Below are 115,343 nucleotides of genomic sequence, written 5' to 3'. Positions count from 1 at the left end.
ACCTGTACGACATCGGCTGGGGCCAGTGGAACTTCGGCCGCGCGGCCGCGATGGCCTGGATCCTGTTCATCATCATCCTGCTCATCGGCCTCATCAACCTCCTCATCACCCGCTCGCTCGTGCGGGACGAAGGACTGCGACGCGAGCTGACGAAGCGGCAGGAGAAAGAGCTGGCCAGACGCGCGAAGAACGACCTGAAGGAGGCCGCGCGATGAGCACGCTCGGAACCCCCACGCCTCTCGCCGTGGTCGAGGAGAACATCCCGAACGAAAAGCAGCGCCGTCGCGGGGCGCGCACGATCCGCATCCGCGGATCCCGTCCCGGCTGGATCGTCTACGCGCTCCTCACGATCGTCTTCGCGACGGGCGCCTTCCCGCTGTGGTGGTCGTTCGTGATCGGCTCGGGCGACGCCTCGTCGCTGCGGCGTCCGTTCACGTGGATCCCCGGCGGCAACTTCTGGTCGAACGCGGCAGCCGTCGTCACCAATCCGGCCGTCAACTTCTGGCCGGCGCTGTGGAACTCGATCTACAGCTCGTTCCTCATCGCCGCGGCGGTCGTCATCACATCCACCCTCGCCGGGTGGGCCTTCGCGAAGCTGAAGTTCCACGGCGGGCCCGCGCTCCTCGTCTTCGTCGTCGCGACGATGGCGGTCCCGCAGCAGCTCGGCGTCGTGCCGCTCTACATCCTGTTCGCCGAGCTCGGCTGGACCGGCCAGATCGGCGCGATCATCATCCCCGCCCTCACGAGCGCGTTCGGCGTGTTCTGGATGACGCAGTATCTGCGGCAGGCCGTGCCCGATGAGCTCATCGAAGCGGCCCGCGTCGACGGCGCGTCGATGCTGCGGACGTTCTGGACGATCGGCGTGACCGCAGCGCGTCCGGCGGCCGCGATGCTGTTCCTCTTCACGTTCGTGGGCGCGTGGAACAACTTCTTCTGGCCGTTCATCGTGCTGGACCGGCAGAACCCGACGCTTCCCGTCGCGCTCTCGCTGCTCCAGTCCAACTACTTCGTCGACTACTCGATCGTGCTCGCCGGCGTCATCCTGGCCACGATTCCGCTCCTGCTGCTGTTCATCTTCGCCGGAAAGCAACTGGTCAGCGGCATCATGGCAGGTGCTGTCAAGGGCTGAATCGCGCAGCGCACCGACCGATACTGAGGACACACATGACCATCGAGTTCCAGGAAGACTCCGCTCCCATGACCGAGACGCAGCGACGCGCGTTCCCCGACGGCTTCCTCTTCGGCGCGGCGACGGCGGCGTTCCAGATCGAAGGGGCCGCGTTCGAAGACGGCCGACGGGCCTCGATCTGGGATGCGTTCTGCCGGGTGCCCGGCGCCGTGATCAACGGTGACAACGGCGATGTCGCGTGCGACCACTACCACCTCTATCGCGACGACGTCGCGCTCATGAAGCGCATGGGCCTGCAGACCTATCGCTTCTCGACGTCGTGGTCACGCGTGCGCCCTGACGGCGGAGCCCTGAACCCGGCAGGTGTCGACTTCTACAACCGTCTCGTCGACGAACTGCTCGAGGCGGACATCCTCCCGTGGCTCACGCTCTACCATTGGGACCTCCCGCAGGCGCTCGAAGACCGCGGCGGCTGGACGGTCCGTCAGACGGCCGACCGGTTCACCGAGTACGCGCTCGACATGCACGACGCGCTCGGCGATCGGGTCAAGGTGTGGACGACCCTGAACGAGCCGTGGTGCTCGTCGTTCCTCAGCTACACCGCCGGCATCCACGCGCCCGGGCACTACAGCGTGACCGAGGGCGTGCTCGCCGCGCACCACCTGCTCCTCGGTCACGGCCAGGTCATCCGCGAGCTGCGCGCCCGCGACGAGTCGCTCAACCTGGGCGTGACGCTGAACCTCACGGTCGCCGACCCGGTCGATCCGACCGACCCCGCCGACCTCGACGCGGCGCGCCGCATCGACGGGCAGTTCAACCGCTGGTTCCTCGACCCGATCTTCCGCGGCGAGTACCCGGCCGACGTCGTCGACGACATCCGCGCCGTCCACCCCGAGGCGATCGCCGCTCTCGAGGAGGCGACGAAGCCGGGCGACCTCGAGACGATCTCGACGCCCATCACGACCCTCGGCGTGAATTACTACCACGGCGACTATGTCAGCGGGCACCCGGCGACCGAGGAGGTCGCGGGCGGGGACGCGCCGACCGACCGCCGCGCGGAGTCGCCCTTCCCGGCCGCCGACGACGTCCATTGGCACGACCGCGGCCTGCCGCGCACGCCGATGTTCTGGGAGGTGCAGCCTGAGGGGCTCACCCGCCTGCTCAAGCGCGTGAGCGACGAGTACGCGGCGCCCGCCGGTGTCGCGATGTACGTGACCGAGAACGGCGCGGCCTACGACGACGTCGTCGTCGAGCGCGACGGAGAGAAGATCATCCCCGACACCGAACGCGCGGAGTTCGTGCGAGCGCACCTCGCCGCGACGCTCGATGCGATCGACCAGGGAGTCGACGTACGTGGATACTTCTATTGGTCGCTGCTCGACAACTTCGAGTGGGCCTGGGGGTACGAGAAGCGATTCGGCATCGTGCGCGTGGACTACGACACGCAGGAACGCACGGTGAAGGAGAGCGGCCGGCTGTACAGCCGCATCATCGCCCAGCGCGCGCTCGACGCGGAGAGCACGGCAGACTGAGTCTCCCGGAGCACGAAGGGCGGGTTCGATGAGCACGGATTCCGCGCGCGGACAGGTCACGATCGAGGAGGTCGCGGCAGCCGCGGGCGTCTCGCGATCGACCGTGTCCAGGGTCGTCAACGGCTCGACGGCGGTGAGTCCCGCAGCGCTCGAGGCGGTGCGCCGCGCGATCGCCGAGCTGAACTACGTGCCGAATCGCGCCGCCCGCTCGCTTGCGAGCCGGCAGACGCACGCGATCGCGCTCGTCGTGCCGGAGGACACGACCCGGTTCTTCGGAGACCCGTTCTTCGCGGCCATCGTGTCGGGCATCAACGCGCGCGTGAGCCGCTCGGACTACGTGCTGAACCTCTTCATCGCGAGCGACGACCCTGGCGACAAGACCACGAGCTACGTGCGCAGCGGCGCGGTCGACGGCGCGATCATCGTGTCGCACCACACGAGCGACACGTTCATCGACCGCATCGTCAGCAGCGTGCCCGTCGTCTACGGCGGGCGCCCCGTGCGGGAGCGGCCGAACGACCACTACGTCGACGTCGACAACACCGCCGGGGGTCGCCGCGCGACCGAGTACCTGCTCGGCAAGGGCTACACGCGCATCGCGACGATCACGGGCCCGCTCACGATGCCTGCGGGCATCGACCGCCTCGCGGGCTTCCGCGCGGCGCTCGCCGACGCGGGTCTCGAAGAGGTCGCGGTCGAGGACGGGGACTTCACGGCCGACGGCGGCGCTGAGGCGATGCAGCGCATCCTCGATGCGGGCGAGCGGCCCGAGGCGGTCTTCATCGCGAGCGATCTCATGGCGCGCGGCGCGCTCGAGATCCTGCATCGCGCCGGCATCCGCGTCCCCGACGACATCGCGATCATCGGCTTCGACGACTCCCCCGTCGCGACGAGCGTGACGCCCGCGCTGACGACGCTGCGGCAGCCCTCGTTCGAGCAGGGTGAGCGTATGGCGAGCGCGCTGCTCGAGCTGCTCGCGGGCGGCAACCCGCCTCACGCGCAAGTGCTGCCGACCGAGCTCATCGTGCGCGAGTCGGCCTGACCGGACGGCCGGTCGAGTCCGCGCGACCGTCGCGCGTGCCTGCGGCGGAAGCCGCGCCGGATCAGCGTCCGGGGGCCGTCGCGAGGATCGCGTTGTTCCACGGGTCGTCGAACGACAGCGTGCGGCCGTCGTCGCGCACCTCGAACCCGTGGTGCTTCAACCGCTCCTCGAGGGCCCCGAGCGCGTCGGCATCCGGCAGGTCGAGGTCGACGCGGCCGAGCCCGAGGGCGGGCATGCGGGGGCCGGCGCCGCGAGAGTTCCACACGTTCATCGCCATGTGGTGGTGGTAGCCGCCCGCGCTCACGAAGATCGCCTGGTTGCCGAGAGAAGCCGTCTCATCGAACCCGAGCGCGTCGACGTAGAACGCGCGTGCGCTCGCGACGTCGCCGACGGACAGGTGGACGTGACCGACGGATGCGGCATCCGCCGCGGTCGCGCCGAGCGCAGCCTCTTCGGTGAGGTGCTCGCTCAGGAACGCGTTGGGGTCGAGGAACAGCGTCGCCATCTCGACCTGGCCGTGGACCCACGACCACTCGGTGCGATCGCGGTCCCAGTACAGCTCGATGCCGTTGCCCTCGGGGTCGGTGAAGTAGAAGGCCTGGCTCACGAGGTGGTCCGCCGACCCCGCGAACGTCCCCGGTGCGTGGCGTGCGACCGAGTACAGCGCCGCGGCGAGCGCGGTCTGCGACTCGAACAGGATCGCCGTGTGGTACAGCCCCGCCGAGCCCGGAGTGGCGTGGCGCAGCGTGGGCTCGTGCTTCAGCACGACGATCGGACGACCCGCGCGACCCAGTGTCACCGTGTCGCCCTCGGCGGCGAGCACCTGCAGCGTCACGACGTCGCGGTAGTAGCGCGTCATGCCGTCGAGGTCGCCCACGAGGAGCGTCACGGGGCCCATCGCCGTGTCGGCGGCGAGGCGGTCGGGAGTCGCGAGCATCTTATGCATATGAATGGATAACGGGCGGCATCCGGGGTTCATTCCCCTTTCGCCAGAAACATGATCGCCGAGTGCACGACTCACCGTCGAGCGCACGACCTGCCGACGTGGCGAAGTCGTGCGCTCGACCGGATGCCGGCACGCGGCAGACGAGTGCGTGCTATTTGACGTCTTGCGGGTCGCCCCCGAGCTGACCGACCGCCGGGATCGGACCGCCGTCGTCGGCGCCGGTCTTGCGCCAGCGGGCGATCGCGTTGCCGAGGTGGTAGATCACCAGCGCGGCAGCGGAGCCGAGCACGATCGCGCCGAGCTGGAAGTCGCCCCACTGCATCGTGAACCCGGCGATCGCCATCACGAGCGCGACGGCGGCCGTGTACTGGTTGACGGGCCGCGAGAAGTCCACGCGGTTGTCGACCCAGATCTTGATGCCGATGATGCCGATGAGGCCGTACAGCGCCGTCGTCACGCCGCCGAGCACGCCCGCGGGGATCGTGTTGAAGATCGCGCCGATCTTGGGCGACATCGCGAGCACGATCGCGACGGCACCTGCCACCCAGTAGGCGGCGGTCGAATAGACGCGGGTCGCCGCCATGACGCCGATGTTCTCGCCGTACGTCGTCGTGCCCGAGCCGCCGAAGAAGCCGGCGATCGTCGTCGCGGCGCCGTCGGCGATGAGCGCGCGCCCGGTGTGGCGGTTGACCGACGCATCCGTCATCGTCGCCACCGCACGCACATGACCGACGTTCTCGGCGATGAGCACGAGCACGACCGGCAGGAACATCGCGATGACGGCCCACGTGCCGGGCGAGGCGAAGTCGGCGATGTGGAACTCGGGCAGGCCCACCCATGCGGCGGCCTCGACGGGTGCGTAATCGACCTCGCCGAGGATGATCGCGACGATGTAGCCCACCACGACGCCGAGGAAGATCGAGATCCGCCCGAGGAATCCGCGGAACAGCACGCTGAACAGGATGACGGCGATGAGGGTGACGGATGCGGTGACCGGCGCCTGCGCGAAGTTCGTCCATGCCACCGGGGCGAGGTTGAAGCCGATGAGCGCGACGATCGTGCCCGCGACGACCGGGGGCATGAGCTTGTCGACCCAGCCGATCCCCGCGAACTGCACGACGAAGCCGACGATCGCGAGCAGGATGCCGACCGCGACGATGCCGGCGAGGGCCGAGCCCATTCCCGCGGTCGCCGTCGCCGCGGTCACGGGTGCGATGAACGCGAACGACGAGCCGAGATAGCTGGGCAGCCTGTTGCGCGTGATGAGCAGGAACAGGAGCGTGCCGATGCCCGAGAAGAGCAGCGTCGTCGAGACGGGGAAGCCGGTGAGCACCGGCACGAGGAAGGTGGCCCCGAACATCGCGACGACGTGCTGCGCGCCGATCGCGACGGTGGCGCCCCAGTTCAGGCGCTCCTCGGGCTTGACGACCTTTCCGGGTTCGACCGTCCGGCCGTTGCCGTGCAGAGTCCAGATGGGCATATCGCTCCTTAGCGGGGAGATCGGGTGAGTGCTGAGGAAACGATAGCTGGGAGTTCGCTGAGAGCGATCACACGCGCCGCGTGTGCGGCATCCGCGTCGGCCGATGCCCTGATGGGCGCGGTCAGCCGGTGAGCCGCTCCAGCAGCTCGCGGTATCGCGCGGCCGTGCGTTCGACCACCTCGTCGGGCAGGCGCGGCGGCTCGCCGACACGCGGTGAGGGCCAGTTCGCGGCGAGCCAGTCGCGCACGATCTGCTTGTCGAAGCTCGCCATGCGCTCCTCGGGTGTCTTCCCCGACTCCCACGCGGCGGCGTCCCAGTACCGCGACGAGTCGCTCGTGAGCACCTCGTCGGCGAGGGTCATGACCCCGTTCTCGTCGAGCCCGAACTCGAACTTCGTGTCGGCGAGGATGAGTCCGCGCGACTCGGCGGTGCGCGCCGCACGGCGATAGATCTCGAGCGACAGCTCTCGCAGCTCCTCGGCGCGCTCGCGGCCGACGATCTCGACCGTGCGCTCGAAGGAGATGTTCTCGTCGTGCTCACCCATCGGCGCCTTGAACGCCGGCGTGAAGATCGGCTCCGGCAGGCGGTCGCCGTTCGACAGGCCCTCGGGCAGACGGATGCCGCACACCGTGCCCTCCGCAACGTACTCCGCCCATCCGGACCCGGTGAGGTACCCGCGCACGACGCACTCGATCGGCTGCATGTCGAGGCTCTGCACGACCATCGCACGGCCGACCACAGCCTCGGGGATGAGCGAGACGACATCGTCCGCAGTGTTCGGGATCCCATCGGGGCCGAGCGTGAGGACCCGCGACGGCACGAGATGATTCGGTATGGAGCGTCCGCCGTCCGCTCCCGCCAGCTGGTCGAACCACCACAGGCTCAGCGTCGTGAGCAGCACGCCCTTGCCGGGTATGCCGGGCGACAGCACGTGGTCGAATGCGCTCACGCGGTCGCTCGCGACCACCAGCATCCGCTTGGCACGCCCGCCTTCGGGAGTGTCAGCGGGCACGTACAGGTCGCGCACCTTGCCCGAGTACACGTGGCGCCAGCCGTCGAGGTCGAGCGGGGTGGGAGAGGCATCCGTCACCCGCCTATTATCGCGGCTGGTGCCCGCCGCCCTCACTCGCCGACTGCGGCGACCTCGGCGGCCTCCCACGCGGGCGCGTACGACGGCTGGTAGAGCATCACGGGCGGGATGCCGGGAACCTCGAGCTCGACGCCGCGTCCGTACTCGCGCTCCCACACTTCGCCCTCGAAGGTGGCGCCGCGCGAAGCGAGGTCGGCCATCGTCGCGTCGAGGTCGTCGCACATGAAGGACAGCTCGTGGCGCTGGTCGTACGGCTCCTCCTGACCGGGCCACGTGCGCGGATGCACGCCGCCCTCGGTCGGGCCCTGCGAGAAGATGAGCCACCCGGGGGAGGTCTCGATGAACGACCAGCCGACCACGTCGCGGAAGAACGCGCGGGTTGCGGGTGGGTCATCGCTGTAGACGATCGTGTGGATTCCGGTGATCATCCGGCCACGGTAGCGGGATCATCCGACACGGCGTATAGTCCACGTGGACTAATCAGCACGGAACAATCGCACCTCCGGAGAGCTCTCGCATGCGCGACGTCGTCGATCGGCTCACGCCGCTGGGCGTCATGGTGCTCGCTCTGCTGCGCGAGGGCGACATGCATCCGTACGAGATGATCCGGCTCATGCGCATGCGTCACCACGACCGGCTCGTGTCCGTCACCCACGGCTCCGTGTACCACACGGTCGCCCGGCTCGAGCGCCTGGGGCTGCTCGCCGAGGTCGGCATCGACCGAGAGGGCCGTCGCCCCGAGCGCACGACGTACGCGTTGACGGATGCGGGCAGCGAAGCCGTCGTGGAGTGGGTGCGCCGCGAGCTTCCGCGCGTCGACCGCCCCGAGGAGTTCCGCGTCGCGCTGTCGGAGGCGCACAACCTCGAGCGCGACGAGGCCGTTGCGCTCCTGAGGGCCCGCCGCGACGCGCTCGCCGCGTCCCACCGCGACCTCGCCGCGGGGCTCGGACACGCGCGTGCGAAGTCGGTTCCCGAGCAGTACCTGCTCGAGGCCGAGCGCGGTGCGGCCATGACGGCAGCCGAGCTCGCATGGCTCGACGACGCCCTCGAGCGCCTCGACCGGCCGGACTTCGACTGGGGTGCGCCGGATGTGCCATCGGAACGCTACCTGCATCAGAGAGAGGCTGCCCGGCGATGACCGACGCTCCCCCGAGCTCCGCGACGAACCCCGGGACGGCGCACGCGTCCCCGCCTCACGGAGGGAGGACTGGCGCGCCGGAGCGCAGCCCGTGGGCCGCTCTGTGGGCGCTCGTCATCGGCTTCTTCATGATCCTCGTCGACACGACGATCGTGTCGGTCGCTAACCCCGCCATCAAGGCGGCGCTCGACCCCGACACGAACAACCTCGACAACGTCGTGTGGGTCACGAGCGCATACCTTCTCGCGTACGCCGTGCCGCTCCTGATCACCGGACGCCTCGGAGACCGGTTCGGCCCCAAGACGATCTACCTCGTCGGGCTCTCGGTCTTCACGCTCGCCTCACTCGGCTGCGGCCTGTCGGCGACGCTGGAGATGCTCATCGTGTTCCGTGCGGCGCAGGGCCTCGGTGCAGCCCTCATGACACCGCAGACGATGGCGATCATCACACGCACGTTCCCGCCGAACCGGCGCGGTGCGGCGATGGGCCTGTGGGGCGGGGCATCCGGTGTCGCGATGCTCGTCGGCCCGCTCGCCGGCGGACTCCTCGTCGACGCCTTCGGCTGGGAGTCGATCTTCTTCGTCAATCTGCCCGTCGGCGTCGTCGGATTCGTGATGGCGATGATCCTGGTGCCGAGACTCGAGACTCACCGCCACCGGTTCGACGTCGTCGGCGTCATGCTGTCCGCGGTCGCGCTCTTCCTCATCGTGTTCGGCCTGCAGGAGGGGGAGCACTTCGACTGGGCGGCGTGGGTGTGGGGTCTCATCGCGGCGGGCGTCGTCGTGATGGCCGTGTTCATCTGGCAGCAGTTCCGCACGAAGAGCGAGGCGCTCGTGCCGATGGCTCTGTTCCGCGAACGCAACTTCTCGGTCGCGAACATCGGCATCGCGACCGTGGGGTTCACCGTGACGAGCATGTCGCTGCCGCTCATGTTCTTCGTGCAGCTCGCACGCGGTCTGACTCCGACCGAGTCCGCGCTGCTGCTCGTGCCGATGGCGCTCGCGGCGGGCGTGCTCTCGCCGTTCGCGGGGCGCCTGCTCGACCGCACAGACCCGCGTTTCCTGCTCGTCCCGGGCATGCTGATCGTGTCGACATCGCTGTTCTGGTATGCGGCGCTCATGAACGTCGACACCCCGATCTGGATGTACCTGCTGCCGTCCGCGCTCATGGGCATCGGGCAGGCGGGCATGTGGGGACCGCTCGCGACGACCGCCACGCGCAATCTGCAGCCGCGGCAGGCGGGCGCCGGTGCCGGCATCTACAACACGACCCGCACGATCGGCTCGGTGCTCGGCTCGGCAGCGATCGCCGCGTTCATGCAGGGCCGCCTCGAGGCGAACATCCCCGGCATCGACGACGCGACGGCGGGCATCGGGAGCGGCGCGCTCCCGAGCATCGTCGCCGAGCCCTTCTCGGCAGCGATGGCCCAGACGACACTGCTGCCCGCGTCGGTCATGCTCATCGGCGTCGCGGCGGTGCTGTTCCTGAAGCGCCCGGAGGGGCTTCGCACGCGCGACGATCGCTGACGCGCCCGTCGCCCCGGTTCAGTCCGGATCGAACGGATCGATCGGCGCGTGGTGGTCGAATGCGACGACCCCCTTGCGCCAGTAGCCGCTCACGACGGCCTGATTGCTCGGAAGGCCCAGCGTGCGGCGCAGGTGGCGACGGACTTCCACGAGACCGGATGCCTCGCCCGCCGCCCACACGAAGGCGCCCTGGCCCACCGGGCCGTGGTCGCGCAGCGCCGTGACGAGCACGTCGGGCGCGGCATCCGTGTCGACCGTGCGCAGTCTGACGTCGACGCCGTCGACGTCACCGAGGTAGCCGGCCACCCACCCGCCGTCTCCGTGCACGGAGGCGATCACGTCGACGGTCGTGCCGCGCGGGACGTCCCGGATCCAGCGGCTCGCCGACGGGAGCGACGTCTCGTCGCACAGCAGCAGAAGACCGTCGATGTCCTGCGGGGCGCGGCGAGACCCACGCGGTCCGACGACGACGATGCGGTCGCCGACGTTCGCGCGTTCCGCCCACGCGGATGCGGGGCCCGGGTCGGGGTGCGTGAAGAAGTCGAGGTCGACCTCGATCCCGTCGCCCACGCGGCGCGGGAGGGGCGTGAAGTCGCGCGCGATCGCGGCGCGATCGGGGCGCACGATGCCGTCCTCGCCCGGTCCGGCCGGCTCGGGGGCGACGAGCTCGCCGGTCGCGGCATCCGGGAAGTAGACGCGCACGTGGTCGGCGGGGCCCGTGCTCGTGAAGTCGGCGAACTCGGGCCCGGTCACCGTCACGCGGATCATGGGCGGCGCGACACGCTCGACGCGCACGACCGTCGCCCCGCGGGCGGTGAATCGGTTGCGGCCGCCCTCTCTGACGAAGCGCCCGGCGTCGCCACCGCGCGTGGGAAGGGGTTGCGGATCGGCCATGCATCCAGCCAACCACAGGCCCATGGGCGTGGGCCGCGCGGTCTCAGCCACCGGCCGCGGGCGGCTCACTGCGCCGGAAGGCACCCGCCGTCGAGGATGAACCCGCCCACGTCCCTATCCGACGGGCAGAGCCGCCACCCGTCTGTCCACGGGGACGTGCCCGGAGGGGCGTCAGTGCTCGACGACGCGCTCCGCGATGTCGGTGCGATACTGCCCGCCCTCGAGCTCGAGTTCCGCGATCGCACGGTAGGCGCGCTGACGCGCCTCGGCGAACGTCGTTCCGAGCGCGACGACGTTCAGCACACGCCCGCCCGACGCGACGAGCCCCGCCTCGGTCTCGGTCGTCGCGGCGTGCGCGAGATGCACGCCCTCGACGGACGCCGCCGCGTCGAGCCCGCCGATGAGCCGGCCCGTCACTGGCGCCTCGGGGTAGCCCTCGCTCGCGAGGACGACGGTGACCGCGGTCGCGTCAGCGAACGCGGGGCGCGGGTGGTCTTCGAGGTGACCCGATGCCGCGGCCAGCAGCAGCTCCGACAGGGGATCGACGAGGCGTGGCAGCACCACCTGCGTCTCGGGATCGCCGAAGCGCGCGTTGAACTCGATGACCTTGACACCGGCATCCGTCACGATGAGTCCCGCGTACAGCAGGCCGATGAACGGCGTGCCCTCGTCGTCGAGCCGGCGGATCACGGGCTCGGCGATCTCGCGCGTCACGAGGTCGACGAACTCCTGCTCGCTCCCGAACCGGCCGTCGAGCCACGGCAGCGGCGAGTACGCGCCCATGCCGCCCGTGTTCGGGCCGTGGTCGCCGTCGCGCAGGCGCTTGTAGTCCTGCGCGGGGCTGAGCGGCAGCACGTGGTCGCCGTCGCACAGGAAGAAGAGCGACACCTCGGGGCCCTCGAGGTGCTCCTCGACGAGCACGGCTCCGGTCGGCAGGTACTGGGCCGCATGGGCGAGTGCCGGGTCGCGGTCGCTCGTGACGATGACGCCCTTTCCCGCCGCCAGGCCGTCGGCCTTGACGACGTACGGAGCGCCGAACCGGTCGAACGCCGCCTCGACCTCAGCGAGGCTGGTCGCGCGCACGGCGCGTCCGGTGGGCACGCCCGCGGCGTCCATGATGCGCTTTGCGAAAGCCTTCGAGCCCTCGAGCTGCGCCGCGGCTCTGCCCGGGCCGAAGACCGGGATGCCGCGCTCGCGCACCGCGTCGGCGACGCCCGCGACGAGCGGCGCCTCCGGGCCCACGACGACGAGGTCGATCGCGTTGTCCAGCGCGAACTGCGTCACACCGGCGGGGTCGTTCGCGTCGAGGGCGACGAGCGTCGCGTCCTGCGCGATGCCGGCGTTCCCGGGAGCGGCGAAGATCTCGTGATCCACCTCTTCCGAGCGGAGGGCGAGGATGATGGCGTGCTCGCGCGCGCCCGAGCCGAGGACCAGGATTCTCACCCGGCCCAGCCTAGTCCGCGCGGCTCAGGTGGCCCCGGGGTCGTGCGCGGTGAGCGTCGAGGCGCCGGGTCGAATCGCGTGATTCGCGCCCTCTCGCGCGGGGTCGAGGGGATTGAGCCCGGCGCTTCGACGCGTACCGTGGAGCCATGGCGCGCAAGATCCCGACCGAGAACGGCCGCGACGCGCTCGCCGCAGTCGCGAGCGGAGACCCGGGCCGCACAGACCTCGCCACCGCCGTGCGCTACCTGCTGCAGCTGCTCGCCGAGAAGGCCCCGGGCAACTCCGTCGAGGTGCGCGTTCCGCCGTTCGGAGCGGTGCAGGTGCTCGAGGGTCCGCGCCATACGCGCGGCACTCCGCCGAACGTCGTGGAGACCGACCCCGCGACGTGGATCGCGGTCGCGACGGGCCAGGAGGAGTGGGCGGAGGCCGTCTCCGCGGGCCGCATCGTCGCATCCGGAGTGCGGGCCGACATCTCTCCGCTGCTTCCGTTGAGGGTCTGAGACCGCGCAATATAGACGATGGAACCGCTCACAGGGGAAGCCATTCCCAACGAAGTGGCCTATTATCCCATTCAACCGTCAGCGCCGAAGGTATGACACCCGTTTTGCCTGCTACACCCCCCGAATAGCGGCCGCTGACGGAGGCATGACTAGGCGCTGCCCCCGGGCGCCGGCCGATCTCGGTCACCAGTCATCGCCGGAAGGGACTTATGGCCGAGCCGACCAGCCAGACCGCCGTCAAGCGGAAGTGGTGGCAGGGCATCCGACCGCGCCTGATCGCCGTTCTGCTGATACCCATGATCGCCGCGCTCGTGCTGGGCGTGCTGCGCGTGGAGACCGCCATCGCGGCGAGCACGGCGGCGGCACGCGCGGAGAGCCTTGCGAACGCGCTGCCCGAGAGCTTCGCCCTCGGAATCCAGCTGACGCGGGAGCGTGAGGCGGCGAACGCCGCGATTCCGGATGCGACGAAGGAGCGCATCCGTGCCCAGACCGACGAGGCGATCGACATGTGGCTCCAGGTCGCGGCCGACGTCGACGCGTCGCAGGATCCCCAGCTCGAGGCGGATCTGGCCGCGGCGAGGAGCTCCCTGAACGACATCGAGACACTGCGCGAGCAGATCGTCGAGCCGAACACGCAATTGGAGGCGGTCGCCGCGTACACGGACCTGCTCAACCTGCTGTTCGGGCTCTCCTCCCGGCTCCCGGCGCTCGGGGACCCGTCGATCTACCGGCAGACCGACGCGCTCGGCAACGTGCGGACTGCTTCCGAAGTGCTCGGCACGGTCCGGGTGGTGATCAGCCAGGCGCTCATGACCGGCGAGATCGGCTCGCGCGAGCTGATGCAGCTGGCCGGCGCCCAGAGCGTGTGGGACGAGGCGAGTGCGGAGTTCCTCGCCGGGGCCTCGCCCGCGTCGGCGGAGCTGTTCGCGGAGCTCACCGACCGCGCACCCGAGAGCCGGCTGAACCCGCTGCACGTCATGGATCGGGTCGTCGAGGACGGCGGGCTCGACGGGCTCAACATCACGCTCTTCGCATGGCTGGAGCTCTACCAGGGCTACGTCGCCGACCTGGAGGAGGTCATCGTGCGGGCGGCCGAGGACCTGGCCGCCGATGTGTCGGATGCGCGTCAGTCCGCACAGCAGACCGCGATCCTGACCGCCGCCATCGTCGGCGGGGTGCTCATCCTCGCGCTCGTTGTGACCCTGCTCGCGACGCGCTCGATCCTCCAGCCGCTCATCCGGCTGCGTCGTGCCGCGCTCGACATCGCCGGCAGGACGCTGCCCGAGCGGGTCAGGAAGGTCGAGAACGCCGAGGGTCCGATCGACACGTCGGTGGAGCCGATCGACGTCGAGCGGCGAGACGAGATCGGTGAGGTGGCGGAGGCCTTCGACGCGGTCCACGGCGAGGCGGTTCGCCTCGCCGGCGAGCAGGCGCTGATGCGGGCGAACGTCAACAGGATGTTCGTCAACCTCTCGCGCCGCAGCCAGAACCTGGTCGAACGCCAGCTGCGCCTCATCGAGCAGCTCGAGGCCGGCGAGCAGGATCCGGACCAGCTGGCCAACCTGTTCCAGCTCGACAACCTCGCCACCCGGATGCGTCGCAACGACGAGAGCCTGCTCGTCCTCGCCGGCGGCGACACGCCGCAGGCCGCGCGCGGCAACGTGCCGGTGCACGACGTGCTTCGCGCCGCCACATCCGAGATCGAGCAGTTCGCCCGGGTCGAGCTCGACTCGACGGAGGCCGGCGAGCTTCGCGGCTCGGTCGCCGGCGACCTGGTGCACCTGCTCGCCGAGCTGATCGAGAACGCCACCAACTTCTCGCCGCCGGACACGCCGGTCGTGGTCCGCACCCTGCCGCGGAACTCGGACGAGCCTCTGGTCGTCGAGATCGTCGACCTCGGTCTGGGAATGACGCCCGAAGAGCTGCTCGCGGCCAACGCCAAGCTGAAGAGCACGAGCGGACTGGACGCCGATGTCGCGCGGATGATGGGCCTGGTCGTGACCGCCCGCCTGGCGGATCGCCACGGCATGACCGTCTCGCTGCGGACGGGCACGCCGCACGGCATCATCGCGCGCGTGCGGATCCCTTCGAGCGCCCTCGCGACGGGCCGGACCCAGCCGCTGCCGGTCGTGCAGACGCTCGCATCGGGTGAGCTGGCCGCCGCGCCCGCGGCCGTCGCCACTCCGGCGTCCGCCGGCACGCCGACAGGTGCGCTGCCCGTCGCTCAGACGGAGTCGGCGCCCGCTCCCGAACCGAGAATCGAGTCGGCGCGGCCCCTGGATCCGGCGAACGCGGCTGCGGATGCCGGACCGCCCCCATCCTTCGCGCAGGACGACGGCGCCGACGCCCGCGACACGCCGATCTTCGCCGCGCTCCGGTCCGCGTGGTTCACGCGCGGTCACTCGCTCGGCACGCTCCGCGGAGGCCAGTCGGACGAGCCGGACGGCGCGCAGACGTGGTCCTCGCCGGGCGACGACGGCTGGAAGCGCGCGGCCGAAGTCTTCCAGCGCCCGGAGGAAGCGGAGCTGGTCACCGCCGGCGGCCTCCCCAAGCGCGTCCCCGGGCAGCACCTCGTGCCGGGCGCGGCTCCCGCCGTGAGCCAACCCGCCCCGGCCCCGCAGCCCACGGTGGATCCGCGCCGGAGCGGCGCTCTGGCAAGCTTCCAGCGTGGGGTCAGTCGCGCACGCGGCGGCGCCGCTCCCGATCCGACGCCCGAACCCACGCCGACTCCGGCGCCCCGATACTTCCGATCCCAGAGAGGGGAAGACGAGTGACGACTGCTCCTGCGAACCTCGACTGGCTGGTCGACAGCCTTACCCAGCGCACCGCCGACGTCGCGCACGCCATCCTGGTGTCCGCCGACGGTCTGCCGATGGCGCGCTCGGCGGCGTTCCCGCCTGACCGCGCCGACCAGCTGGCTGCGATCACCTCGGGCCTCACCAGCCTCACGCAGGGAGCCGCGCGCGCTCTCGGAGCGGGGCAGGTCCACCAGATGGTCGTTGAGATGGACGGCGGATACCTCGTGGTGATGTCGGTGGGCGAGGGTTCGAGCCTCGCGGCTCTTGCCGGCCCGCAGTGCGATCTCGGTCAGGTCGGCTATCAGATGCAGCTGCTCATCGCCCGGGTCGCGACCGCGCTCACGCCCGAGATCCGCACGGCTCAATCCGGCACCTGACAGGGCAGGATGAATCAGGAGTGACCGTGAGCACCGTCGAACCCCCGCCGCCGCCGACGCTGGTCAGGCCGTACGCCCTGACCCGGGGGCGCACCGCGCCCTCCCGCGTGTACCCTCTTGAGGCGCTGGTCCACACCGACCTTCGCGCACTCGAGGGCCATGGGCTCTCGCCGGAGGAGCGGTCGATCGCCGAGCTCTGCCGCGAGAGCCGCTCGGTGGCCGAGGTCGCGGCGCTCGTGCGGATCCCCATCGGCGTGACGCGCGTGCTCATCGGTGACCTCGTCGACCGCGGAGTCGTGCGGGTGCACACGCAGGCAGAACCAGAGTCCGCCCCCGGTGCGGCGCTTCTCGAGCGCGTGCTGAGCGGACTGCGAAAGCTGTAGAGGAGGACAGACGACGTGAGCCCCGACACCAGTCAGGCGACCCTTTCGGCGAAGATCGTCATCGCCGGAGGGTTCGGCGTCGGCAAGACGACGCTCGTCGGCTCGGTCTCCGAGATCGAGCCGCTCACCACCGAAGCGGTGATGACGTCGGCGAGTGTCGGGGTGGACGACCTGTCCGCGGTACCCGATAAGACCACGACCACGGTCGCGATGGACTTCGGGCGCATCTCGCTGGACTCCGACCTGATCCTGTACCTGTTCGGCACTCCCGGTCAGGACCGGTTCTGGTTCATGTGGGACGACCTCACGCAGGGGGCGATCGGCGCGGTCGTGCTGATCGACACGCGTCGGCTCGCGGACTCGTTCGGCGCGATCGACTACTTCGAGGCGCGCGGTGTGCCGTTCATCGTCGCGCACAACGTGTTCGGCGCGGAGTACCGCTACACGGCCGAGCAGATCCGCGAGGCCCTGTCGCTTCGTCCCGAGGTGCCGATCGTGGCGTGCGACGCGCGCGACCGCGCGTCCACGAAGGCGACTCTCATCACGCTCGTCGAGCACGTGCTCTCGCTGATCGCCGCGTAGCGGGGCGCCCCTTTCGCAGGGGTGAGACAATGGAGCCATGGCCGATCAGGCTCCGAGCCCCACCCCCGACGACTCCGACGACCGCGAGCCGCGCCCGACTCCGCCGCCCCATCCCGAGGCCGCGCGGCAGCACGCGGAGCTCATCGAGGACGAGGTCGAGAACGCGACGGTCCGCCGTGCGCCGAAGTACCCGGTGTTCCTCGTCGTCGGTGCGGCGTTCGGCCTGATCGTGGCGATGATCCTGACGTTCACGTTCAACGGCACATCCGAAGAGAGCCCGACGACGGGCCTCGTCTACTCGCAGGGACAGGTCTTCGGGTTCCTGCTCCTCATCTGCATCCCGGTCGGCCTCGCGTTGGGCGGCATCACGGCGCTGATCCTCGACCGCGTGTTCTCTCGGCGTGCCCATGCGGTGACCGTCGACCACGAGCGTATCCACACGCTCGACTGAGCCGCTCGCCGGCTCGCGCTCGCCCCGACGAGGCGCGGGGTCAGGCGAGCTCGGCGATGATCGGGTGGATCGCCGAGTCGAACGCGACGACGTCGCCGCGGAGTCCGTCGGTCACGGCGATCGTGAGCGAACCGATCCACCACACCCCGCGCTGAGCGAGCGGGAGCACCTGCACGTTGAGCTCGAACGAGTGCGCGCGACGACCGACCTGTCGCTCGTGCTCGGCGATGGCGCTCGCGTAGGCGCGGTACGACACTCCGGGCTTCGAGCCCGCGTCCTTCGCGTAGCGACTGTGCGCCGACTGCGAGAACGCCAGTGCCTCGGGGGCGTGCGGGATGATCGCGTCGCGCAGCTCGTCGAACCCCTCGATCGGCAGTGCGATCAGCGTGTCGAACCCCTCGACGAGGTCGAGCGGAACGGGCGACGGATGCGCCTGCGGCTCGACCGTCATGGCCCAGTACTCGCGCCACTGACGCTCGAGCACGTTCTGCGCCGCTTCGGACCGGTTGTTCGCCCGCGGCGGGATGCCCCGCAGATGCGGCAGCTCGTCGGGCGAGCGGATGCCCAGGACCTGCCGCAGGTAGAGCGCGAGCAGGACCGGCTGACCCGCGTCTTCACGGATCACCCACTCCGGTGCACCGGCGCCGCCCATGCCGCCATTGTAGAGCGGCGCCCCGGCAAGGGGGCCGGCCTCGTGGACCCGTCCGTCGGACCAGCCGCCCACCGGGATCACCGGGGCATCCGCTCAGCAAGCCGCCGGTAGGCTGGAGGCCGTGGCCTCCCCCTCCCGCGACGCCTCCGCGAATCCCTATACCGAAGCCGGCGTCGACACCGCTGCGGGCGATCTCGCAGTGGAGTTGATGAAGTCGGCCGTCCGCCGTACCCACGGCCCCGAAGTGCTCGGAGGAGTGGGCGGTTTCGCCGGACTCTACGACGCGTCGGCGTTCAAGGCCTACGGCAAGCCGCTGCTCGCGACGAGCACGGACGGCGTCGGCACGAAGGTCGCGATCGCGCAGGCGATCGACAAGCACGACACGATCGGCCTCGACCTCGTGGGCATGGTCGTCGACGACATCGTCGTGGTCGGTGCGAAGCCCCTCTTCATGACGGACTACATCGCTTGCGGCAAGGTCGTGCCCGAGCGGATCGCCGACATCGTGCGCGGAATCGCCGCCGGATGCGCCGAGACCGGCACGGCCCTCGTCGGCGGTGAGACCGCCGAGCACCCCGGGCTCCTCGGTCCCGACGACTACGACGTGGCGGGCGCCGCGACCGGGGTCGTCGACGCAGATCGCGTGCTCGGCGCCGAGCGCGTTCAGTCGGGAGATGTCGTGCTCGCGCTCGCGAGCAGCGGACTCCACTCGAACGGCTACTCCCTCGTGCGCCACATCGTCGCGCGCGCCGGTGTGCAGTACGGCGACCGCGCGCCCGACCTCGGCTCGCACGGCACCACGTGGGGCGAGGCGCTCCTCGAGCCGACCCGCCTGTACACCGCTCCCCTGCTGCGTCTCATCGCCGATCAGGGCGAACGCGTCCACGCGCTGAGCCACATCACGGGCGGCGGCATCGCCGCGAACGTCGCGCGCGTCCTCCCGCGCGGCATGTGGGTCGAGGTCGACCGTTCGACATGGTCGCCGCCGCCGGTGTTCCGCGTGCTCGCCGACCTCGGCGGACTCGATCTCACCGCGACCGAGGGCACGTGGAACCTCGGCGTCGGCTTCGTCGCGGTCGTCGCGGCGGACAAGGCGGATGCCGCGGCATCCGCGCTCGCCCAAGACGGCATCGCGACCTGGCAGGTCGGCGTCGTGAGCGACGGACCGCTTCCCGAAGGCGGCGAGGCGTTCGAGCAGGGCGCGAAGGGCGTCGACGGCGGAGCCGTGCGCCTCGTCGGATCGTACGCGGGCGACGCCGCGGCATAACGAGCAAACGGAGCATCACCACCATATGTGCGGCATCGTCGGAATGGTCGGCCAGGAGCCGGTCAACCAGGAGATCTACGACGCCCTTCTGCTGCTGCAGCACCGCGGCCAGGACTCCACAGGCATCGCGACCGCCGAGAGCAACGGCGTGTTCCACATGCACAAGGCGCGCGGAATGGTGCGCGAGGCCTTCCGCACGCGCGACATGCGGTCGCTGCTCGGCAACATCGGCCTCGGCCACTGCCGCTACGCGACGAAGGGCACGGCGTCGAGCGAAGAGGAGGCGCAGCCTTTCTACGTGAACGCGCCGTACGGCATCGTGCTCGTGCACAACGGCAACCTCACGAACACACGCGAGCTCACGCAGGAGCTCTTCCACAAGGATCGCCGCCACCTCAACACGAGCTCCGACACCGAGCTGCTCGTGAACGTGCTCGCGAATGAGCTGCAGGCGTCGATCTCGGGACTCCAGCTGGACGCGGAGCAGATCTTCCAGGCGGTGTCGCGCGTGCACGAGCGCGTCGAGGGCTCGTACGCCGCGGTCGCGCTCCTCGCCGGGTACGGCCTGCTGGCGTTCCGCGACCCGTACGGCATCCGTCCGCTCATCATGGGCGTGCGCGACGCCGGCGGGGGCAAGTACGAGTGGATCGTCGCATCCGAGTCGCTCGTTCTCGAGAACGCCGGCTTCGAGGTCGTGCGCGACGTCATGCCGGGCGAGGCCGTGTTCATCGACCTCGACGGTCACCTGCACACGAAGCAGTGCGCGCCGGACCCCAAGCTCGTGCCGTGCTCGTTCGAGTACGTGTATCTCGCGCGTCCCGACTCGATCATGAACGGCATCTCGGTGTACGAGGCGCGTCTGCGCATGGGCGAGCGCCTCGCCGACACGATCGCGACGTACACGCCGATGGGCGCGATCGACGTCGTGATGCCGATCCCCGACTCGTCACGGCCCGCGGCGATGCAGGTCGCGCGCAAGCTCGGCATCGAGTACCGCGAGGGCTTCTACAAGAACCGCTACGTCGGCCGGACGTTTATCATGCCCGGCCAGGCGGTCCGAAAGCAGAGCGTCCGCCAGAAGCTCAACGCGATGTCGAGCGAGTTCAAAGGCAAGAACGTGCTCCTCATCGACGACTCGATCGTGCGCGGCACGACGTCGAAGCAGATCATCCAGATGGCGCGCGACGCGGGCGCGAAATCCGTCACATTCGCGTCCGCCGCTCCCCCGGTCCGCTACCCGCACGTGTACGGCATCAACATGCCGTCGCGGCACGAGCTCGTCGCCCACGGGCGCACGATCCCCGAGATCGCGAAGGAGCTCGGCGCGGACTACATGGTCTACCAGGAGGTCGAGGACCTGAAGGCGGCGATCCTCGAGGGCTCCGACGTCGAGGATCTCGACATGAGCTGCTTCGACGGCCGCTATGTCACCGGCACGGTGACCGAGGAGTACCTCTCGTGGGTGGAGGGTTCGCAGGAGTCCTGACGCCTGTCGTCGAAGCGACGTGGACACGCGGATGCCCCGGCTGACCGCTCGCGCGGAGCCGGGGCATCCGGTCCCCCCGGTCGTCTAAGCGGTGACCTTGGCGCCCTCGAGCACGTCGAGGAACGCCTTCATCCAGGTGCCGTTGTCGGGCCAGGCGCGACCGGTGACGAGGTTGCCGTCGACGACCCCGCCGCCGTTCTCGAAGATGCCGCCCGCCGTCTCGACGTCGACGGCCAGCTCGGGGTACGCCGACGACGTGCGTCCCTGGAGCACACCGGCTGCCGCGAGCAGCAGCGGTCCGTGGCACAGCGCCGCCACCGGCTCGTTCCGCTCGAAGAAGTGGCGCACGATGCGCTTGGCGTCCTCGTTGTTGCGGATGTACTCCGGCGCGCGCCCGCCCGGGACGACGATCGCGACGTAGTCCTCGGGGTTCACGTCGGCGAAGGCGATGTCGGCGTCCCACGTGTGCCCGAGCTTCTCGGTATAGGTGTCGAAGCCGTCGACGAAGTCGTGCACCACGAACTGCAGCTTCCGCTTCTCGGGCGCGCCGATGTGAACCTCATAACCGGCTTCCTGCAGCCGGTGGTAGGGGTAGAACACTTCGAGCGTCTCGGCGGCGTCGCCGGTGAGGATGAGGATCTTGTCGGCCATGGCGGGTTCCTTTCGAGACGACCGTGTCTGTCTGTCTCGATCGTGAGCGCGGATGCCCCACGACGGCCATCGGCGTTCTCACGATGTGCGAATCCGCATCGGCATGCAGCGGCCTACACTGGGCCGCATGGGCGCCGTCTCCGCGGCCCGCGACGGAGCGGGCATCCGCTCGGCCGATCGCGTGCTGCAGATCCTCGATGAGATCGGGTCGAGCGCGGAGGGGCTTACCGCCGCGCAGCTCGCGACGCGTCTGGGCCTGTCGACCGCGACCACCTACCGACTGCTCGCGACGCTCGTCGCCCATGATTACCTCGCACGCGGGGATGACGCGCGCTACGTGCTCGGGCGGGCGGTCGACGGCCTCGGCCGCGCGGTGCGCGCGCAGCTCGTCGTGACTCCCGAGGTCCGGGGCATCCTGCGCGAGATGCACGACAGCGCGGCTGCGCCGGCGTACCTCACGGTGTTCCGCGGCGACGACATCGCCGTCGCGCACATCGCCGATTCACGCGAGCATCCGCGCATCGGACAGCTGCACGTCGGGTTCGCCGAGGCAGCGCACGTGACCGCCTTCGGCAAGCTCATGCTCGCGGCGCGGGATGACGACGGCGTGCGCCGCTATCTCGAGAGGCACGGCGCGCCGGCGGTCTCGACGAAGTCGGTGACCAGCGAGCGCGGACTGCTCGAGCAGCTCGACGATGTGCGCGCTCTCCAGATCGCGGTCGAGGTCGAGGAGTACATGCCCAAGCTGGCATGCATCGCGGCGCCTGTCCGGTCGAACAGCGGCAGGACGATCGGCGCCGTATCGCTGTCGACGACGGCCGAGGATTTCGCGTCGCGCGCGCACGAACTGGAGCGCATCGTGCGGCGCGGTGCATGGCACGTCTCGAGCAGCTTGCACGCCTGAGAGTGTCGCGACCGGGCGTGCGGAGCTGCGACGGGATCAGCGCATCGCGCTGTTCAATGCCGCGTCTTCTTCGTCCTCGTCCTCGTCTTCGTACTGGTCTGCCCACTTGTCGACGTACTCGTCGTCATCGTGGCTTGCCAGTTCGCGCTCGAGCGCAGCGTAGTTCACGCTCGGGCTGTACGACTTGAGTTCTCGGGCGATCTTGGTGTGCTTCGCCTTCTGACGGCCACGCCCCATGCGAGACCCCCTCATTTTCTGAGTCGCGGGCTGTGCGGGCGCCCGCCGCATTCACGATCCGGCCATAGGCCGGTAAGAGTAGCATTCAGGATACCACGGAGCCCCATCCACCCCGGCGGCTCCGACACGTCGGCGAAGGGGACGATGGCATATGTCGGACGCGGCATCCGAGGGTTTCGACGACGGCGCGGCGGGCGACACGTCTCCGGAATCGGGCCCCGTGACGCCGCCGCTCGACGAGATGCGCGGCGCCGTGATCGCGGGCGTCGTGCCCGGCCAGCCGCCGCGCGTCCTGAAGGAGGCGGCGCGCTACGCGAAGCTGCTCGGCGCTCCCCTCATCGTCGTGCACGTCGACGTGACGCGCTTCGTGACCTACGAGGATCCGGACGGCTACGTGCACTCCGCGCCCATCGACGTCGACCTCATGACCGGCGAGAACGCGCTCGCGCAGGTGATGGCCGAGGCATCCGAAGCGCTCGCCGGCCGCGGCGTCGAGTGGACCGTGCAGCAGCTCGTGGGCGATCCCGCCCTCGCCATGAAGCACCTCGGGGAGCAGGTCGACGCGAAGCTCCTCGTCATCGGCACGCGACGACGGGGCATCGGCGAGTCGATCCGGGAGTTCTTCACGGGGTCGGTCGCCGCGCGGCTCGCGCATCGGCAGCATCGGCCGATCCTGGTCGTGCCGCTCGGCGAGCCGATCCCCGATGACGAGGAGATCTGGCCCGAGTAGGCCCATCAGCCCCGAAGCGCCCGCGTGACGTCTCGCGCGATGCGGTCGAGCTCGTTCACGATCGCGTCCACGGTGTCGGCCGCGAGCTCACCACCGCGCGCCACGTGAGTGCGGAGGTCGCTGCGCACCCGCACGCGGAACTCGTTGATCGCGGCATCCGCTCGATGCAGCTGCTCGCGCGTGCGCACGCGCGCGTCGTCGACCGGCGCCGTCCGCTGCGAGGCGGTTGCCTGCTCCTGCCGGGCGGCGGCGGCGAGGTCGGCCTGGAGGCTCTTCATGGCCTCGCGCACGCTGCCGCGAACCTCGTCGGCGATGAGCCGCACCGAGTCGGCGAGGTTCGCCTCGATTCCCTCGAGCTCGCCCTTGCGGGCGGCGACCTCGGCGCGTCCGGCATCCGTGATCGAGTAGACGGTCTTGCGGCCGTCGACGGTCTTGGTCACGAGCCCCTCCTCCTCGAGCTTCGCGAGGCGCGGGTACACCGTGCCGGCGCTGGGCGTGTAGGTGCCGCCGGTGCGGTCGGAGAGCGCCTGCATGATGTCGTACCCGTGGCGCGGAGCCTCGTCGAGGAGGTTCAGCAGGTAGAGGCGCAGGTCGCCGTGCGAGAAGACGGGGGTCATCACCACTCCTCTTCGTCGATGCCGGCGGCCGCGTCGTCGGAGGCCGGGCGATCGGCGCCGGCCGTGGCATCCGCGTTCGCCGTCGTCGTCGCCGAGCGCCGCAGGACCGTGATGCTGCCCGACACGCTGTTGGCGCGCACGTCGGCGAAGCTGCCGCTGAGTTCGCCCACCGCGCCGGTGAAGTTGGTGAGCGGACCGGTGCCGGTGCCCGAGACCTTCTGTCCGTCGACGATCACCCGGCCGCTGACGCTGCGGATGACGTAGTTCGCGGGGAAGCCGTCGTCGAGGCGGATCGTCGCGTCGCCGCTCACGGTGTTGAGGCTCACGGCGTGGATGTCGCCCGTCGAGTCGACGAGCATCGAGCCCGAGACGGTGTCGATGGTCGCGCTGCGCAGCGAGCCGGTCGCGGCGATGTCGCCCGACACGGTGTTGGCGTTGAGCGCACCGACGAGCTCGCGCACCTGCACATCGCCCGACACGGCGTTGACGGTGAGGTCTCCCGTGAGACCGTCGACGATGAGGTCGCCCGAGACGGTGTTCAGTCGGGCGTTGTCGCGGATGCCGGACACGAGCGCGCTCGCGCTGACGACGCCCATCGTGAGGGCGACCGACCGAGGGACCGCGACGCTGATCTCGGCCTTCGGGCCGCCCGCGCCGAAGTTGCGGAACACCTCGAGGAAGTTGTCCCAGCGCAGCTGCGGGTGGTCGATCTCGACGTGGTCGCCCGAGACCTCGATGCGGAGGTCCTTCACGGTGACCGAGTGCACTTCGATGCGTGCGCCGGGCTCGTCGTGGGCGATGACGTCGATCTGGCCGCCGACCAGGCCGATCTTGAGCGAGCGCACGGTCTCGATGTCGATGACGCGCGTCTCGCCGGGGTGGATGATCCACTTCTCGAATGTCATGAGATGCTCCTGCGATGTGGGGGATCGCGATATATCGCGTGATGAGATGCTAACACGATATATCGCGAAGCGGTCAAGCGATCCGCCGAGATCGTCCTTGACCTTGACGCGACGTCAACCTTTAACGTGGTCAACGACGTGAAAGGAGGCAGGCATGAGCGATGAGTGGTCCATCCAGCAGATCGCGAAGCTCGCGGGTACGACCAGTCGCACGCTTCGTCACTACGACGACATCGGGCTGCTCGCGCCGTCGCGCATCGGCGGCAACGGCTACCGGTACTACGACGAGCGCGCGCTCGTGCGGCTGCAGCGGATCCTGCTGCTGCGGGATCTCGGCCTCGGCCTGCTGCAGATCAAGGAACTGCTCGAGAACGTGACCGCCGAGGTGCCCGCCCTCGAGGCGCACCTCGCGTGGCTGCGACAGGAGCAGAACCGGCTGGCGCGCCAGATCGCGTCGGTCGAGTCGACCATCGACGCCTTGAGAGGAGGTGAACCACTTATGGCAGAGAACATGTTCGACGGCTTCGACCACACGAAGTACAAGGACGAGGTCGAGGAGCGCTGGGGCAAGAAGGCCTACGCCGACAGCGACCGCTGGTGGCGCGGCATGAGCGCCGAAGAGAAGGCGGCGTGGCAGCAGAAGGTCTCCGACCTCGGTCGGGACTGGATCGCCGCCGCCGAGCGCGGCATCGCCCCGGAGAGCGAGGAGGCGCAAGCGCTCGCGAAGCGCCACGTGGAGTGGCTGTCCGGGATCCCCGGCACCCCCGCCGCGGCGCCGGGCGGCGATGTGAAGGCTTACGTCCTCGGCCTCGGCGAGATGTACGTCGCCGACCCTCGATTCGGGGCGAATTACGCCACGAGCGCGGGAGGCAGCGCCGGTGCCGAGTTCGTCCGCGACGCGCTGCGGGTCTACGCGGAGGCGAACCTGTAGCACCCGAGCGCGAAAAGAGAGGCGGATGCCGCGACCGTCGTGGTCGCGGCATCCGCCCTCTTCTACCGGGGTTGCGCCCGGAGAATCGCTCGACTGCTCGTTACGGCGCTCGACGCCCGCTGAGGTACCGGAACAGGAACACGATCACCGCGATGACAGCGAGGATGATCGCGACCCACAGCAGGAAGCTCAGGGTGGGCACAACGCCCCACCAGATGAACAGCGCGATCGCAAGCACGATCAGGATGATGGCGAGGATGTTCATGTCAACTCCTTCGGGGAGGCCGATGCGACGGGGCGCAGCACCGGGTGCCTCATGGGCACGCTTCGAGATTGGCACCCCGCAGGCCGCGTCATCAGGGGCTTGACGAGCGAGAAGCGCCGGTGGTAACTGCTTTCGGCCGTGCCGGCAGGGCTGCGGCATCCGCGTCGCGAACCGCACACCGTTGCGGTGTCAAGCCCCTCACCGGTCGCGAACACGCGCCGTACCGTTTCGATCGGGCCTCAAAGGCTCGCGGGCGGGAGGAGACGACGATGCCCCGAGGACGCGGATCGAATCTCAAGGATCGCGACATGTACGAAGAGCTGCGCAAGGACGGCGCCTCCAAGGAGAAGGCCGCGCGCATCTCGAACGCGGCGGCTGATCAGGGTCGCAAGAAGGTGGGCAGCAAGGGCGGCAGCGCCAAGGATTACGACGATCGGACGGTTCCGGAACTGAAGAAGCGTGCGAAGGAGCTCGGCTTGACGGGATACTCGGGCAAGAAGAAGGCCGAGCTCATCTCGATGCTGCGCAACCATTGATGACGGAGGGCGCATGCCACGACTGACGCGGGTGCGTCCGCACCAGGACCCCGGCTACCGGCGCGTGCGCTCCGGGTCGGGGTTCCGCTACGTCGACGCGAAAGGCAAGCCGGCGAAGGAGGCGGACCTCGAGCGCATCCGCGACCTCGTTATCCCGCCGGCGTGGGAGGACGTCTGGATCAGCAAGCGCGCCGACGGGCACATCCAGGCGGTCGGCACCGACACGGTCGGGCGCCGACAGTACATCTACAACCCGCTGTGGACGGCCGGGCGCGATCGCGGAAAGTACGCCCGCGCCCTCGCACTCGCCGAGGCGCTTCCGCGGGCGCGGGCGCGCGTGACGACGTCGCTGCGCACCGACGGCCTCGATCAGGAGCGCGTTCTCGCCGTGGCTTTCCGGATGCTGGACACCGCCGCCCCGCGCATCGGATCGGAGCGTTACCTCAACGCGCACGGCAGCCACGGCCTCACGACTCTGCAGCGGCGGCACGCGTCGGTCCTCATCCCGACGGTGTCGCTGTCGTTCCCGGGCAAGAGCCGTCAGCGGCAGATGCTCGAGATCGACGACGAGGACCTCGCGCTCGTGCTCCAGCTGCTCGTGGAGGGCAAGCCGAGGGCGGCACTGCTGGCGTGGCAGCGCGGCCGCAAGCGCGTGCCGCTCACACCGGCCGAAGTCAACGCCTACGTTCGCGCGCTCACCGGCGGCAAGTTCACGGCGAAGGACTTCCGCACGCTGCGGGGGACGATCCTCGCGGCCGAGGCGCTCGCGCGCATCGGAATCGCCGACACGAAGTCCGATCGCAAGAAGGCGGAGCTGCTCGCGGTGCGGGCCACCGCCCAGGCGCTCGGGAACACGCCGTCCGTCGCGCGGGGCTCGTACATCGACCCGCGCGTGTTCAAGCGCTACGCCGAGGGGAACGTGCTCGACCTCGATCGCACCCCGGAATCGGCGATCCGAGTGCTGCTGCGGCCGGGGTCGGTCGGCGGGTAGGCCTACGCGCCGGGCGCGCTTCGTCTCGGTGCGCTCGCTCAGCGTCCGGGGGAGAGGATCCACCGCACCGTTCGCTCAGCGGTCCCTGAGCGAGGAGCGCAGCGACGAGACGAAGGGTCAGCAGACCCTCAGGGAGCGGCGATCGGCGCCATGGAATACTGAACCCGATACATTCTCGTATCCCGCTGCGGCCGTCGCCGCGCGCGTCCTTCCGCACCACGTCCACCGAAGGCATCCGTGTCGAACCTCGCCGTACTGAGCCTGAAGAACCGCGCCCTCATCGCGCTCATCACGATCGTCGCCGCGATCTTCGGCGGCCTGGCCCTCACGAACCTCAAGCAGGAGCTCATCCCGTCGATCGAGTTCCCCGCGCTGATCATCGTCTCGACGTATCCGGGCGCGTCGCCCGAGGTCGTGAACAACGACGTGTCGACGCCCATCGAGGCCGCCATCCAGGGCGTGCCGGGGCTCGAGTCCACGACCGCGACGAGCACGACCAACGCCTCGGTCGTGCAGGCGTCGTTCTCGTACGGCACGAACCTCGCGACGGCCGAGCAGAAGATCACTCAGGCGATCAACCGCATCGACAGCCAGCTGCCCGACGGCGTCGAGCCGAACGTGCTCACGGCGAGCATCGACGACTTCCCGGTGGTCCAGCTCGCGATCACGGGGTACGAAGACGAGGAGTCGATCCAGGCGCAGCTCGAGGCATCCGTCATCCCCGACCTCGAAGACGTGCCGGGCGTCAACACCGCGCAGACCGTCGGTGCGTCGGGGCAGCGCATCACGATCACCCCCGATCAGGGGGCGCTCGCGGCATCCGGTTTCACCCAGCAGGCGATCCGCGATGCGCTCGACCAGAACGGCGTGCTGTTCCCGGGCGGCGAGATCACCGAGAACGAGCAGACCCTCACGGTTCAGACCGGCACCAAGGTGACGTCGGTCGATGAGCTCGCGGCGCTTCCGCTCGTGCCGGGCGATGCGGCGCAATTCGGCGCCGGCACGACGACGATCGGCGATGTCGCGGCCGTCGCGCAGGAGTCCGACCCGATCACGTCGATCTCGCGCGTGAACGGAGAGCCGGCGCTCACGATCGCGGTCACGAAGCTTCCCGCGGCGAACACGGTCGACGTATCACGCGGCGTGCTCGCGGTGCTGCCCGACCTCGAGGAGAGCCTCGGCGGTGCCGAATTCACAGTCGTGTTCGATCAGGCGCCGTACATCCAGCAGTCGATCGAGGCGCTCGCGCAGGAGGGCCTCCTCGGCCTCGTCTTCGCGGTGCTCGTCATCCTCGTGTTCCTGCTGTCGGTGCGCTCGACGCTCGTGACGGCGATCTCGATCCCGACGAGCGTGCTCGTGACCTTCGTCGGCATCCAGGCCTTCGGGTACTCGCTCAACATCCTGACGCTCGGCGCGCTCACGATCGCGATCGGACGCGTCGTGGACGACTCGATCGTGGTCATCGAGAACATCAAGCGCCATTACGTCGGCGACGCCGACAAACGCACGGCGATCATCCGCGCGGTGCGCGAGGTCGCGGCGGCGATCACGGCGTCGACCATCACGACCGTCGCGGTGTTCCTGCCGATCGCGTTCGTCGGAGACGTGACGGGCGAGCTCTTCCGCCCCTTCGCGCTCACGGTGACGATCGCGATGTCGGCGTCGCTGCTCGTCGCGCTGACGATCGTTCCGGTCCTCGCGTACTGGTTCCTGCGTCCGGGCAAGCAGATCCTCGACGCCGAGGGGCGGGCGATCGATCCGGAAGACCCGGATGCGCCGCCGTCGCGCCTGCAGAAGGCGTATCTGCCGGTCCTGCGGTGGACGCTCAAGCACTCGTGGACGACGCTGCTGCTCGCGGTGCTCGTTCTTGCCGGCACGATCGCGGCCGCGCCGTTCATGAAGACGAACTTCCTCGGCGACTCGGGGCAGAACACCTTCACGATGACGCAGGACATCGGCCCCGCCGCGAGCCTCGATGCCGAGAGCGCCGCTGCCGAGCAGGTCGAAGCCGTCCTTCGAGACATCGAGGGCATCGAGACCGTTCAGGTCTCCATCGGGTCGAGCGGCTCGCCGCTGCGGGACGCCTTCACCGGCGGCGGCGGCGGAATCACGTACTCGATCACAACCGACCCCGACGCCGATCAGGTCGCCCTGCGCGACGAGGTCCAGCGTGCGGTCGCGGACCTCGAGGACGCCGGTACGATCACGGTCGCCGGCGGCGGTGGCGGCTTCGGCTCGAGCGACATCGAGATCGACGTCACCGCGCCCGACTCGGCCACGCTGCAGGAGGCGACGGATGCCGTCGTCGCCGCCGTGGACGGGAGTGAGGGCATCAGTCAGGTGTCGAGCAACCTCGCCGCGTCGCTGCCGTACATCGCGGTGACCGTCGACCGCGACAAGGCCGCATCGCTCGGACTCTCGGAGGTCGCGGTCGGGGCGCTCGTGTCGAACACGATGCAGCCGCAGCGCATAGGCACGATCGAGATCAACGACACCGCCCTCACGGTGTATCTCGCCGCATCGCAGACGCCCGCCACGATCGACGAGCTGCGGGCGCTCACAGTCCCGTCGGCGATCGGTCCGATCCCGCTCTCGGAGGTCGCGGTCGTCGAGGAGAGCGAGGGCCCGACCTCCATCTCCACGCAGCGGGGGCAGCGCACCGCCACCGTCACCGTGACGCCCGCGACCGACGACCTCAACGCCGCGTCGGCCACGGTCAACGAGGCGCTCGCCGACACGGAGCTTCCCGCATCCGCCGACGCCGAGCTCGGCGGGGTGCTCTCGCAGCAGCAGGACGCGTTCTCGCAGCTCGGCCTCGCGCTGCTCGCTGCGATCCTGATCGTCTACATCGTGATGGTCGCGACATTCAAGTCGCTGCGCCAGCCGCTGCTGCTGCTCGTCTCCGTGCCGTTCGCGGCGACCGGCGCGATCCTGCTGCAGATCATCACGGGCGTGCCGCTCGGCGTCGCGTCGCTCATCGGCGTGCTCATGCTCATCGGCATCGTGGTGACGAACGCGATCGTGCTCGTCGACCTCGTGAACCAGTACCGCGAGAAGGGTCTCTCGGCCCATGATGCGACGATCGCCGGCGGCTCGCGCCGTCTGCGCCCGATCCTCATGACGGCGCTCGCGACGATCTTCGCGCTCACGCCCATGGCGATGGGCATCACCGGTCACGGCGGCTTCATCTCGCAGCCGCTCGCGATCGTCGTGATCGGCGGACTCATCTCGTCGACCGTGCTCACGCTGCTCGTGCTCCCGACGCTCTACAACCTCGTCGAGGGCGCGAAGGAGCGACGTGCGGCACGGCGCGTGGCGCGCGACGGATCGTCGAAGGGCGAGGCGGATGCCGCGACCGGCGGCGGTCCGGGCGACGACGAGCGCGAGTTGGTCGGAGCATCCCTCGGCGCCGCCGTCGTCGGCGGAGCGGTCGACGGCGGAACCGAGCCGGTGTACGAGACGCGGCGCGCGCGGCGCGCGCGGCAGGCGGCGCTCGCGGCGGGGACGACCGCTGCCGTCGAGCCGGCGGTGACGGAGGCCGATCCCGCCGGGCCGGCGGAGACCGCGGAGCCGGATGCTGCCGCCGGGACCGCGGAGCCGGATGCTGCCGCCGCGGAGACAGAGTCTGCTGCCGCGGAGGCTGCGACGGGCGAGGCGCCCGTGTTCATCGCGGAGGTGCCCGCCGAGTGGACCGAGCCCGCCGAGGAGGCGCCACGGCCGGAGTTCGTCGCGCCGTTCGTCGGGGATCCGGTCGAGCTGGACGAGGTGGCGGGCGAGCCCGCAGCACCGGACGGGGCGGACCCGGAGCCGGCAGAAGCGGGGGAGGCCCCGCGCGCGGAGGATGGTGCGTCGGAGCCGAGCCAGGACGAGCCGCAGCGTGTGGTCGAGCCTGTGGTCGAGCCGGAGCCCGACGCGGATGCCGAGGCGGAGGAGTCTCGAGGCGCCGAATCCGATGCCACCGTCGACGACGCCGTCGCGAGTGACGGCCCCGACGCGGACGCCGATCCCGAGCACACCGACCGCTGACGGACGCCCCGGGCGGTGCATCCGTCATTTCAGTGCCGGTTCGCCGATCGTCTCACGCGGGCGTCTTCACAGGTGCGACCGCTACGCTGGCACGGTCGGCTCTGGGCACCGCGACGATCTTGCGGATGAGTTTGTGAGTCCAAGGGGCCGATGGTGAGCGCCGCCCGAGCATGTCGAAGGGCCGCGCACCTGACCATCACATGAATGGCCCCGGCCGACGGATGTCCGGGATGCTCGCGCGCGTTCGCGTGTGGGCGCTGTTCTCGTGTAAGAGAACCAGAAGGACACACCCATGCCCAAGAGCAAGAAGCCCGCGGGCGGCCGCGCCGCCAAGAACTTCGACCCGCGCTACGGAGCCGAGAAGACGCCGTACCAGGAGCGCAAGCGCCGCCCCGGCGAGTCGTCGGCCGGCAAGCCCGGAAGCAAGAGCCCGTCGCACCGCGGGTACCGAGCCGAGACGGATGCCGCTCCCAAGCGCCGCTGGACCGCACAGGAGAAGGCCGGGCGCGACGCCGCCCGCGGCATCCGCACCCACGCGCACGGCGACCGCAGCACGACCTCCCGGTCCCTGAGCGAGCGCAGCGAGACGAAGGGCAGCGCTTCGTCTCGCGGCTACGCCGCTCGCTCAGCGTCCGGTTGGGATCGCACCCGTGCCGAGCGCTCGCGCACCGACCGCCCCTCCCGCTCGCGCAGCGAGCGCAGCGCCTCCTCCCGGTCCCTGAGCGAGCGCAGCGAGTCGAAGGGCCGCACCCCGGGTCGCTCCGACTGGACCCGCTCGGCCGCAGACACGCAGCGCGCCGACGTCGTGCATGAGCGCCTGCAGGCGCAGGCCGTCCGGGCCGAGGCGGTCGCCGATGTGACGTTCGCGAGCCTGGGCCTGGGCGACAACATCGTCCGCGCGCTGTCGGACCTGGGCGCCGAGACGCCCTTCCCGATCCAGGCCGCGACGATCACGCCGATCATCGAGGGCCGAGACGTGCTCGCGCGCGGCCGCACCGGTTCGGGCAAGACGATCGCGTTCGGCGCGCCGCTCGTCGAGTCGATCCTGCGCTCGCAGACCGGCAAGAAGCGCGAGTTCGGCCGGGCGCCGAAGGCGCTCATCCTCGCTCCGACGCGCGAGCTCGCGCTGCAGATCGACCGCACGATCCAACCGATCGCCCGCAGCGTCGGCCTCTTCACGACGCAGATTTACGGCGGCGTCCCGCAGGGGCGCCAGGTGGGCGCGCTCAAGAAGGGCGTCGACATCGTGATCGGCACGCCCGGCCGTATCGAGGACCTGGTCGAGCAGGGCAAGCTCGACCTCTCCGGCATCCGCATCGCCGTGCTCGACGAAGCCGACCACATGTGCGAGCTCGGGTTCCTCGAGCCGGTCCAGCGCATCCTGCGCCTGACGGCCGCCGACTCGCAGAAGCTCCTGTTCTCGGCGACCCTCGATCGCGAGGTCGCCGCGCTCGTCGACGAGTTCCTCGTCGAGCCGGCCGTGTTCGAGGTCGCGGGCGAAGACCAGGACTCGAGCACGATCGACCACCGCGTGCTCGTGATCGACCACCGCGACAAGGCCGAGATCCTGGCCTCGCTCGTCGCTCGCGAGGGCAAGACGCTCGTCTTCGCGCGCACGCGCGCCTACACCGAGATGCTCGCCGAGCAGTTCGACGACGCGGGCATCCGCGCGCTCGCCCTCCACGGAGATCTCAACCAGGCCAAGCGCACGCGCAACCTCGAGCGCCTGACGTCGGGTCGCGTGCAGGTGCTCGTGGCGACGGATGTCGCGGCGCGCGGCATCCACGTCGACGACATCGACCTCGTGGTCCAGGCCGACGCACCCGACGAGTACAAGACCTACCTGCACCGCTCGGGCCGCACCGGCCGCGCGGGTCGCGCGGGCACGGTCGTGACGCTCATCCCGAGGCAGCGCCGCCGGCGCATGGCCGAGCTCCTCGACCGCGCCGAGATCGACGCGCCGTTCGACGAGGTGCGCCCCGGTGACGACATCCTCGAGGAGCTCTCCGGGCGCCAGGTCGACCCGGTCGCGTGACCTGACGCGCTTCGCGCTGCCGAAATCAACACGCGCGGACGTGCAGCTCGACAGCGAGTGCGGAGAACGACAGCGCGAGCGGCGGGACGGATCAGAAGGCGGATGCCGCGCCCGCCAGTTCCTCGAGCCGCTCGGCCCCGCGCTGAGCGCCGCCGGCGGCCTCGAGCTGCGCTGCGACGCGGGCCGCGGCATCCGGGAATTCACGCTCCCGAAGCACGCGGTCGACGGCCTCCGCGATCGCGGCCGCCGTGGGCGTGCCCGTCTTGAGGTTGACGCCGGCGCCCGACCACGCGACGCGCGCGGCGATCTCGGGCTTGTCGAGGTCGCCTCCGCCGATCACCAGCGGGATGCCGTGCGCGAGGGCCGCGAGCGTTCCTCCCCAACCGCCGTTCGTCACGATCGCATCCACGTGCGACAGCAGCGCGTCGTACGGCAGGAATCCCGACACGCGAACATTGGAGGGCACCGCGAACGGCAGTTCGTCGACCCCACGGCGGCCCGTCGCGACCACGACGAGCACGTCCCGGTCGGCGAGCGCTTCGATCGTCGGGCGGATGAGGTCGCTCGGGTCGAGGTTCTGCGTGCCCTGCGTGACGTGCACGACGGTGCGATCGCGCAGGTCGGGCCACCAGTCCGGCAGCGCGTCCTTTCGCGGCGTCGCGGCCAGACGCCCGATGAACTCGAGGTGCGCCGGACGATCCGGCCGCTCGTAGTCGAGCAGGGGAGCGCCGCTCGCGAGGATCAGCTGCGGCGAGAACATCACCTGGTCGAAGATCGCCTTCGACGGCGGCAGCCCGGCCTCGGCGCGGGCGCGCGCGAGCGGCTTGCGCAAGGGCGTGGCCAAGAGGGGACGGATGCCGCGGCAAGGCGTCGCGTGTCTGCCCGAGCGGTCCTCGCCCGGGCGTGATGCCCAGTCCGCTCGGCGGCCCGTGGCGGCTCGGAAGGTTGAGCGGGAGGATCGCGACGGTCGCCCACGGGGCATCCGTCTTCTCGGCGGTGAACGCTCCGCCGCATGACGTGTCGTCGGTGACCAGCGCGTCCCACGGCTCGTCGTCCCACGCCGCGAGGAGATCCGTCACCTGGGCGGGTGCCGTGCCGATGAAGGCGTCGGTGAGGTTGATCATCACCTGACGCACGCCCTTCTTGCCGATGAGTCGCGGGAACGTCTTCGTGAGGTCGTTCTCGTCGAAGTCGGGCGCGTTCCGCCACGGTACGAAGACCGCGCCGGATGCCTCGACCCGATCCCGGAACGCCGAGCCGGTGTGGCCCGCACCGAGTGGCCGCGCCCGAGGAGCGCCTCTGCGACCGCGAGCATCGGGATCACGTGGCCGGTGAAGGGCATCGCCGCGAGCAGGAACCGCGCCATGCCGACATGTTTCCGCATTCGGCGGCTCTGCGGGAGTGTGCTCAGCGGATGCTCGTCGACACCCCGATCGTCTCGACGAGCGCGGGATCGCCTCCGAGCGCGGTCAGACGCGTGCGAGCGGCACGCGCGGCGCGTTCGTAGGGCTCGACGCTCGAGTACATGAGGGACCGCGTGTTCGCTGCCTCGAGGAACGACACGAGCTCGAACGTGAGCTGGCGCGCGTCGTCGAGCAGCGGGAGCTCGCGAGCATCGATCGCGCGCTGGATCGAGATCGTGAGGTAGTCCTCCCACTCGCTCGACGCGGCGATCACCGCATCGCGCACGGGACCGGGCTTCGAGTCGAACTCCACCGCCGCCGCGGCGAAGAAGCACCCGCCTTTGAACACGCGCCGGTCGGAGTAGTCGAGCCACTCGCGGATGAGCGCGCACACACGCGACAGCCCCCGTTCGGACTTCTCGCGCGCCGGTTCGACGACCTCGTCGATGAACACCTGCCGGGCGGCCTCGACCGTCGCGAGCTGCAGCTGCTCCTTCGAGCCGAACAGCGTGGCGACGCCGCTCTTGCTGTACTGCGCGGCTTCGGCGAGTCGGCCGATCGTGAGTCCGTCGAGGCCCTCGACGGATGCCGTGTCGATCGCATGCGCGAGGATCGCGCGCCGCGATTCATCCCCGCGCACCCTGCGCCCGTCGGGCCGCTCAGCTCGCACTTGTGCCACGCGTCCAGGTTAGCGTACGATCGTGCGTTATTAGACCGAACGATCGTACGTATAGATGGGAATAGGCTCGTGACGACGATTCAGGAACGGGTGATCGGCGGCAGCATCCGCACGGTGGGTGCGGTGTCGCCGCGGGCGGGAGCCGCGCTGGCGCTCCCCGTGTTCATGTCGGTCGGTCGAGGGCAGCGGATGGCGGAGGATGCCGCGCCCACGATGGAGCGAGCTCGCCGGTCGACGGTCCGCATCGACGGGCTCGACCGCAACGGGGTCGACGTGCGCGTGTACGAGTGGGGCGCGGGGGCTGACGTCGTGGTGCTCGCGCACGGCTGGCGCGGACGTGCGTCGCAGTTCGCCACCCTCGTGCGCGACCTCGTGTTCGAGGGCTTCCGTGTCGTCGCGTTCGACGCGCCCGGACATGGGGAGACTCCCGGGCGGGCGACGTACCTCTTCGACTGGACCGACGCGCTCGTCCAGCTGCAGCGCCGGTACGGACTGTTCCACGGCATCGTCGGCCACTCGTTCGGCGCGCTCGCCGCGCTCGTAGCCGTCTCCGGCGGAGTCGCCGCGCGACGCGTCGTGACGGTCGCCGCGCCGGCCGACGCCGACACGCTGCTGTCGCAGTTCAGTGTGCTCGTCGGATTCGGGCACAAGACCGCCGCCGCCCTGCGGGCGCGGTTCGCCACGCGATTCTTCCCCGGCGAGGACGACCCGTTCCCGCGCATCTCGGCGGCCGAGCAGCCGCTGCCCGAGACGACGGAGCTGCTGGTGCTCCACGACCGCTCCGATCGCGTCGTGCCCATCTCCGACCTCGATCGGCTTGCGGCCGCCAACCCGCACGCACGCGTCGTCATCACCGAGGGGCTCGGTCACAACCGGATCCTCGCCGCCGACCGGTTCCTCGACGAGACCGTCGATTTCCTCGTCAAGCCCTCGTCGGTGGACTTCGGGTAGCCTCCGTCGCGGCGCACCCCACCCGCCCCTGCGCCCGCCGCCCCGGCCCACGCCGAGGCAGTCCATCAGAAGAGCCGAGCCGCTGCGGCCTCCGCCCGCATGCCGCGTGACGTCGTCACGACGGTGGATCGCGCCGCGAGGCCCGAGACGGGACCGCGGCGCGGAGCGTCCTCCTCGCCTTCGCCGTCGAGGCCGTGCACCCGCATGAGCGGCCGCACGCGCTTCGCGAGCCACGAGCGGTACGCCTTCGAGGCGTACGCTGTCGCGCCCGGGTACAGCCCGCGATAGGACGACACGAGCTCCGGATGCTCCCGCTCCAGCCACTGCATGAACCACTGCTTGGCTCCAGGGCGCAGGTGCAGGGCTCCGTACACGACGCGGTGGGCGCCCGCCTCCTTGATACGCGTGAGCGCGTGGTCGATCGCCTCGATCGAGTCGGTCAGGTGCGGGATGATCGGCATGAGGAAGACCGTCACGCGGAACCCCGCCTCGGCCGCTGCACGCACCGTCTCGAGGCGAGCGGTCGCGGTGGGCGCGCCGGGTTCGATCGCTCTCTGCAGGGCATCGTCGAACACCGCGATCGAGGTCGAGATCGTCGCCCGCACGGAGGACGCGGCATCCGTCAGCAGCGGAAGGTCGCGCCGGATCATCGTCCCCTTCGTGAGGATCGAGAACGGCGTGCCCGACTCGGCGAGCGCCGAGATGATGCCCGGCATGAGGCGGTAACGCCCTTCGGCCCGCTGGTACGGATCGGTGTTCGTGCCGAGTGCGACGGGCTCGTGCCCCCACGACCCGCGAGCGAGCTCCTTGCGCAACACGTCGACGACGTTCACCTTGACGACGATCTGCGAGTCGAAGTCATGCCCCGCGTCGAGCTCGAGATACTCGTGCGTGCCGCGGGCGAAGCAGTATCTGCACGCATGAGAACAGCCCCGGTAGGGGTTGATCGTCCAGTCGAACGGCACAGCCGATGAACTCGGCACGTGGTTGAGTGCGGACTTGCAGAGAACCTCGTGGAACGTCATGCCGGCGAACTCGGGCGTCGTCACCGACTGCACGAAGCCGCCGAGTCGTTCCATGCCGGGGAGGGCCGAGGCATCCGCCGTCGCCAATTGCTGCCCTTGCCACCGCATGCGACTATTCGAACAGAGATTCGAGATACAGTCAACAGATAAGGCGACGACAGCCGAACGCGATTCGAAGCCCCCCTGCCGGGACTGGACGAATGGTGATGGAACTCGGTCCCATGATGTGCAAGACTCGATGCCAGGCGCGCGCACACGCGAGGCCGTAGGACCTCGGGCGTCCCACGAGGCCGCCCACTCGAAGACGAGAGGAGACGCGCATGGAGCGCGACATCTACGACGAGGACCACGAGGCGTTCCGCGACGTCGTCAAGGAGTTCATCAAGCGCTACGTGACCAACGAGGCGCGCGAGAAGTGGGACGCCGAGGGCGAGGTCGACCGCGCGACCATGCTCGCGGCGGGTGAGGCCGGCATCATAGGCCTCTCGGTTCCCGAGGAGTTCGGCGGCGCGGGAATGCTGCAGGACTACCGTTTCCGGGCGATCGTCAGCGAGGAGGTCATCGCGGCCGGCGCCGGCTCGCTCGCCGGCGCGTTCGGCATCCAGGACGACCTCGCCGTTCCGTACCTCGTGCACATGGGCACGCCCGAGCAGAAGCAGAAGTGGCTGCCCGGCATGGCCACCGGTGAGGTTCTCGGCGCGCTCGCGATGACTGAGCCCGGCGCGGGCAGCGACCTGCGCGGCATCAAGACGACGGCCAAGCGCGTCGAGGGCGGCTACCGCGTCAACGGCGCCAAGACGTTCATCTCGAGCGGCAAGACCGCCGACATCGTGGTGACGTTCGTCAAGACGGGCGAGGGCAACGGCCCCGACGCCTTCAGCCTCCTCGTCATCGAGAACGGCATGGAGGGCTTCGACCACGGCAAGAAGCTCCACAAGATGGGCTTCCACGGCCACGACACCGCCGAGCTCTCGTTCACCGACGTGTTCGTGCCCGAGGAGAACCTCATCGGCGGTCGTGAGGGGCTCGGCTTCGTGCAGCTCATGATGAACCTGCCGCTCGAGCGTCTGTCGATCGGCGTCGCGGGCGCCGCGGCCGCACAGGCTGCGCTCGACTGGACGGTCGCCTACACGAAGGACCGCGAGGCGTTCGGCCAGCGGATCATCGACTTCCAGAACACGCGCTTCAAGCTCGCGGACGTCGCGACCACCGTCGACGCACTCTGGGCGTACGTAGACCGCGCGCTCCTCGCATACAAGGACGGCAAGCTGTCGGCCGAAGAGGCCGCGAAGGTCAAGTTCTGGGCGACCGAGCGCGAGTGGGAGGTGCTCGACACGTGCGTGCAGCTCCACGGCGGATACGGCTACATCATGGAGTACCCGATCGCGCGCGCGTTCCTCGACGCCCGCGTGCACCGCATCTACGGCGGCACGAACGAGATCATGCGCGACATCGTCAGCCGCCCGATCGCCGGCAAGCGCTGAGGTCGTCGCCGAGACCGGAGACGGATGCTGCGACCGCCCCTCGGGGGAGGGGGTGCGGGCCGCGGCATCCGTCTCTATCTCTTGACGGACGCGCGCCGCTCGCGCGGCGGCACGCGTGATCAGCCGTCGAGCATCGCGCGCAGCGCCTCGACGCCTTCGAGCTCGACCGGTGCCCCGAGAAGTTCGATGTTGCGCTCCCGCACCTCGAGCCAGCGCTCACGCGTCATGAGGTAGTTGCGGTGGGCGACCGCCTCGCCCTCGCGGGCGACGGTTACCACACCGTTGTCGGCGTAGCCGACCTTGCGCGAGACGGCACTCGACGCCGGGTTGTCGACGAACGCGCCCGACGTCGCCTCACGCGCGCCGAGCCCGTCGAACAGCAGCGCGAGCATGAGCACCCGCATGCGCGTGCCCACGCCGCGGCCCTGGTGCGCGCGACCGATCCACGACCCGGTCTGCACCTTCCGCAGCACGCGCCAATCGCTGCCGCTCGCACCCTGGATGCCCACCGGCTCACCGTTCTCGAGCACGGCGAGCTCGAGGTGAAGCTCGTCCGGACCGACGCGCGGGCGGATGCTCCAGTGGTACGAGACGACCGCCCGGGCGACCTCCTCGGGGGTGCCGCGCGTCCACGGGACCGCGAACGGCATCTGGTCCTCGTCGTGGATGCCGCCCGCGGCGATGTCGGCGAGCGCGACGAGCAGGTCGTCGTCGGCCCAGCGCAGCTCGAGGTCGCCGGCTCGCGCGCGGACGCCCGCTGCCGGCCAGATGCGGACGAGATCGGTGGAGTTCACGCGCGCAAGTATGACGCGGATCGCGTGGTCAGCGGCATCCGGCTCGGTGCGGTGAGCTCGCGCCGAATCCCGCCGAGATTGCGCGGATGACGGCATCCGGATCATGTCGGCCGCAGTTCGCGCAATCTCGACCGTGGGTGGGGTGGGGTGGGGTGGGGCGGGGGCTCGTCCGGCGGGTCAGGCCGTGGCGGGCGCGTCGGTGAGGCGGGACCGCGCGCTGCGCGACTCCGCCTCGAGGCGCCAGTACCCGCAGAAGCTCACGGCGTCCTTGTCGAGCCCGCGCACGTTGACGAGGTGGCGACGCCCGCCCGTCGCGAGCGCCTGCTCGCCCACGACGTACGCATGCACGTCTGTGCCCGTCGGGAGGTCGGTCAGCGCCTCGAGCATCGCGAGCACCTCGGTGCCCGGCTTCGATGCCGGGTCGCGCACGATCCAGCGCACCTCGACCCCGTCGGGCCGGTCGAACTCGAGGACGTCGTCGGCCGTCGGCACCTCGACGAGCGCGAGGCCCATGGCGGTCGAGGGGAGGCTCGCGCAGATGCCGGCGATCGCCGGGAGTCCGGTCTCGTCGGCCACGAGCAGCACGTCGTCGGTGCCGCGCTCCGGGTTGAACGTGAGCCCCTCGTCGATGATCACGACGCTGTCACCTTCGCGACAGGACTCAGCCCATCTGGGTGCGGGACCGGCCGTGCCGTCGGCGGCCGAGCTGTGCAGCACGAAGTCGACGTCGATCTCGGCCCCGCGCTCGGCGCTCGACGGTCGGTACGCACGCACGGTGTAGTTGCGCATGACCGGCCGCACGCCTTCGGGGATGCGAAGGTACTTGAGATAGCCGAACAGCTTGTTCGCCTTCGCCGGGATGCGCTCGAGACCCTGCTCGCCGCTCACCGGGAGGAAGATGCGGAACCACTGGTCATAGCCCATCGGGCGGAACGCCTCGATCTCACCGCCGCCGAGCGTCACGCGCATCCAGTGCGGTGAGAGCTGCTCGCGGCGAAGGACGGTGAGGTGGATGAGATCCTGCGACTCGGGCTTCACGAGCCGGCCGGCGCGGGCCATGTGCGCTCCATTCGGGTCGGGTCAAGGGTTCGAGATTGCGCGGATGACGGCATCCGGATCATGTCGGCCGCAGTTCGCGCAATCTCGACCAGGGGTGGGATGGGGTGGGGCGGGTGGGCGGGGCGGTGCTGCGGGGCGTCACGAGAGACCCCAGGGGAAGAAGAGCCAGAAGACGACAGCCGACACGACCCAGAAGCCGACGAGGAAGACGGTGTCGCGCGTGCGGAACGGCACGAGGTGGCGCTCGGTGCGGTCGGCGTAGGCGCCGAAGGCGCGTGCGTCCATCGCGAGGGCGACGCGCTCGGCGTGGCGGATCGCGCCCGCGAGCAGCGGCACGATGTACCCCGCCCATCGGGCGATCGCCGTGAAAGGACCGCGCCCGCCATGGGCGCCGCGCACCCGGTGCGCCTGCCGGATGATCTCGAGCTCGTGCCGGAAGCGCGGCACGAAGCGGAACGCCGCGAGCGCGGTGTAGCCGATGCGGTACGGCACGCGCAGCTGTTGCACCGTCGCGCGCACGAGATCGGGTCCGGTCGTGCTCAGGCCCGCGATGAACGCGAGCACCACGATCGCCGCGATCCGCAGCCCGGTCGCGAGGCCGGTCTCGAGCGCGCCGCTGTACAGCGTCCACCCGCCGAGCTGAAAGACCGGCGCGGTGTCGTCGACGAGACCGGCGTCGGTCCACAGTGCGAACCCCAGGGCGATCACCGCCCCGAACGCGGGCACCCCGATGAGCAGCGCGACCAGCCCCCGCGTGAACCGCACGCCGATCAGCAGCACGACGGCCGTCAGTGCGATGAACACGAGCGGCGTCCGCACGTCGCGCACGAAGACGAGCATCACCATGGCGGGCAGCGGCGCGAAGATCTTCGCCAGAGGGTTGAGGTCGTACAGGAAGCGGACGGGCGAGTGGGTCACGGGCCCGGCGTACGGATCGACCACCGGGCCGGTCGTCGGGGCGGATGCGCCGTCCGCGGCATCCGCCGGCTCGAGACGTGCCTGCTCGCTCATGCCGTGGCGTCCGGGAGGTCTGCGAGGCGCGCGATGCCCGCGAGCTCGGGGTGCGAGGTGAGTCCGTCGAAGGCGCGCCCGAGCGGGGGGAGCCGCAGGCCCGCGCCGCGGATGAGCTCGGCGTCGGCGAACAGGCTCGCGGTGTCGCCCGCGGCCGCGACGCGTCCGTCGCGCAGCATCACCGTGCGGTCGGCGTACTCGGTCACGAGCTGCATGTCGTGCGTGACGACCACGATCGTGGTGCCCTCGGCGTTGAGGTCGCGCAGGAGCGAGAGGAGCTCCTCGGCTCGGGCGCGGTCCTGCCCGAACGTCGGCTCGTCGAGCACGAGCAGGGGGGCGCCGCCGTCGAGCGCGGCCCCGGCGAGGGCGGTGCCGACGGAGAGGCGCCGCTTCTGCCCACCGGAGAGACGGAACGGATGCGTCGCCGCCTTGTCGCGCAGGCCGAAGCGGTCGAGCAGAGCCTCGGTGCGCGCGCGCACCTCGTCTTCGGGAACGTGGCGCAGGCGGAGCCCGTGCGCGAGCTCGTCGAACACCGTGTGGGCGATGAACTGGTGCTCCGGGTTCTGGAACACGAAGCCGACACGGGCCAAGAGCGTGCGGCTGTCGGCCCGGCCGACGTCGAGGTCGCCGATGCGGACGGTTCCGCGCGGCGGTCGCACGACTCCCGCGATCGCCTGCACGAGGGTCGTCTTGCCGACGCCGTTCGCGCCGATCACCGCGACGAAGTCGCCCTCGCGGATGTCGAGGTCGACGTCATGGAGCACGGTCGAGCGGCCGCGGCGGAGTGTCAGGCCGCGGACCTCGACGAGGGGGCGCCGGGTGGGCGCTTCGTCTCGCGGCGCTCGCTCAGCGACCGGGCGGGAGGGGTGCGCTCGCTCAGCGACCGCGTGGGGCGCTTCGTCTCGCTGCGCTCGCTCAGCGACCGGAGCCGCGGGGTCCGCATCGAGCGCGTTCCGCAGCTCTTCGGGCGTCAGGGGCAAGGGATCGAGGCGCAGGCCCGAGCGCCGCAGCCGGAGTGCCGCGAGCGCCGAGGTCGGCAGCCACACGCCCATCGCGTGGAGCTCATCGGCGCGGCGCCGGAGCACGTCGTCGACCGGGCCGTCGGCGACGAGGCGTCCGTCGTGGTCGAGGACGAGTACGCGGTCGACGAATCCGACGGCTGCGTCGAGGTTGTGCTCGATGAGCACGATGGCGCGATCGCCCGCGGCCGCGAGCTCGCCGAGAGCGGCGTAGAACTCCTCGATGCCGTTGGGGTCGAGGTTCGCCGTCGGCTCGTCGAGCACGAGCAGCGGCGAGCCCATCGCGAGGGCGCACGCGATCGCGAGGCGCTGCCGTCCGCCGCCCGAGAGGCGGTCGGGGTTGGTGAAGCGCCGGCTCCACAGCCCGACGCGTCGCAGCGCGGACTCCGCCCGTGCGAGCACCTCGTCGACGGGCAGTCGCAGGTTCTCGGGACCGAACGCGACCTCGTCGAGCAGCGTGCCGGTGACCAGCTGCGCGTCGGGGTCCTGGAACACCATCGCGACGTGCGTGCTCAGGCGCGAGACCGGGTTGTCGACGGTGTCGAGTCCGCCCACCTCGACGGTCCCCGTGACCTCGGCCGGTACGTCGTGCGGGATGAGCCCGTTCAGCGCGAGCGCGAGCGTCGACTTGCCCGAGCCGCTCGGCCCGAGCACGAGCACGACCTCGCCCGCCGACACCTCGAACGAGACGTGGGCCGGAGTCGGCGCGGTCGAGCCCTCGTACGCGACCGAGAGATCGCGCACTCGGAGGAGCGGCTGCCCCTTGCCGGGTCCGCCCGCGCGCGCGGCGGACGCGTCGCGCTGAAGTGCGGTCACGGGTTCCCCTCAGGACGAGCGAGCAGAACCCAACTTAGCCGAGCCTTACCTATCCCGCGAGCGAGCGGTGGAGGCATCCGTCTCACCTGATGAGGGGCGACGACGGATGCGGGACTCAGCCGCGCACGCGGGGGGTGATGCCCGCACGGCGAAGGCCCACGCCGATGGCGAGCGCGACCGCGGTCCACACGACGGGGCCGAGCACCGCGAGCACGAGATACGTGATCTGGGCCCACAGCGGCAGCGTCGCGAGGTGCGCCGCGAAGGCCACGACGACCGCGACGATCACGCCGATCACGACGGCGGAGATGAAGTAGCGCCACGTGTTCCACACGCGGTACCGGGTGGCAGCGGCGACGAGCTCCTGGATGCCGCCGAACAGCACGGCCGTGCCGAGGAACCGGAAGGCCCACTGCGGCGCGATCGCGCTCGCCGCGAGTGCCGCGAGCACGTGGGTGATGAGCGCGACCCACGGCTGACGGATGAGCGCCTGCGAGATGATCCCCGGGATGACATGGGCGCCGAGCACGAACCCGTAGACGATCGGGGCGGTTGCGAGGACGATGGGAGTGATCCAGCCGGCGATCCCGCCGACGACTCCTGTCGCCACGCCGATCGCCGCGCACGTGAGCAGAATGCTCGTTGTCAGGGGGGATCGGTTGGCCACCTGTCGATCCTAGCGATCGCGTCTCATGGGTTTCTCACGAATGGGGGTTCACTGAGATTCCGCTGTGAATTAGGTTGGGGCTGGCTGGAGCGTCGAAGAGGACCCCTCAGCCTGACTGTTCGAACGACGAATCAGGAGCACCATGCGCCGGACCCCCTTCAGAGCAGTGACGGCGATCACCCTCGCCGCGCTGTTCGCCGGTACTGCGACGACAGCCGCCTACGCGAGTCCGGAGGAGGTGCCCCCACTCGTGCCGGCGGAATCGCCGACCGGCGTCTACATCGTGGTCCTCGCGGAGGAGCCCGTCGCCTCGTACGACGGCGGTGAAGCGGGGCTGGCTCCCACCAAGCCCGACGAGGGCGAGGAGCTCGACACGCGCTCCACCGCCGCGAAGAAGTACTCGGCGTATCTCGAGAAGCGCCAGAAGGAGGTCGCGGCCGAGGTCGGCGCCGACCCCAGGGCGACCTACCAGGTGGCGCTGAACGGCTTCAGCGCGAAGCTGTCGCCCGAGCAGGTCGGCGAGCTCACGGCGAGCAAGGACGTCGTCGGCGTCTACCCCGAGCAGATCTTCCATCCCGACGCGGTGTCGTCGACGCAGTTCCTGGGCCTCGAGGGCCCCGGCGGCGTGTGGGAGGCGGTCGGCGGAACGGATGCCGCGGGCGAGGGCGTCGTCGTCGGCGTCGTCGACACCGGCATCGCTCCCGAGCATCCCTCGTTCGCAGGTGAGCCGCTGGGGACCACCCCGTCCGACGACACGCCTTACCTGGTGGGGAACAACGTCGTCTTCCAGAAGGCCGACGGCGGAACCTTCAGCAGCGCCCGGGTGACCGGCCAGCAGTGGTCGAACGACGACTACTCGACGAAGCTCATCGGCGGCAAGTACTTCTCCACGGGCGCCGCCGCGGCGGGCTTCGATTTCACGTACGACTACCTCTCGCCCCGTGACGGCGACGGCCACGGCTCTCACACCGCGAGCACGGCCGCCGGCAACAACGGCGTCTCCGCCTCGATCGCGGGCGTCGATTTCGGCGCCATCTCGGGCGTCGCGCCGGCCGCGAAGATCGCCGCCTACAAGGCGTGCTTCGTCGGCCCCGACCCGCTCGTCACCGACGACGACATCTGCGCCGGCAGCGACCTGCTGAACGCGATCGACGCGGCGGTCGACGACGGCGTCGACGTCATCAACTTCTCGATCGGCGGCGGCACGGCGGTCTCGTCGTGGGAGCCCATCGACCAGATGTTCTTCAACGCGGGCCTCGCGGGCGTGTTCGTGGCAGTCAGCGCCGGCAACGCCGGTCCCGCGCCGACGACGGCCGACCACGCATCGCCGTGGTACACGACGGTCGCCGCGTCGACGATCCCGACGTACGAAGGCACGGTGGAGCTGGCCGACGGCCAGCAGTTCGCGGGCGTCTCGGTGACGGTGCCGTTCGACGGCACGGTGACCGGCCCCGCCGTCTACTCCGGCGATGCGGCGGCGGCGGGCGTCCCGGTCGAGAATGCGCGACTGTGCTTCCTCGACTCGCTCGACCCGGCGAAGGTCGCCGGCAAGATCGTGGTCTGCGACCGCGGCACCAACGCCCGTGTCGAGAAGTCGCAGGAGGTCGCCGACAAGGGCGGCATCGGCATGGTGCTCGTGAACGTCACGCCGGGCTCGCTCGACAACGACTTCCACTCGGTGCCGACGGTGCACATCGACGCGCAGTATCGTGACGCGGTCCTGTCGTACGTGACCGGCACGGCCGACCCGGTCGTGACGCTGCACCCGAGCAACCTGACCGACGTGGTCACGCCGACCCCGCAGATCGCGGGCTTCTCGAGCCGCGGCCCGATGATCGCCGAGGACGGCGACATCATCAAGCCCGACATCGCTGCGCCGGGTGTCGCGATCCTCGCGGCTGCCCACAACGCCGAGGGCGCCGACCCGACGTTCGAGTTCAAGTCGGGCACGTCGATGGCCTCGCCGCACATCGCCGGTCTCGCGGCTCTGTACCTCGGTGTGCACCCGAACGCGACGCCGGGCGAGATCAAGTCGGCGATGATGACCACCGCCTACGACACGGTCGACGCGAGCGGCGCCGACGTGACCGACCCGTTCGCGCAGGGCGCGGGCCACGTCGACCCGACGCGGTTCTTCGACCCGGGTCTGCTGTACCTCAACGGACCGCTCGATTGGGCCGCGTACGTCGAGGGCATCGGCGGTTACGACTGGGCCGGCGTCGAGCCGATCGACCCGAGCGACCTGAACATCGCCTCGATCGGCATCGGCACGCTCGCCGGGCCGCAGACTGTGACGCGCACGCTCACGGCGACGCGCGCCGGCAGCTACACGGCGGAGGTCGACTTCCCCGGATTCGACGTGACCGTCGAGCCGTCGACGCTCACCTTCGGCGCAGCCGGCGAGTCGCAGGACGTCTCGATCACGATCGCCCGCAGCGACGCCCCCGTCGACGAGTGGTCGACCGGCTTCCTCACGTGGGTGGGTGCCGACGGCACGACCGTCCGCTCGCCGATGGCCGCGAAGCCGGCTTCGGTGGACGCGCCGGATGAGGCGACCGGCACCGGCATCACCGGCAGCACCGACATCACGGTCGAGTCGTGGCTCGACGGCGAGGTCGAGCTCGGCGTCGCGGGCCTCGCGCCGGTGCGCCTGCTCACCGACCCCGCCAACGAGGTGCCGGGCCACTCGGGTGACCAGAACTCGACCGGCCAGATCCTGTGGATCGAGACGATCGAGCCCGGCACGAGCCTCGCGCAGTGGACGCTCGACTCGTCGGACGACGAGGGCAGCGACCTCGACCTGTACGTCTACCGCGTCGTCGGCCCGGATGACCTCCGCTATTACGAGCGGTTCCTGTCGGCGACGGCATCGGCTGACGAGCAGGTCACGCTCGACAACCCGACGGCGGGTACGTACGCGATCGTCGCGGACATGTACGCGACGCCCAACCTGATGACGTGGGACCTGACGTCCGCGATCGTCGGCCCGAACGGCGAGGGCTCGTTCACCGGGACGCCCAACCCGCTCCCGCTGTCGTTCGGTCAGGAGGCGACCTACACGGTCTCGTGGACGGGACTCGACCCCGACACCACGTACCTCGGCGTCGTCCGCTACGGCGCGTCGCCGGTGCGCACGCTCGTGACGGTCGAGTCGGGTGCGGCGGCTCCGGTCGCCAAGGCCGCGCCGACGATCGCGGGTGCCGCGAAGGTCGGCAGCACGCTCAAGGCGAAGCCGGGATCGTGGAAGCCCAAGGACGTCACGTTCGAGTACCAGTGGCTACGCAACGGCGAGCCGATCAGCGGCGCGACGGGCACGCAGTACAAGGTGACCTCGGCCGACGTCGGCACCGCCTTGTCGGTGCGCGTGACCGCGACCGAGGCGGGCAACCCGAACGTCGGAACGGCCGTCAGCAAGGAGGTGTTCGTCAAGAACAAGTCCCGCACGACGGTCTCGATGAACCGCTACCTCGGTACGTCGTCGCAGAACTACGCCGTGACGGTCGGTGTCACGGCGGGCGGCGGCTCGGCCGAGGGCACGGTGAACATGTGGGTCGACACCAAGAAGTACACGGGCACCCTCGCGAACGGCTCGGTGACCTTCAACCTGCCGAAGCAGAAGAAGGGAATCCATGTCGTCATCGCCGAGTACGTCGGCACCGACACCGTCGAGGCATCCGCGAGCATCTCGGGCTTCATCGTCCTGAAGTAGCCCGCAGCGCACGACGAGAGCGCCGCCCCTTCCACTGGAGGGGGCGGCGCGTTCTTGTGCGGTCTGCGTGACTCAGACCCGCCGGCGCCGGCGCGTGAGCCGGACCGCGGGGAGGGGAGGCGCGGGGATCCGCTCGTCTCCGTGGTCGACGACCTGCCCGAAACGGGACGAGCCCGCCTCCCACGCCTCGCGCGCCTCGACGATCTCCTCGTGCGTGCGGCCCACGAAGTTCCACCACATGATGACGTCGTCCTCGAACGGCTCGCCGCCGAGGAGGAACATCGTGGCACCCGTCGCGCTGCTCACTTCGATGGTGTCGCGACCCGTGCCGAGGTAGAGCAGGTGCGCGTCGTCGAGCGAGACGGCACCCGAGGCGTCGGCCGCGGCATCCGTCACGCCTTCGACGCCGACCAGGGCGTACTCCCAATCCGGTCGCAGCGGGATGCGCACACGCGTCCCTGCGGGAACGCGCACCTCAGCGCCGACGATGGGCGTGTAGACGGTCGCCGGTGAGCGAACGCCGGCGAGCTCGCCGAGCACGACGACGGCCGACGCGGCGGCGCCCTCCACCGCGTCGAGCACGAGCGAGGGGAGGTTCTCGTGCCGTTCGAAGTCCGGCGCGCCGTGGCGGCGCGACTCGGGAAGCGCGACCCACAGCTGCAGGGCATCCAGCGGGATCGGTTCTTCGCCGACGGAGTACTCGGAGTGGGCGATGCCCGCGCCGCTCGTCATGAGGTTGAGGGCGCCGCGGCGCACGACGACGTCGCTTCCGACCGAGTCGCGGTGCCGCACGTCGCCGACGAACGGCCACGTCACCGTCTGCAGGCCGATGTGCGGATGCGGCTCGACGCGCATGCGCACAGGCTGCGGTCCGAACCGGTCGAGGAAGCACCACGCGCCGACGAGCGGAAGGTCCCGCTGCGGCAGCGAGCGTCGCACGTGCATCGCGCGGACGCCGCCGAGGGGAACCTCGCGGGATTCGAGCAGGACCGCCCGGGGAGGGTCGGTCGACGCATCCGGCTCGGTGTGTGAGAGCGGAGCCTCCGATTCGGCGACGGAAGCGTCAGCGTCCAGCCTGGTCATCCCGGCCCCCGGCGACCGACCAGTCGACATCGAGGCCCTCGACGTCGTTCTCGCGGAGGTATCGGCGCACGAACGGGCACAGCGGAATGATCCGCTCGCCGCGGCGTGCGACGTCGGCGAGCGCCTGCGACACGAGCGTCTTGCCGAGCCCGCGCCCCGAGAAGGCCGGGTCGATCTCGGTGTGGGGGAAGATCAGCTCGTTGTTCGGGGTGCGCTGGAAGACGGTGAAGCCGGCGAGCACGTCACCCACGTGGATCTCGTAGCGGCCGGCTTCGTCGTTCCTTGTGACGGTGAGCGCGTCGGTCGAGGTAGGCATCTGGGGAATCCCTTCGTCGTCGACTTCAACGTACGGGCGCCGGGTCGTGTTCCGCCAGGCCGTTCGTACCGTGTCGTCAGGGCTGGCAGACTCGAGGGATGGTCTCGACTCACCCCGGCGGCGATGCGACCGCCGGGCTGCTCGACCTGGTGCCGCCCGGCGCCGACGAAGACACCGCGTACGCGGGCTTCGTGGAGTGGGCGGCGTCGCGCGGGTTCACGCTCTACCCCGCGCAGGACGAAGCGGTCATCGAGATCGTGTCCGGTGCGAACGTCGTGCTGTCCACGCCGACCGGGACGGGGAAGTCGCTCGTCGCGATCGCGGCGCATGCGATGTGTCTCGCGCGCGGAGGCCGCACCTATTACACCGCTCCGATCAAGGCGCTCGTGAGCGAGAAGTTCTTCGCGCTCGTCGACATCTTCGGCGCGGCGAACGTGGGGATGGTCACGGGCGATTCATCGGTGAATCCGGATGCCCCGATCGTGTGCTGCACGGCCGAGATCCTCGCGAACCTCGCGATGCGACAGGGTCCGGATGCCGCGGTCGACCAGGTCGTGATGGACGAGTTCCACTACTACGGCGACCCCGAGCGCGGGTGGGCGTGGCAGGTTCCGCTGCTGCTCCTTCCGCGTGCGCAGTTCGTGCTCATGTCGGCGACGCTCGGCGACGTCACCGCGATCGCCGACGACCTCACGCGGCGCACAGGCCGGCCGACAGCGCGGATCACGGGAGTCGAACGCCCCGTGCCGCTGCACTTCTCGTACGAGCGGCGTCCCGTGCACGAGGTCCTCGAGAAGCTGCTCGACGAGGGCGAAGCGCCGGTCTACATCGTGCACTTCTCGCAGGCGACGGCCGTCGAGCGCGCACAGGCGCTCGCGTCGGTGCGGGTCGCCACACGTGAGCAGCGCGACGCGATCGCCGAGGCGATCGGCGGCTTCCGCTTCACGACGGGGTTCGGCAAGACGCTCTCGCGGCTCGTGCGCGCGGGTATCGGCGTGCACCACGCGGGCATGCTCCCGCGCTACCGTCGGCTCGTCGAGACTCTCGCGCAGCGCGGTCTCCTGCGCGTCATCTGCGGCACCGACACGCTCGGCGTGGGCATCAACGTGCCGATCCGCACGGTCGTCATCACGGCGCTGTCGAAGTACGACGGAACACGGATGCGCCAGCTCAGCGCGCGCGAGTTCCACCAGGTCGCCGGTCGTGCGGGCCGTGCCGGCTACGACCCCTACGGCAACGTCGTCGTGATGGCGCCTGAGTGGGAGATCGAGAACGCCGTCGCGCTCGCGAAGGCCGGTGACGACTCCGCCAAGCGCAAGAAGATCGTGCGCAAGAAGGCTCCGACGGGCGTCGTGAACTGGGGTGAGGGCTCGTTCGAACGGCTCGTCGAGGCGCAGCCCGAGCCGCTCGTGCCTCAGCTGCAGCTGACCGCGGCGATGCTCATCAACGTGATCGCGCGCGGCGGAGACGTGTTCGCGAATGTGCGCTCCCTCGTGTTCGACAACCACCAGACCCGCGCGCAGCAGTACGCCCTCGCGCGGCGCGCGCTCGCGATCTTCCGCACGCTGAAGGCCGCCGGCGTCGTGGAGGCCGACGGGGGCGGCATCCGTCTCACCGTCGACCTGCAGCCCAACTTCGCGCTCAACCAGCCGCTCTCGCCGTTCGCGCTCGCCGCGATCGAACTGCTCGACCCGACGGATGCCCCGGGCGCAGCCGGAACCGGACACTACGCGCTCGACGTCGTGAGCGTCATCGAAGCGACGCTCGACGATCCGCGCGCCGTGCTCGCACAGCAGGAGTTCAAGGCGCGCGGCGAGGCGGTCGCCGCGATGAAGCAGGAGGGGCTCGACTACGACGAGCGCATGGCGCTGCTCGAAGACGTCACGTACCCGAAGCCGCTCGCCGGACTGCTGCAGCAGGCGTTCGAGGTCTTCGCGTCGAGCCAGCCGTGGGTGCGCGACTTCGAGCTGTCGCCGAAGTCGGTCGTGCGCGACATGTTCGAGCGCGCGCTGTCGTTCGGCGAGTTCATCTCGTTCTACCAATTGGGTCGCAGCGAGGGACTCGTGTTGCGCTACCTGAGCGATGCGTACCGCGCGATCCGCCAGACGGTGCCGGTCGATGCGCAGACGCCCGAGCTCGTCGACGTGATCGAGTGGCTCGGCGAGCTCGTACGGCAGGTGGACTCGAGCCTCGTCGACGAATGGTCGGCGCTCATCGCGCCGCCGGACGACCCGGATGCTCCGATCGTCCCGCCCGCACCCCCGTCGGTGCTCACGAACCGCCGCGCGTTCGTCGTGCTCGTGCGCAACGAGCTCTTCCGCAGGGTGCAGCTCGCCGCGCTCCAGCGCGATGACGAGCTCGTCGAGCTCGACCCCGACGTCGATTGGCCGGCCGTGCTCGACCGCTACTACGACGAGCACGACGAGATCCTCACGGGCGGCCCGGCGCGTTCGCCCCGGCTCGTCACGATCGACGACACGGATGCGGCAGCATCCGGTGTCTGGCGTGTGGAGCAGATCATCGACGATCCCGAGGGGAATCACGACTGGCGCATCCGCGGGGTGGTCGACCTCGCGGCCTCCGAGGACGAGGGCACCGCCGTCGTGCGGATCACCGAGGTCCTGCGGCTCGACTGACGTCAGCCCCGGGGCTTCCTGCCTGGGGTCGAGATTGCGCGAATGACGGTCGGATGCCGCCGCGGGTGGTGATTAGCGCAACCTTGGCGGGATGCGATTGGGGCGGGCGTCCGCTCCTCCCCAGCGGGCGGGACGGGCGGGTTGTGCGAGGGGCGGGCGGGGCGGCGGGGGCGTCGGATGCCGCGGCTACCCTGGACCGCGTGACTGATCAGCCGGGCGACCCGTACGCCGACCTCGACTGGGCCGATGTCGACGCGCCGCCCGACGACTCGTGGGCGCCGCCCGAAGACGTGTGGCTCCCCCCGCCCGACGAGTTCACCCCGCCGCCGTCCGGCGACCTGTTCGACGGCGCTGCTCGACGCGATCACACCGGTGCCGACCCGCGCGACGTGCTACGCGAGGTGTTCGGCTACGACGCGTTCCGCGGCGACCAGGCGGCGATCGTCGATCACGTGATCGCGGGGGGCGACGCCGTCGTGCTCATGCCGACCGGCGGCGGCAAGAGCATCACGTACCAGGTGCCCGCACTCGTGCGACCGGGCACCGGCCTCGTGATCAGCCCGCTCATCGCACTCATGCACGACCAGGTCGACGCGCTCGTCGCGAACGGCGTGCGAGCCGCGTACCTCAATTCGACGCAGGCGCCCTTCGAGCGCGCCGCGGTCGAGCGCGCCTACCTCGCCGGCGAGCTCGATCTCATCTACGTCGCGCCCGAGCGGCTGTCGGCGCCCGCGACGACGAAGCTGCTGCAGAGGGGCCGGTTGAGCATCATCGCGATCGACGAGGCGCACTGCGTGTCGCAGTGGGGCCACGACTTCCGCCCCGATTACCTCGCGCTCGGCGACCTCGGCGAGCGGTTCCCGGGCATCCCGCGCATGGCGCTGACGGCGACCGCGACCCGCGCGACCCACCGCGAGCTCACCGAGCGCCTGAGCCTGCCCGACGCGAAGCGCTTCGTCGCGAGCTTCGACCGCCCGAACATCCAGTACCGCATCGAGCCGAAGGTCGATCCGCGGCGGCAGCTTCTGAGCTTCATCCGGTCGATGCCGGAGGGCGCCGCCGGCATCGTGTACGCGCTCAGCCGCAAGTCGGTCGAGCAGACGGCTGAGTTCCTGCGCGCGAAGGGGATCGACGCGCTTCCGTATCACGCGGGGCTCGAGGCATCCGTGCGGTCCGCGAACCAGGCGCGGTTCCTGCGCGACGACGGCGTCGTCATGGTCGCGACGATCGCGTTCGGCATGGGCATCGACAAGCCCGACGTGCGCTTCGTCGCGCACATCGATCTCCCGAAGTCGGTCGAGGGGTACTACCAGGAGACAGGTCGAGCCGGCCGCGACGGCGACCCGGCGATCGCGTGGATGGCGTACGGACTCGGCGACGTCGTGCAGCAGCGGCGCCTCATCGACCAGAGCCCGGGCGACCGTGCGTACAAGATGCGGATGGGGCAGCACCTCGACGCGATGCTCGCACTGTGCGAGACGGTCGCGTGCCGCCGCCAGAACCTTCTCGCGTACTTCGGGCAGGAGTCCGACGCGTGCGGCAACTGCGACACATGCCTCGAGCCACCCGAGACGTGGGACGGGCTCATCGCCGCGCAGAAGCTCCTGTCGACGATCGTGCGGCTGCAGCGCGAGCGCGGACAGGCGTTCGGCGCCGGACACCTCATCGACATCCTGCGCGGTGCCGACACCGAGCGCATCCGGCAGCAGGGTCACGACTCGCTCTCGACGTACGGTCTGGGTGCCGACCTCAGCGATCAGGACTGGCGCAGCGTCGTGCGGCAGCTCCTCGCGCGCGGCATCCTCGTCGCGCGCGGCGAGTACGGGACGATCGCGCTGGGAGATCCGGCGGCCGGTGTGCTCAAGGGCGAGACTCCCGTTCCGCTGCGGCGCGATGTGCTCGGGCGCGCCGGGTCGGCGGGCTCGCGCGTGCGCAAGGGAGCCACCCTACGGCAGGCTCAGGGACCGGTTTCAGAAGCCGACCGCGAGCTCTTCGAGGCGCTTCGCGCGTGGCGGGCGAGCGTCGCGCGCGAGCAGGGCGTGCCCGCCTACATCGTGTTCGGCGACGCCACGCTGCGCGCGCTCGCCGAGCGCCGCCCCGCGACCCTCGCGGAACTCGACGGGATCTCGGGCATCGGCGCCAAGAAGCGCGAGGCGTACGGCGAGGCCGTGCTCGAGGTGATCGCGGCCGCGTGAAGGCCAGTCGTCATTGAGTAGCGTGGCAGCCGTGCGCATTACGACGAGGAACGCCCAGTTCCAGGTGTGGCAGTCTCTCCTCACGAACCGGAAGACACGACAGCGCGAAGGCGAGTTCCTCGTGCAGGGCGTCCGGCCGATCACGCTCGCACTCGAGCACGGGTGGGAGTTCCGCGCCGTCGTCTTCGACGCGAGCCGAAAGCTCTCGCGCTGGGCCGACGGCGTGCTCGAGCGCACGTCGTCCGCACGCCACGTCGCGATGGCGCCGGAGCTCATCGCGGAGCTCGGCGAGAAGTCCGAGGGGGCGCCCGAGCTCATCGCCGTCGTCGCGTCGCGGCCCGACGCGTTCGACCGTCTCGTCACAGACGAGCAGCTCCTGACCGTCGTCTTCGATCGCCCCACGCAGCCGGGCAACATCGGGTCCCTCATCCGCTCGGCCGACGCGTTCGGGGCGACGGGCGTCATCGTCACCGGGCACGCGGCCGACGTGTACGATCCCAAGTCCGTCCGCGCGAGCACGGGATCGCTGTTCGCGGTCCCGACGATCCGCATCCCGTCGCCGCGCGAGGTGGTCGAGTGGGCCGATCGCCTGCGCCCGCGGCCGCTTCTCGTCGGGACGGACGAGACGGGTGACATCGACATCGACGACCACGACTTCCGCGGGCCGCACGTCGTCCTGATCGGCAACGAGACGTCGGGCCTCAGCACCACATGGCGAGAGGCCGCTGACGTGATGGCGCGCATTCCGATGGTCGGCTCGGCGAGCTCCCTCAACGCCGCCAACGCCGCGACAGCCTTGCTCTACGAGGCGGCCCGGCAGCGGCGTCGGCACGCGGGCGGCTCTCCCGACGCGTGACGTCAGAGGCGACGAGCTCGCCCGCACCCGCGAACCGCGCAACACGTCTGCCGTTCGACGGGAGAGTTCCTCTGACGGCACCGCGTCGGCCTCTAGGCTGTCGCGAGCGGGCAAAGGAGCTCGCGACAGCGAAGGCGCGCATCGGGAGGATACGTGGCTCTCAGCAACATCGAGATCGCTCAGGCGGCACACCTCGAGCCCATCGGCACGATCGCAGCGAATCTGGGCATTCCCGACGAGAGCATCGTGCCGTACGGGCACTACAAAGCGAAGGTCGCCCTGTCCTACCTGGAATCCCTGCGCGACAGACCGCAGGGCAAGCTCATCCTCATGACGGCGGTCTCGCCGACTCCCGCGGGCGAGGGCAAGACGACGACCACGGTCGGCCTCGGCGACGCCCTCACCCGGCTCGGTGAGAAGGCGATGATCTGCCTGCGCGAGCCGGCTCTCGGCCCCGTCTTCGGCATGAAGGGCGGCGCCGCGGGCGGTGGCTACGCGCAGGTCGTGCCGATGGAGGACATCAACCTCCACTTCACGGGGGACTTCTCCGCGATCGCGGTCGCCACGAACCTGCTCGCCGCGCTCATCGACAACCACATCCACCACGGCAACGCGCTCGGCATCGACGTGCGCCGCGTCACGTGGCGTCGCGTGCTCGACGTCAACGATCGCGCGCTGCGCGACATCGTTTCGGGCCTCGGCGGTCCGGGCAACGGCTACCCGCGCGAGTCGGGCTTCGACATCGTCGTCGCGAGCGAGGTCATGGCGGTGTTCTGCCTCGCGCGCAGCCTCGCCGACCTCAAGGAACGCCTCGGCGAGATCGTCATCGGCTACACGCGAGACCGCAAGCCGGTCCGCGCGCGCGACCTCAAGGCGCACGGCGCGATGACGGCGGTGCTGCGCGACGCGCTCGCGCCGAACCTCGTGCAGACGATGGAGCACACACCCGCGTTCGTGCACGGCGGCCCGTTCGCGAACATCGCGCACGGGTGCAACTCGCTCATCGCGACGGCGTCGGCGCTCCGCCTGGCGGACTACGTCGTCACCGAGGCGGGCTTCGGAGCCGACCTCGGAGCCGAGAAGTTCATCGACATCCTGTGCCGCTCGTCGGGGCTGTGCCCGTCGGCCGCGGTGATCGTCGCGACCGTGCGCGCGATGAAGTACCACGGAGGTGTCGAGGTCGCCGATCTGCCGACCGAGAACGTCGAAGCCCTGCGGCGCGGCACGGTCAACCTCGCGCGGCACCTCCGCACGGTGCGCGAGACGTGGGGCATCCCCGCGGTCGTCGCGATCAACCACCGTGCCGAGGACTCGGATGCCGAGGTGCAGGCGCTCATCGAAACGGTCGAGGCGGCCGGCGCGAAGGCCGTCGTCGCCAGGCACTTCGCCGAAGGCGGCGCCGGCGCCGAAGACCTCGCGCGCGAGGTCAAGCGCCTGTGCGACGACGAGACGCCTGACCTGACCTTCACCTACCCCGACGACGCGACGCTGTGGGAGAAGATGCGCGCGATCGCGACGCGGATCTACGGGGCATCCGACATCACCGCCTCGACCGCCGTGCGCGCGCAGATCCGTCGCCTGCAGGAGGAGGGCTACGGAGACTACCCCGTGTGCGTCGCGAAGACGCAGTACTCGTTCTCGACCGATGCCAAGCTGCGCGGAGCGCCTGAAGGACATGTCGTCGACATCCGCGAGGTGCGGCTCGCCGCCGGAGCGCGGTTCATCGTGATGATCTGCGGCGACATCATGACGATGCCCGGTCTTCCTGCCGTGCCCGCCGCCGACTCGATCGACGTCGACGACGACGGGCGGATCGTCGGCCTCTTCTGAGCGGAGCGCCCGACGGGCGCTTCGTCGCGCCTTCGGCTCGCTCAGCGACCGGGGTTGTACGGCTGCGGCTCGCTCGGCGACCGGGTGTGCGAGCGGCAGTACGCTCGCTGACATGGCGCTCACCGACATCCCGTTCCAGACGATGGAGGGCGAGACCAGGACGCTCGCCGACTTCGACGGCAAAGCCCTCCTGATCGTCAACGTCGCCTCGCGCTGCGGTCTCGCACCGCAGTACGCGACGCTCGAGCGCCTGCAGCGGGAGTACGGCGACCGCGGCCTGCAGGTCCTCGGCTTCCCGAGCAACCAGTTCCTGCAGGAGCTGCGCAGCAACGAGGCGATCAAGGAGTTCTGCTCGACGACCTACGGCGTCACGTTCCCGATCTTCGATCGCATCCGGGTGAACGGGCGCAAGGAGCATCCGCTCTACACCGAATTGAAGAAGACGCCGGATGCCTCCGGCAAAGCCGGCCGCGTCACGTGGAACTTCGAGAAGTTCCTCGTCGCGCCCGACGGCACCGTCAAGCGCTTCCGCCCGCACACCGAGCCGGACGACCCCGCGGTGATCGCCGCGATCGAGGAGGCGCTGCCGGGTTGACGGTCACCTCGCGTACGGGAACGTGCGCACGCGCTCGACCCGGAACCGGTGGGGGAGGGCCTGCTCGTCGCGAGTGCCGTCTGCACGCGGGAACTCGAACACGTCGAGCATGAGCTGCACCGGGTAGTCGATGCGCTGCGCGACCGTCTTGACCCACCGGTGGTCGATGTAGAACCGCAGTTCGTCGGGCGTCCACGCGACGGCGTAGTCGTGGAACTCGGTGAGGTCGCCCTCGACGCGCACCTTCTCGAAGTCGGTCTCGAGGCCGGGGTCGTTCTGCGCCTTGACGCCGACCCCGACGAGGCCGCCCGTGTCGTCGATCTCGGAGCCGAAGATCTCGGCGACGCAGATCTCGCCCGAGCGCTGCGGCTCGTCCTCGAAGCCGATCGGCCAGAAGGCGACCATCACGTCGGGGTGCCGGACAGCCGCCATGCGGACTTCGATCACGCCGTACTGCACGAGATGCAGGCGGCGCTCGGGCTGCGCTTCGCGCACGACGAGGTCTGGGCGGAAGCGGTGCTGCCCGACAGTCGAGCCGACGGGGCCCGAGTACTCGCCGGTCTGCAGGTGGGACACCCGGATGCCGCCGTCGAACTCCGGCGACCACGGAGGGGTCTCGGCGTCGATGAGCAGCTCGAGGCCGGCCGGCGCGACCGAGTACCGCGCCTCGGTGCGCTCCCGCGACGACCAATGCGGCAGGTAGTACGGCCACCACACCGTCTCGTCGAGCACGCCCTCGTCGAAGTGCTCGTCGAGGTCGGGGGCGCGGCCGTCGAGATCGAGCGGCGTCTCGGGATGACCCATGCCGCCATTGTGCTCCGCGCAGGCGACATCCGCATTCGCGGCGGGAAAGGGACCAAAGACCCCCGACCCCCGCATCCGCCCGGCATACCGTCGCCCGTATGGAGACCATGAAAGCACTCGTGTTCCACGGACCCGGCCAGAAGTCGTGGGAGGACATCCCCAAGCCGAGGATCCAGCGGCCCACCGACGTCATCGTGAAGATCGAGACGACGACGATCTGCGGGACCGACCTGCACATCCTCAAGGGCGACGTGCCCGCCGTCGCCGACGGCCGCATCCTCGGTCACGAGGGCGTCGGCACGATCGTCGAGACGGGCGACGCCGTCGAGACGCTGAGCGTCGGCGACCGCGTGCTCATCTCGTGCATCTCGGCGTGCGGCCGGTGCGAGTTCTGCAAGAAGGGCGTCTACTCGCACTGCCTCGGCGACGAGGGCGCATCCGGCATCGGCTGGATCTTCGGTCACCTCATCGATGGGACGCAGGCGGAGTTCGTCCGGGTGCCGTACGCCGAGACGTCCGTCTACAAGCTGCCGGACTCGGTGTCGAACCGCGACGCCGTGATGCTCAGCGACATCCTGCCCACCGGCCACGAGATCGGGGTCAAGTACGGCCGCGTGAAGCCAGGTGACGTCGTCGCGGTCATCGGCGCCGGTCCGGTCGGCCTCGCGGCCATCATGACCGCGCAGCTCTACGGGCCATCGCGCGTCATCGCGGTCGACCTCGACGAGAACCGGCTGCAGCAGTCTCTGGAGTTCGGCGCGACCCACACGGTCGTGTCTGGCGAGGGGGCGAAGGAGCGCGTGCTCGCGCTCACGGACGGACTCGGCGTCGACGTCGCGATCGAGGCGGTGGGCGTTCCGCCGACGCTCGGACTCGCGTTCGACATCGTGCGTCCTGGGGGCGTCGTCGCGAACGTCGGCGTGCACGGCAAGCCGGTCGAGCTTCCGATCCAGGACCTGTGGATTCAGAACATCACGCTCACGACGGGGCTCGTCAACACCGACACGACGGACATGCTCCTGAAGATGGTCGAGTCGGGCAGGCTCGCGGCGGCGAAGTTCGCCAGCCACGAGTTCGCGCTCGCGGACATCCTCGAGGCGTACGACGTGTTCGGCCGAGCGGCCGAGACGAAGGCCCTCAAGGTCGTCATCCAGGCGTGATCGGGACGGATGAGCCGGGGCCGCCATCCGGCCCCGGCCCGCTCACCGCGGTCGCCGCATCCGTCACCAGGGCATCGGACCGTGCTTCGACACGTACGTGCCGGTCGGGCCGTCAGGCGCGACCTGCGCCATGCGCACGACGATCTCGGCGGCCTCCTCGACGGTCTGCGTTCCGGTGTTGCCGTTCAGGTCCGTCTTCGTGTACCCGGGCTCGACCGCGTTGATGCGCATCTCGGGCAGCGCCTTGGCCAGCTGGATCGTGATGACGTTGACGGCGGCCTTCGACGCCGGGTAGGCGATGCCCTGGTAGAAGTGCGTGTAGCTCTGCGGATCGCTCAGCATGGAGATCGAGGCGAGACCGCTGGACAGGTTGACGATCACCGGCGCAGGCGAACGACGGAGGATCGGCAGGAACGCGTGGGTCACCCGCATCGTCCCGAACACGTTCGTGTCGAACACGGCCTGCAGGTCGGCCGCGGTGGTGTCGACGGGCGACGGGATGCTGTTGTCGGGCAGTCGCGGCTCGACGCCCGCGTTGTTGATCAGCACGTCGATCCCTCCGGCATCCGCGATCGTGTCGGCCGCGGCGGCGACGGACGCCTCATCCGTCACGTCGATCTGGACGAACTCAGCGCCCAGCTCCGCGGCCGCCGCACGTCCGCGCTCCTCGTCGCGTGCGCCGAGGAAGACGCGATGTCCGGCGGCGATGAGCTGCCGCGCGGTCTCCTTGCCGATTCCTTTGTTCGCTCCGGTGATGAATGTGGTAGTCATGTCTTCGACTTTCACCGGAAGTCGATTCCTCAGCCAGGTCCCCGGTTTTCCTGAGACTGACAGTGCCAGGATGAGCGGCGCCAGCCCGCGGAGACGCGCGGATAATGGCTCCGTGGCGACCTGGGATCTCGGCCGGGCGATCCGGTCCTGGCGCGATCGGCTGACCCCTGAGCAGGCGGGTCTCCCGGTCGGGCGACGGCGCCGCGCGCCGGGGCTGCGTCGCGAGGAGCTGGCCGGACTCGCAGGCATCAGCGTGGACTACCTGACCCGCCTCGAACAGGGGAGGGCGACGACTCCGTCGCCGCAGGTCGTCGAAGCGCTCGCACGCTCGCTGCGGCTCGCCGACGCCGAGCGCGAGGTGCTCTTCCACCTGGCGGGGCTGACGGTGCCGGGCCCGGGGATCGTGCCGACGCGCATCAGCCCGAGCGTGCAGCGGCTCCTCGATCGCTTCACGCACACGCCGACTGTCGTCTTCGACGCGACATGGACGCTCGTCACCGCGAACCCCGCGTACAACGCGCTGATGGGCGACACGACGCGCCGGTCCGGGCTGGAGCGCAACGCGGCGTGGCGATACCTGCACGGGCTTCCGAACCGTGTGCGGATGTCGGCCGAGGAACGCGATCGCCTCACCGAGCAGCTCGTCGCCGACCTCCGCGCGGCCGCGGCGCACTATCCCGACGATCCGCGCGTGGCGGAGCTCGTCCAGTCGATCGTCGAGTCCAGCCCGCGGGCGGCCGAGCTGTGGCGGTCGGGAAGCGGCACGACCGATCACCCGCCCGCACGCCGCAAGGTGATCGACCATCCGCAGGTCGGGCCGATCGAGCTGGACTGCGACACCCTCATCGTCGCGGGCGACGACCTGCGCATCATGATCTACACGGCGGAGCCGGGCAGCGAGGACGAGAGTCGCCTCGAGCTCGCGATCACCCTCGGGACCCAGCAGTTCACCGCACGATGAGTCGCGCGGCTGTACGTCGCCCTGTCGGGACCGCACAACCTCCCGGGTCGACGGTCGTCGGATGCGTTGTACAACATGTCCAATCGACTTTGCGCGGAGTTGTGGGAGTCCTACCGTCAGAGTGACTTCCCCTATCGATGCCGAAAGGTGATCACCCATGGCAGACGCCGCCGTCCGCATCAAGAAGCCCGCCACCAGCAAGCGCACGCCCGCCGGAGGCGCCCCGACCGCCGCGCACAGCGCAGCCGAGGCATCCGAACCGCGCATCGACGTCGCCTCGGTGACCGACCTCCTGCTCGGAACGTGGGCGGACACCCGCCGCGAAGCACGCGAGATGATCAAGGACCCCGCGTTCTGGCGCATCGACGGGCAGCCGATGCCCGAGCACCGCGAGCGCGTGCTGAGCCAGCTGCACCTGCTCGTCGAGCACGGCGGCTCGCGCCGCGCCTTCCCGAAGGAGTACGGCGGCCTCGAGGACAACGGCGCCAACCTCGCCGGCTTCGAGGAGCTCGTGCTCGGCGACCCGAGCCTGCAGATCAAGTCGGGCGTGCAGTGGGGCCTCTTCGGCTCGGCCATCTACCAGCTCGGCACGAAGAAGCACTGGGACACGTGGCTCCCGGGCGTCATCGACCTGAGCCTGCCGGGGGCGTTCGCGATGACCGAGACCGGCCACGGGTCGGATGTCGCGTCCATCGGCACCACGGCGACGTACGACCCCGAGACCGAGGAGTTCGAGATCCACACGCCGTTCCGCGGCGCGTACAAGGACTACCTCGGCAACGCCGCGCTGCACGGCAAGGCGGCGACCGTGTTCGCGCAGCTCATCACGAACGGCGTGAACTACGGCGTGCACTGCTTCTTCGTGCCGATCCGCGACGACGAGGGCGACATGCTGCCCGGCATCAAGAGCGAGGACGACGGCGTCAAGGGCGGTCTCAACGGCATCGACAACGGTCGCCTCGCGTTCGACCACGTGCGCGTGCCGCGCTTCAATCTGCTCGACCGCTACGGGCAGGTCGCGCCCGACGGCACCTACACGAGCGACATCGCGAGCCCGGGCCGCCGCTTCTTCACGATGCTCGGCGCGCTCGTGCAGGGCCGCGTCTCGCTCGACGGCGCGGCGACGGTCGGCACGGCACTCGCACTCCACATCGCGATCACGTACGCGAACCAGCGCCGCCAGTTCGACTCGGGCACCGGCACCGACGAGGTCGTGCTGCTCGACTACGGCAAGCACCAGCGCCGCCTGCTGCCGCTCCTCGCCCAGAATTACGCGCAGTTCTTCGCGCACGACGAGCTGCTCAAGAAGTTCGACGGCGTGTTCTCCGGCCGCACCGACACGCCCGACGAGCGCGAGGACCTCGAGACGCTCGCCGCGGCGCTCAAGCCGCTGAGCACGTGGAACGCGCTCGCGACGATCCAGGAGGCGCGCGAGGCGTGCGGCGGCGCGGGCTTCCTCGCCGAGAACCGCCTCGTCGGCCTGCACCAGGACCTCGACGTGTACGTCACGTTCGAGGGCGACAACAACGTGCTCCTGCAGTTGGTCGGCAAGCGCCTGCTGAGCGATTTCGCGAAGCAGTTCAAGGGGGCGGATGCGGCGAAGCTCGCGCGCTACGCCGTCGGCCAGACCGCCGGCAAGGTGTTCCACGGTGCGGGGCTCCGCCAGCTCGGGCAGGCGGTCGCCGACCTCGGCTCCACGGCTCGCTCGGTCGAGCTCGGGCTGCGCGAGGAGCAGCAGCACGAGCTGCTCGCCGGCCGCGTGCAGCAGATGGTCGCCGATCTCGCGGCTGCGCTGCGCCCGGCGTCGAAGCTCTCGCAGGCCGAAGCAGCCGAGCTGTTCAACGCCCACCAGGCCCAGCTCATCGAAGCGGCCCGCGCGCACGCCGAGCTGCTGCAGTGGGAGGCGTTCACCGACGGCGTGCACCGCATCTCGGACGAGGGCACGAAGCAGGTCCTCATCTGGCTGCGCGACCTCTTCGGCATGCACCTGATCGAGAAGCACCTCGCGTGGTATCTCATCAACGGACGCCTGTCGACTCAGCGCGCGGCATCCGTCTCGCGCTACATCGATCGCCTCGCAGCCCGCCTCCGCCCGCACGCGCAGGACCTCGTCGACGCCTACGGCTTCGAGCCCGAGCACGTGCGCGCGCCCATCGCGTCGGGCGCGGAGCAGCAGCGCCAGGACGAGGCGCGCGAGTACTACCGCGCGCTGAAGGCGTCGGGACGGATGCCCGTGTCGGAGAAGTCGCTCAAGAAGAAGTAGCGCCACGCGTCGGCGCCGCGAGATGAGGGAATCTCGCGGGACGAGGGCTCATCCGCCGACGGCGGCCTCGTTTCGCGGCATTCCCTCGTCTGAGCGGGCAGTCGGGCGGAAGCGGCGGCCGGTCACTCCGACCAGCCGCACATGCCGCACTCGCCGCTCGCCGACACCTCGACGAAGCAGTTCGGGCACATCGCCCGCGTGACATCGCGAGTGCTCGGGGTGCGGCGCGCAGGCGCGCGCTCGGCACGCGGTCGGGCCTTCGCGCGCGGCGCGGCAGCCGTCGGAGCCTCGCGCCGCACCACGACCGGGCGGTGCTCGGCGCAGTAGAAGCGCACGAACCCGTCGTGGTTCTTCGGATGCCGGTGCTTGACCGCCCACAGCTCGGTGCGCGGCCGCGGCTCGGAGTCGGCGCCGCACGTGAAGCAGCGCGTCGGGTCGCCGGGGACGACGTCGGCCACAAGGACGGGGGTCTCGAACGGGATGGCGTCCCGCCAGTCGGACGACGCGACGATCCTCATGACATTCCTCTCGTGCGGTGCCGGGGGCGCACCCGCCCTTCAACGGTAAGCGACTCGAGCCGCTGCCGTCTCCGGCCCTGTCTGAGACGATCCGTCCGTTCGCGACACGACAGTGGTGAGGCCGCGTGCGCAAGGGCTTCAGTGCACGCATGCTTCGCGAGGGGATCGCGTTCGGGGCGCGGTCCCCTCGATCGCGCTTCCAGGACGGCCGATGTCGGTGTCGGCGCGCGCCGCTAGCGTGGGCGGCGTGAGCCTCGATGTCGCCGTCGACGAGAACGGGGTCGCGCGTTGCCGATGGGCCGACTCCGACCCGGAATACCGCCGCTACCACGACGAGGAGTGGGGAACGCCGCTGCACGGCGATCGCGCGCTGTTCGAGAAGATGAGCCTCGAGGGCTTCCAGGCGGGGCTGTCGTGGATCACCATCCTGCGCAAGCGTCCTCGGTTCCGCGAGGCGTTCGCGGGCTTCGATCCCGAGATCGTCGCACGGTTCGGCGACGACGACGTCGAGCGGCTCATGGCCGACGCGGGCATCGTGCGCAACCGGGCGAAGATCCTCGCGACGATCTCGAACGCGCGGGTCGTGGCCGAGATGGCCGAGGGCGAACTCGACGAGCTCATGTGGTCGTTCGCGCCGCAACCGGATGCCCGGCCGAGGCCCCGCTCGTTCGCCGAGGTCCCCGCCACGACGCCTGAGTCGAAGGCCATGAGCAAGGCCCTTCTCGCGCGCGGGTTCCGGTTCGTGGGCCCCACCACGATGTACGCGCTCATGCAGTCCGCGGGCATGGTCGACGACCACGTCGAGGGGTGCTGGCGTGCGGCATCCGGCTCGTCCGTCGCGGTTCGTGGGGATTTGTCCCCATCGAGATCCGAGCCCGCCGCGACGTAGCCTGACCGAGGCGATCGGGCGGCGCGGGAGATCACCGCCGTGTGGAAAGGGCTCGTCAGATCGGCGATCCCCGGGTTAGGCTGGGTGCTTCCCCCGCCCATTCCCCCCTTCGTCGTGAGCCGAATCACCTCGCCCGTCGCCACGCACGTCGTCTATCCCGCCTGGAGGAGGCAGAGGACCCCGTGAAAGCGTCGTCGTGGCTTCGCGCGCGCCCGCGCACCCTCGCATCCGCGGGGATCGTGACGGCCGGCGCGGTGGCGATCAGCACGATGGCGTTCCTCTACGAGGGCTTCCCGACGACCGAGGTCGACCTGCACGACGGGGGAGTGTGGGTCACCAAGCAGTCGAGTCTGCTCGTCGGTCACTTCAATCACGAGTCGCGCGTGCTCGACTCGGGGCTGCGCACGGTCAGCGACGAGTACGACATCCTCCAGTCCGGCGATGACGTGCTCGTCGTCGACAAGGCGGGCTCGTCCGTCACGGCGGTCGACCCCGCGATGGTCGTGCTCGGCGACAACGCGCAGGTGCCGGGCGGCGCCGACGTCGCGCTGGGCGGCTCGACCCTGGCGATCCTCGACCCGAGCGCCGGCTCGCTGTGGGTGCTGCCGGCGAAGGCGGTCGCGAGCTTCGAGGTCGCGGGCAACGAGCCGGCGGCGGAGCTCGGCGAGGGCGCCGACGTCGTCGTCGGCCTCGACGGCACGGTCTACGCCGTCGCACCCGCGACAGGCGAGGTCGTCACGATCCGCATGGGCGGCGACGGTGATCCTGCCGAGCCCGAGCGCGCCTCGCTCGACGGGCTCGGCAAGGAGGCGGATGCCTCGATCACGGTCGTCGGCGACGTCCCGATCGTGCTCGACAACGAGAGCCGCACGATCTGGAGCACGCAGGGCCTGCGCGCCGAACTCGCGGTGGATGGGGCATCCGTGCTTCAGGCTCCTTCCGAGCCGAACGACGCCGTCATGGTCGCCTCTCGCGAAGCGCTGCTGCGGGTTCCGCTCGACGGCTCCGAGATCACCGAGACGAAGGCCGAGGGTGAGGGCACCCCGGCCGAGCCGGTCTTCCTCGAGGGCTGCGCGTACGGTGTGTGGTCGGGGTCGACCGCGTTCGTGCGCGACTGCGTCGGCGAGGCCGACGACCAGTCGACGACGGTGCCCGGCGCCAATCCGGATGCGTCGCTCAGGTTCCGTGTGAACCGCGACGTCATCGTGCTCAACGACGTCATCGGCGGCGCGGCGTGGATGGCGAGCGAAGACCTGCAGAAGGTCGACAACTGGGAGGACATCACTCCGCCCGAGGGTGAGACCGACGAGAACGACGACGAGACGACCGACGAGACCGTCGAGACGACTCTCCCCGAGCGGTCCGCGATCAACACCCCGCCCGTCGCAGTGGACGACGAGTTCGGCGTCCGCCCCGGCCGCACGACGATGCTGCCGGTGCTCGACAACGACTCCGACGCCGACGGCGACGTGCTCACCGTCACCATCCCCGATCAGGGGCCGTCGTTCGGCGAGGTGCAGTCGATCAACAACGGCTCGGGTCTGCAGATCGCCGTCCCGGAGGATGCGACCGGCACGACGACCTTCCAGTACGAGGCCGATGACGGCCGCGGCGGACGCGCGCGCGCGAACGTGCAGCTCACCGTGCACGACTGGAGCATCAACGGCGCGCCGAAGCAGAACCGCCTCACGGCGATCGCGGTCGAGTCCGGCGGCGTCGTGTCGTACAACGTGCTGCCCGACTGGATCGATCCCGACGGCGACGACGTCTTCCTGAGGTCGGTCACACCGGCCGAGGGCGACGAGGCCGACTTCACGGCCGACGGCCGCATCACCTATCGCGCGCTCGGGCCGACGCAGGGCCGCAAGGACGTGGTCATCTCCGTGTCCGACGGAAGCGAGGTCACCGAGGGAGTCGTGCGCTTCGACGTGCGCCCGCCCGGTTCGACACTCCCCGTCGCGAACGCCGACCACGTCGTCGTGCGCGCCGGCAAGTCCGTCACGGTCTCGCCGCTCGCGAACGACACGAACCCGAGCCGCGAGCCGCTGCGCCTCACGCGCGTCGACGAGACGCCCGGCGCATCGCTGTCGCCCGACTACGCGAACGGGCGCTTCGCGTTCTCCGCGAAGCAGCCGGGCGTCTACTACGTGCAGTACCTCGTGTCGGCGGGGTCGCTGTCGGCCCCCGGCGTCGTGCGTGTCGACGTGCTCGAGGACGCGGAGACCGACCTGCCGCCGATCGCGGTGCGCGACGTCGCGCTGCTCCCGAGCGGTCGCGAGGTGCTCGTCGACGTGCTCGCGAACGACTCCGACCCGTCGGGCGGCATCCTCGTCGTGCAGTCGGTGACGGTCGAGCAGTCGAGCGGCATCTCGGTGTCGGTGCTCGGCCACGAGACGCTGCGCATCACCGACCAGGGCGCGCTCGCCGAGCAGGTCACGGTGAAGTACACGATCTCCAACGGCAAGCACAGCGCCGACGGCGAGGTCGTCGTCATACCGATCCCCGCGCCGTCGAAGCTGCGGCCGCCGGTCGCGAACGACGACCGCGTCGTCGTTCGGGCGGGCGACGTCGTCACGATCCCGGTGCTCGAGAACGACTACCACCCCAACGGCGACACGATGCACCTCGCCTCGGAGCTGGTGGAGCCGCTGCCGGAGCCCGAGGACGGTGAGATCTTCGTCGCCCAGGACACCGTGCGCTTCCGCGCGGGCGACGAACCGGGCATCGTCTACGCGACGTACGAGGTCGTCGACAGCACCGGTCAGAAGGACGCGGGGTACATCACGATCCAAGTGCTTCCGGTGACCCCCGAGACCAACCAGGCGCCGCGGCCGGAGGAGCTGACGGCCCGCGTCGTGGGCGGCGCGACGGTGCGCATCGCGATCCCGCTCGACGGGATCGACCCCGACGGCGACTCGGTGGACCTCCTCGGCATCGCATCCGCGCCCGAGAAAGGCCGCATCTCGCAGGTCGGCCCCGACTGGCTCGAGTACCAGGCGGTCGGCGACTCGGTCGGCGTCGACGAGTTCACCTACCGCGTGCGGGACCGCCTCGGCGCCGAGGCGACCGCCTCCATCCGCGTCGGCATCGCCCCTGCGGGGTCCATCAACCAGGCGCCGTACGCGGTGAAGGATGCGATCGTCATGCGCCCGGGCCGATCGGTCGCGGTGCCCGTTCTCGCAAACGACTCCGACCCCGACGGCGACCAGATCACGCTCGTGCGCAACGGCGTCGAGACGGCCGACGTGCCGGGTCTGTCGGCGGAGGTCCTCGGCGACCGCATCGTGGTCACGTCGCCCGGCAGCGAGGTCGTCACGTCGCTGCAGTACCGCATCCGCGACGTGCGCGGCGCCGAGGCGATCGGAGTCCTCCAGATCACGGTCGCCGACGACGTGCCGCTCATGAAGCCGATCGCGCGCGACGACCGCATCCTCCCGCAGGACGTGGAGGACGCATCCGTCGACCTCGAGGTGCTCGCCAACGACGAGGATCCCGACGGCGTGGTCGCCGACCTCGAGGTCACCGCGGAGGGCACGGGCGTCCGCGTGCTCCCGGACGGCCGCCTGCGCATCGAGATCGGCGACGAGGAGCGCCTCGTCCAGTACCGCATCACCGACCGCGACGGCCTTCAGGCGACCGCGTTCGTGCGCGTGCCGTCGCTCGACTCGCTGCCGCCGACGCTCGCGACGACGGAAGGCGTCGAGGTGAACAGCGGCGAGACGATCGAGATCCCGCTCGCCGACCATGTGCGCACATCGCGCGGCACGCGTGCGGTGATCACGGAGGCGGCGAAGGTCTCCGCCGTGCACGGCGACGGGTCAGAGCTCGTGAAGGACCAGACGACACTCGTCTACACCTCCGAGCAGGGGTACTTCGGCCAGGACGCGATCACCTTCGAGGTGACCGACGGCACCGGGCCCGACGACCCGGACGGCCTCAAGGCCACCCTCACGCTCCCCGTCACGGTGCTGCCTCCCGACAATCAGCAGCCGGAGTTCCTCAACGGCCAGATCTCCGTCGCCCCGGGCGAGGAGGCGAGCCGCCTCGACCTGAGGGCCCTCACGACCGACCCCGACCCGGGTGACGTCGCGCGTGCGTCGTACACGCTCGTGGGCGGTGCACCGAGCGGACTGAGCGCGTCGATCTCCGACGGCACGCTGAGCGTCAGCGCGGATGCCGCCACACCGAAGGGCACGCAGGCGACGCTCCGGGTGCGCGTCACCGACGGCGAGACCGAGCCGATCGAGGGCGACGTCGTCGTGACGGTGACGGCCTCGACGCGCACGCTCCCGACCGCGAACGACGACGTCATCGACGAGGCGAACCAGGGCACGACGATCACGGTTCCGGTGACGGCGAACGACTTCAACCCGTTCCCCGACCGGCCGCTGAAGGTCGTCGCGGCCGCTGTCGAGACGGGCAACGGCACCGCTGAGGTGCGAGGCGACCAGGTGGCGGTGAGTCCGAGCAGCACGTTCGTCGGCACGATGGTCGTGCGCTACCGCATCCAGGATGCGACGGCCGACGTCGACCGCGAGGTCGAAGGACGCATCCTCGTCACGGTGCAGGGCCGGCCCGAGGCTCCCGGCACACCGTCCGTGTCGAGCGTGCAGGACCGCACGGTGGTGCTGTCGTGGACGCCGCCCGCCGACAACGGCGCGCCGATCACGAAGTACGTCGTGTCGTCGACGCGCGGCGACTACTCGAAGGACTGCGCGGCCACCACGTGCACGCTCGACGGGCTGACGAACAACGTCGAGTACAACTTCACCGTCGTCGCGGTCAACCGCGTCGGCTCGTCCGACCCGTCGCCGGCATCGCCGCCGGCGCGCCCCGACGCGCGCCCCGACACGCCTCAGCCCCCCACGATCACGGGCTTCGGCGACCGCAGTCTCTCGATCGCGTGGGTGACGCCGCCGACGCCCGGTTCGCCCGTCGAGTACTTCACGCTCGAGATCTCACCCGCTCCTCCGTCGGGCATCCCCGAGAAGACCAACATCACGGGCAACACCTACGTGTGGGAGGGCCTCGAGAACGGCACCGCCTACCAGGTGCGCGTCAAGGCGCACAACCGGGCGCCGGATGCCTCGAGCTACAGTGCGTGGTCGGCGACGGAGATCCCCGCGCGTGCGCCCGAGCCCGTGGCCGCCCCGTCGACCCAGCGACTCCAGCCGGTCGGCAACCAGGCGCAGCTGCAGGTCTCGTGGGCGGCGCCCGCCAACAACGGTGCACCCATCGCCGGGTACGAACTGCAGGTGATGCGCGGCGGCTCGGTCGTCAGCACGATCCCCGGCATCCCGGCCACGCAGACGAGCCAGGCGGTCGTCGTCGACACGTCGACCACGGACTACACGTTCCGGCTCCGGGCCAGCAACAAGGCCGGCTGGGGCGAGTGGGGCGCGCAGTCCGCACCTCGCCGTGCCTTCACCCCGCCCGGTGCGCCCACGATCACGGGCGTGACCCCCGGCGACCGCAGGCTCAACGTCACCTACACGCCGGGTGCCGGAAACGGCGCGACGGCGAGCGAGCTGCGGTACGAGTACTCGCTCAACGGCGGCGGCTGGCAGGCCTTCAACGGGTCGACGATCACGGGTCTGACGAACGGCACGACGTACCAGGTGCGCCTGCGCGCGTACACGTCGATGGACGGTGTGCGCTACGACGGCGCCCCGTCGGCGTCGTCGGCGGGAAAGATCCCGTACGGACCGGTCAACACACCGGGAGCGGGCGCCAAGGCGAGCGGTCAGAGCATCACGTACAGCTGGAGCGCTCCTGCGCCGAACGGCCGACCGATCCAGCGCGTGCAGATCAACATCAACGGCAACGGGTGGGAGAACGTCTCCCTCAACGGCAACCGCACGATCAACCACGGCTACGACTTCAAGGGCACGATCCAGGTGCGCGCGTACGACAGCGAGGGCCAGGTGTCGGCCGTGCGGTCGGCGTCCGACACGACGGCGCAGCGACCCCAGGCGTCGGCGCAGGCGGGCAAGGGCAGTCGGACGAACAGTCCGACGTGCACGAGCACGCAGTGCGCCTACCTGACGGTCACGACGCAGAACTTCCCCGCGGGGGACTACCGCATCTCCTGCAACGCGACCGGCCCGTACGGCGGCACCCCGTTCGCCGGCGGCGGGACGTACCACCTCCCGGCGAACGGCACCATCCAGCTCGGCTGCTACTTCGGTGACAACGGCGAGCAGGTGTGGGTGACGATCCACGGCTGGGGCGATTCCAAACGCACGACCTGGTAGGGCCGGCACGGATACCGACGACGACAGACACAGCGATACGAGAGAGATGACCATGACGATGACACCGGAGCAGGCCGCCTGGTTCCAGGGGACCTTCACGCGCCTCGTCGACAACGTGGACCGAGCCCTCATGGGCAAGCGCGAGGTCGTGGGACTCGTGCTCGCGGCGATGCTCGCCGAGGGCCACGTGCTGCTCGAGGACGCGCCCGGCACCGGAAAGACGAGCCTCGCCAAGGCGCTCGCGGCGACGGTGCAGGGCACGAGCTCGCGCATCCAGTTCACGCCCGACCTCCTGCCGTCCGACGTGACGGGCGTCACGATCTACGACCAGCAGGCGCACCGCTTCGAGTTCCACCGCGGTCCCGTCTTCGCGTCGATCGTGCTCGCCGACGAGATCAACCGGGCGTCGCCCAAGACGCAGTCGGCGCTCCTCGAGGTCATGGAGGAGTCGCGTGTGACCGTCGACGGCGTGCCGCACGAGGTCGGCCGTCCGTTCCTCGTCATCGCGACGCAGAACCCCGTCGAGCAGGCGGGCACGTACAAGCTGCCCGAGGCGCAGCTCGACCGCTTCCTCGTGAAGACGAGCATCGGCTATCCCGACCTCGCGGTGGCGGAGCGCATCCTCGCCGGCGCCGCCGATCGCAACCCGTCGGCGCACCTCCCCGCGATCATCACGACCGGCGCCGTCGCCGACATGGCCGACCTCGCCGCGACGGTGCACGTCGAGCCCGCGGTGCTGCGCTACACGGCGCAGCTGGCCGAGGCCACGCGCGCGGATGCCTCTGTGAACCTCGGCGTGTCGGTGCGCGGCTCGCTCTCGCTCATCCGCATCGCGAAGGTCTGGGCCGCCGCGCAGGGCCGACACTTCGTGACGCCCGACGATGTCAAGGCGCTCGTCGGTCCGGTGTGGACCCACCGTCTCGTGCTCGACCCCGAAGCCGAGTTCTCGGGCACCACCGCCGAGGCCGTCATCGCCCGCACGCTCGAGAGCGTCCCCGCACCGCAGGCGAGGGCCGCCGCCTGATGACCTCCGCGACCCTCGCGTCGGCCGAGCCCACGCAGAACGAGTCCCCGCGCAGCGCGTCAGCGGTGCGCGAGGACGCCGTGGGCGCGCCCGCGGGGGACCGCAAGGCGAGATGGACGGATGCCGCGGCGCCCGTCGCCGCAGCGGTCCTGCGCCGCGCGCGGTCGGTCGCGGGAGTCATCCGCCCCATCGCGTGGGTGCTCATCGTCGCGGCGATCGCCCTGTGGATCGCGGGCAGCGTGCTCGGCTGGTGGGAGCTCACCGTGGCGGCGGTCGTCATCACGTTCGTGCTGGCGCTGTGCGCGCTGTTCCTCATCGGACGCACCGCCTACGACGTGTCGCTCGATCTCAACCGCACGCACGTCGTGGTCGGCGAGCGCGCGGTCGGCGCGCTCACGCTGTCGAACCCCGGTGGGCGGGCGATCCTGCCGTCGCGCGTCGTGCTCCCGGTCGGCGCCGGTCGCGGCGTGTTCGACGTGGGCCGCCTCGCCGCCGGCGAGTCGGTCGAGGAGCTCTTCGCGATCCCGACGTCGCGTCGCGCGGTGCTGCCGGTGGGTCCGGTGAGCGTCGTGCGCGGCGATCCGCTCGGTCTCTTCGAGCGCGTCCACCGTCGCGACGAGCCCGTCGACCTGTTCGTCCACCCCAAGACGGTGCGCTTCGAGGGGCAGTCGCTCGGGTTCGTCCGCGACCTCGAGGGTCTCACCGCGCGCGACCTCTCGCGCGACGACGTGTCGTTCCACGCGCTGCGCGAGTATCAGCCGGGCGACGACCTGCGGCACGTGCACTGGCGCTCGTCGGCGCGCACGGGTGATGTCATGGTTCGGCAGTACGAGGAGACGCGCCGTTCGCACTTCGTCATCGGCCTGTCGTGCAATCCGTCGGACTATCGCGACACCGACGAGTTCGAGCTCGCGATCTCGGCCGCCGGCTCCCTCGGCCTCCGTGCCGTGCGCGACTCGCGGCGCGTCGACCTGCGAGTGCAGGGCCGCTCGGTGGCCGCCACGACGGGCAAGCGCCTCCTCGACGCGCTGTCGGCGCTCGAGCCGTCGAAGCCGCGCGACGGCGACATCCTCGACCTCACGACCGCCCTCGTGGCGACCGTCGAGCTCGCGAGCATCGTCGTGCTCGTGTGCGGCTCGGGCGTGAACCCGGCCAAGCTGCGCGCCGCGTGCGGGCGGGTCCCCTTCGGGGCGCGCGTGCTCGCGATCGTCACGCACAGTGGCGCCACCCCGTCGCTGCGCCGCGTGGGCGAGGCGGATGTCGTCACGATCGGCGAGCTCGACCAGCTCCCCGCCGCCCTCCGGAAGGTGCTCGCATGAGCGCGCCGAACGACGCCCCCGTCGTCGAGCGGGAGAAGCGCGAGGAGGCTCGCGCCGAGGCCGCGCGCCGCCGCGAGCAGCGCACGCGCCGCGCGGCGGAGCGGCGGGCGAACGCGACGACCGCCACGCGCCGGTGGGTGCTCGACCTCGCCGCCGCCGCGCTGCTCGTCGCGGTGCCCATCGCCGGGTTCTGGCCCACGTTCGGCGGCCCCGCGTACCTTCCCGCCGCGGTCGGCGGAGCGCTCGTGGGCCTGGCTGTCGCCGCGTTCGCGGCGCGCCTGCGATGGGGCGTGCTCGAGCAGGCGGGCCTCGTCGTGCTCGCGTACTTCCTGCTCAGCCCGGCGCTCGCCGTCCCGCAGACGACGATCCTCGGCGTCATCCCCACGCTCGAGTCGTGGATCCAGCTCGGCACCGGCATCGTCACGTCGTGGAAGCAGCTGCTCACGACGTTCGCGCCGGTCCCGGCATCCGAGCAGTTCCTCATCGTCCCGTTCCTGCTGTCGCTCGTCGCGGCGACGCTCACGGCCGGCTTCGGCCTGCGCCTGCGCCACGCGGCATGGGCTCTCCTTCCCGCCGCGGCGTACCTCGCGACGCAGATCGCGCTCGGCACGTCGCAGCCGGCGATCCCCGTCGTCGAGGGCATCGTGTTCGCGGTGGTCGCGGTCGTGTGGCTCGCGCTCCGCGAGGCGTGGGCCCCGTCATCGGCCGCCGTGTCGCTCGGAAGCGCGGACGGGGGAGCGGATGCCGCGAGGAGCGGCTCTGCGCGCCGCGCGCTGCTCGGGTCGGGCGTCATCGCGATCGCGGTCGTCGCGGGCGTCGCCACGAGCGGGTTCGCCGCGCCTGCGTCGCCCCGGTACGTCCTGCGCGATGTCGTGATCCCGCCGTTCGACGTGCGCGAATACCCGAGTCCGCTGCAATCGTTCCGCTCGATCGTGCGCGACTACCCCGCCGACACGCTCTTCACGGTCACGGGACTGCCCGAGGGTGCGCGCGTGCGCCTCGCGGCGATGGACGCCTATTCGGGCACCGTCTACAACGTGTCAGACGAGGGTCCCGGATCGTCGAGCGCGTTCGTGCCGATGCGCGACACGATGTCGCCCACCGTCGAGGGCACCGAGGCGTCGGTGCGTGTCGAGATCGGCGAGCTGGAAGGCGTGTGGATGCCCGAGGTCGGCTCCTTGACATCCGTCCGCTTCGACGGCGACCGCGCCGACGACCTGCGCCGCTCCGCCCACTACAACGCCGAGACGCAGACCGCCGTCGTGACGGCCGCGCTCCAGGAGGGCGACGCGTACGACCTCGACGTCGTCGTGCCCTCCGTGCCCAGCGACAAGGCGCTCGAGGGTGTGGGCTTCGCGCCGGTTCGGCTTCCGAAGCAGCAGGGTGTCCCGAAGGAGTTCGCCGAGATCGCATCGGATGCCGCGGCCGACGCGTCCACGCCGATCGAGCAGGTCCGCGCGCTCCAGGAGATGCTGTCGACCGAGGGCTTCTTCAGCCACGGGCTCGAGGGCCAGCCGCTCTCGCGCGCCGGCCACGGGGCCGAGCGCATCACGTCGCTGCTCGGCTCGGAGCAGATGGTGGGCGACGACGAGCAGTACGCCGTCGCGATGGCGCTGCTCGCACGTGAGCTCGGCATTCCGGCCCGCGTCGTGCTCGGGTTCTACCCCGACGACGACCGCGCCGATGAGCCCGTGTTCGAGGCCAACGGCGAGAACGTGCACGCGTGGGTCGAGGTCGCGTTCGACGGCGTCGGTTGGGTGCCGTTCGACCCGACGCCGCCGGAGGACCAGGTGCCCAGCGACCAGGAGACCAAGCCGCGCGCCGATCCCAAGCCGCAGGTGCTGCAGCCCCCGCCGCCGCAGCAGGAGCCGGTCGACCTGCCCCCGACGATCCCCGACGAGCGCGAGCCCGAGGAGGGCGACGACGGCATCGGCGCCATCATCTGGGCGATCGTGTCGATCACGGCCGCGACTCTCGGCATCCTCGCGCTTCTGGCGTCGCCGATCATCGTGATCGGCGCGCTCAAGGCGGCGCGTCGCCGTAAGCGCCGCAACGCGGAGCGCGCGGCCGACCGCATCAGCGGCGGGTGGGACGAGCTCGTCGATCGTGCGGTCGACTACGGCACGCCGGTGCGCGTCGGCGCGACCCGCCAGGAGGACGCGGTCCTCGTCCGCACCACGCTCGAGGAGCCGGCGGTCACGACCCTCGCCGACCGCGCGGACGCGCAGGTGTTCGGCCCGACCGAGCCCACGCAGCAGGACGTCGACGAGTTCTGGCGCCAGGTCGAGGAGATCGTCGGCACGATGGGCAGCCGCACGACGTTCTGGCGCCGCGTGCGTGCCCGCCTGTCGCTGCGCTCGCTGCTGGCCGGCACGCGCTTCGCCCTCGCCCGTCCGTTCGCCGCGGCACGGGCGTCGGCCTCCACGTCGTCGCGCCGGTCCCGCACCGCCGCCGATTCCCGCACCCCTTCCGAACCCGCGGAGACCGCATGACCAACCCGCCCCCCGCAGCAACGGCCGCCGTGCCCGCCACGATCGCGCGCCGCGTCGGCGCCTACGTGATCGACGTCGCGATCGCGTTCGGCATCTCGCTCGTGCTCGTCGGCGTGTGCGCCGCGATCATCTTCGCGATCGGTCCTGCGTGGACCCAGACCGCGCTCGCCCTGACGGGCCTCCTCATGTACGTCGGCATCGGCTTCGCAGCGCTCGCGTGGGGCCTCGTGTACACGGCGATGCAGGGCGTGCGCGGATCGATCGGCCAGCGCCTGGTCGGCATCAGACTGGCGGATGCCGCGACCGGTGCTCCCATCGGATTCTGGCGCGCGCTCGTGCGCAACATCGTGTTCGGCCTCGCCGGCTCGATCGTCGTCGGCTACTTCTCACCGCTCTTCGACTCGAGCGCTCGTCGCCAGGGGTGGCACGACAAGGTCGCATCCGCCGTCGTGGTAGACCGCGACGAGGCCGAGGCCCACGCTGCCGCCGCGACCGCCGTGGCGAGCGTCGGGGCCCCCGTCCAGCGGCTCGCCTCACCCGTCGGCGCGCCCACCCCCGCCCGCGGGTTCGCCGCACAACCGCACGCGCCCGCCGGCGGATCGTCGAGCGCCCCGACCGGCCACGTCCTCACGGGTGCGGCCGCGGCGCAGGCGGCCCCCGTGTACTCGGGAGCCGTCCCGCCCCGCCCGCCGCTTCCGCCCCGCCCGCCGGTCCCCGCACCGCAGGCCGCTCCCGCGGCGAAAGCCGCTCCCGCGGCCCAGGCCGCTCCGGCACCGCAGGCCGCTCCCGCGGTCGTCGTGCCGTCAACGGGGATGATCGCGCACGTCCCCGGCATCACCGGCGACCGTCCGCGTGCGGATGCGGCATCCGACTCGACCTCCGGCGACGAGCTCGACGCGACGCTCGCGGCGCGTCCGAACCGCACGTCGACACTCGCGGTCCCGCGGCCCGCCCTCGACCCGGACGCGCGTGCGATCGCGGTGCTCACGTGGGACGACGGCGGCCGCATGGCCGTGTACGGGCGCACGCTGTACGGCCGCAATCCCGCCGCCGAGCCGGGCGCCGTGAGCGTCGCCGTGCGCGACGAGACGCTCTCCCTGTCGAAGACGCACTTCGAGATCGGATGCGACGACGCGGGCGCGTGGATCGTCGACCGCCACTCGACGAACGGCACGGTCCTCGTGCGCGACGGCATGCGGCATCCGCTTCTTCCCGGTCAGCAGACGAACCTGCGCCCCGGTGACCGCCTCGAGTTCGGGGACCGCAGCGCGACGGTGAGCGAGCCTTCATGACGCAGTCTCCGGTGACGGTGGTGCACGGGTCGGCGACCGACCCGGGCCTGCGCCGCCGTGTCAACGAGGACTCGTTCATCGCGTCGTCGCCGCTTTTCCTCGTGGCGGACGGGATGGGTGGGCACTCCGCCGGTGAGATCGCGAGCGCGACCGTCATCGACGAGTTCTCGAAGCTCGCCGGACGCGCGAGCCTCACGATCGACGAGGTGCATGCGACGCTCGCGGAGGCGCGCCGCCGCGTCGAGGCGCTGCCGCCCGGCATGGGCGCGGGCGCGGGCACGACCCTCACGGGCGTCGTCATCGCCGACATCGACGGTGAGGGTTACTGGCTCACGATCAACCTCGGAGACTCCCGCACATACCGCCTGAGCGACGGCGAGTTCGAGCAGATCAGCGTCGACCATTCGATCGTGCAGGAGCTCATCGACAGCGGTGAGCTCGACGCCGCCGCCGCGACGCGCGACTCCCGCCGCAACGTCATCACGCGCGCGATCGGTGCGGGCAGCGAGTCCGAACCCGACTACTGGCTCATCCCCGCCGAGGAGGGCGACCGCATCCTCGTGTGCTCCGACGGGCTGTCGGGCGAGCTCGACAGTGACGCGATCCGCAGGGTGCTGCTCGCCGAGCGCGATCCTCAGGCCGCCGCGACGCGACTCGTGCACGAGGCGATGCTGCACGGCGGCCGCGACAACATCACGGCGCTCGTCGTCGACGCCGTCCGTGTACACTCGCGCGCGCCCCGCGCAGGACACGACACCCTGCCCGGTGAGTCGGTCGCCGATCACATCGACGGCGACACGCTCCCGCGCGCGGTCGCAGGAGGAGGCTTCTGATGTCGGTGCACTATCGACCCGGCGAGATCCCCGTCGCCGTCACCCGCCGCGGTGCGGTCGCCCTGTCGGCCGACACGCCGCCCGCGCTCGCCGTCCGCATCTGGACCGAGGTCGCCGAGGGCCGCGGGCTCGCGGCGGTGCTCGAGGCGCTCACGGGCACGTTCGGCACATCGCTCGCGTCGCTGCCTCCGTTCGCGGTCGCGCTTGCCGAGGGCACGTCGCTGCGCGTCGCGGTCCGCGGCTCGCTCGTGCTCGAGGTCGACACGGCCGCCGGGCGCGAGACGATCTCGGGCGCCGGCGTCACCACGTGGACCGAGCGCGTGCTCGTCGAGGTCTCGCACGTGACACTCCGCACCTCGGCGACGGCCCAGCGCGACGACGACCCGGGGCTTCCGATCGCCGACGGTGTGGTGCTCGCGTCGACGGTCGAGTGGGTGCCGGATGCCGCATCCGCCGCCCCGGCCGAACCGGTCGCGGCCGGGGCCGAGCCGGCACCCGCCGACACCCCGGCCGAGGAAGTCGTCCCGCAGGCGACCCCGGCCGCGGTCGCCGAGCCGGCCGCCGAGGACGGCGATGCCGCCGCGGCCGGCGCGCCGCAGGGCCCCGTCATCGCCTCGGTCCCGCTCGACGGCTCGATGGTCGAGACGCTGCTCCCGTCGGAGTCGACGATCGCTCCGGCATCCGCCGCCGCGGTCGCCGCGGCCGAGCCCGCCGTCGGAGACGACGAACTGTGGGGCGAGACCATCGCGCGTCCCGTAGGCGGCGCGGCCCCCGCGCCGACGGTGGAGGGCGACCATGACGGCGAGACGATCTCGGTCGCCCAGGCTCGTGCGCTGCGCACGGAGGGCATCGTCGACTCGGTGCCTTCGCCGCTCGCCGCCCCGCGGCCTCCCGCGCCGGGCCGCATCCGGCTGTCGACCGGCCAGACGCTCCTTCTCGACCGCACGGTCGTGATCGGCCGCCGCCCGCGTGCGACCCGTGTGACCGGCACCGACCTTCCGCACCTCGTCGCGGTCGACAGCCCCCAGCAGGACATCTCGCGCAGCCACATCGAGCTGCGGGTCGAGGGCGACAGCATCGTCGCCACCGACCTGCGCACGACGAACGGCACGACGCTCGTCCGTCCGGGCGGTGACCCGGTGCGGCTGCACCCGGGGGAGCCGACCGTCGTCGTGCCGGGGGATGTCATCGACCTCGGCGACGGGGTCACGGTCACCGTCGAGGGGATCTCGTGAACGCGAAGCGCACTCCGCAGGCGCCTCCCGAGCTGCCCGGCTTCACGTACGTCGACGTGCTCGGCTCGGGGGGATTCGCCGATGTGTACCTGTACGAGCAGCACCTGCCGAAGCGACGCGTCGCCGTCAAGGTTCTGCTCACCGAGCGCATGTCGAGCGGCTCGGTCGCAGAGTTCACGGCCGAGGCGAACGTCATGGCGATGCTCTCGACGCATCCGGCGATCGTCACGATCTACCAGGCGGGGGTCGCCGGCGACGGACGGCCGTACCTCGTCATGGAGTACTGCCCGAAGCCGAACCTCCAGGTGCGCTACCGCCGCGAGCCGTTCTCGATCGCCGAGTCGCTGCGCGTCGGGGTGCAGGTCGCCGCGGCGGTCGAGACGGCGCACCGCGCGGGGGTCCTCCACCGCGACATCAAGCCCGCGAACATCCTCGTCACGGAGTACAACCGCCCGGCGCTCACCGACTTCGGCATCGCGTCGACGACGAGCGCGGCGGCCGAGTCGGCGGGACTGTCGATCCCGTGGTCGCCGCCCGAGTCGTTCGCCGACGTTCCGCGCAGCGAGGTGCGCTCCGACGTGTACGCGCTCGGTGCGACCGTCTACACACTGCTCGCCGGCCGCTCGCCCTTCGAGCAGCCCGGGCGCCGCAACACCGCCGCCGAGCTCATCCAGCGCATCGAGACGGCGCCGCTCCCGCCGCTCGACCGTCCCGACGTGCCGGCGTCGCTGCACGCGGTGCTCGCGCGCGCGATGGCGAAGTCGGTGACCGACCGCTACGAGAACGCCCTCGCGTTCGCCCGTGCGCTCCAGAAGGTCCAGATCGAGCTGTCGCATTCGGTGACGCCGATCGACATCCTCGACGACGGCGTGACCGACGAGATCGTCGAAGACGAGGACGACGGCCTCACGCGCGTGCGCGGCGTCGTCAGCATCAACCCCGAGACGAACCCCGCGGCCGGTCTCACACGTCCGTCGGCGACGACGGCGCCGTCGCGGCGCGAGCCGGAGCAGGTCGCGCCGTACGCGGATGCCCCCGACGACACCGTTCGCCGCGCATCCGCTCACTCGGCGCCTCCCGTGCCGTCCTCCGTACCGGGCGTCGCAACGCCCGCGCCGGGGCGGTTCGACGACATCGACGACATCGACGCGACGAACCTGCGGATGCCGGCGGATGCTGCCGAGCCGGCACCCGCGCCGCCCACCCCCTCGCGCAAGGGCCTCGTGATCGGGCTGGTCGCCGCGGCGGCCGTCGTCGTGATCGCGGTCGTGCTGGCGGTGTCGCTTCCCGCCCTGCTGGGCGGAACACCGGATGCCGCGCCCACCCCGCCCGCGACCTCGGCGCCCAAGGATCCGATATCCGCCCTCGTCGCCCCTCCGACCGATCTCGAAGGCGCCCCGGCCGCCGGCGGCGTCGAGTTCACGTGGACGAATCCCGATCCGCAGGAGGGCGACCGGTTCCTCGTCGGGGTCGTGACGCGCGCCGACCAGGAGCCCGAGCTCGAGGCGGTGACCGAGCCGACCGTGACCGTTCCCGCCAACCCCTCCGGCACGACGTGCATCGAGGTGATGGTGGTGCGTACGAACGGACAGTCCTCCGATCCGGCGAAGGGATGCGTACCGTGAACAGCGTCGAGCCTCGCGTGACCGAGCCGCGGACCGACCGTCTCACGATCGAGTTCGCCGGCGAGATCTTCCACGTCGACCCGTCGCAGACCTTCACGGTGGGACGCGAAGGCGATCTCGCGATCGACGACAACCTCTTCCTCCACCGCCAGTTCCTCACGATCGAGCAGGTGGACGGGCTGTGGATCCTCTCGAACGTCGGCAGCAGGCTGTCGGCGACCGTGACCGACTCGGGCAGCCGCGTGCAGGCGTGGCTCGCGCCGGGGGCGCGTCTTCCGCTCGTGTTCGCGGCGACCACCGTGATCTTCAGCGCGGGACCCACGACCTACGAGCTGACGATCCACGCGGCCGAGCCCACGTTCCGCGAGACGCAGACGATCGACGACGAGTCCGACGGGCTCTCGACGATCGGCGAGGTGCCGCTCACGGCGAGCCAGAAGCTCATGATCCTCGCCCTCGCCGAGCCCGTGCTGCGCCGCGAGGGGACGGGCATGAGCGAGCTGCCGACATCGGCGCAGGCCGCCGAACGCCTCGGCTGGACGCTCACGCGCTTCAACCGCAAGCTCGACAACGTCTGCGACAAGCTCGACCGCATCGGCGTGCCCGGGCTCCGCGGCGGGGTGCGCTCGTTCGCGACGAACCGGCGCGTGCGGCTCGTCGAGCACGCGATCTCGGCGCGCCTCGTGACGCGTGACGACCTTCCGCTCCTCGACGAGGAGCGCGACGCGAACGGCGACGACGACGCGTGATGCGCGCACTCACGCACTCGTCGAGCGCACGCATCCGCTGACGCCTGTCGCGTCTGGGTGATTCAGCGCCCGGTGTCGGCGAGGTGGCGCGCCCCGTGGGTGACGACCTTCACGACGACGCCCCGCCGGTGCAGCTCGGCGACCGTGCGGGTCTCCTCGTCGATGTCGCGGCCGAGCGCGTGCACATTCGCGACGACGAGCACATCGCCGCGGCTGAGGTGCCCGAACAGGCGGACGAGCCGCTCCTCCCACGTCTCCAGGGTCTCGGGCGCAGGGTGGCGGAACCCCTCGATCGGCACGCCGAAGTGCGTGAGCAGCTCGCGCTGCTCGACGACCGACGGCATGTCCTCGCGCGCGACGACGAGCCCGACGAGCCGCGAGCCGGCGGGCCGCGCCTGCCACCAGTTGCGGTCGCGCTGCAGCTCGGTGAAGCACTTGGGGCACTCGGCCGCTTCGTGCGGCAGGTGCAGCGGGCTCGTGTCGGCGCTCACGTCGGACGCAGCATCGTCCGCACCCGGCCGCGCGGTCGCGGAGGGTTCCTGTGTGCTGAGGTCGCTCATATGGCCGCCTTCCCTGACGTCCATTGTGCCCTCTCCCGGCGGCTCGTCAGAAAGCGAGGCCCCGCAGCTACTCCTCTCCGCGCAGCCGCAGCTCGAGGCTCAGCTGATCGGCATCGAGCTCGGCGAGCGCGTGGCGCAGGGTCTCCGAGCTGAACTCGCCGCCCGAGCTGAGCTCGACCAGTCGCGCCCGCATCGCCTCGATCATCGTGATCCGCAGCTCGAGCAGATCGCGCGTGAGCCCGGTCTCGTCGTCCTCGGGCGGTCGCGTGAGGCGCTCTCCGACCCGCGCCGTGAGCTCGCCAGGATACGGCGTGCCGTCTTGCCGGTGAGTCGTCTCAGCCAACGCGGATGCCGCCGCCGTCCGCAGCTCGGCGTCGAGGCGCTTCTGCTGCGCGCGGTCGAGAGACTCGTCGGGCGGGTCGATGCGCAGCACCCGCACGAGCGCCGGAAGCGTGAAGCCCTGCAGCATGAGACTCCCCACCGCCACGAGGAACGCCACGAAGACGAGGAGGGCACGCTCGGGCGTGTCGTGGGGGAGCGTCTGCGCCGCGGCGAGCGTCACGACGCCGCGCATGCCGGCCCACACGATGACGGTGCCGTGCTTCCAGCCGAGCGGCGACGCGTTGTAGTAGTCGATGTCGGCGAGTGTGGTCCGTACGCGGCGCCGCAGGAGGTCCATGCGTCGCTCGACGTGCTCGGGGTTGCGTCTGCCGCGCGCCGACCCTCTCGACGGCTCGGCGGCGACGTGGTTCAGTCGCCTCTCGATCTCGCCGAGCTTGCGCTGGCGTACGCGTGCGCGTCTCGACTGCAGCCACACGATGAACGTGACGTACGCCGTCCGCACGACGAGCACGATCGCGAGGGCGACGGCGGCCAGCCACACGCCGTGCCAGATGCCCTCCTCGCTCTCGCCGTTCGCGCGCACGATCTCCTTGAGCTCGAGGCCCATCACGAGGAACACCGCGCCCTCGAGCACGAGTTCGACGGTGCGCCAGTTGACCTTGTCGGACAGGCGCTGGTCGGGCGTGAACCACCGCGCGGAACCCTGCCCGGTCACGATGCCGGCGACGACGGCGGCGACGAGGCCGGAGCCGCCGAGCTGCTCGGTCGGCAGATACGCCGCGAACGGGACGACGAACCCGATCGCGGTGTTGGCGGCCGGGTTCGAGATCAGCGCGCGCACGCGCAGGTTGATCCACCCGATGATCCCGCCGACGATGAGCGCCGCGATGACGCCCCACACGAAGGCGCCGATGAAGCCGGGTCGCGCGACGCCTTCGACCTCCTGCACGACGGTCGATGCGCCGACGGCGGATGCCGCGACCGCGGTGCGCAGCACCACGAGCGACGTCGCGTCGTTGAGCAGGCTCTCGCCCTCGAGCAGGGTGACGACGCGACTCGATATGCCCAGGCGTTTGACGATCGAGGTCGCGACGGCGTCGGTGGGACTGAGGATCGCGCCCAGCGCGAGGGCGAGCATGAAGTCGAGAGACGGAAGGACCGCCTGGAAGAAGAACGCGAGGGCGAGGGCGCTCAGCACGACGAGGATCACGGCCAGTCCCACGACGGGCCCGAAGTCGCGGCGGAACTCGACCGCGGGGAGGTTGACGGCCGCCGAGTAGAGCAGGGGCGGCAGCACTCCGACGATGATGAACTCGGGATCGACCTCCACGGGAGGCACGAAAGGCAGCAGGCTCACCACGATCCCGACCATGACGAGGATCAGCGGGCCTGCGATGCGGACCTTGGGGGCGATGGCGGTCGCGACCGAGATGACGACGATCGCGAGGATGGCGAGGGCGAGGGGGTCTTCGATCACACGACCCCCCACGCGGCCACGGCGTCGCGCTCGGCGACGAGTTCGGCCACCGACCGGTCGAGGCGCTCGCGGGCGCGCTCGTCGAGATCGAGGCCTTCGATCACGCGATAGCCCGAGCCGTCGGACGAGACGGGGAACGAGCACACGAGCCCCTCCGGAACGCCGTACTCCCCGCGCGACACGACGGCCGCCGAGGTCCACTCCGTGCCGAACTGCTCGTCGCGCACATGCTGGATCGTCGCGTTCGCGGCGGATGCCACCGACGAGGAGCCTCGCACCTCGATGATCTCCTGCCCGCGCTTGGCCACGCGCGGCACGAACTCTTCGTCGAGCCAGCGGGTCGCCGCATCCGTGCCGCCGAATCTCTCGGCCAGCAGCTCGGGAACGGGTCGTCCTGCGGCGGTCGCGTACGTCACGTCGGGGAACTGCGTGACGGAGTGGTTGCCCCACACCGTCATGCGGTCGATGTCGCCCGCCTTCACGTCGAGCGCCTCCGACAGCTGCCCGATCGCGCGATCGTGGTCGAGGCGCGTGAGCGCGGTGATCCGATCGCGTGGGATGTCGGGGGCGGATGCCGCGAGCACGAGTGCGTTCGTGTTGGCGGGGTTGCCCACCACGACGATCCGCACGTCGTCGGAGGCGACGCCGTTGAGCGCCGCGCCCTGCGGTCCGAAGATGCCGGCGTTGGCGGCCAGCAGGTCGGCGCGCTCCATGCCCGGCCCGCGCGGGCGCGCGCCGACGAGAAGGGCGATCTCGCATCCGTCGAACGCGACGAAGGGGTCGTCGGTGAGTTCGACGTCGTCGAGCAGCGGAAAGGCGCAGTCCTGCAGTTCGAGCACGGCGCCCTCGGCGCTGCGCAGGCCCTGCGGGATCTCGAGGAGCCGGAGACGCACGGGCCGCTCGCCGAGCATGTCGCCCGCGGCGATGCGGAAGAGGAGTGCGTACCCGATCTGGCCTCCTGCACCCGTGAGCGTCACGGTCAAGGGGTCCATGCAACGAGCCTATGCCCGGTACGGTGACGCCATGACGTTCAACGACAACGCGAGCGTGGGCGGCAACCGGGCCAGGCGCCGCGGGGGCGCGATCGCGGCGGGGGGCATCGGCGGCATCGGCGCCATCGCGGTGCTGCTGCTGAGCCTGTTCACGGGTGGCGACTTCTCGAGCCTCCTCGGCGGCGGAGCGGCACCCATCGGGGCCGGGCAGGAGTCGGAGATCCAGCAGTGCGAGACGGGCGCCGACGCGAACGCCCGCGACGACTGCCGCCTCGCCGCGGCCTCGCTGAACCTCGATCAGTACTGGGAGGGTCAGGTGCAGGGCTACCGTCCGCCCGACCTCATCATCGTCGACGGCTCGACGTCGACGCAGTGCGGCACCGCGTCGAACCAGACCGGTCCCTTCTACTGCCCGCCCGAAGAGACGGTCTATGTCGACCCCACCTTCTTCTCGCTCCTGCGCGATCGGTTCGACGCGAGCGCGGGCCCGCTCGCGCAGCTGTACGTGCTCGCGCATGAGTACGGGCATCACGTGCAGAACATCACGGGAATCATGAACGCGCACCCGAACAACGGGACCGGCCCCGACAGCAACGGCGTGCGCATGGAGCTGCAGGCCGACTGCTTCGCGGGCGCATGGGTGCAGGACATGACCCAGCAGGTCGACGAGAACGGCGTGCCGTTCATGCGCGAGCCGACGGCGCAGCAGCTCCAGGACGCGCTGGGCGCGGCATCCGCCGTCGGCGACGACCACATCCAGCAGCAGTCCGGCGGGTTCGTCAACCCCGAGAGCTGGACCCACGGATCGAGCGAACACCGTCAGCGCTGGTTCGCCGCGGGCTACCAGGGAGGTGTTGAGGCTTGTGATACGTTCGCGGTGCCGGGGGGCAGCTTATGACGGAACTCGACGGGATTCTCTACCCGCCGACCAAGCCTTACGAAACGGGATCGCTGATCGTGGGGGATGGTCAGCGCGTGCATTGGGAGCAGAGCGGCAATCCTGACGGCAAGCCCGTCGTCGTGCTCCACGGGGGTCCCGGAGCCGGATCCCGCCCGTGGTACCGCCGGTTCTTCGACAAGGACCGCTACCGCATCATCCAACTCGACCAGCGCGGCACGGGGCGCAGCACTCCGTCGGCAGCCGAGCCCGACGTCGACCTGCGCCACAACACGACGTGGCACCTCGTCGCGGATCTCGAGCTGCTGCGCCGAAACCTCGGCATCTCGAAATGGCAGCTGTTCGGCGGATCGTGGGGCGCCGCGCTCGCGCTCGCGTACGCGGAGGCGCACCCCGACGCGGTCAGCGAGCTCGTGCTGCGCGGCGTCTTCACGCTGCGCCGCCACGAGATCGAGTGGCTGTACGAGGGCGGCGCCGCCGTGATCTACCCCGACCTGTGGGAGGAGTTCATCGCGCCGATCCCCGTGCTCGAGCGCGCCCGCATGATCGAGGCGTACCACCGGCGCCTGTTCGACCCCGACCCGGCGGTGCACGTGCCGGCCGCCATCGCGTGGACGCGGTGGAGCACTGCGATGGGCAGCCTGCTGCCGCATCCGGAAGTCCTCGCGAGTCTCACGCAGCCACGGCCTGCGGTCGTCTTCGCGCGGCTGCAGAATCACTACTTCATGCACCGCGGATGGCTCGAAGAGGGGCAGCTCATCGCGCGCGTCGACGTGATCCGGCACCTTCCCGCCGCGATCGTGCAGGGGCGCTACGACGTGTGCGCGCCCCCGATGACCGCGTGGGACCTTCATCGCGCGTGGCCCGAGGCGGACCTCACGATCGTTCCGGATGCGTCGCACCTCGCGAGCGAGCCCGGCATCGCGCGTGCGCTGCGGGCCGCGACCGACCGCTTCGCCCAGGAGCTCTCGCCGGTCGAGTAGCGCACAGAGCCCCAAACCGGGACTCCCGCCGCGAGACCCGGGACGTCAGGCGGAGCGCGCGCCCCGGATGAGGTCTGCCGCGACCTCGCCGATCACGATCGCCGGGGCGTTCGTGTGCCCGCGGATGACCGTCGGCATGACCGAGGCGTCCGCCACGCGAAGGCCCTCGACGCCGCGGACGCGCAGCTCCGGGTCGACGGGGGCGGCCGCATCCGTGCCCATCCGCGCCGTGCCCACCGGGTGGTACAGCGTGTGCGAGTAGCGGCGCAGCGAAAGCTCGGCACGCTCGGCCGCGGTCATCTTCTCGCCGCCCTCGGGCTGCACCCAGCCGCCCGTCGTGACGGCGCGGAGAGCTTCGGTGTCGATGAGGCGCTCGCACTCCGCGAGGCCCGCGAGGAGAGTCTGCTCGTCGATGCCGTCGGGGTCGGTGAGGTAGCCCGGGTCGATGACCGCCGCAGCGGTCGGGTCCGCCGATGCGAGGCGGATGGTGCCGCGACTGTGCGGGCGCAGGAGGATCGCCGCGACCGTGATGCCCTCGGCGGGCAGCGGGACGAGACCTTCGCCGACGTACGGGGCGGCGGCGAAGATGATCTCGATGTCGGGCAGCTCGTCGGGCACGCCCGCGCGCTCGGCGAGCGGCGTGCGCACGAACCCGTACGCCTCGGCGACGTTCGACGTGAGCATGCCGCGCCGCGTCGCGAGGTAGCGGCCGAGCTCGCCGGGCTTCTCGGCGCCGTACAGCGTCCCGCCGTGCGCGGCGGGCGCGAGTCCCGACACGAGGTGATCCTGAAGGTTCGAGCCCACCTCGGGCGCGTCGACGACGGTGCGGATGCCGTGCTCGGCGAGGTGCTCGGACGGCCCGATGCCGCTCAGCATGAGCAGCTGCGGCGTGTTGATCGTGCCGCCGCACAGGATGACCTCGCGTCGCGCGGCGACGTGTCGCGTCGTGCCCTCGACGTCGACGTACACGCCGGTGGTGCGGGGCGCTTCGTCTCGCTTCGCCCGCTCAGCGGCCGGGCTGCCGTCGCCCGGTCGCGAGAAGGTGACCCGCCGCACGAGCGCGTTCGTCACGACGCGCAGATTCCTCCGACGCCTCGCCGGGCGCAGGTACGCGTCCGCGGTCGACGCGCGCGCCCCGCGCCGCTGCGTGACCATCGTCTGCGAGAAGCCCTGTTGCGACGGCAGGTTGGCGGCGGTGACCGGATGCCCGAGCTCGCGCGCCGCGTCGAGGAAGGCCGCCGTGTGCGGGCGCGGATCCCGCTGCCGCTCGACCGAGACCGCTCCGCTCGTCCCCTGCGTCGCGTCGACCGCGCCCTGTGTGCGCTCCACGCGACGGAAGTAGGGGACCAGGGCGTCCCACGACCACGTCGGCCCCGCGGCATCCGCCCATTCGTCGTAGTCCGCCGCGAACCCGCGGATCCACATCATCGCGTTGAGCGACGACGAGCCGCCGAGGGTCTTGCCGCGCGGCCAGTAGATCGTGCGGTTCTCGAGCGCCGGCTGCGGGACGGTGTCGTAGTTCCAGTCGTACCGACCGCGGAAGAGCTTCGAGAACGCCGCCGGCACGTGCAGCTCCAACGCCGTGTCGGGCGGCCCGGCCTCGAGCAGGAGCACCGACACCGACGGGTCCTCGCTGAGCCGTGCGGCGAGGGCGGCGCCCGCCGAGCCGGCGCCCACCAGGATGTAGTCCGCCGCCTCGATGGCGCCTCCGCGTCGCGCGCTCATGCGCGGAACGCCTGCACGAGAGTGCCCGCGAGGCGCACCCAGTCGCCGTCCATGCGGAACCGCGTGAAGCCCTCGCTCACGGTCGCTCCGGTGCGCGCCGTCACGAACCACGGGGGCTTCGGCAGCACCGTGCCCTTCGCCGGGCTCAGGCGCCGGGACCGGCCCAGGAGCCGGGACGGGCTCAGGGACCGGATCATGAGCGGCACCGAGCGGGGGAACGGGCGGAACGGCCCGCGCACAACCGAGCGCTCGACGCGGTCGAGCAGCAGCGCGTTGTGCACGACGCCGATGCCGCTCTCCACATCGGCGGGGGTCGATCCGGGGAACGCGCCCCACGTGAGCGTCGGGGTCAGGAAACCGAAAGCGGTCCACGCGTTGATCGCGATCGAGCCGTAGCGCAGGTCGGCGATCGCCCGCTCGACCCCGTCGCCGAGCGCGTCCATCGTCGCCGGGTCGATGAGCACGTTCGCACCGAGCGTGCCCGCGAGCCTCTCGTTCGCGTACTCGACCGCCGCGTCGAGGAACTCCTGCCCGTTGCCGCGCAGCGACACCACCCCGAGCACGGGCGAGAAGTACTCGGTCGTCTCGAGGTCGGCGGCGCTCGCGGCATCCGCTTCGACGATCACGCGCGTGCGCGATGCGTTCCACCGGGCCGACGGGTGGGCGGATGCCGCGGCGTCCAGCTTCTCGTCGCTGCGCGGGTACCACACCGGCCGCTCCGGGGCGCGGTCGTACGCGGCGCGCAGCTCACCGAGGAACGCCTCGCGCTGCGGCCAGTCGGAGCTCACGATGACGACCTGCCCCGCGATGCAGTTGTGCCCGCTGTTCTGCAGCCTCATCGTCGCGACGTGCTCGGCCTGGAAGCGCAGGTCCGCCTTCGTCCAGCGGCCCGGCACGACGATGATCGGCGACACCCCGCCGAGCTCGGCCGTGATCGGCTTCTTCAGGAGCGGCCGGTTCTCGCGTCGGCGCCGCGCGCTCGCGCCGGCGGTCCCCGAGCTTGTCCCCCCGGTGCCTGGACCCCACACGATCGCGTCGAATGTCGCGGCGGCTCCCGTGATGTGCACGTGCGCGACGCGCCGGTTCGTCGTGAGGGCCGCGCCGACGCTGCCGCCGCCTGCCACGATCCGCAGGAACCCCGGCTCGATGAGCGGTGCGAGCGCGCGCTGGAACACCGACAGGAGCGGGTCCTGCGTCGGGTTGATCTTGAGGATCACGACCCGGTTGTGCGCGAGCAGCTCGTACAGGACGTCGAGCACCGGGATCGAGGTCACGTTCCCCGCGCCGAGCACGAGCCCGATCCCTCCGGGGGTCGTCGGATGCAGCTGAGCGAGTCCTGCGGTGCGCCGCGCTTCGTCTTCGGTCACGCCGGGCTGAAACCACACCTCGCCGGTGAAGCCCGACAGCAGCAGCGCGTCGACGGGGTTCTGCGGGAACACGTGCGCGCGCACGCGGCCGCCGGGCGCGGCATCCGTCTTCACTCCGTCGAGCGGGCTGAGGTCCGCCGCGAGCTTCTCGAGCGTCGCGCGATACGCGTCGACGGCGACGAGGACGGCGTACGGTCCCGAGAGCCATTCCTCACCGCGAAGCGGATGCCCGGGCTCCAAGCCCTTCGATGTCGACGCCGTGTCGGCCCACTCCTCGGCGACCGCCGACACGGTCGCGTGGAGCGCCTTCATGAGGCGTGCGCGCTGTTCGCGCGTGACGTGCGCCCACGCGGCCGCTCCGCGCTCGAGCGCGTCGAGGTCGGCCTCGATCTGGTCGAGGACGGGATCGGGTGCCGCAAGCGCAGCCTTCGCGCCACGAGGCGGCTTCGTCGTCGTCTTCGCGGTAGGCACCGGTGCACTCCTTCGGGTGGGTGTCGTCAAGCCTACGTGGGCGACGCCGCGCCGCATTCTGGCGTGTCGCCACGAAATGCTGTGTGGTGTTGCCCTTCGTGGCGACTCGCCGAGAGTCGCGGGCGTGCGGGGGCGTGCGGGGGGGGGCGGGCGGTCGGGGGGGGTCGGGCGCGTGCGCGGGGTGTGCGGGCTCGCGTGCGGGCGATCCCTTTCTGGCGAGTCGCCAGGTTCTGCGGGGAGAGACGGCATTTCGTGGCGACTCGCCGAAGAGGGGCGTGGAGGTCGCAGCGAGCGGATGCCGCGCGCTACGCCGCCCCGTCGATGTCGACCCGCCGCAGGCGGTACCGCGCGAGGCTCCCGAGACTCACGGCGATGAGCGCCGCCGGGATGAGGCTGAAGCTCAGGACGATGCCGGCGATCGCGGCATCCGGCTGCGTCACCGACTCGGATGCGGTGCTGGAGATGTAGCCCGTCGCGGCGAGCACGATCGACAGCACCGTCGCGCCGAGTCCGAAGCCCGTCGTCTCGCCCGCGGTCCACACGCCGCCGAACGCACCCGCGCGGCCGTGCCCGTGGGTCGCCGCGTCGTGCGCGATGACGTCGGGGAGCATCGCCATCGGAAGCGACTGCATGGCCGCGTACGCGACCCCCGCGAGGGCGACCGCGCCGTACAGCCAGGAACCCGGAGCCCACAGCGCCGCGGCGGTCGAGAGAGCGGCGATCGCGAACACGACGCTCGCGATCGCGAACGCGCGCTCCTTGCCGATGCGCGCCGCGACCCAGCCCCACGCGGGGGCGGCGAGCAGCGCGGGCGCGATGAGTGCGACGAAGAGCAGGGTGACCGCGTCCTCCGAGCGCATGACCCACGTCGCGAGGTACTGGGCGCCGGCGAGCATGAGCCCGGTTGCCAGGGCCTGCAGGAAGAAGGTCGTGAGCAGCGCGCGGAAGGGCTGACTGCGGCGGAGGGCGGATGCCGCCGCCCGGAACGTCGCCTGCACCCCACTCTCGCCTGGACCCCCGGCGACGATCGTCTCGGTATCGGCGGGGTCGGGCAGGGAGTCGCCCGTGACCGCTTCGCCGATCGCGTCCGCCGTCTCCGCGACGGCGGTGCCGGCATCCGTGATCGTCCGCCGATTGCGGACCACCGCACGCCGAGCCGATCCGGTCGCGACGAGCATGCCCAGCCCGATCACGACGCCCGAGACGATGCCCATCATGAGGTAGCCGGTGGTCGGGTCGCCCGTGATGCCGCGCAGCAAGGGCCCGCCCGCGCCGAACAGCAGGATCGCGAACGTGAGCACGACGACGCGCCATGTGAGGAGGCGCGTGCGCGCGTCGTAACTGTCTGTGAGCTCGGCAGGGAGCGCGATGTACGGCACCTGGAACAGGCTGAACGCGGTCGCGGTCAGCAGGAACGCGACGAGCACCCACAGCGCGCCGATCACGGGGCCGAGCGACGGCGGCACCGCGAACGTCAGCGCGAACAGCACCGGCAGCGAGAGCGCCCCGATGAGCATGAGGCGGCGTCGCGTGCCGCGCTTGGCGAGATCGCGGTCGGTGAGGGAGCCGATCACGGGGTCGATGACGACGTCCCACACCTTCGACACCGTGACGATCACGCCCGCGAGGAGGGCCGTCACACCGAGGTTGTCGGTCAGGTAGTAGGTGAGCACGAGACCCGGCAGGGTGCCGAACCCGCCGGTGCCGATCGAGCCGACGGCGTACTGGGCGATCGTCCCCGCCGACAGGCGGTCGCGGGGCGCATCCGCGTCGGCCGGAGGCGACGCGGATGCTGCGGATGCCGCTTCGGGTGAGCGGCGAGCGTCGTTGCTCATCGCGCCAGTGTAAGCGGGAGAGGGTGCCCGTGCGGATCGGATGTGGATGCGGGCGTAGGAGATGGTCGGGGCGCAGGACGCATCCGGCGGAATCGTCCTACCCTCGGATCATGTCCTACCCCCGGGAACGCGCGAGCCGGCTCCTTCACCGGCGGGATCACTCGCGGATGAGCTCCTCCTCAGGCACGACGGTCGCACCCGCGAGCCACGCGGGCACGTGCGCCGCCTCGGTCGGCGCCGGCCCCGGGACGAACGTCAGCACGCCGTCGATCCGCTCGTCGCGCGGCCACGGGTCGGTGAGGGTCGCAAGGAGCGCCGCGCCGCCCACCCCTGTCGCGTCGAGCAGCGCGAGCTCGTCGGCGTCGACGCCGATCGGCTGATCGCCGTTGCCGAGATCGGTGCCGTAGAGCACGCGTCCTCCCGCGGCCGCGAACCGTGCGACGTTGTCGACCGCCACCTCGCGATCGACCGGGCCGTGGATGCACAGCGTCGAGATCCAGCGCTGCCCCTGCGCGACCGCCGCGGCGACGAGCTCGTCGTCGAGCGGCTCGCTGAAGGGCGCGTGCGCGAGCACGTCGGCGCCCGCCGCGATCGCGCGCGCCGCCATGCCCTCGCCCTCGACGTGCGCGACGACGGGCAGCTCGTGCTCACGGGCCGCGGCGACGATGGCGGCGAGCACGTCGTCGCCGAAGACGGGGCCGGCGGTCGCGTTGAGCGACACCTTGATCACGGATGCGCCGAACCCCGCCTGCTCGTCGACGGCGGTGCGGGCGCCGCCCGGCGCCCCGGCGAGCGTCGACGTCGAGCGCACTTCGCGAGAGATCGCGTCCGGCGCCCACGAGCGCCCCACGGGGTAGCCGCCCGGCGCGGTGAGGAACGCCCCGGCGTATGCCACGCGCGGGATGCCGTCCGCGTGGCGGCGTGCGAGAGCGACCGGGTCGCCACCCAGGTCGACGACCGCGGCGACGCCGTGCTCCGCGAGCGGCGCCGGGTCGAACAGATGCAGGTGCACGTGATGGTTGACCAGCGGCGGCAGCGCGACGCCCTGCTCGCCCGTGATCGCACGGCGGGCGGGGGCGGCGTCGGGGCCGAGAAGCTCGCGGAGCGCGAAGGGGTCGAGGTGCAGCATCCGCGTCACCCGTCGGTCGGGGAGGGCGTCGGATCGGAGGCTCGCGCGGGCTCGCGCAGCTCGGTGCGTACCGCGTAGAGCTCGGGGAAGAACGTGAGCTCGAGCGCGCGGCGGAGGAACGGGACGCCGCTCGACCCGCCCGTGCCCTTCTTGAGGCCGATGATGCGCTCGACGGTCTTGAGGTGACGGAAGCGCCACAGCTGGAAGTCGTCCTCGAGGTCGACGAGCTCTTCGCACGTCTCGTACGCGGCCCAGTGCGTCTGCGGGTCGTCGTAGATCGCCGCGAACACGGGCACGAGCTCGGGGCTGTACTCCCACGCCTTCGTGACGTCGCGCTCCAGCACGGCCTGCGGGATCGGGTACCCGGTGCGCGCGAGCAGCCTCAGGAACTCGTCGTAGAGGCTCGGCGCCTCGAGCGCCGCACGGACGAGCTCGTAGGCGGCGGCATCCGCTTCGAACACGCGCAGCATCGCGGCGTTCTTGTTGCCGAGCGTGAACTCGACCGCGCGGTATTGCGCGGACTGGAAGCCGCTCGCATGGCCCAGCACGCCGCGGAACTGCACGTACTCGGCGGGCGTCAGCGTCGCGAGCACCGACCACTGCTCGGTGAGCGTCTTCTGGATGTGCTTGACCCGCGCGATGGACTTGAGCGCGGGAGCGAGCTGATCCTCGCGCAGGAAGCGGCGCGCGGCGCCGAGCTCATGCAGCACGAGCTTGAGCCACAGCTCCGTGGTCTGGTGCTGGATGATGAACAGCAGCTCGTCGTGGTGCTCGGGGTCGCTGAGCGGATGCTGCGCGGAAAGCAGCGTGTCGAGCTGGAGGTAGCCCCCGTAGCTCATGCGGTCGGTGAAGTCGGTGACGACCGACCCTTCGATCGCCCGGGTGTTGCGTTCGACCCCATCGCTCACAGGGTCAGCCTATGGGGGCGGGGGCGTTTCGTCTCGGGCCTGCGGCCCTCGCTCAACGACCGGGGGGGGGAGGGGCCTGCGGCCCTCGCTCGACGACCCGGGGGGAGGGGGCCTGCGGCCCTCGCTCGACGGCCGGAGCGGGCGTCAGATGAGGGAGAGCTCGCGGAGCTTCGTCTCGACGTCGGCGTTCGACGGCTCGACGTGGTGCGACGCGTCGGGGTAGACGACGACGGGGATGTTCGTGCGGCCCGAGATCTCGCGGGCGACGTCGGCGGCGGCCGGCTCGGCCACGAGATCGATGTAGGTGTAGTCGATGCCGAGCTCGTCGAGCTGCTTCTTGGTGCGGACGCAGTCGCGGCACCAGTCGGCGCCGAACATCGTGATCGTGGACGAGGCGGGGGAAGTCATGCATCCATTCTCCCGGATGCATGCTGGGCATCGCCCGGACGGCTCTCCCGACGACTGAGAGGGCCGCCGCGGCATCCGTGACACCGCGACGGCCCTGCTCAGTCAGCGATCACCACGCCGTCGGCTTGGGCGGCTGGTAGACCCACACGTCGAAGAAGTCCGCGAGATCCTGCCCCGAGATCTCCTCGGCGAGGGCGATGAAGTCGGCGGTGGTCGCCGTGCCGCCGCCGAAGCGGGCGACCCACTCCGTGGCGAGGTCGAAGAACGCGGTGTCTCCGATCTTCACCCGCAGGGCGTGCAGCGTCGCGGCGCCGCGGTCGTAGACCGGCGTGCCGAAGATGCCGAGCGGGCCCGGGTCGGCCACGACCGTGTTCCACGTGGACGAGCCCGGAGCGCGGTTCATGACCTGCTGGAAGCGGGCCTGCGCGGTCGACTGGCCACGGTGCTCGAGCCAGATCCACGACGAGTACGTCGCCCAGCCCTCGTTGAGCCAGATGTCCGCCCAGCGCGCGGGGCTCACGTGGTCGCCCATCCACTGGTGGGCGAGCTCGTGCGCGACGGTGCCCTCGCTCGCGTTGCGCGAGAAGAAGGAGCGCGTCTGCGTCTCGAGCGCATAGCCCACGGAGTCGTCGTCGACGATCGCGCCGTACGACACGAACGGGTACGGGCCGTAGCGCTCCTCGAAGAACGAGAGCATGTCCCCCGTGAGCGCGAGCGCGGCGACCTGGCTCGGCGTGCGCGTCACGTCGATCGCGTCGATGATCGGCGTGCCGTTGGCGGCCGTGTACTGCTCGAGCCGGAACTCGCCGACCGTCGCCGTCGCGAGGTACGCGGCCATCGGGTCGGGCGCGTCCCACGTCCACGTCGTCTTGCCGCCGGCTGTCTCGGACCCGGCGAGCACGCCGTTCGCGACGGCCGTCAAGCCCTCGGGCACCGTGATCTCGAACGAGTACGTGGCCTTGTCGGTGGGGTGGTCGTTCACCGGGAACCACGTCGCCGAGCCGTCGGGCTCGCTCACGACCATCGCCCCGTCGCGCGTCGTGACCCAGCCGTAGAGGGCGCCCTCGATGTCGGTCGGCTCGGTCGTCGTGCCGCCGTAGGTGACGACGACCGTCGTCGACTGGCCCGTCTTGAGCTTCGGGCGGGGCGTGATGACCAGCTCGTTGTCGGTCTGCGTGAACGACATGCTCTTCTTGCCCACGACGACCGACGACGCGGTCAGGCCGCGCAGATCGAGGTTGAACCGGTCGAGGTCCTGCGTCGCCACGAGCTCGATCGTCGCGACGCCCGACAGCTGCCCCTCGAGGGGAGCGGGTTCGGCCGCGGGCGGTGTGTAGTCGAGGTCGAGGTCGTAGTGCAGCACGTCGATGCCGCCGTTGCCCGCGAGCGGGAAGTACGGGTCGCCGGCGCCCTCGGCTCCGGCTCCGTAGCGCGGCTCACCCGGTCGCCCGGGTGCCGCGGAGGCCGCCGTCGAGCCGACGAGGGCCGCGGCGGCCACGATGCCGCCGATCACGAGAGCACTGCGATACATCCGTCTGGACACGTCATCCTCCTGACACCTCGGGGGTTCGAGGTGACGCTAGATTGCTCGCGTTTCAGGCTCGTGACAACGGGGTGACGGATGCCGCCGGGCTTCGCCGCCCCGACGGTCGCGTGCGACGATGGGTGCCACAGTGCAGCTTTCGGTCATCGTCCCCACCTACAACGAGGCTCCCAACGTCGAGGAGCTCGTCCGCCGTGTCACGAAGGCGGTGGAGGGCATCGAGGCCGAGATCGTGTTCGTCGACGACAGCACGGATGACACCCCCGACGTGGTGCGGACGGTGGCGGCATCCGCGTCGATCCCTGTGCGTCTGATCCATCGGGAGGAGCGCACGGGCGGTCTCGGCGGTGCCGTGCTCGAGGGATTCGCGGCCGCCGAGGCGGACGCGTGCATCGTGATCGACGGCGACCTGCAGCATCCGCCCGAGACGATTCCGGCGCTCTACGAGCGGTTCCAGCGCGGCGACGTGGACATCGTCATCGCGTCGCGCTACGCGGGCGGCGGCACTTCGCACGGGCTCGCCGACCGCACGCGCGTGCTCGTGTCGAAGGCGTCGACCGCGCTCACGCGCGCGATGTTCCCGATCAAGCTGCGCGACGTGTCGGACCCCATGACGGGCTTCTTCCTCATCGACCGGCGCAGCGTCGACCAGGCGCTCCTGCGGCCGCGGGGCTTCAAGATCCTGCTCGAGATCCTCGCGCGCCGCTCGATGCGCGTCGCCGAGGTGCCGTTCGACTTCGCCGATCGCCACGCGGGTGAGTCGAAGGCGTCGATCCGTCAAGGTCTGCACTTCCTGTCGCAGCTCACCGCGCTGCGCTTCGGCAAGATGTCGCTCTTCGCCGTGATCGGCGGGCTCGGGGCGATCGCGAACGTCGCGATCGTGTGGGCGCTCACGCAACTCGGCGTCGGGTACATCATCGCCGCGATCGTCGCGGCCGAGACGACGATCATCGGCAACTTCCTCCTCCAGGAGCGCTTCGTCTTCCACGACATGCGGGAATCGGCCTCGGCGTGGTGGCTGCGGTTCGCGAAGTCGTTCAGCTTCAACAACGCCGAGGCGCTCGTGCGCATCCCGATCATCGCGCTCATGGTCGAGTCGTGGCAGTTCTCGGCGGTCCTCGCGACCGCGATCACGCTCGTCGTCGCGTTCATCGTGCGGTTCGTCTTCCACTCGCTCGTGGTCTACGCGCCCCGCAAGCCCGGCCTCGCGCCGAGCCGCGCGCGCCAGCTCGTCGAGGAGCTCGACGCGCAGGCGATGTCTCCCGGCGAGCTCTGACGCGCTGCGTCCCGGTGGCGCGCGCCGGCCGACGGGAGCACACTGAACCCATGGCCGGGACCGAGATGGCCTCAGCGCAGCGTCGGCGCCACAAGGGCGCCGTCGACCTGCTCTCCTCGACCGGCGGCCTCGTGGTCGTCGGGGCTGTGATCGGGATCACGTGGGCCGCCGCGCTGCGCGCCTACATGGTCGGGCTCGCCGGCTCCGCCACGGTGTTCAGCTGGTGGGGCACCTTCGGTGCGATCCTCATCCCCGGGGCGATCTCCGGCGCGCTGCTGGCCGTCGCGTGGCAGCGCAGCAACGCCGGTCGCGCGTCCGCGTGGTTCGCGTTCGCGCCCGTTCCTCTGGCGATCACGACGTTCCTCGAGCCCGGCGCCCTCTGGACGCTGCTCACGACGGGCCTCGGCGGCGGCGCGATCGGCGTGGTCGCGACCGGCCTGCTCGGCGGCTTCGCAGCGGGACAGCGCGGACCGGTGTGGGTGAGAGCCCTCAGCGGCGCGGTGTGGGTCGCGATGGTGGTCGGCTTCGCGCTGACGCCCTCGCTGGTCGCGGAACTGCCGCCGACCGACCCGCGCGGGGCGTGGCTCATCGTGCTCGCCGTGGGGCTCATGATCGTGCTCTCCCTCGCGTGCATCGCACCGTTCCGGAGCAGAGAGACGGATGCCGCCGCATCCGCCTGATCCGTCGTCGCGCGCCCGCGCGCTATGATTCACGACAACGGCGCCGGTGCGGTGCCGAGCGCCTTTGCCGGGGGGTGGAGGCGGCGACGACTCTCGTCGCGTGACATGGGGAACCGGGGACTTCCGATGGCTGTCGATGCGACATCTGCGCACACCGCCGGGGCGTTCCCCGAGCAGAGCCCGCTCGAGGGCGTCGCGCTCGCGCACGACTACGTCACGCAGCGGGGCGGTGCCGAGCGCGTCGCACTGTCGATGAGTCGCGCCTTCGCGGGTGCCCCCCTTCACACGACGCTGTATCACCCCGAGGGCACGTTCCCCGAGTTCGCTGACGTCGACGTGCGGCCGATGCCGATCAACCGGTGGGGCGTGCTGCGCCGCAACCACCGGCTCGCGCTGCCCTTCCTGGCGAACGCCGTGTCGGCGCAGCACGTCGAGGCCGATGTGCTGCTCGCGAGCTCGAGCGGCTGGGCGCACGGCATCTCGACGTCGGGGCGCAAGGTCGTGTACTGCCATGCGCCGGCGCGGTGGCTGTACCAGGCGGACCGCTACGCCGGCACCGGTGCGGGCTCGCGAGGCGTGCGTTCGCGAGCGGTCAAGGCCGCGACCGACGTCTTCGGGCCGTCGCTGCGGGCGTGGGACCAGAAGGCCGCGCACACCGCCGACCGCTACCTCGTGAACTCGACGGTGATCCAGCGCGCCGTGGCGCAGATCTACGGCATCGAGGCTGAGGTGCTGCCCCCGCCGCCCGCCGTGCTGTCGAGCGACGGCGAGGCGCGACCGGTCGACGGGGTCACCCGTCCGTTCGTCCTGTGCGTCGCACGACTGCTGCCCTACAAGAACGTCGACCTCGTGATCGATGCGGTCGCGCGCATTCCCGACCTCGACCTCGTGATCGTGGGCGACGGCCCCGAGAGGCGGCGTCTCGAGGCGCTCGCGCAGCGCGTCGGCTCGACCACCCTCGCGGGGCGCGTCACCGACGAGCAGCTGCGATGGCTTTACGCGAACGCGCTGGGGCTCGTCGCCGCGTCGTACGAGGACTTCGGGCTCTCCCCGCTCGAGGCCGCGGCGTTCGGGCGGCCGACCGCGGCACTGCGCGACGGCGGCTACCTCGACACCGTCGACCCCGGCCACACCGGCGTCTTCTTCGAAGCACCCGCCGTCGACGACATCGCGGGCGCGGTCGAGGAGCTCACTCGCGCGGAATGGCGCGAAGACGACATCCGATCCCATGCCGACGCGTTCTCTGAGGCGCGGTTCATCGCACGCCTCCGGCAGATCGTCGAGGAGGAGCTCCATCACCGCTGACCGCAGGCCGTTCGTGACGGCCGTGAGAGAGCTGTCGACGCCGGCGGCTTTCGCGGTGATGTTCGGCTCGGCGTTCGCCCTCCTCGCGGTCGTCGCTCTGTGGACGCAGAACGGCCAGCGGTTCGACGCGTCCACGCTCGGAGCGTTCGACGCGCTCCGCTCCGATGCGTTCGTGCGCGCGTACGGCGTGCGCGACTGGCTCGTGGGTGCGCTGCTCGTGGTCGCGGCGGTGGCGGGCGTCGAGGCGCTCGTGCGGCGCGCGTGGCGGGCGGTCGCGGCATCCGTCGTGCTCATCGGACTCTCGCTCGTCGCAAGCTTCGCGTTCAAGGCGGGCTGGCTGCTGGAGCGGGCCGACCTCGGCGACTTCGCCTACTCGTACAACACCTTCCCGAGCGGGCACACCGCCGCCGCTCTCGCCGCGGTCGTCGCCGTCGTATGGCTGAACCCGCGCTGGATGGGCCGCACCGCGCTCGTCGTGCTGGCGGTCGCGTGCGGAGCGGTCGCGGTGGTGTCCCTGCTGTCGTTCGCGCATCGCCTGTCGGACGTCCTCGGGGGAGTGCTCCTCGCCGGCGCGCTCGCGTTCGCGATTACCGCGGTGGTGGCCCCGTGGCCGAGGCGGCGACCGGATCGCTGGGTGTACGGCGCGCTCGGCGCGTCCGCCGCCGGCGGAACCGTCGTCGGGGTCGCGATGCTCGGGGCGAATGTTCCCGTCGACCTGGTCGTCGCCGCGGGCTTCGTGGGCTGTGCGGCGGCGATCGCCGTGGTGGTGCGGATGCAGCATCCGATGTCGCGCGAGCGGCGGGCCGATTCCCGGGTTTCCTCACGGGTCATCTGAAGGTGGGCCTTGCGGTGCCGACGTGTAGCCTGTACCTGGTTGCTGTTGCGCCGCTCTGTGGCGGTCTCCGCCCGAGCAAGAGGCCCCGCCATGACGGTGGGGCCGGGATCAGCGGTTCGTCGGCTGGGCAAGGACCGCGGAGACCGATCAGGGGTTGAATGTGACGCTTCGACAAGTGCTCGATGTTCTGTGGCAGCGAGCGTGGATCATCGTCCTCGTCACGGTCATCGCCGTCGTGAGCGCTGGTGCCTATCTCGCCGTGCGCGATGTCACCTACGAGACGACCGGCACCGTCCGGCTCAACCCCGTGGTGACCGAGGCCTCGCTCTCGGGAGAGATCGGCGGAGTCGCGATCGACCTCGACCCCGAGACCATCACAGCCCCGGTGATCCTCGATAAGGCGACCGAGCTGCTCAACGAGCCGCGAGGATCGTTGAGCGACCAGATCGACGTCGAGCTCGACGAGACCTCGCGCACCGGACGCCTCTTCATCACCGGGACCGGTCCGTCGCCGGAGTCGGCGCGCGATAGAACGGACGCGGTGATCGAGGCGTACCGCACGTACGTCGACGAGCAGATGGTCGCCGCCGAGGCGACGCTGCGCGAGCGCCACGCGGCCGCCGTCCAGCAGGCGGCTGCGCTGCAGGAAGAGGTTCGCCGCAACCCCGCCAACGCGATCGCGACGACGAACCTCGCCACTGCGCTCGGGCAGATGAGCACCCTTCAGGCGCAGCTCGACGCGATGGCGACGAGCGGTCCGGCGACCACCGTGCTCGACGACGCGCCGCTCGGCACCGCGACCGTGCCCGACCCGGCGCTCGTGATCGCGCTCGCGCTGCTGTCGGGGCTCATCGTCGGCATCGGCGCGGCGCTGATCCGCGACCAGTTCGACAACCGCCTGCGCGGCGCCGACGAGATCGAGGAGATCAGCGGAGCGACGTCGCTCGGCGAACTGCGGTGGGATCCGGCCGTCAAGAAGATGAACCCGCCGCTTCCGGTCGCCGGCAGCCATCGCACCGACCTCAGCGAGGGGCTCCGATCCGTGCGGTCGACCCTTCAGGTGCTCCTCCCGCCGCGCAACGCCGTCATCGTGGTGACGAGCGTCGAGCCCGGCGACGGCAAGTCGTTCGTGACCGCGAACCTCGCCCTCGCGTGGGCGCGCGCCGGCAAGCAGGTCATCCTGGTCGGCGGCGATCTGCGCCGGCCCGACCTCGCGCGCTACTACGGCGAGGCGGCCGACGGCGAGGGCGTGTCCGAGCTGCTCGCGCGTCACGCCGACGGCAAGCACATCACTGAAGAGGCGATCGAGTCGCTCTTGAACTTCACCGGCTACCGGCGTCTGCGCCTCCTGCCGTCGGGCGCCGAGCCGCCCGACCCCGCCGACCTGCTGGCGGGGGAGGGGTATCCGGTGCTCGTCGAGAAGCTCCGCGCCCTCGCCGACATCGTCATCATCGACTCGCCCCCGGCGATGGGCCTCGCCGACGCCTCGTTGCTGGCGGCGCACACCGACGGCGCGGTGATCATGGCGTCCGTTCGCCGCACCGATCGCGTCCTGCTCGCCGACACCGTCTCGGGCCTCCGGGCGAACGGCGTCGAGGTGCTGGGCGTGGTCGGGAACCGCGGTCGCAAGAAGCTGCCGAAGACGTACTCGGCCTACTACATGCGGCCCACCGACACGCGTCCGGCCACGCCCCGGCTCACGCCCCAGTCGCTTCCGATCGACACCGAGGTGGACGACTTCGAGATCGACGCCGGAGAGGCGGCGGATCGCCCTCCGCTCTCCCGACGCCGGCCGAACGGCGCCGTCCCGGTGACATCGTCCTCGCGCGGCGGACCGAACCCCGATCCCGAGCGAGAGCTGGAGACTGACACCGAATGACTTCGAGCATGCCCTACGGGGGCAGCCACTCGGCCCCGGTCCGGTCTCCGGACCGGGTGCAGGGCCAGACCGAGGTCCTGTTCGTGTGCCACGCCAATCAGTGCCGCTCGCCGTACGCCGAGGCGATCGCCGACCGCCTGGCCGATGGCCGTCCGATCCGATTCCATTCGGGCGGCCTGCTGTCCGGCGGCATGCCGATGCCCGAGACGGGGCGTCGCCTGGGCGCCGCCCTGGGGTACTCGTTCGACGGTCACCGCAGCCGCGAGCTCGACCTCCTCGACCTCGACGGGTTCGACGTGATCCTCACGGCGGCGCGCGACCAGGCGCGTGAGATCGTCGCCGCGAACCCCGACCTGTGGCCGCGTGTCTTCACGATCAAGCAGTTCTCGCGATGGCTCGCCGACCAGCGTCGGCCGCCGCGCGCGATCGTCGGCTCGTGGCTCGACGCCGTGGCGGCGGATCGCGACCGTCGGTCGCTGCTCGGCGAGGACCCCGACGACGATGTCGCCGACCCGCTCGGCATGCCCGAGTCCGCCTGGACGGCGATGGTCGACGAGCTGACGACGCACCTCACGAGGATCCTCGACGGCCTGTCGCCGCGGCGGGCGGATCAGGCCTGAAGCAGCGGGTCGACCACGGCGCGCAGCATCCGCCACGACCTCGACCAGTCGCGCTCCTCGGCCCGCGCCCGCGCCGCGCGCCCGAGCGCCGCGCGATGCGACGGGTCGTCGGCGAGCCGCAGGAGCTCCGCCGCGAGGGCGTTCGCGTCGTCAGGTTCCACGAGCATCCCGGCGTCCCCGACGACCTCCGGGATTCCGCCGACGCGACTCGCGATCACGGGCAGTCCCGTCGCCATCGCCTCGCCGAGGGTGAGCCCGCTGGGCTCGCGCCAGCGGGAGGGCACGACGAAGGCATCCGCCTCGCGCAACAGCCGCGGGAGCGCATCGCGGTCGACGAACGGCTCGAAGCGGATGCGGCGGCCGGACTCGTCCGCGAGCGTGCGCAGCGACCGCTCGTACGACGACAGAGGGGCGTTCCGGTCGAAGCCGATGCTTCCGACGATCGTGAACTCGAAGCGGTCCGCCGGCAGGAGTGCGGCCGCGCGCACGAGGACGTCCGGCCCCTTGTCGGCGAACACGCGACCGGCGAACATCACGCGCAGCGGCCGCGCGGGGTCGACGTCGCCGGCTTGCGGGGAGGGTGAGAAGCGCGCGGGGTCGACGCCGTTGTCGACGACGTGCACGCGCGACGCGAGCGAGGCGGGGAGCTGCTCGGCCGTGTGCGCGGCGAGGTCCGAGCTCACGCAGACGATCGCCGCGACGTCGCCCAGCGTGCGGTCGGCCTCCCGGCGGGTGACGGTTCGCAGCAGGTCGTTGTGGGCGTAGAGCACGACGCGGTGCGGGGTGTCGCGCAGCAGCCGGGGAAGCACGAGGGCGTTGTGGCCGATGACGACGGATGCCGGGCGGTCGGCGAGCGCCGCCGCGAGCGGGCCCCACGCCCGTGCCGCTCCGCGCCGCGGAAGCCCGAGACGGCCGGCGGCCGCGTCGACCGCACGCGCGGCAAGGCCAGGAGGGGCGGCGCCGTCGTACTCGATGATCTCGGCGCTCGGGTAGCGGGGACGATAGGTGGAGGCGTCGACGAGGACGGCGTGATGCCACGTCGACGACGGGTCGGATGCCGCGGCCGACGCCAGCCCGTCGACGACCGTCGGGATCGCCGACCCCGTGCGCGGAGAGTAGTGATCGCCTGGCGTGATCGCGTGGACGATCGACGGCGTCATATGCGCACGCCCCGCGTGCGCCGGAACACGGTCTGGATGGGCGCGGGCGTCCGGACCACGCCGTTCGCCTTGTCGCGCGCCTCCACGCCGACGCAGATGCCCGCGATCATCCACAGGATCGAGGCGTGCCCGGCGACCCAGTAGATGTCGAACTGCGCCTGCGCGAACCGGCCGACGACCACCGCGAGGGCGAGCGTGCCGTAGACGGGGTTCATGCGCGCGAGGATCCAGATCACAGCACCGAACATCGCGAGGAACCCAACGAGGCCGAGGAGCCCGACCGTCGTCATCACCTCGAGGAGCACATTCGGCGGCTGGAATCCGGAGTAGTCGGCGTGTCCGGTCACCCACCACCGGTGGCCCACCCCGAACAGCGGCGACTGGAGCCACACCTGGATGGAGTCGTCGTACCAGGCCAGGCGCTGGTTCGAGGAGTTGAACTGGTCGCCCGACTCCAACTGCTCCACGACGGCCGCCCAGATGAAGTACCCGACCGGGACGAGGATGAGCCACATCCACCGCGACCGCTTCCCGTTGTGGAAGCGAGGGCGCAGACCGATGATGAGCACTCCCACAAGAGCTCCGATGAGCGCCTGGCGGGATTGCGCGGCGAGCATGCCGACCCCGAAGACGGCGAAGCTCACGTATCCGAGCAGGGGCCGCCACTTCAGCCACGGCGGGTTCGCGAAGGCGATGAGGGACCCGATCATGAGGATCGAGCCCAGCGCGTTCTTGTGAAGCTCACCGAGGTAGACGGGAGTGAAGCCGTTGGTGAGCGACATGGCGATCGCCGCGAGCGACAGGACCCAGCAGATGCCGACGTACAGGCCGAGTGCGAGCCGGGCGTGTCCTTCGCGCCCGACGACGAACCCGATCACGAGGCTTCCGAGCACCAGCGCGATCTCGTGACCCCACTCGATGTAGTTCTCGGGATAGCGATTGAGCAGGAGCTGCGGCGCCGACAGCGCGAGGTAGCACACGCCCGCCCACACGAGCGGCTGAAGCGCGATCGCTCCGCGGCCCCGCAGCATGAGGAGGGCCACGATCATGCAGAGGCCGAGAGCGAGGTCGGCGGCGCTCATGGGGCCGACTCGCACCACGACCATCGACGCCGGAACCGCGAGCACGGGGATGAGCGACAGGTCGACCGCGGCGACGCCGATCAGGAGCACGATCACGGCGAACGGGATCGCGAAGTCGGTCTGGACCGTCGCCACCAGTCCCGCCGCGAGTCCGAGGAGGGCCAACACTGCCACGCCGGCGGTCACGCGCGCAGCATCCCGAACCCGGAACGCGCGCGCGAGAACCCCAGTCCGCAACGTGGTCACGAACCCATGCTACGGATCGCGACCGGGCGCCGATACGGAGACGGCTAGGGTAGCCCCAGCGCACGAGAGGGAGGGGATGCCGTGAACACCGCCGCGCCGCCCTCGCGCGTCCTCGTCGTCACGCACACGGGCGACGTCGGCGGCGCCGAGATCGCGCTCATCCGGCTCATCGGCGCGCTCGACCCGAAGCGGTTCGCCGTTCAGGTCGTGACGCTCGAGGACGGCGACCTGGTCCAGCGGCTGAACGACGCCGGCGTGCGTGCGTCCGTCCTCGAGGTGGGCCGACTGGCGCGCGTGACGCGCGAGCAGACGGTCTCGTCTCCGCTCACGATGTTGCGCAATCTCCGCGACACCGTGCGCGCCGCGCGACTTGTGCGCGCGCGTATCCGCACGGAGAATCCGGACCTGGTCGTCGCGAACTCGCTCAAAGCCGCCGTCCTCCTCGCCGTCGGCGTACCCGGCACGCGCACCCCGTGGGTTTGGCACCTTCACGATCGCATCGCCTCCGACTACCTTCCGGCCGCCGTCGCCGCGGCACTGCGGTCGCTCGCTCGGCTCGGGCCCCGCCGGATCGTCGCGAACTCACGGGCCACCGCGCGGACCCTCGGCCGCTGGGGGCACGGCTTAACCGTCGTCGCGTACCCCGGGGTCGTGGAATCCGCGTACCGGCGCGAGGTCATTGAGAAGCGCGACGGGCCGGTGGGCATGATCGGCCGTGTCAGCCGCACCAAGGGGCAGGCGGTGTTCCTCGATGCCGCCGAGATCGTCGCGGCCGGGACGGCGGATGCGCGGTTCCGGATCGTGGGCGCCGCGCTGTTCGAGGATCGCGAGGAAGAGGAGGCCCTTCGGCGGCGCACCGCGGCATCGGAGGTGCTCGCACCACGCGTGGAGTGGGCCGGATGGGCGGACGATGTGGCGGCGGCGCTCCACCGGCTCGGGCTCCTCGTCCACGCGTCGACGACGCCGGAGCCATTCGGGCAGATCGTGGTCGAGGCGATGCTGTCGGGTGTGCCGGTCGTCGCGACGGATGCCGGCGGAGTGCCTGAGATCCTCGACCCTCGGGGCGCCGGCGAGCCGGTCGCCGACGGCGTGCGGCGCACACGATCGGGGCTGCTCGTGCGGCCTGGCGATCCGCAGGCGCTCGCGCGCGCGATCCGCTGGACGATCGAACATCCGACCGAGTCGACGGATGCCGCGCGCTTCGCGCAGGCGGATGCCGCCGAGCGCTTCGGCATCGAGCGCACTGCCGCAGTCGTCGGCGACGTGTGGGGCGAGGTCATCGAACGCGCCGGGCACCGACGCCGGTGATGTGCCGCCCGGTCAGACGACTCCGGCGGCCCGATCGCGGCGCCGTGCGATCCACGCCGCCGGGAAGCCCGCCATGAGCCCCGTCAACTCGGCCAGTGAGCGCGTCAGCACGATCGGCGCGGTGATCCGTCGCCGGAACGGGCGACGCGATCCGTCGGATCTGCGCGCGGTGAATCGATCGCGCATCGCCCACACGTAGTCGTTCTGGGCGCGGAAGGTCGAGCGCACGTAACGGCGGAGCAGCGGGTCCCGCCAGCCGTACACGCGGGCGAGCAGCACGACGTGGTTGCGGCGCGCGTAGTAGAGGTAGCGACGGTCGAACCGCTTGCCGCCGCTCGTGTAGGGCGCGGCGACATGCCGCACGAGTGCGGCCGGCTGGAACACGAGCTTGCCGCCTTCGCGCTTCAGCCGCAGCGAGATGTCGGACTCCTCGCACAGGCAGGTTCCCGGATAGTTGCCGCGAATGCCGCCGATCGCGGCGAGCGCGGCTCGGCGGAACGACATGTTCGCGCCCAGCAGGTGGTCGACTTCGATCACGCGGTCGGGATTCGCGCCGAAGTTGCCGGTCAGGCGGCCGTCCGGGAGCAGCCGTCCGATCTCGCCGAGGCCTTCGGTCTCCTCGCCTTCTCTGCCGTTGGACGCGCGGCCGCCCACTCCGACGACGGCCGGGTCTGCATACGGCTCGCGCAGTTGGTCAAGCCAATCGGGGTCGACGTAGGCGTCGTCGTCGATGAACGCGACGATGTCGCCGGTGGCGGCGTTGAAGCCGACCTGCCGGGATTCGGGCATCGTTCCCGGTCCGAGGTCGTTGCGCAGCAGCCGCACCTGCGGGAAATCCTCCGTGACGAGCGTCTTCGTGCGGTCGTCCGGTGATGCGTCGACCACGATGATCTCGTGGGGCTTCGACGTGAGGCGCCCGAGGTGCTCGAGGCACGTGCGCACGAACTGCGGTCGTGCGTACGTGATGATGACGACGCTGACGGAAAGGGTCATGACGGCTCCGCGTTCTCGGGGACGGAGACGAGGCGGTACCAATCACGACGGCGTAGCGGGTTCGTGAGCACCGTGCGAAGCGGGTGCCGTTGACGCGATGCCCACCGTTGGTACACGATCGGGAGCGAGTAGTGCGCCGCGTGCCCCGACCAGCCGAACTTGCGCCGGATCGTTTCATGATCGCGCACCCATGAATAGTGAAGCACGGCCCGCTCCGGCGGAATCATCTCGTGCACGGGAGCGTCCCTCGGGTGGTGCGGGTCGGTGTTCCACGGCCGCATGTCGACGCGGTAGAGCAGCGTGTCGGTCTGGCGAGCGTGACGCAGGCGGGTTCCGGCTCGCACGGCGAGAGGGCCGGGGAAGGATGCGGACGGGCGCCAGAAGCGCGTCGATGCTTCGAGGTAGCGACCCGGGGCGACCTGCGCGTAGAGCCATCGCGCTGGATAGTCCATCGCGGACATGCCGGTGGCGTCGGCCCGCCGCAGCGACGCGAAGAACTGGGCCGGGTCGAGCATGACCTCGTCGGTGTCGAGCTGGATCACCCAGTCGGCGCCGTCGGATGCCGCGTCGAGCGCGTTCTGCCGCTGGAACGTGTCGTTGTCGAGGGGGTTCTCGTCCAGCCGCGCGAAGCGCCCCGGCACGTCGACGCACTTGCCGTCGCGGTCGAGCTCGCGGATCGTCGCGAGGCATTCGTCGACCGGCAGCGGAGTGCCCGTCCACGACGTGCGCGTCTCGTCATACGAGAGGACGATGCGGTCGACGTGGTCGTAGTACGAAGACACGCTCTCCCGAAGATGGTTGGGGTCGCCCACGAGGATGTATGCCGAGACGCGCATGTCAGATGTAGTCCGCGAACTCTCGCTCGTTCTTCTGGAAGACGATCGTGCCGAGCAGGAACACGAGCGGCGCGGCGATGATGAGGGCGACGATCTGCCACACGGGCGGCTGGGCCGTGCCGAGCAGCGACCACCGCATGATCTCGAGGAACCACGTGACCGGGTTGATGTCGAAGAGCCACCGGATGCCCTCCGGCACCTCCGAGACCGAGTAGGCGACCGGGCTCGCGTAGAGCAGAACCTGGAGGGCCCACGGCAGGACGTAGCCGACGTCGCGGTACTTCACGAGGTACGCGGCCGCCGTGAGGCCGAAGCCGGTTCCGAGGATGCCGATCAGAAGTGCCCACACGGGGAGCAGCAGCACGCCCCAGCCCGGGACGATCCCGAACACGAAGATGAGCACGATCGCCAGCACGAGCCCGACCGCGAAGTCGAGCAGAACCGACGCGAGGCTCGACACCGGAACGAGCAGACGCGGGAAGAACACCTTCTGCACGAGCGACTGGTTGCTCACCATCGAGCTGGAGGAGCGGCCCAGCGCGCCGTTGAACAGGTTCCACGCGAGCATGCCCACGAGCGTGAACAGGAACGCGGGCGTCGGCCCCGTGGACAGGCCGGCGATGTAGCTGAAGACGATCGTGAAGACGCCCGCACTCACGAGGGGCTGCAGCAGCACCCACGTGAAGCCGAGGATCGTCTGGCGGTAGCGCACGATGATGTCGCGCTGCGCGAGCCGCACCGCGACCTCGCGTGCGCGCCACACCTCGCGCCAGTCGGGCATGTTGAGACGCCCGGGGGGCGTGATGACGGTGACCTGAGGCTGGTGTTCCATGTCACGCCTTCCCGTACTCGAAGTCGACGAACACGAGGCCCTTCTCGATGCTCGAGGACTCGGCGAACTCCGGGTAGGGAAGGTCGGGAAGCACTTCGAACTTCCACGCGCCCTCCCACGCGTCGAGGACGCCGGCCTGGCACACATAGGCGTCGACCGTGTAGACGCCGGGCTTGAGCCACAGATCGCGGATCACGAGCCGGCCGCGGTTCTCCTCGGTGGGGTCGAACCACTTGCCGACCAGGCGCGAGTCGCACTGCGCGATCACGGAGCCCTGGTCGTTGTTGATGTGCATCGAGACGAAGTACGTGCCGATGAGCTTCTTCGACGGGGGCAACTCGAACTCGACGGCGATGTCGTCGCCGGACTTGATGAACTCGTCTTCCATCGACACGCGCGACAGGCGCACCATGCCGTTTCCGGGCCGGTTCTTCGGGTCGGACTGCGCGAGCGCGAAGCTCTCGAAGCTGTCGCGATACGCCTGGAGCGTGCCGTCGACTGTTCCCGAGTAGACGAGCTTGCCGCGGTCGAGCAGCATCGCCGACGTGCACAGCGCCTGCACCGTCTGCAGCTGGTGGCTGACGTAGAGCACCGTGCGGCCGCCGCGCGCGGCTTCGCGCATCTTCGCGATCGACCGGCGCTGGAACTCCGCGTCGCCGACCGCGAGCACTTCGTCGATCGCGAGGATCTCGGTGTCGAGGTGCGCCGCGACCGAGAACGCGAGTCGCACGTACATGCCCGACGAGTAGCGCTTGACGGGTGTCGCGAGGAACTTCTCGATGCCCGAGAACTCGACGATCTCGTCGTAGCGGCGCAGGATCTCCTTGCGCGTCATGCCGAGGATCGCGCCGTTGAGGAAGATGTTCTCGCGGCCGGTGAGCTCGGGGTGGAAGCCGGTGCCCACTTCGAGGAGCGACCCGACGCGCCCGCGCAGCTCGATGCGGCCGCGCGTCGGCGCGGTCACGCGCGTCAGCAGCTTCAGCAGCGTGGACTTGCCCGCGCCGTTGCGACCCACGATGCCGAGGGCCTCGCCCTGCGGCACGTCGAAGGTCACGTCGTCGAGCGCGTCGAACAGCGTGTACTTCGCCTTGCCCGTCGAGCGCAGCCACTGGATCGCGGCCGCCGCCGCCGTCGACGGACGTTCGCCGAGCGCCCCGAGGCGATACGTCTTCCCCAACCCCGCGACCGAGATCGCGGCCTCCCCAAGAACCGTCACGAGAGAAGAATCTACCTGGTCACACGGCGACGGCCGTCCGCGCCTCAGGATCCGTCGAAGACCCTCAGGATCCGCTGAAGACTCGGCGCCACACGGCGGCGTGCTCGCGAGCGCTGCGCTCCCACGTGAACTCCCGCGCACGCTCGCGTCCGCGCGCCGCCATCGTCGAGACGGCGGAGTCGCCGGATGCCGCGAACAGGATCCCCTCGGCGACATCCGCGCCCGTCGGCTCCACGAGCACGCCGGCGTCGCCCACGACCTCCGGCAGCGCGCTCGTCCGCGCGGCGACGACGGGTGCGCCGGCCGCCAGGCCCTCCAGCGCGGGAAGCCCGAAACCCTCGTAGAGCGAGGGGACGACGACCGCCGTCGCGCCGGCGAACAGTCCCGGCACGAGCGCGGCCGGTACGCGCCCCACGAGCCGCGTGCGCGGCAGCTTCGAGAACAGCGCGGTGCGCCGCGGGTGCGGCGGGCCGGAGAGGACGAGCGTCAGGTCCGGTCGTGCGGCCGAGACGACCTCCCACGCGTCGGCGAGCGCCTCGAGGTTCTTGCGCCGCGACGCGCCTCCGGCGTGCAGCACGTAGGCTCCTGCGATGCCGAGCCCCGCGCGCGACTCGGGGCTGAGCGGCTCGGCGTCGAGGAACACGGGGTCGACGCCGTTGTAGATCGCGTGCACGTGCTCGAGCCCGAGGAACTCGGCGGCGTCGTCGGCGGCGTACTGCGATGGAGCGATGACCGCCGCGGCGCGGCGGAGCTCGTGCGCGGCGAACGGCTCAGGCGGCGATTCGTCGTCGAACCGCCACGCGACCGTGTCGTGGATCGTGATCACCTCGGGCACGCGCGCGGGCGGCATGCCGAGCCCCATCCGGTGGACCACGTCGGCGCCGCGGTAGAGCATCGCCCCGACTGCTGACCGCACGCCGGAAGGGGCACGGCCGGTGATCCAGTTCGGAAGCCGCACGGTGCCGGGCAGCTCCGAGCGCAGCGATCGGGCGATCTCGCGGCGTACGACCGTGCCCTCTCCGGCGGCCGCGGCGGCGCGGGCGACGATCTCTTCCTCGTACACCTGCTGACCCATGGGCGCGCCGACGGCTATCGTGGCGAATGTGATGCGAATGGTGCAGGACCTCCGTCGGGCTTCCGCGCGGTGACCGCGCGTCCTTGAGAGCGTAGCGAGGGAAGACGCATGGCGGAGATCGCACTCGTCACGAGTTCGTTCCTGCCCCGCGTCGGCGGGGTCGAGGAGCACGTGAGGCACGTCGCCGAGCAGCTGCGCGCCCGCGGGGTCGACGTCGCGATCTGGACGGTCGACCGCGGCGACGATGTGCCGGCCGACCTCGACGGCATCCCCATCCGCGTGCTGCCCACCCCGATGCCCGCCCGCTCGCTGCGCGCGGCGCTGTCCTTCGCATGGCGCGCGCCGCGCGCGGCGCTCCGCTGGCGACGCGCCCTCCGCGCGGATCGGCCGGCGGTGATCCACGTGCACTGCTTCGGTCCGAACGGCGCGTGGGCGACCGAGGTCGCGCGCTTCTCGCGGCTGCCGTTGGTCATCACGAGCCATGGCGAGACGTTCGGCGACGCCGATGACGTCTTCGGCGGGTCGGCCCTCATGCGGTGGGCGCTGCGGCGCGGCATCCGTCGTGCCGCCGCCGTCACCGCGGTCTCGGCGTTCACGGCGCGGGATCTGGAGGAGCGGTTCGGGCTCGAGCCGGGGCGCGCCGCGATCGTGATGAACGGCGTCGATCTCGACGAGGAGAGTGCGGGTGCTCCGCCCCTTCCCGCGCGGTACTTCGTCGCGCTGGGGCGGCTGGTCGGCACGAAGGGGTTCGACCTGCTCGTGCGGGCGTTCGCGGCAGCCGACCTGCCGGAGGACGTGCACCTCGTGATCGGGGGCGACGGTCCCGAGCGCGACGCGCTGCTGTCGCTCGCCGCGAAGCGAGGGGTCGCCGATCGGGTGCATCTCCCCGGCCGGCTCGGCCGCGAGAGCGTCGGGCCGACGGTGGCCGGGTCGCTCGCCCTCGTCGTGCCGAGCCGCACCGAGGCGTTCGGGATCGTCGTGCTCGAGGGCTGGCGTGGCGGGGTGCCGGTCATCGCGACATCGCACGCCGGTCCGGCGGAACTCGTCCACGACGGAGTCGACGGATGGCTGGCCGACCCGTTCGACGAGCGCGCGCTCGCGGCAGCGCTCGAGCGCGCGGTGCGTGAGCGCGATGAGGCCGAGCGGATCGCGGCCGCGGGGAGGGCTCGCGTCGAGGAGTTCACATGGGACCACGTTGTCGACGGCTATCTCGCCGTCTACGACGAGGTCGCCGCTACCCCGCCCGCAGTCGGGTGCCTTGGGATCGGTGACGGTCAGACGTCGGTCCGGGGGTCCGACCAGTAGGACCTGAACCCTCGCCCCGCGACCGCCTCACGTCGCCGGCGAGGTCGGCGGACGCGTCACGGTATGGAGTTGATCGACCCATCGACGAGGAGCTCCGCTGCCTTGAGAATGTCCGGCTCGATCGGCTCACTTTCGTCCCAGGCGAAGCTGTATGAGGTGACTTCATGCAGGAGCAACAACGCGCACGCCTCTCGCCTCGTTAGGTCTCCGAGAAGCGAGTAGGCAAGGTCCGCTAAAGGACCGTTCAAGCCACCATCGGTCCACGCCGCAAAAGCCTCCGCGCGGGCACCTCCGGTACGCAAACGCTCCACGTCCACAGCTGCTGACAGCGCGTCGATGAACAAAGGGTTTTCGGGCTGGCTGCGCTGCCAATCTACTATGCGAATTCCACCATCTTCGAGTGCGAGCACGTTCGCCCGGTCAAGGTCGCCGTGCGATGGGCCGACTGGAACCACCCGAGTCTGGAACGAGAGGGCTTCGACCCGGAGCTGGCGCAGCGGACCGGCGGAGAGGTTCTCAGGCACAGGTGGAGAGATGATCCGACGGAGGAGTTCTGTGTCGTGCAGCTTGGCGACATCGCGAGGGAGGCCACGAAGCACATCCGTCAGCCGGTCCTCGTACGTCGCGAGCGGAACTGCCGAGGCTCTGAGGCGGGGATAGACCGCGATGGTTACTCCGGATCGGACCTCCGCGCGGGCCCACGGCGTCGCGACTTTGCCCCACGGACCTGACGCCGCCTCGATGGTGCGGCCGACTTCGTCGAGCACCTCTGCTTCCTGCCGATCGGAAAGGGGGACTTTCAAGAATTCGTCGCCCGTTTCGATTGCTGCGCGCGAATCGCTGCAGGCCCTCACGATGGAACGCGGCGCCGCAATGGCGCCGCGGGCTGCGTTTGACCTCTCAGGCGTCTGGTGTGATGGTCGGCAGATCAGGATGTGGTGATGTGCAACCAGGATGCCGGCGCCGACGCGTTCGGCAAGTTCGTGCACTCGACCGGCGCGGGCAACGGATGCGCCGCGTCTACCGCGACTGAATGGCGGCGAAGGTGGGAGGAGGAGTTCCCAATCATCGAGACTCGGATGCGGCTCCAGAGCTCGGACCACCTCTAGTCCGACTGGTTGAGCGACTATCTGCCATGGGCGAGTCACGCGCGCCAATCCGACTTCCCTGACCAGACCGATGCACGCGCGCAATCGCGTGCGGCCCTCGCGCCACGACCACCAGCGGGATTGCAGCGGGTTTTCGGTTGCGACGATCGCGATGCCGTCGGGTGCAAGAACCCGGCGCACCTCACGTAGCAGCATATTCAGATCCGCACGCTGCAACCCGGCCCGGTCGAGGTCAACGAGATCGACGAAGATCGTTGCGAAGCTTCCGTCTTGCCATGGCAAGTCTTCCTCGAGCGAGAGGCGTACGACCTCGCGCGCCTGACCACCCATGAGCCGAAGGAATTTCACTCGCGCGGCGATGTAATCGGCGCGAATCACGTCGGCGCCCAAGTAGCTGAGGGCGGGAGCGAGCTCGATCCAATTGCCACCGATAACAAGGGCCTTCGCTCCCTGATGGACCGGAGGGAGTGCTGCGAGCGCCGCATCCTTCGTTTCTGTCAGCCGCCACGGCCACGAGACCTGCTTCGCGCGAATCGCACCGAGGAGTGTTTTCCAGGTGTCCGCCTGGTTGACGGCCTCGATGAAGTCGGACTCGATCCCGGGCCAGACCAGCTCGCGGTTGGCACCTGTGCCGTAGCGCCCGGCGCTGTCGAAGTGATCATGCTCTGGTGAGTTCAACGATCGGCCCCCGACATCGGCGGAATTCGCCAAGTGCTTCCCTGAATGTTACCTACCGGTGTGTGCGCACCGTGATGTCTCGTCACCGGGTGTGCGACTGCGGCGAGGCGTATTGGGTAGGCTCGGCGTGCGCAGAGCCGAGTCTGGGTCGAGAGTACGCACCTTGGCCGCTGGGAGGGAGCGCGGTGAGGCGATCGGGTTCGTTCGTGCAGCGCGAAGGCAGGGGCATGCACGGGCAGCATGTCTGGCGCGACGTCGCTGTCGCGGAGGTCAAGTCCTGGGACGTGGTGTATCGGTGATCGTGTGATCCTTCGTGTCGTGGTCAGGCTGTGAGGGCCCGGAGGTCGGGTTCGATCACCTCCTCGGTGTTGGGTTCGCCGACGCGGCGTGCGGCGGCGAGGGCGTCGAG

95 protein-coding genes (1 of these 95 running past the window's edge) are annotated in these 115,343 nt (G+C 70.7%); 52 read left to right on the top strand and 43 right to left on the bottom strand.

Annotation, left to right across the window (positions count from 1 at the left end; translation table 11 throughout):
* The 4 genes in view from VNR19_RS12815 to VNR19_RS12800 are tightly spaced (at most 35 nt apart) and all read left to right on the top strand, a layout consistent with a single transcriptional unit that may run on beyond the window.
* Positions 1–215: the 3' end of a carbohydrate ABC transporter permease gene (locus VNR19_RS12815; RefSeq protein WP_325727339.1), read on the top strand. It extends 838 nt beyond the left edge of the window; only the last 215 of its 1,053 coding nucleotides appear in the window; its start codon lies beyond the left edge, outside the window; its stop codon occupies positions 213–215.
* Positions 212–1,129: a carbohydrate ABC transporter permease gene (locus tag VNR19_RS12810; protein WP_325727337.1), complete on the top strand. Its 918-nt coding sequence runs from the start codon at positions 212–214 to the stop codon at positions 1,127–1,129. The genes VNR19_RS12815 and VNR19_RS12810 overlap by 4 nt, the downstream gene beginning before the upstream one ends.
* 35 nt (positions 1,130–1,164) lie before the next feature.
* A complete protein-coding gene (locus tag VNR19_RS12805; RefSeq protein WP_325727335.1) occupies positions 1,165–2,661 on the top strand; it encodes a GH1 family beta-glucosidase in 1,497 nt (498 codons plus the stop codon).
* A 28-nt stretch (positions 2,662–2,689) separates the two neighbouring features.
* Complete coding sequence (locus VNR19_RS12800; protein ID WP_325727333.1) at positions 2,690–3,703, top strand: LacI family DNA-binding transcriptional regulator; 1,014 nt, start codon at positions 2,690–2,692, stop codon at positions 3,701–3,703.
* Between the two features lie 61 nt (positions 3,704–3,764).
* Here VNR19_RS12800 and VNR19_RS12795 read toward each other — a convergent pair whose 3' ends face one another.
* From VNR19_RS12795 to VNR19_RS12780, 4 genes are all read right to left on the bottom strand, one after another.
* The gene (locus VNR19_RS12795) at positions 3,765–4,640 is read right to left on the bottom strand and encodes a VOC family protein (RefSeq protein WP_414684174.1); all 876 of its coding nucleotides are present in this window, start codon (positions 4,638–4,640) and stop codon (positions 3,765–3,767) included.
* Between the two features lie 160 nt (positions 4,641–4,800).
* Positions 4,801–6,129, bottom strand: a complete 1,329-nt coding sequence (locus VNR19_RS12790) for a uracil-xanthine permease family protein (protein WP_325727329.1) — start codon at positions 6,127–6,129, stop codon at positions 4,801–4,803.
* A 121-nt stretch (positions 6,130–6,250) separates the two neighbouring features.
* Positions 6,251–7,219, bottom strand: a complete 969-nt coding sequence (locus VNR19_RS12785; protein ID WP_325727327.1) for a phosphoribosylaminoimidazolesuccinocarboxamide synthase — start codon at positions 7,217–7,219, stop codon at positions 6,251–6,253.
* Between the two features lie 32 nt (positions 7,220–7,251).
* On the bottom strand, positions 7,252–7,647 hold the full coding sequence (locus VNR19_RS12780; protein WP_325033053.1) for a VOC family protein: 396 nt from the start codon (positions 7,645–7,647) through the stop codon (positions 7,252–7,254).
* An 89-nt stretch (positions 7,648–7,736) separates the two neighbouring features.
* On the opposite strand from VNR19_RS12780, the gene VNR19_RS12775 reads away from it, so the two are divergent.
* Positions 7,737–8,357, top strand: a complete 621-nt coding sequence (locus VNR19_RS12775) for a PadR family transcriptional regulator (RefSeq protein WP_325727325.1) — start codon at positions 7,737–7,739, stop codon at positions 8,355–8,357.
* The gene (locus VNR19_RS12770; protein ID WP_414684173.1) at positions 8,354–9,883 is read left to right on the top strand and encodes an MFS transporter; all 1,530 of its coding nucleotides are present in this window, start codon (positions 8,354–8,356) and stop codon (positions 9,881–9,883) included. Before VNR19_RS12775 ends, VNR19_RS12770 begins: the two co-directional genes overlap by 4 nt.
* An 18-nt stretch (positions 9,884–9,901) precedes the next feature.
* Here the strand turns inward: VNR19_RS12770 and VNR19_RS12765 are convergent, their stop codons facing one another.
* Complete coding sequence (locus tag VNR19_RS12765; RefSeq protein ID WP_325727323.1) at positions 9,902–10,777, bottom strand: siderophore-interacting protein; 876 nt, start codon at positions 10,775–10,777, stop codon at positions 9,902–9,904.
* 171 nt (positions 10,778–10,948) lie between these two features.
* Positions 10,949–12,220, bottom strand: coding sequence for a phosphoribosylamine--glycine ligase (gene purD / locus VNR19_RS12760; protein ID WP_325727321.1), 1,272 nt, complete (start codon positions 12,218–12,220; stop codon positions 10,949–10,951).
* Positions 12,221–12,366: 146 nt separating this feature from the next.
* On the opposite strand from purD, the gene VNR19_RS12755 reads away from it, so the two are divergent.
* The 6 genes from VNR19_RS12755 (at position 12,367) to VNR19_RS12730 (ending at position 17,311) form a co-directional block, all read left to right on the top strand.
* A complete protein-coding gene (locus VNR19_RS12755; RefSeq protein WP_325727319.1) occupies positions 12,367–12,720 on the top strand; it encodes a sterol carrier family protein in 354 nt (117 codons plus the stop codon).
* 209 nt (positions 12,721–12,929) lie between these two features.
* A complete protein-coding gene (locus tag VNR19_RS12750) occupies positions 12,930–15,494 on the top strand; it encodes a sensor histidine kinase (protein ID WP_325727317.1) in 2,565 nt (854 codons plus the stop codon).
* Positions 15,491–15,895 carry a roadblock/LC7 domain-containing protein gene (locus VNR19_RS12745; protein ID WP_325033059.1) on the top strand — a complete coding sequence of 135 codons (405 nt, stop codon included), beginning with the start codon at positions 15,491–15,493 and terminating at the stop codon, positions 15,893–15,895. The genes VNR19_RS12750 and VNR19_RS12745 overlap by 4 nt, the downstream gene beginning before the upstream one ends.
* A 26-nt stretch (positions 15,896–15,921) precedes the next feature.
* Complete coding sequence (locus VNR19_RS12740) at positions 15,922–16,278, top strand: DUF742 domain-containing protein (RefSeq protein WP_325727315.1); 357 nt, start codon at positions 15,922–15,924, stop codon at positions 16,276–16,278.
* Positions 16,279–16,293: 15 nt separating this feature from the next.
* Positions 16,294–16,860: a GTP-binding protein gene (locus tag VNR19_RS12735; RefSeq protein WP_325727313.1), complete on the top strand. Its 567-nt coding sequence runs from the start codon at positions 16,294–16,296 to the stop codon at positions 16,858–16,860.
* Positions 16,861–16,897: 37 nt separating this feature from the next.
* Positions 16,898–17,311 carry a potassium transporter Trk gene (locus VNR19_RS12730; RefSeq protein WP_325727311.1) on the top strand — a complete coding sequence of 138 codons (414 nt, stop codon included), beginning with the start codon at positions 16,898–16,900 and terminating at the stop codon, positions 17,309–17,311.
* Between the two features lie 40 nt (positions 17,312–17,351).
* On the opposite strand, the gene VNR19_RS12725 is transcribed toward VNR19_RS12730, so the two are convergent.
* On the bottom strand, positions 17,352–17,963 hold the full coding sequence (locus VNR19_RS12725; RefSeq protein WP_325727310.1) for a zinc-binding alcohol dehydrogenase: 612 nt from the start codon (positions 17,961–17,963) through the stop codon (positions 17,352–17,354).
* Positions 17,964–18,084: 121 nt separating this feature from the next.
* Here VNR19_RS12725 and purM point away from each other — a divergent pair, with 121 nt between their 5' ends.
* Both purM and purF read left to right on the top strand, forming a co-directional pair.
* A complete protein-coding gene (gene purM / locus VNR19_RS12720; protein WP_325727308.1) occupies positions 18,085–19,230 on the top strand; it encodes a phosphoribosylformylglycinamidine cyclo-ligase in 1,146 nt (381 codons plus the stop codon).
* Positions 19,231–19,255: 25 nt separating this feature from the next.
* Positions 19,256–20,716 (top strand): amidophosphoribosyltransferase, encoded by a 1,461-nt coding sequence (gene purF / locus VNR19_RS12715; RefSeq protein WP_325727306.1) that lies wholly within the window; start codon positions 19,256–19,258, stop codon positions 20,714–20,716.
* Between the two features lie 84 nt (positions 20,717–20,800).
* Here the strand turns inward: purF and VNR19_RS12710 are convergent, their stop codons facing one another.
* A complete protein-coding gene (locus VNR19_RS12710) occupies positions 20,801–21,367 on the bottom strand; it encodes a DJ-1/PfpI family protein (RefSeq protein ID WP_325727304.1) in 567 nt (188 codons plus the stop codon).
* Positions 21,368–21,494: 127 nt separating this feature from the next.
* On the opposite strand from VNR19_RS12710, the gene VNR19_RS12705 reads away from it, so the two are divergent.
* Positions 21,495–22,271: an IclR family transcriptional regulator gene (locus VNR19_RS12705; protein ID WP_325727302.1), complete on the top strand. Its 777-nt coding sequence runs from the start codon at positions 21,495–21,497 to the stop codon at positions 22,269–22,271.
* 36 nt (positions 22,272–22,307) lie between these two features.
* Here the strand turns inward: VNR19_RS12705 and VNR19_RS12700 are convergent, their stop codons facing one another.
* Entirely contained in the window at positions 22,308–22,508 is a 201-nt protein-coding gene (locus VNR19_RS12700) for a DUF3073 domain-containing protein (protein ID WP_325033803.1), read from the bottom strand.
* 241 nt (positions 22,509–22,749) lie between these two features.
* On the opposite strand from VNR19_RS12700, the gene VNR19_RS12695 reads away from it, so the two are divergent.
* Entirely contained in the window at positions 22,750–23,238 is a 489-nt protein-coding gene (locus tag VNR19_RS12695) for a universal stress protein (protein WP_325727360.1), read from the top strand.
* A 5-nt stretch (positions 23,239–23,243) separates the two neighbouring features.
* Here VNR19_RS12695 and VNR19_RS12690 read toward each other — a convergent pair whose 3' ends face one another.
* Together VNR19_RS12690 and VNR19_RS12685 are read right to left on the bottom strand one after the other, a co-directional pair.
* Complete coding sequence (locus VNR19_RS12690; protein WP_325727300.1) at positions 23,244–23,855, bottom strand: PadR family transcriptional regulator; 612 nt, start codon at positions 23,853–23,855, stop codon at positions 23,244–23,246.
* Positions 23,855–24,760 (bottom strand): DUF4097 family beta strand repeat-containing protein, encoded by a 906-nt coding sequence (locus VNR19_RS12685; RefSeq protein WP_325727298.1) that lies wholly within the window; start codon positions 24,758–24,760, stop codon positions 23,855–23,857. Before VNR19_RS12685 ends, VNR19_RS12690 begins: the two co-directional genes overlap by 1 nt.
* Positions 24,761–24,914: 154 nt before the next feature.
* Here VNR19_RS12685 and VNR19_RS12680 point away from each other — a divergent pair, with 154 nt between their 5' ends.
* A complete protein-coding gene (locus tag VNR19_RS12680; RefSeq protein WP_325727296.1) occupies positions 24,915–25,691 on the top strand; it encodes a MerR family transcriptional regulator in 777 nt (258 codons plus the stop codon).
* Positions 25,692–25,791: 100 nt separating this feature from the next.
* Here VNR19_RS12680 and VNR19_RS12675 read toward each other — a convergent pair whose 3' ends face one another.
* On the bottom strand, positions 25,792–25,956 hold the full coding sequence (locus VNR19_RS12675; RefSeq protein ID WP_325727294.1) for a hypothetical protein: 165 nt from the start codon (positions 25,954–25,956) through the stop codon (positions 25,792–25,794).
* A gap of 269 nt (positions 25,957–26,225) precedes the next feature.
* On the opposite strand from VNR19_RS12675, the gene VNR19_RS12670 reads away from it, so the two are divergent.
* From VNR19_RS12670 to VNR19_RS12655, 4 genes are all read left to right on the top strand, one after another.
* Entirely contained in the window at positions 26,226–26,492 is a 267-nt protein-coding gene (locus VNR19_RS12670) for a DUF7218 family protein (RefSeq protein ID WP_325727292.1), read from the top strand.
* Positions 26,493–26,505: 13 nt separating this feature from the next.
* A complete protein-coding gene (locus VNR19_RS12665) occupies positions 26,506–27,483 on the top strand; it encodes a DNA topoisomerase IB (protein WP_325727289.1) in 978 nt (325 codons plus the stop codon).
* Between the two features lie 237 nt (positions 27,484–27,720).
* Positions 27,721–31,509 (top strand): efflux RND transporter permease subunit, encoded by a 3,789-nt coding sequence (locus tag VNR19_RS12660; protein WP_325727287.1) that lies wholly within the window; start codon positions 27,721–27,723, stop codon positions 31,507–31,509.
* A 292-nt stretch (positions 31,510–31,801) separates the two neighbouring features.
* Positions 31,802–33,544 carry a DEAD/DEAH box helicase gene (locus VNR19_RS12655; RefSeq protein WP_325727285.1) on the top strand — a complete coding sequence of 581 codons (1,743 nt, stop codon included), beginning with the start codon at positions 31,802–31,804 and terminating at the stop codon, positions 33,542–33,544.
* A gap of 91 nt (positions 33,545–33,635) precedes the next feature.
* Here the strand turns inward: VNR19_RS12655 and VNR19_RS12650 are convergent, their stop codons facing one another.
* Together VNR19_RS12650 and VNR19_RS12645 are read right to left on the bottom strand one after the other, a co-directional pair.
* On the bottom strand, positions 33,636–34,388 hold the full coding sequence (locus tag VNR19_RS12650; protein ID WP_325727283.1) for a glycosyltransferase: 753 nt from the start codon (positions 34,386–34,388) through the stop codon (positions 33,636–33,638).
* Positions 34,389–34,951: 563 nt separating this feature from the next.
* Entirely contained in the window at positions 34,952–35,626 is a 675-nt protein-coding gene (locus VNR19_RS12645) for a TetR/AcrR family transcriptional regulator (RefSeq protein ID WP_325727281.1), read from the bottom strand.
* A 69-nt stretch (positions 35,627–35,695) separates the two neighbouring features.
* On the opposite strand from VNR19_RS12645, the gene VNR19_RS12640 reads away from it, so the two are divergent.
* Positions 35,696–36,577: an alpha/beta hydrolase gene (locus tag VNR19_RS12640; RefSeq protein ID WP_325727279.1), complete on the top strand. Its 882-nt coding sequence runs from the start codon at positions 35,696–35,698 to the stop codon at positions 36,575–36,577.
* A gap of 65 nt (positions 36,578–36,642) precedes the next feature.
* Here the strand turns inward: VNR19_RS12640 and VNR19_RS12635 are convergent, their stop codons facing one another.
* Entirely contained in the window at positions 36,643–37,710 is a 1,068-nt protein-coding gene (locus VNR19_RS12635) for an Rv2578c family radical SAM protein (RefSeq protein WP_325727277.1), read from the bottom strand.
* A gap of 212 nt (positions 37,711–37,922) precedes the next feature.
* Between VNR19_RS12635 and VNR19_RS12630 the strand changes: the two genes are divergently transcribed.
* Positions 37,923–39,086: an acyl-CoA dehydrogenase family protein gene (locus VNR19_RS12630; RefSeq protein ID WP_325727276.1), complete on the top strand. Its 1,164-nt coding sequence runs from the start codon at positions 37,923–37,925 to the stop codon at positions 39,084–39,086.
* Positions 39,087–39,205: 119 nt separating this feature from the next.
* Here the strand turns inward: VNR19_RS12630 and VNR19_RS12625 are convergent, their stop codons facing one another.
* The 5 genes from VNR19_RS12625 to VNR19_RS12605 form a co-directional block, all read right to left on the bottom strand.
* Positions 39,206–39,880 carry a GNAT family N-acetyltransferase gene (locus VNR19_RS12625; protein ID WP_325727274.1) on the bottom strand — a complete coding sequence of 225 codons (675 nt, stop codon included), beginning with the start codon at positions 39,878–39,880 and terminating at the stop codon, positions 39,206–39,208.
* A gap of 177 nt (positions 39,881–40,057) precedes the next feature.
* Positions 40,058–40,939 carry a siderophore-interacting protein gene (locus VNR19_RS12620; RefSeq protein ID WP_325727272.1) on the bottom strand — a complete coding sequence of 294 codons (882 nt, stop codon included), beginning with the start codon at positions 40,937–40,939 and terminating at the stop codon, positions 40,058–40,060.
* A 138-nt stretch (positions 40,940–41,077) separates the two neighbouring features.
* A complete protein-coding gene (locus VNR19_RS12615; protein WP_325727271.1) occupies positions 41,078–41,950 on the bottom strand; it encodes an energy-coupling factor transporter transmembrane component T in 873 nt (290 codons plus the stop codon).
* The gene (locus VNR19_RS12610) at positions 41,947–43,785 is read right to left on the bottom strand and encodes an ABC transporter ATP-binding protein (protein ID WP_325727269.1); all 1,839 of its coding nucleotides are present in this window, start codon (positions 43,783–43,785) and stop codon (positions 41,947–41,949) included. Before VNR19_RS12610 ends, VNR19_RS12615 begins: the two co-directional genes overlap by 4 nt.
* 115 nt (positions 43,786–43,900) lie before the next feature.
* Positions 43,901–44,452 carry an ECF transporter S component gene (locus VNR19_RS12605; RefSeq protein ID WP_325727267.1) on the bottom strand — a complete coding sequence of 184 codons (552 nt, stop codon included), beginning with the start codon at positions 44,450–44,452 and terminating at the stop codon, positions 43,901–43,903.
* 142 nt (positions 44,453–44,594) lie between these two features.
* Between VNR19_RS12605 and VNR19_RS12600 the strand changes: the two genes are divergently transcribed.
* A complete protein-coding gene (locus tag VNR19_RS12600; RefSeq protein ID WP_325727265.1) occupies positions 44,595–48,161 on the top strand; it encodes a S8 family serine peptidase in 3,567 nt (1,188 codons plus the stop codon).
* A 72-nt stretch (positions 48,162–48,233) separates the two neighbouring features.
* Here VNR19_RS12600 and VNR19_RS12595 read toward each other — a convergent pair whose 3' ends face one another.
* Together VNR19_RS12595 and VNR19_RS12590 are read right to left on the bottom strand one after the other, a co-directional pair.
* A complete protein-coding gene (locus VNR19_RS12595) occupies positions 48,234–49,244 on the bottom strand; it encodes a pirin family protein (protein ID WP_325727264.1) in 1,011 nt (336 codons plus the stop codon).
* Positions 49,225–49,560: a GNAT family N-acetyltransferase gene (locus VNR19_RS12590; protein WP_325727262.1), complete on the bottom strand. Its 336-nt coding sequence runs from the start codon at positions 49,558–49,560 to the stop codon at positions 49,225–49,227. Before VNR19_RS12590 ends, VNR19_RS12595 begins: the two co-directional genes overlap by 20 nt.
* Positions 49,561–49,658: 98 nt before the next feature.
* Here VNR19_RS12590 and VNR19_RS12585 point away from each other — a divergent pair, with 98 nt between their 5' ends.
* The 5 genes from VNR19_RS12585 (at position 49,659) to VNR19_RS12565 (ending at position 57,672) form a co-directional block, all read left to right on the top strand.
* A complete protein-coding gene (locus VNR19_RS12585; protein WP_325727260.1) occupies positions 49,659–52,196 on the top strand; it encodes a DEAD/DEAH box helicase in 2,538 nt (845 codons plus the stop codon).
* Positions 52,197–52,396: 200 nt separating this feature from the next.
* Positions 52,397–54,391, top strand: a complete 1,995-nt coding sequence (gene recQ / locus VNR19_RS12580; RefSeq protein WP_414684170.1) for a DNA helicase RecQ — start codon at positions 52,397–52,399, stop codon at positions 54,389–54,391.
* A 31-nt stretch (positions 54,392–54,422) separates the two neighbouring features.
* Positions 54,423–55,247: a TrmH family RNA methyltransferase gene (locus VNR19_RS12575; RefSeq protein WP_325727258.1), complete on the top strand. Its 825-nt coding sequence runs from the start codon at positions 54,423–54,425 to the stop codon at positions 55,245–55,247.
* A gap of 153 nt (positions 55,248–55,400) precedes the next feature.
* A complete protein-coding gene (locus tag VNR19_RS12570) occupies positions 55,401–57,077 on the top strand; it encodes a formate--tetrahydrofolate ligase (protein ID WP_325727256.1) in 1,677 nt (558 codons plus the stop codon).
* Between the two features lie 112 nt (positions 57,078–57,189).
* Positions 57,190–57,672, top strand: coding sequence for a glutathione peroxidase (locus VNR19_RS12565; RefSeq protein WP_325727254.1), 483 nt, complete (start codon positions 57,190–57,192; stop codon positions 57,670–57,672).
* Positions 57,673–57,675: 3 nt separating this feature from the next.
* Here VNR19_RS12565 and VNR19_RS12560 read toward each other — a convergent pair whose 3' ends face one another.
* Positions 57,676–58,476 (bottom strand): glycoside hydrolase family 16 protein, encoded by an 801-nt coding sequence (locus tag VNR19_RS12560; RefSeq protein ID WP_325727252.1) that lies wholly within the window; start codon positions 58,474–58,476, stop codon positions 57,676–57,678.
* 107 nt (positions 58,477–58,583) lie between these two features.
* Between VNR19_RS12560 and VNR19_RS12555 the strand changes: the two genes are divergently transcribed.
* Complete coding sequence (locus tag VNR19_RS12555; protein ID WP_325727356.1) at positions 58,584–59,636, top strand: zinc-dependent alcohol dehydrogenase family protein; 1,053 nt, start codon at positions 58,584–58,586, stop codon at positions 59,634–59,636.
* Between the two features lie 63 nt (positions 59,637–59,699).
* On the opposite strand, the gene VNR19_RS12550 is transcribed toward VNR19_RS12555, so the two are convergent.
* Positions 59,700–60,407: an SDR family NAD(P)-dependent oxidoreductase gene (locus tag VNR19_RS12550; protein ID WP_325727250.1), complete on the bottom strand. Its 708-nt coding sequence runs from the start codon at positions 60,405–60,407 to the stop codon at positions 59,700–59,702.
* Between the two features lie 112 nt (positions 60,408–60,519).
* Between VNR19_RS12550 and VNR19_RS12545 the strand changes: the two genes are divergently transcribed.
* Both VNR19_RS12545 and VNR19_RS12540 read left to right on the top strand, forming a co-directional pair.
* Positions 60,520–61,368: a helix-turn-helix transcriptional regulator gene (locus VNR19_RS12545; RefSeq protein ID WP_325727248.1), complete on the top strand. Its 849-nt coding sequence runs from the start codon at positions 60,520–60,522 to the stop codon at positions 61,366–61,368.
* Positions 61,369–61,525: 157 nt separating this feature from the next.
* The gene (locus VNR19_RS12540) at positions 61,526–63,631 is read left to right on the top strand and encodes an acyl-CoA dehydrogenase family protein (protein ID WP_325727246.1); all 2,106 of its coding nucleotides are present in this window, start codon (positions 61,526–61,528) and stop codon (positions 63,629–63,631) included.
* 122 nt (positions 63,632–63,753) lie between these two features.
* Here the strand turns inward: VNR19_RS12540 and VNR19_RS12535 are convergent, their stop codons facing one another.
* Positions 63,754–64,149, bottom strand: a complete 396-nt coding sequence (locus tag VNR19_RS12535; protein ID WP_325727244.1) for a glucose-6-phosphate dehydrogenase — start codon at positions 64,147–64,149, stop codon at positions 63,754–63,756.
* 211 nt (positions 64,150–64,360) lie between these two features.
* On the opposite strand from VNR19_RS12535, the gene VNR19_RS12530 reads away from it, so the two are divergent.
* The 10 genes from VNR19_RS12530 (at position 64,361) to VNR19_RS12485 (ending at position 81,861) form a co-directional block, all read left to right on the top strand.
* Positions 64,361–65,038, top strand: coding sequence for a DNA-3-methyladenine glycosylase I (locus VNR19_RS12530; protein ID WP_325727242.1), 678 nt, complete (start codon positions 64,361–64,363; stop codon positions 65,036–65,038).
* Positions 65,039–65,220: 182 nt separating this feature from the next.
* Positions 65,221–71,292 (top strand): Ig-like domain-containing protein, encoded by a 6,072-nt coding sequence (locus VNR19_RS12525; RefSeq protein WP_325727240.1) that lies wholly within the window; start codon positions 65,221–65,223, stop codon positions 71,290–71,292.
* 52 nt (positions 71,293–71,344) lie between these two features.
* Positions 71,345–72,316 carry an AAA family ATPase gene (locus VNR19_RS12520; protein WP_325033294.1) on the top strand — a complete coding sequence of 324 codons (972 nt, stop codon included), beginning with the start codon at positions 71,345–71,347 and terminating at the stop codon, positions 72,314–72,316.
* Entirely contained in the window at positions 72,316–73,635 is a 1,320-nt protein-coding gene (locus VNR19_RS12515) for a DUF58 domain-containing protein (protein ID WP_325033295.1), read from the top strand. Before VNR19_RS12520 ends, VNR19_RS12515 begins: the two co-directional genes overlap by 1 nt.
* Positions 73,632–76,127: a transglutaminase-like domain-containing protein gene (locus tag VNR19_RS12510; RefSeq protein ID WP_325727237.1), complete on the top strand. Its 2,496-nt coding sequence runs from the start codon at positions 73,632–73,634 to the stop codon at positions 76,125–76,127. The genes VNR19_RS12515 and VNR19_RS12510 overlap by 4 nt, the downstream gene beginning before the upstream one ends.
* On the top strand, positions 76,124–77,419 hold the full coding sequence (locus tag VNR19_RS12505; protein WP_325727235.1) for an RDD family protein: 1,296 nt from the start codon (positions 76,124–76,126) through the stop codon (positions 77,417–77,419). The genes VNR19_RS12510 and VNR19_RS12505 overlap by 4 nt, the downstream gene beginning before the upstream one ends.
* On the top strand, positions 77,416–78,252 hold the full coding sequence (locus tag VNR19_RS12500) for a PP2C family protein-serine/threonine phosphatase (protein ID WP_325727233.1): 837 nt from the start codon (positions 77,416–77,418) through the stop codon (positions 78,250–78,252). The genes VNR19_RS12505 and VNR19_RS12500 overlap by 4 nt, the downstream gene beginning before the upstream one ends.
* Positions 78,252–79,487 carry an FHA domain-containing protein gene (locus tag VNR19_RS12495; RefSeq protein ID WP_325727231.1) on the top strand — a complete coding sequence of 412 codons (1,236 nt, stop codon included), beginning with the start codon at positions 78,252–78,254 and terminating at the stop codon, positions 79,485–79,487. The genes VNR19_RS12500 and VNR19_RS12495 overlap by 1 nt, the downstream gene beginning before the upstream one ends.
* Complete coding sequence (locus VNR19_RS12490; protein WP_325727229.1) at positions 79,484–81,112, top strand: serine/threonine-protein kinase; 1,629 nt, start codon at positions 79,484–79,486, stop codon at positions 81,110–81,112. The genes VNR19_RS12495 and VNR19_RS12490 overlap by 4 nt, the downstream gene beginning before the upstream one ends.
* Positions 81,109–81,861, top strand: coding sequence for a hypothetical protein (locus VNR19_RS12485; RefSeq protein WP_325727228.1), 753 nt, complete (start codon positions 81,109–81,111; stop codon positions 81,859–81,861). The genes VNR19_RS12490 and VNR19_RS12485 overlap by 4 nt, the downstream gene beginning before the upstream one ends.
* Before the next feature lie 62 nt (positions 81,862–81,923).
* Here the strand turns inward: VNR19_RS12485 and VNR19_RS12480 are convergent, their stop codons facing one another.
* From VNR19_RS12480 to VNR19_RS12470, 3 genes are all read right to left on the bottom strand, one after another.
* On the bottom strand, positions 81,924–82,421 hold the full coding sequence (locus tag VNR19_RS12480) for a recombinase family protein (RefSeq protein ID WP_325727226.1): 498 nt from the start codon (positions 82,419–82,421) through the stop codon (positions 81,924–81,926).
* 67 nt (positions 82,422–82,488) lie between these two features.
* Positions 82,489–84,240, bottom strand: a complete 1,752-nt coding sequence (locus VNR19_RS12475) for a cation:proton antiporter (RefSeq protein ID WP_325727224.1) — start codon at positions 84,238–84,240, stop codon at positions 82,489–82,491.
* Entirely contained in the window at positions 84,237–85,232 is a 996-nt protein-coding gene (locus VNR19_RS12470; protein ID WP_325727222.1) for a malate dehydrogenase, read from the bottom strand. Before VNR19_RS12470 ends, VNR19_RS12475 begins: the two co-directional genes overlap by 4 nt.
* A gap of 31 nt (positions 85,233–85,263) precedes the next feature.
* On the opposite strand from VNR19_RS12470, the gene ypfJ reads away from it, so the two are divergent.
* Entirely contained in the window at positions 85,264–86,130 is an 867-nt protein-coding gene (gene ypfJ / locus VNR19_RS12465) for a KPN_02809 family neutral zinc metallopeptidase (RefSeq protein ID WP_325727221.1), read from the top strand.
* On the top strand, positions 86,127–87,113 hold the full coding sequence (pip, locus tag VNR19_RS12460; RefSeq protein ID WP_325727220.1) for a prolyl aminopeptidase: 987 nt from the start codon (positions 86,127–86,129) through the stop codon (positions 87,111–87,113). The genes ypfJ and pip overlap by 4 nt, the downstream gene beginning before the upstream one ends.
* 45 nt (positions 87,114–87,158) lie before the next feature.
* Here pip and VNR19_RS12455 read toward each other — a convergent pair whose 3' ends face one another.
* The 7 genes from VNR19_RS12455 to VNR19_RS12425 all read right to left on the bottom strand — a co-directional run bounded on the left by VNR19_RS12455 (position 87,159) and on the right by VNR19_RS12425 (position 96,499).
* Positions 87,159–88,838 carry a GMC family oxidoreductase gene (locus VNR19_RS12455; protein WP_325727219.1) on the bottom strand — a complete coding sequence of 560 codons (1,680 nt, stop codon included), beginning with the start codon at positions 88,836–88,838 and terminating at the stop codon, positions 87,159–87,161.
* Positions 88,835–90,733 carry an aldehyde dehydrogenase family protein gene (locus VNR19_RS12450; protein ID WP_414684166.1) on the bottom strand — a complete coding sequence of 633 codons (1,899 nt, stop codon included), beginning with the start codon at positions 90,731–90,733 and terminating at the stop codon, positions 88,835–88,837. The genes VNR19_RS12455 and VNR19_RS12450 overlap by 4 nt, the downstream gene beginning before the upstream one ends.
* A gap of 248 nt (positions 90,734–90,981) precedes the next feature.
* Positions 90,982–92,511 (bottom strand): MFS transporter, encoded by a 1,530-nt coding sequence (locus VNR19_RS12445; RefSeq protein WP_325727215.1) that lies wholly within the window; start codon positions 92,509–92,511, stop codon positions 90,982–90,984.
* Between the two features lie 157 nt (positions 92,512–92,668).
* Positions 92,669–93,640 carry an amidohydrolase family protein gene (locus VNR19_RS12440; RefSeq protein WP_325727213.1) on the bottom strand — a complete coding sequence of 324 codons (972 nt, stop codon included), beginning with the start codon at positions 93,638–93,640 and terminating at the stop codon, positions 92,669–92,671.
* Positions 93,641–93,645: 5 nt separating this feature from the next.
* A complete protein-coding gene (gene kynA / locus VNR19_RS12435; protein ID WP_325727211.1) occupies positions 93,646–94,548 on the bottom strand; it encodes a tryptophan 2,3-dioxygenase in 903 nt (300 codons plus the stop codon).
* 144 nt (positions 94,549–94,692) lie between these two features.
* On the bottom strand, positions 94,693–94,956 hold the full coding sequence (locus VNR19_RS12430; protein WP_325727208.1) for a glutaredoxin family protein: 264 nt from the start codon (positions 94,954–94,956) through the stop codon (positions 94,693–94,695).
* Between the two features lie 109 nt (positions 94,957–95,065).
* Entirely contained in the window at positions 95,066–96,499 is a 1,434-nt protein-coding gene (locus VNR19_RS12425; RefSeq protein WP_325727206.1) for a M1 family metallopeptidase, read from the bottom strand.
* 118 nt (positions 96,500–96,617) lie between these two features.
* On the opposite strand from VNR19_RS12425, the gene VNR19_RS12420 reads away from it, so the two are divergent.
* From VNR19_RS12420 to VNR19_RS12395, 6 genes are all read left to right on the top strand, one after another.
* Entirely contained in the window at positions 96,618–97,775 is a 1,158-nt protein-coding gene (locus VNR19_RS12420) for a glycosyltransferase (RefSeq protein ID WP_414684164.1), read from the top strand.
* A 50-nt stretch (positions 97,776–97,825) separates the two neighbouring features.
* On the top strand, positions 97,826–98,455 hold the full coding sequence (locus tag VNR19_RS12415) for a hypothetical protein (protein ID WP_325727204.1): 630 nt from the start codon (positions 97,826–97,828) through the stop codon (positions 98,453–98,455).
* A 126-nt stretch (positions 98,456–98,581) separates the two neighbouring features.
* Positions 98,582–99,760, top strand: a complete 1,179-nt coding sequence (locus VNR19_RS12410) for a glycosyltransferase (RefSeq protein WP_325727202.1) — start codon at positions 98,582–98,584, stop codon at positions 99,758–99,760.
* A 13-nt stretch (positions 99,761–99,773) separates the two neighbouring features.
* Positions 99,774–100,595 (top strand): phosphatase PAP2 family protein, encoded by an 822-nt coding sequence (locus VNR19_RS12405; protein WP_325727200.1) that lies wholly within the window; start codon positions 99,774–99,776, stop codon positions 100,593–100,595.
* Between the two features lie 160 nt (positions 100,596–100,755).
* Positions 100,756–102,474, top strand: coding sequence for a tyrosine-protein kinase domain-containing protein (locus VNR19_RS12400; protein WP_325727198.1), 1,719 nt, complete (start codon positions 100,756–100,758; stop codon positions 102,472–102,474).
* Positions 102,471–103,094, top strand: coding sequence for an arsenate-mycothiol transferase ArsC (locus tag VNR19_RS12395; protein WP_325727196.1), 624 nt, complete (start codon positions 102,471–102,473; stop codon positions 103,092–103,094). The genes VNR19_RS12400 and VNR19_RS12395 overlap by 4 nt, the downstream gene beginning before the upstream one ends.
* Here the strand turns inward: VNR19_RS12395 and VNR19_RS12390 are convergent.
* Positions 103,085–104,254 carry a glycosyltransferase family 4 protein gene (locus VNR19_RS12390; protein ID WP_325727194.1) on the bottom strand — a complete coding sequence of 390 codons (1,170 nt, stop codon included), beginning with the start codon at positions 104,252–104,254 and terminating at the stop codon, positions 103,085–103,087. The genes VNR19_RS12395 and VNR19_RS12390 overlap by 10 nt on opposite strands.
* Positions 104,251–105,522: an O-antigen ligase family protein gene (locus VNR19_RS12385; protein WP_325727192.1), complete on the bottom strand. Its 1,272-nt coding sequence runs from the start codon at positions 105,520–105,522 to the stop codon at positions 104,251–104,253. Before VNR19_RS12385 ends, VNR19_RS12390 begins: the two co-directional genes overlap by 4 nt.
* 141 nt (positions 105,523–105,663) lie before the next feature.
* Between VNR19_RS12385 and VNR19_RS12380 the strand changes: the two genes are divergently transcribed.
* Positions 105,664–106,890, top strand: coding sequence for a glycosyltransferase family 4 protein (locus tag VNR19_RS12380; RefSeq protein WP_325727190.1), 1,227 nt, complete (start codon positions 105,664–105,666; stop codon positions 106,888–106,890).
* A 12-nt stretch (positions 106,891–106,902) separates the two neighbouring features.
* Here the strand turns inward: VNR19_RS12380 and VNR19_RS12375 are convergent, their stop codons facing one another.
* From VNR19_RS12375 to VNR19_RS12355, 5 genes are all read right to left on the bottom strand, one after another.
* Positions 106,903–107,883 (bottom strand): glycosyltransferase family 2 protein, encoded by a 981-nt coding sequence (locus VNR19_RS12375; RefSeq protein WP_325727188.1) that lies wholly within the window; start codon positions 107,881–107,883, stop codon positions 106,903–106,905.
* On the bottom strand, positions 107,880–108,719 hold the full coding sequence (locus tag VNR19_RS12370) for a hypothetical protein (RefSeq protein ID WP_325727187.1): 840 nt from the start codon (positions 108,717–108,719) through the stop codon (positions 107,880–107,882). The genes VNR19_RS12375 and VNR19_RS12370 overlap by 4 nt, the downstream gene beginning before the upstream one ends.
* A gap of 1 nt (position 108,720) precedes the next feature.
* Complete coding sequence (locus VNR19_RS12365; RefSeq protein ID WP_325727186.1) at positions 108,721–109,551, bottom strand: ABC transporter permease; 831 nt, start codon at positions 109,549–109,551, stop codon at positions 108,721–108,723.
* A gap of 1 nt (position 109,552) precedes the next feature.
* Positions 109,553–110,767 carry an ABC transporter ATP-binding protein gene (locus tag VNR19_RS12360; protein WP_325032278.1) on the bottom strand — a complete coding sequence of 405 codons (1,215 nt, stop codon included), beginning with the start codon at positions 110,765–110,767 and terminating at the stop codon, positions 109,553–109,555.
* Positions 110,768–110,831: 64 nt separating this feature from the next.
* The gene (locus tag VNR19_RS12355) at positions 110,832–111,842 is read right to left on the bottom strand and encodes a glycosyltransferase family 4 protein (RefSeq protein ID WP_325727184.1); all 1,011 of its coding nucleotides are present in this window, start codon (positions 111,840–111,842) and stop codon (positions 110,832–110,834) included.
* Positions 111,843–111,950: 108 nt separating this feature from the next.
* Here VNR19_RS12355 and VNR19_RS12350 point away from each other — a divergent pair, with 108 nt between their 5' ends.
* Positions 111,951–113,147 carry a glycosyltransferase family 4 protein gene (locus VNR19_RS12350; RefSeq protein WP_325727182.1) on the top strand — a complete coding sequence of 399 codons (1,197 nt, stop codon included), beginning with the start codon at positions 111,951–111,953 and terminating at the stop codon, positions 113,145–113,147.
* A 56-nt stretch (positions 113,148–113,203) separates the two neighbouring features.
* Here the strand turns inward: VNR19_RS12350 and VNR19_RS12345 are convergent, their stop codons facing one another.
* Entirely contained in the window at positions 113,204–114,967 is a 1,764-nt protein-coding gene (locus tag VNR19_RS12345; RefSeq protein ID WP_325727180.1) for a class I SAM-dependent methyltransferase, read from the bottom strand.
* Positions 114,968–115,343 lie beyond the last annotated feature (376 nt).

Source organism: Microbacterium sp. (genome assembly GCF_035556355.1).
Taxonomy (GTDB): domain Bacteria; phylum Actinomycetota; class Actinomycetes; order Actinomycetales; family Microbacteriaceae; genus Microbacterium.
The sequence above is the reverse complement of the archived record's forward strand: the minus strand, read 5'-3'. Positions and strand labels throughout refer to the sequence as shown.

What these genes read in the sequence shown, in the direction of transcription:
- VNR19_RS12690 (WP_325727300.1), bottom strand. Translation starts at nt 23,855, where the DNA reads ATGACCCCCGTCTTCTCGCACGGCGACCTGCGCCTCTACCTGCTGAAC.
- VNR19_RS12700 (WP_325033803.1), bottom strand. Translation starts at nt 22,508, where the DNA reads ATGGGGCGTGGCCGTCAGAAGGCGAAGCACACCAAGATCGCCCGAGAA.
- VNR19_RS12620 (WP_325727272.1), bottom strand. Translation starts at nt 40,939, where the DNA reads ATGGCCCGCGCCGGCCGGCTCGTGAAGCCCGAGTCGCAGGATCTCATC.
- purF (WP_325727306.1), top strand. Translation starts at nt 19,256, where the DNA reads ATGTGCGGCATCGTCGGAATGGTCGGCCAGGAGCCGGTCAACCAGGAG.
- VNR19_RS12445 (WP_325727215.1), bottom strand. Translation starts at nt 92,511, where the DNA reads ATGAGCAACGACGCTCGCCGCTCACCCGAAGCGGCATCCGCAGCATCC.
- VNR19_RS12765 (WP_325727323.1), bottom strand. Translation starts at nt 10,777, where the DNA reads ATGGCCGATCCGCAACCCCTTCCCACGCGCGGTGGCGACGCCGGGCGC.
- ypfJ (WP_325727221.1), top strand. Translation starts at nt 85,264, where the DNA reads ATGACGTTCAACGACAACGCGAGCGTGGGCGGCAACCGGGCCAGGCGC.
- VNR19_RS12480 (WP_325727226.1), bottom strand. Translation starts at nt 82,421, where the DNA reads ATGAGCGACCTCAGCACACAGGAACCCTCCGCGACCGCGCGGCCGGGT.
- VNR19_RS12695 (WP_325727360.1), top strand. Translation starts at nt 22,750, where the DNA reads ATGCGCGGCGCCGTGATCGCGGGCGTCGTGCCCGGCCAGCCGCCGCGC.
- VNR19_RS12550 (WP_325727250.1), bottom strand. Translation starts at nt 60,407, where the DNA reads ATGACTACCACATTCATCACCGGAGCGAACAAAGGAATCGGCAAGGAG.
- VNR19_RS12675 (WP_325727294.1), bottom strand. Translation starts at nt 25,956, where the DNA reads ATGAACATCCTCGCCATCATCCTGATCGTGCTTGCGATCGCGCTGTTC.
- VNR19_RS12665 (WP_325727289.1), top strand. Translation starts at nt 26,506, where the DNA reads ATGCCACGACTGACGCGGGTGCGTCCGCACCAGGACCCCGGCTACCGG.
- VNR19_RS12505 (WP_325727235.1), top strand. Translation starts at nt 76,124, where the DNA reads ATGACCAACCCGCCCCCCGCAGCAACGGCCGCCGTGCCCGCCACGATC.
- VNR19_RS12500 (WP_325727233.1), top strand. Translation starts at nt 77,416, where the DNA reads ATGACGCAGTCTCCGGTGACGGTGGTGCACGGGTCGGCGACCGACCCG.
- VNR19_RS12795 (WP_414684174.1), bottom strand. Translation starts at nt 4,640, where the DNA reads ATGCTCGCGACTCCCGACCGCCTCGCCGCCGACACGGCGATGGGCCCC.
- pip (WP_325727220.1), top strand. Translation starts at nt 86,127, where the DNA reads ATGACGGAACTCGACGGGATTCTCTACCCGCCGACCAAGCCTTACGAA.
- VNR19_RS12750 (WP_325727317.1), top strand. Translation starts at nt 12,930, where the DNA reads ATGGCCGAGCCGACCAGCCAGACCGCCGTCAAGCGGAAGTGGTGGCAG.
- VNR19_RS12390 (WP_325727194.1), bottom strand. Translation starts at nt 104,254, where the DNA reads ATGACGCCGTCGATCGTCCACGCGATCACGCCAGGCGATCACTACTCT.
- VNR19_RS12510 (WP_325727237.1), top strand. Translation starts at nt 73,632, where the DNA reads ATGAGCGCGCCGAACGACGCCCCCGTCGTCGAGCGGGAGAAGCGCGAG.
- VNR19_RS12565 (WP_325727254.1), top strand. Translation starts at nt 57,190, where the DNA reads ATGGCGCTCACCGACATCCCGTTCCAGACGATGGAGGGCGAGACCAGG.
- VNR19_RS12495 (WP_325727231.1), top strand. Translation starts at nt 78,252, where the DNA reads ATGTCGGTGCACTATCGACCCGGCGAGATCCCCGTCGCCGTCACCCGC.
- VNR19_RS12450 (WP_414684166.1), bottom strand. Translation starts at nt 90,733, where the DNA reads ATGCGGCGCGGCGTCGCCCACGTAGGCTTGACGACACCCACCCGAAGG.
- VNR19_RS12355 (WP_325727184.1), bottom strand. Translation starts at nt 111,842, where the DNA reads ATGGGTCAGCAGGTGTACGAGGAAGAGATCGTCGCCCGCGCCGCCGCG.
- VNR19_RS12705 (WP_325727302.1), top strand. Translation starts at nt 21,495, where the DNA reads ATGGGCGCCGTCTCCGCGGCCCGCGACGGAGCGGGCATCCGCTCGGCC.
- VNR19_RS12430 (WP_325727208.1), bottom strand. Translation starts at nt 94,956, where the DNA reads ATGACTTCCCCCGCCTCGTCCACGATCACGATGTTCGGCGCCGACTGG.
- VNR19_RS12655 (WP_325727285.1), top strand. Translation starts at nt 31,802, where the DNA reads ATGCCCAAGAGCAAGAAGCCCGCGGGCGGCCGCGCCGCCAAGAACTTC.
- VNR19_RS12780 (WP_325033053.1), bottom strand. Translation starts at nt 7,647, where the DNA reads ATGATCACCGGAATCCACACGATCGTCTACAGCGATGACCCACCCGCA.
- VNR19_RS12370 (WP_325727187.1), bottom strand. Translation starts at nt 108,719, where the DNA reads ATGCGCGTCTCGGCATACATCCTCGTGGGCGACCCCAACCATCTTCGG.
- VNR19_RS12615 (WP_325727271.1), bottom strand. Translation starts at nt 41,950, where the DNA reads ATGAGCGAGCAGGCACGTCTCGAGCCGGCGGATGCCGCGGACGGCGCA.
- VNR19_RS12415 (WP_325727204.1), top strand. Translation starts at nt 97,826, where the DNA reads ATGGCCGGGACCGAGATGGCCTCAGCGCAGCGTCGGCGCCACAAGGGC.
- VNR19_RS12590 (WP_325727262.1), bottom strand. Translation starts at nt 49,560, where the DNA reads ATGCCTACCTCGACCGACGCGCTCACCGTCACAAGGAACGACGAAGCC.
- VNR19_RS12555 (WP_325727356.1), top strand. Translation starts at nt 58,584, where the DNA reads ATGAAAGCACTCGTGTTCCACGGACCCGGCCAGAAGTCGTGGGAGGAC.
- VNR19_RS12730 (WP_325727311.1), top strand. Translation starts at nt 16,898, where the DNA reads ATGGCCGATCAGGCTCCGAGCCCCACCCCCGACGACTCCGACGACCGC.
- VNR19_RS12420 (WP_414684164.1), top strand. Translation starts at nt 96,618, where the DNA reads ATGGGTGCCACAGTGCAGCTTTCGGTCATCGTCCCCACCTACAACGAG.
- VNR19_RS12515 (WP_325033295.1), top strand. Translation starts at nt 72,316, where the DNA reads ATGACCTCCGCGACCCTCGCGTCGGCCGAGCCCACGCAGAACGAGTCC.
- VNR19_RS12455 (WP_325727219.1), bottom strand. Translation starts at nt 88,838, where the DNA reads ATGAGCGCGCGACGCGGAGGCGCCATCGAGGCGGCGGACTACATCCTG.
- VNR19_RS12710 (WP_325727304.1), bottom strand. Translation starts at nt 21,367, where the DNA reads ATGGCCGACAAGATCCTCATCCTCACCGGCGACGCCGCCGAGACGCTC.
- VNR19_RS12800 (WP_325727333.1), top strand. Translation starts at nt 2,690, where the DNA reads ATGAGCACGGATTCCGCGCGCGGACAGGTCACGATCGAGGAGGTCGCG.
- VNR19_RS12805 (WP_325727335.1), top strand. Translation starts at nt 1,165, where the DNA reads ATGACCATCGAGTTCCAGGAAGACTCCGCTCCCATGACCGAGACGCAG.
- VNR19_RS12755 (WP_325727319.1), top strand. Translation starts at nt 12,367, where the DNA reads ATGGCGCGCAAGATCCCGACCGAGAACGGCCGCGACGCGCTCGCCGCA.
- VNR19_RS12595 (WP_325727264.1), bottom strand. Translation starts at nt 49,244, where the DNA reads ATGACCAGGCTGGACGCTGACGCTTCCGTCGCCGAATCGGAGGCTCCG.
- VNR19_RS12725 (WP_325727310.1), bottom strand. Translation starts at nt 17,963, where the DNA reads ATGGGCGGCGCCGGTGCACCGGAGTGGGTGATCCGTGAAGACGCGGGT.
- VNR19_RS12770 (WP_414684173.1), top strand. Translation starts at nt 8,354, where the DNA reads ATGACCGACGCTCCCCCGAGCTCCGCGACGAACCCCGGGACGGCGCAC.
- VNR19_RS12680 (WP_325727296.1), top strand. Translation starts at nt 24,915, where the DNA reads ATGAGCGATGAGTGGTCCATCCAGCAGATCGCGAAGCTCGCGGGTACG.
- VNR19_RS12365 (WP_325727186.1), bottom strand. Translation starts at nt 109,551, where the DNA reads ATGGAACACCAGCCTCAGGTCACCGTCATCACGCCCCCCGGGCGTCTC.
- VNR19_RS12535 (WP_325727244.1), bottom strand. Translation starts at nt 64,149, where the DNA reads ATGAGGATCGTCGCGTCGTCCGACTGGCGGGACGCCATCCCGTTCGAG.
- VNR19_RS12520 (WP_325033294.1), top strand. Translation starts at nt 71,345, where the DNA reads ATGACGATGACACCGGAGCAGGCCGCCTGGTTCCAGGGGACCTTCACG.
- VNR19_RS12560 (WP_325727252.1), bottom strand. Translation starts at nt 58,476, where the DNA reads ATGGGTCATCCCGAGACGCCGCTCGATCTCGACGGCCGCGCCCCCGAC.
- VNR19_RS12350 (WP_325727182.1), top strand. Translation starts at nt 111,951, where the DNA reads ATGGCGGAGATCGCACTCGTCACGAGTTCGTTCCTGCCCCGCGTCGGC.
- VNR19_RS12685 (WP_325727298.1), bottom strand. Translation starts at nt 24,760, where the DNA reads ATGACATTCGAGAAGTGGATCATCCACCCCGGCGAGACGCGCGTCATC.
- VNR19_RS12395 (WP_325727196.1), top strand. Translation starts at nt 102,471, where the DNA reads ATGACTTCGAGCATGCCCTACGGGGGCAGCCACTCGGCCCCGGTCCGG.
- VNR19_RS12630 (WP_325727276.1), top strand. Translation starts at nt 37,923, where the DNA reads ATGGAGCGCGACATCTACGACGAGGACCACGAGGCGTTCCGCGACGTC.
- VNR19_RS12670 (WP_325727292.1), top strand. Translation starts at nt 26,226, where the DNA reads ATGCCCCGAGGACGCGGATCGAATCTCAAGGATCGCGACATGTACGAA.
- VNR19_RS12585 (WP_325727260.1), top strand. Translation starts at nt 49,659, where the DNA reads ATGGTCTCGACTCACCCCGGCGGCGATGCGACCGCCGGGCTGCTCGAC.
- VNR19_RS12790 (WP_325727329.1), bottom strand. Translation starts at nt 6,129, where the DNA reads ATGCCCATCTGGACTCTGCACGGCAACGGCCGGACGGTCGAACCCGGA.
- VNR19_RS12600 (WP_325727265.1), top strand. Translation starts at nt 44,595, where the DNA reads ATGCGCCGGACCCCCTTCAGAGCAGTGACGGCGATCACCCTCGCCGCG.
- VNR19_RS12375 (WP_325727188.1), bottom strand. Translation starts at nt 107,883, where the DNA reads ATGACCCTTTCCGTCAGCGTCGTCATCATCACGTACGCACGACCGCAG.
- VNR19_RS12540 (WP_325727246.1), top strand. Translation starts at nt 61,526, where the DNA reads ATGGCAGACGCCGCCGTCCGCATCAAGAAGCCCGCCACCAGCAAGCGC.
- VNR19_RS12775 (WP_325727325.1), top strand. Translation starts at nt 7,737, where the DNA reads ATGCGCGACGTCGTCGATCGGCTCACGCCGCTGGGCGTCATGGTGCTC.
- VNR19_RS12530 (WP_325727242.1), top strand. Translation starts at nt 64,361, where the DNA reads ATGTCGGTGTCGGCGCGCGCCGCTAGCGTGGGCGGCGTGAGCCTCGAT.
- VNR19_RS12440 (WP_325727213.1), bottom strand. Translation starts at nt 93,640, where the DNA reads ATGCTGCACCTCGACCCCTTCGCGCTCCGCGAGCTTCTCGGCCCCGAC.
- VNR19_RS12635 (WP_325727277.1), bottom strand. Translation starts at nt 37,710, where the DNA reads ATGCGGTGGCAAGGGCAGCAATTGGCGACGGCGGATGCCTCGGCCCTC.
- VNR19_RS12810 (WP_325727337.1), top strand. Translation starts at nt 212, where the DNA reads ATGAGCACGCTCGGAACCCCCACGCCTCTCGCCGTGGTCGAGGAGAAC.
- VNR19_RS12470 (WP_325727222.1), bottom strand. Translation starts at nt 85,232, where the DNA reads ATGGACCCCTTGACCGTGACGCTCACGGGTGCAGGAGGCCAGATCGGG.
- VNR19_RS12410 (WP_325727202.1), top strand. Translation starts at nt 98,582, where the DNA reads ATGGCTGTCGATGCGACATCTGCGCACACCGCCGGGGCGTTCCCCGAG.